General features: G+C 65.1%; 86 protein-coding genes, 2 tRNA genes, 2 pseudogenes and 1 riboswitch. Of the genes and pseudogenes, 49 read left to right on the top strand and 41 right to left on the bottom strand.

The window, feature by feature from the left end:
- Positions 1–136 precede the first annotated feature (136 nt).
- From clpB to AC1TXO_RS04435, 4 genes are all read right to left on the bottom strand, one after another.
- Positions 137–2,701: an ATP-dependent chaperone ClpB gene (gene clpB / locus AC1TXO_RS04450; protein ID WP_486405208.1), complete on the bottom strand. Its 2,565-nt coding sequence runs from the start codon at positions 2,699–2,701 to the stop codon at positions 137–139.
- Between the two features lie 205 nt (positions 2,702–2,906).
- Positions 2,907–4,271, bottom strand: coding sequence for a DUF1329 domain-containing protein (locus AC1TXO_RS04445; RefSeq protein WP_486405207.1), 1,365 nt, complete (start codon positions 4,269–4,271; stop codon positions 2,907–2,909).
- A gap of 24 nt (positions 4,272–4,295) precedes the next feature.
- Positions 4,296–6,182 carry a DUF1302 domain-containing protein gene (locus tag AC1TXO_RS04440; protein WP_402760820.1) on the bottom strand — a complete coding sequence of 629 codons (1,887 nt, stop codon included), beginning with the start codon at positions 6,180–6,182 and terminating at the stop codon, positions 4,296–4,298.
- 322 nt (positions 6,183–6,504) lie between these two features.
- Complete coding sequence (locus tag AC1TXO_RS04435) at positions 6,505–8,187, bottom strand: fatty acid--CoA ligase (protein WP_486405206.1); 1,683 nt, start codon at positions 8,185–8,187, stop codon at positions 6,505–6,507.
- Between the two features lie 193 nt (positions 8,188–8,380).
- On the opposite strand from AC1TXO_RS04435, the gene AC1TXO_RS04430 reads away from it, so the two are divergent.
- From AC1TXO_RS04430 to AC1TXO_RS04420, 3 genes are all read left to right on the top strand, one after another.
- On the top strand, positions 8,381–9,340 hold the full coding sequence (locus tag AC1TXO_RS04430; protein ID WP_486405205.1) for a 2-hydroxyacid dehydrogenase: 960 nt from the start codon (positions 8,381–8,383) through the stop codon (positions 9,338–9,340).
- A gap of 45 nt (positions 9,341–9,385) precedes the next feature.
- Positions 9,386–10,384, top strand: coding sequence for a methyltransferase (locus tag AC1TXO_RS04425; RefSeq protein ID WP_486405204.1), 999 nt, complete (start codon positions 9,386–9,388; stop codon positions 10,382–10,384).
- Between the two features lie 40 nt (positions 10,385–10,424).
- A riboswitch (yybP-ykoY riboswitch) is annotated at positions 10,425–10,549 on the top strand.
- 87 nt (positions 10,550–10,636) lie between these two features.
- Positions 10,637–11,224, top strand: a complete 588-nt coding sequence (locus AC1TXO_RS04420) for a TMEM165/GDT1 family protein (protein WP_054895644.1) — start codon at positions 10,637–10,639, stop codon at positions 11,222–11,224.
- A 198-nt stretch (positions 11,225–11,422) separates the two neighbouring features.
- Here AC1TXO_RS04420 and AC1TXO_RS04415 read toward each other — a convergent pair whose 3' ends face one another.
- On the bottom strand, positions 11,423–12,238 hold the full coding sequence (locus AC1TXO_RS04415; RefSeq protein WP_486405203.1) for a M48 family metallopeptidase: 816 nt from the start codon (positions 12,236–12,238) through the stop codon (positions 11,423–11,425).
- 154 nt (positions 12,239–12,392) lie between these two features.
- Here AC1TXO_RS04415 and AC1TXO_RS04410 point away from each other — a divergent pair.
- Both AC1TXO_RS04410 and AC1TXO_RS04405 read left to right on the top strand, forming a co-directional pair.
- Positions 12,393–13,595: pseudogene (locus AC1TXO_RS04410) on the top strand (cache domain-containing protein); the annotation flags it as partial.
- A gap of 60 nt (positions 13,596–13,655) precedes the next feature.
- On the top strand, positions 13,656–14,498 hold the full coding sequence (locus tag AC1TXO_RS04405; RefSeq protein ID WP_486406785.1) for a methyl-accepting chemotaxis protein: 843 nt from the start codon (positions 13,656–13,658) through the stop codon (positions 14,496–14,498).
- Between the two features lie 58 nt (positions 14,499–14,556).
- On the opposite strand, the gene AC1TXO_RS04400 is transcribed toward AC1TXO_RS04405, so the two are convergent.
- Genes AC1TXO_RS04400 through AC1TXO_RS04390 form a run of 3 tightly spaced genes read right to left on the bottom strand, consistent with a single transcriptional unit; the run spans position 14,557 to position 15,635 of the window.
- Entirely contained in the window at positions 14,557–15,177 is a 621-nt protein-coding gene (locus tag AC1TXO_RS04400) for an SOS response-associated peptidase (protein WP_486405202.1), read from the bottom strand.
- A gap of 12 nt (positions 15,178–15,189) precedes the next feature.
- Positions 15,190–15,450, bottom strand: coding sequence for a putative signal transducing protein (locus tag AC1TXO_RS04395; protein WP_486405201.1), 261 nt, complete (start codon positions 15,448–15,450; stop codon positions 15,190–15,192).
- Positions 15,450–15,635 (bottom strand): CPXCG motif-containing cysteine-rich protein, encoded by a 186-nt coding sequence (locus AC1TXO_RS04390; protein WP_486405200.1) that lies wholly within the window; start codon positions 15,633–15,635, stop codon positions 15,450–15,452. Before AC1TXO_RS04390 ends, AC1TXO_RS04395 begins: the two co-directional genes overlap by 1 nt.
- A 124-nt stretch (positions 15,636–15,759) precedes the next feature.
- On the opposite strand from AC1TXO_RS04390, the gene AC1TXO_RS04385 reads away from it, so the two are divergent.
- Complete coding sequence (locus tag AC1TXO_RS04385; protein WP_486405199.1) at positions 15,760–16,929, top strand: 1-acyl-sn-glycerol-3-phosphate acyltransferase; 1,170 nt, start codon at positions 15,760–15,762, stop codon at positions 16,927–16,929.
- Positions 16,930–16,985: 56 nt separating this feature from the next.
- On the opposite strand, the gene AC1TXO_RS04380 is transcribed toward AC1TXO_RS04385, so the two are convergent.
- Both AC1TXO_RS04380 and AC1TXO_RS04375 read right to left on the bottom strand, forming a co-directional pair.
- Complete coding sequence (locus tag AC1TXO_RS04380; protein ID WP_486405198.1) at positions 16,986–17,420, bottom strand: hypothetical protein; 435 nt, start codon at positions 17,418–17,420, stop codon at positions 16,986–16,988.
- An 87-nt stretch (positions 17,421–17,507) separates the two neighbouring features.
- Positions 17,508–17,768: a hypothetical protein gene (locus AC1TXO_RS04375; protein ID WP_486405197.1), complete on the bottom strand. Its 261-nt coding sequence runs from the start codon at positions 17,766–17,768 to the stop codon at positions 17,508–17,510.
- A gap of 158 nt (positions 17,769–17,926) precedes the next feature.
- On the opposite strand from AC1TXO_RS04375, the gene AC1TXO_RS04370 reads away from it, so the two are divergent.
- Complete coding sequence (locus AC1TXO_RS04370; RefSeq protein ID WP_486405196.1) at positions 17,927–18,133, top strand: hypothetical protein; 207 nt, start codon at positions 17,927–17,929, stop codon at positions 18,131–18,133.
- A 69-nt stretch (positions 18,134–18,202) separates the two neighbouring features.
- Here the strand turns inward: AC1TXO_RS04370 and AC1TXO_RS04365 are convergent, their stop codons facing one another.
- Complete coding sequence (locus AC1TXO_RS04365; RefSeq protein WP_486405195.1) at positions 18,203–18,787, bottom strand: YajG family lipoprotein; 585 nt, start codon at positions 18,785–18,787, stop codon at positions 18,203–18,205.
- A 144-nt stretch (positions 18,788–18,931) separates the two neighbouring features.
- On the opposite strand from AC1TXO_RS04365, the gene AC1TXO_RS04360 reads away from it, so the two are divergent.
- Together AC1TXO_RS04360 and mqo are read left to right on the top strand one after the other, a co-directional pair.
- Positions 18,932–19,165 (top strand): hypothetical protein, encoded by a 234-nt coding sequence (locus AC1TXO_RS04360; protein ID WP_486405194.1) that lies wholly within the window; start codon positions 18,932–18,934, stop codon positions 19,163–19,165.
- A 604-nt stretch (positions 19,166–19,769) separates the two neighbouring features.
- Complete coding sequence (gene mqo, locus AC1TXO_RS04355; protein WP_486405193.1) at positions 19,770–21,275, top strand: malate dehydrogenase (quinone); 1,506 nt, start codon at positions 19,770–19,772, stop codon at positions 21,273–21,275.
- 157 nt (positions 21,276–21,432) lie between these two features.
- Here the strand turns inward: mqo and AC1TXO_RS04350 are convergent, their stop codons facing one another.
- From AC1TXO_RS04350 to AC1TXO_RS04335, 4 genes are all read right to left on the bottom strand, one after another.
- A complete protein-coding gene (locus AC1TXO_RS04350; protein WP_486405192.1) occupies positions 21,433–21,723 on the bottom strand; it encodes a PA4642 family protein in 291 nt (96 codons plus the stop codon).
- A 69-nt stretch (positions 21,724–21,792) separates the two neighbouring features.
- The gene (locus AC1TXO_RS04345) at positions 21,793–22,263 is read right to left on the bottom strand and encodes a hypothetical protein (protein ID WP_486405191.1); all 471 of its coding nucleotides are present in this window, start codon (positions 22,261–22,263) and stop codon (positions 21,793–21,795) included.
- 64 nt (positions 22,264–22,327) lie between these two features.
- Complete coding sequence (locus AC1TXO_RS04340) at positions 22,328–22,801, bottom strand: WbuC family cupin fold metalloprotein (protein ID WP_486405190.1); 474 nt, start codon at positions 22,799–22,801, stop codon at positions 22,328–22,330.
- A gap of 3 nt (positions 22,802–22,804) precedes the next feature.
- Positions 22,805–23,362 carry a hypoxanthine-guanine phosphoribosyltransferase gene (locus tag AC1TXO_RS04335; RefSeq protein ID WP_186667659.1) on the bottom strand — a complete coding sequence of 186 codons (558 nt, stop codon included), beginning with the start codon at positions 23,360–23,362 and terminating at the stop codon, positions 22,805–22,807.
- Positions 23,363–23,527: 165 nt separating this feature from the next.
- On the opposite strand from AC1TXO_RS04335, the gene upp reads away from it, so the two are divergent.
- Together upp and AC1TXO_RS04325 are read left to right on the top strand one after the other, a co-directional pair.
- The gene (upp, locus tag AC1TXO_RS04330; protein ID WP_486405189.1) at positions 23,528–24,166 is read left to right on the top strand and encodes a uracil phosphoribosyltransferase; all 639 of its coding nucleotides are present in this window, start codon (positions 23,528–23,530) and stop codon (positions 24,164–24,166) included.
- A 2-nt stretch (positions 24,167–24,168) separates the two neighbouring features.
- Positions 24,169–25,443, top strand: coding sequence for a uracil-xanthine permease family protein (locus tag AC1TXO_RS04325; protein ID WP_486405188.1), 1,275 nt, complete (start codon positions 24,169–24,171; stop codon positions 25,441–25,443).
- Between the two features lie 60 nt (positions 25,444–25,503).
- On the opposite strand, the gene hemH is transcribed toward AC1TXO_RS04325, so the two are convergent.
- Both hemH and AC1TXO_RS04315 read right to left on the bottom strand, forming a co-directional pair.
- A complete protein-coding gene (gene hemH / locus AC1TXO_RS04320) occupies positions 25,504–26,517 on the bottom strand; it encodes a ferrochelatase (RefSeq protein WP_486405187.1) in 1,014 nt (337 codons plus the stop codon).
- A 13-nt stretch (positions 26,518–26,530) separates the two neighbouring features.
- Positions 26,531–27,436, bottom strand: coding sequence for a TIGR01777 family oxidoreductase (locus tag AC1TXO_RS04315; RefSeq protein ID WP_486405186.1), 906 nt, complete (start codon positions 27,434–27,436; stop codon positions 26,531–26,533).
- 187 nt (positions 27,437–27,623) lie between these two features.
- Between AC1TXO_RS04315 and AC1TXO_RS04310 the strand changes: the two genes are divergently transcribed.
- The 5 genes from AC1TXO_RS04310 (at position 27,624) to AC1TXO_RS04290 (ending at position 32,699) form a co-directional block, all read left to right on the top strand.
- The gene (locus AC1TXO_RS04310) at positions 27,624–28,610 is read left to right on the top strand and encodes an NAD(P)/FAD-dependent oxidoreductase (protein WP_486405185.1); all 987 of its coding nucleotides are present in this window, start codon (positions 27,624–27,626) and stop codon (positions 28,608–28,610) included.
- A 94-nt stretch (positions 28,611–28,704) separates the two neighbouring features.
- Positions 28,705–29,670: a YbgA family protein gene (locus AC1TXO_RS04305; RefSeq protein WP_486405184.1), complete on the top strand. Its 966-nt coding sequence runs from the start codon at positions 28,705–28,707 to the stop codon at positions 29,668–29,670.
- Positions 29,660–30,529, top strand: coding sequence for a MerR family transcriptional regulator (locus AC1TXO_RS04300; protein WP_486405183.1), 870 nt, complete (start codon positions 29,660–29,662; stop codon positions 30,527–30,529). Before AC1TXO_RS04305 ends, AC1TXO_RS04300 begins: the two co-directional genes overlap by 11 nt.
- Before the next feature lie 24 nt (positions 30,530–30,553).
- Positions 30,554–31,981: a deoxyribodipyrimidine photo-lyase gene (gene phrB, locus AC1TXO_RS04295; RefSeq protein WP_486405182.1), complete on the top strand. Its 1,428-nt coding sequence runs from the start codon at positions 30,554–30,556 to the stop codon at positions 31,979–31,981.
- 13 nt (positions 31,982–31,994) lie between these two features.
- Positions 31,995–32,699 (top strand): SDR family NAD(P)-dependent oxidoreductase, encoded by a 705-nt coding sequence (locus tag AC1TXO_RS04290; RefSeq protein WP_486405181.1) that lies wholly within the window; start codon positions 31,995–31,997, stop codon positions 32,697–32,699.
- Between the two features lie 78 nt (positions 32,700–32,777).
- On the opposite strand, the gene AC1TXO_RS04285 is transcribed toward AC1TXO_RS04290, so the two are convergent.
- The 6 genes from AC1TXO_RS04285 to hemA all read right to left on the bottom strand — a co-directional run bounded on the left by AC1TXO_RS04285 (position 32,778) and on the right by hemA (position 38,143).
- Entirely contained in the window at positions 32,778–33,296 is a 519-nt protein-coding gene (locus tag AC1TXO_RS04285) for an acyloxyacyl hydrolase (RefSeq protein WP_486405180.1), read from the bottom strand.
- 118 nt (positions 33,297–33,414) lie between these two features.
- Positions 33,415–34,215, bottom strand: a complete 801-nt coding sequence (gene murI, locus AC1TXO_RS04280; protein ID WP_486405179.1) for a glutamate racemase — start codon at positions 34,213–34,215, stop codon at positions 33,415–33,417.
- Positions 34,208–34,963: a molybdopterin-synthase adenylyltransferase MoeB gene (locus AC1TXO_RS04275; RefSeq protein WP_486405178.1), complete on the bottom strand. Its 756-nt coding sequence runs from the start codon at positions 34,961–34,963 to the stop codon at positions 34,208–34,210. Before AC1TXO_RS04275 ends, murI begins: the two co-directional genes overlap by 8 nt.
- Positions 34,957–35,787 carry a peptide chain release factor N(5)-glutamine methyltransferase gene (gene prmC / locus AC1TXO_RS04270; RefSeq protein WP_486405177.1) on the bottom strand — a complete coding sequence of 277 codons (831 nt, stop codon included), beginning with the start codon at positions 35,785–35,787 and terminating at the stop codon, positions 34,957–34,959. Before prmC ends, AC1TXO_RS04275 begins: the two co-directional genes overlap by 7 nt.
- Positions 35,787–36,869: a peptide chain release factor 1 gene (prfA, locus tag AC1TXO_RS04265; RefSeq protein ID WP_486405176.1), complete on the bottom strand. Its 1,083-nt coding sequence runs from the start codon at positions 36,867–36,869 to the stop codon at positions 35,787–35,789. Before prfA ends, prmC begins: the two co-directional genes overlap by 1 nt.
- Entirely contained in the window at positions 36,866–38,143 is a 1,278-nt protein-coding gene (hemA, locus tag AC1TXO_RS04260; RefSeq protein ID WP_486405175.1) for a glutamyl-tRNA reductase, read from the bottom strand. The genes prfA and hemA overlap by 4 nt, the downstream gene beginning before the upstream one ends.
- Positions 38,144–38,378: 235 nt before the next feature.
- Here hemA and AC1TXO_RS04255 point away from each other — a divergent pair, with 235 nt between their 5' ends.
- From AC1TXO_RS04255 to AC1TXO_RS04205, 11 genes are all read left to right on the top strand, one after another.
- Entirely contained in the window at positions 38,379–40,106 is a 1,728-nt protein-coding gene (locus AC1TXO_RS04255) for a tetratricopeptide repeat protein (RefSeq protein ID WP_486405174.1), read from the top strand.
- Positions 40,107–40,109: 3 nt separating this feature from the next.
- Positions 40,110–40,727: a lipoprotein insertase outer membrane protein LolB gene (gene lolB, locus AC1TXO_RS04250; RefSeq protein WP_486405173.1), complete on the top strand. Its 618-nt coding sequence runs from the start codon at positions 40,110–40,112 to the stop codon at positions 40,725–40,727.
- Positions 40,728–40,731: 4 nt separating this feature from the next.
- Positions 40,732–41,592: a 4-(cytidine 5'-diphospho)-2-C-methyl-D-erythritol kinase gene (gene ispE, locus AC1TXO_RS04245; protein ID WP_486405172.1), complete on the top strand. Its 861-nt coding sequence runs from the start codon at positions 40,732–40,734 to the stop codon at positions 41,590–41,592.
- A 20-nt stretch (positions 41,593–41,612) separates the two neighbouring features.
- Positions 41,613–41,687, top strand: a tRNA-Gln gene (locus AC1TXO_RS04240).
- Positions 41,688–41,734: 47 nt separating this feature from the next.
- Entirely contained in the window at positions 41,735–42,676 is a 942-nt protein-coding gene (locus AC1TXO_RS04235) for a ribose-phosphate pyrophosphokinase (RefSeq protein ID WP_029614333.1), read from the top strand.
- Positions 42,677–42,797: 121 nt separating this feature from the next.
- Entirely contained in the window at positions 42,798–43,397 is a 600-nt protein-coding gene (locus tag AC1TXO_RS04230) for a 50S ribosomal protein L25/general stress protein Ctc (RefSeq protein ID WP_054894615.1), read from the top strand.
- Positions 43,398–43,476: 79 nt separating this feature from the next.
- Positions 43,477–44,061 carry an aminoacyl-tRNA hydrolase gene (gene pth / locus AC1TXO_RS04225; RefSeq protein WP_132846694.1) on the top strand — a complete coding sequence of 195 codons (585 nt, stop codon included), beginning with the start codon at positions 43,477–43,479 and terminating at the stop codon, positions 44,059–44,061.
- A gap of 22 nt (positions 44,062–44,083) precedes the next feature.
- The gene (gene ychF, locus AC1TXO_RS04220) at positions 44,084–45,184 is read left to right on the top strand and encodes a redox-regulated ATPase YchF (RefSeq protein ID WP_016484859.1); all 1,101 of its coding nucleotides are present in this window, start codon (positions 44,084–44,086) and stop codon (positions 45,182–45,184) included.
- 231 nt (positions 45,185–45,415) lie between these two features.
- The gene (locus AC1TXO_RS04215; protein WP_486405171.1) at positions 45,416–46,441 is read left to right on the top strand and encodes a GNAT family N-acetyltransferase; all 1,026 of its coding nucleotides are present in this window, start codon (positions 45,416–45,418) and stop codon (positions 46,439–46,441) included.
- Positions 46,442–46,647: 206 nt separating this feature from the next.
- Positions 46,648–48,303, top strand: coding sequence for a cyclic peptide export ABC transporter (locus AC1TXO_RS04210; RefSeq protein WP_486405170.1), 1,656 nt, complete (start codon positions 46,648–46,650; stop codon positions 48,301–48,303).
- Between the two features lie 141 nt (positions 48,304–48,444).
- Complete coding sequence (locus AC1TXO_RS04205) at positions 48,445–50,877, top strand: TonB-dependent siderophore receptor (protein WP_486405169.1); 2,433 nt, start codon at positions 48,445–48,447, stop codon at positions 50,875–50,877.
- Between the two features lie 238 nt (positions 50,878–51,115).
- Here AC1TXO_RS04205 and AC1TXO_RS04200 read toward each other — a convergent pair whose 3' ends face one another.
- The 4 genes from AC1TXO_RS04200 to AC1TXO_RS04185 all read right to left on the bottom strand — a co-directional run bounded on the left by AC1TXO_RS04200 (position 51,116) and on the right by AC1TXO_RS04185 (position 75,076).
- A complete protein-coding gene (locus AC1TXO_RS04200; RefSeq protein ID WP_486405168.1) occupies positions 51,116–61,606 on the bottom strand; it encodes an amino acid adenylation domain-containing protein in 10,491 nt (3,496 codons plus the stop codon).
- Complete coding sequence (locus tag AC1TXO_RS04195; protein WP_486405167.1) at positions 61,603–64,680, bottom strand: non-ribosomal peptide synthetase; 3,078 nt, start codon at positions 64,678–64,680, stop codon at positions 61,603–61,605. The genes AC1TXO_RS04200 and AC1TXO_RS04195 overlap by 4 nt, the downstream gene beginning before the upstream one ends.
- Positions 64,681–64,690: 10 nt before the next feature.
- Positions 64,691–65,749 carry a TauD/TfdA family dioxygenase gene (locus AC1TXO_RS04190; protein WP_486405166.1) on the bottom strand — a complete coding sequence of 353 codons (1,059 nt, stop codon included), beginning with the start codon at positions 65,747–65,749 and terminating at the stop codon, positions 64,691–64,693.
- A gap of 72 nt (positions 65,750–65,821) precedes the next feature.
- The gene (locus AC1TXO_RS04185) at positions 65,822–75,076 is read right to left on the bottom strand and encodes an amino acid adenylation domain-containing protein (protein ID WP_486405165.1); all 9,255 of its coding nucleotides are present in this window, start codon (positions 75,074–75,076) and stop codon (positions 65,822–65,824) included.
- A 246-nt stretch (positions 75,077–75,322) separates the two neighbouring features.
- Here AC1TXO_RS04185 and AC1TXO_RS04180 point away from each other — a divergent pair, with 246 nt between their 5' ends.
- The 4 genes from AC1TXO_RS04180 to AC1TXO_RS04165 all read left to right on the top strand — a co-directional run bounded on the left by AC1TXO_RS04180 (position 75,323) and on the right by AC1TXO_RS04165 (position 78,745).
- Positions 75,323–76,048 carry a putative quinol monooxygenase gene (locus tag AC1TXO_RS04180; protein WP_486405164.1) on the top strand — a complete coding sequence of 242 codons (726 nt, stop codon included), beginning with the start codon at positions 75,323–75,325 and terminating at the stop codon, positions 76,046–76,048.
- 24 nt (positions 76,049–76,072) lie between these two features.
- On the top strand, positions 76,073–76,540 hold the full coding sequence (locus AC1TXO_RS04175) for a DoxX family protein (protein WP_486405163.1): 468 nt from the start codon (positions 76,073–76,075) through the stop codon (positions 76,538–76,540).
- 259 nt (positions 76,541–76,799) lie between these two features.
- Positions 76,800–78,422, top strand: coding sequence for an FAD-dependent oxidoreductase (locus tag AC1TXO_RS04170; protein WP_486405162.1), 1,623 nt, complete (start codon positions 76,800–76,802; stop codon positions 78,420–78,422).
- Positions 78,419–78,745 carry a 4Fe-4S binding protein gene (locus AC1TXO_RS04165; RefSeq protein ID WP_486405161.1) on the top strand — a complete coding sequence of 109 codons (327 nt, stop codon included), beginning with the start codon at positions 78,419–78,421 and terminating at the stop codon, positions 78,743–78,745. Before AC1TXO_RS04170 ends, AC1TXO_RS04165 begins: the two co-directional genes overlap by 4 nt.
- A gap of 12 nt (positions 78,746–78,757) precedes the next feature.
- On the opposite strand, the gene AC1TXO_RS04160 is transcribed toward AC1TXO_RS04165, so the two are convergent.
- The gene (locus AC1TXO_RS04160) at positions 78,758–79,633 is read right to left on the bottom strand and encodes an SDR family NAD(P)-dependent oxidoreductase (protein WP_486405160.1); all 876 of its coding nucleotides are present in this window, start codon (positions 79,631–79,633) and stop codon (positions 78,758–78,760) included.
- 67 nt (positions 79,634–79,700) lie between these two features.
- On the bottom strand, positions 79,701–80,276 hold the full coding sequence (locus tag AC1TXO_RS04155) for a TetR/AcrR family transcriptional regulator (RefSeq protein ID WP_486405159.1): 576 nt from the start codon (positions 80,274–80,276) through the stop codon (positions 79,701–79,703).
- Positions 80,277–80,466: 190 nt separating this feature from the next.
- Here AC1TXO_RS04155 and AC1TXO_RS04150 point away from each other — a divergent pair, with 190 nt between their 5' ends.
- The 5 genes from AC1TXO_RS04150 to AC1TXO_RS04130 all read left to right on the top strand — a co-directional run bounded on the left by AC1TXO_RS04150 (position 80,467) and on the right by AC1TXO_RS04130 (position 86,506).
- Positions 80,467–81,171, top strand: a complete 705-nt coding sequence (locus AC1TXO_RS04150) for a hypothetical protein (RefSeq protein ID WP_486405158.1) — start codon at positions 80,467–80,469, stop codon at positions 81,169–81,171.
- Positions 81,172–81,187: 16 nt separating this feature from the next.
- Positions 81,188–82,951: a hypothetical protein gene (locus AC1TXO_RS04145; RefSeq protein ID WP_486405157.1), complete on the top strand. Its 1,764-nt coding sequence runs from the start codon at positions 81,188–81,190 to the stop codon at positions 82,949–82,951.
- A 141-nt stretch (positions 82,952–83,092) separates the two neighbouring features.
- On the top strand, positions 83,093–83,482 hold the full coding sequence (locus AC1TXO_RS04140) for a YybH family protein (protein WP_486405156.1): 390 nt from the start codon (positions 83,093–83,095) through the stop codon (positions 83,480–83,482).
- Positions 83,483–83,562: 80 nt separating this feature from the next.
- Positions 83,563–85,062 carry a purine-cytosine permease family protein gene (locus AC1TXO_RS04135; protein ID WP_486405155.1) on the top strand — a complete coding sequence of 500 codons (1,500 nt, stop codon included), beginning with the start codon at positions 83,563–83,565 and terminating at the stop codon, positions 85,060–85,062.
- Between the two features lie 13 nt (positions 85,063–85,075).
- Positions 85,076–86,506, top strand: a complete 1,431-nt coding sequence (locus tag AC1TXO_RS04130; protein WP_486405154.1) for an aldehyde dehydrogenase family protein — start codon at positions 85,076–85,078, stop codon at positions 86,504–86,506.
- 44 nt (positions 86,507–86,550) lie between these two features.
- Here AC1TXO_RS04130 and AC1TXO_RS04125 read toward each other — a convergent pair whose 3' ends face one another.
- Positions 86,551–88,953, bottom strand: a complete 2,403-nt coding sequence (locus AC1TXO_RS04125) for a DUF3772 domain-containing protein (RefSeq protein WP_486405153.1) — start codon at positions 88,951–88,953, stop codon at positions 86,551–86,553.
- A 234-nt stretch (positions 88,954–89,187) separates the two neighbouring features.
- Between AC1TXO_RS04125 and AC1TXO_RS04120 the strand changes: the two genes are divergently transcribed.
- From AC1TXO_RS04120 to AC1TXO_RS04110, 3 genes are all read left to right on the top strand, one after another.
- On the top strand, positions 89,188–89,703 hold the full coding sequence (locus AC1TXO_RS04120) for a sigma-70 family RNA polymerase sigma factor (RefSeq protein ID WP_486405152.1): 516 nt from the start codon (positions 89,188–89,190) through the stop codon (positions 89,701–89,703).
- Positions 89,696–90,646 carry a DUF4880 domain-containing protein gene (locus AC1TXO_RS04115; RefSeq protein WP_486405151.1) on the top strand — a complete coding sequence of 317 codons (951 nt, stop codon included), beginning with the start codon at positions 89,696–89,698 and terminating at the stop codon, positions 90,644–90,646. The genes AC1TXO_RS04120 and AC1TXO_RS04115 overlap by 8 nt, the downstream gene beginning before the upstream one ends.
- A gap of 109 nt (positions 90,647–90,755) precedes the next feature.
- On the top strand, positions 90,756–93,227 hold the full coding sequence (locus AC1TXO_RS04110) for a TonB-dependent siderophore receptor (protein ID WP_486405150.1): 2,472 nt from the start codon (positions 90,756–90,758) through the stop codon (positions 93,225–93,227).
- A gap of 85 nt (positions 93,228–93,312) precedes the next feature.
- Here AC1TXO_RS04110 and AC1TXO_RS04105 read toward each other — a convergent pair whose 3' ends face one another.
- Together AC1TXO_RS04105 and AC1TXO_RS04100 are read right to left on the bottom strand one after the other, a co-directional pair.
- Positions 93,313–94,482: an MFS transporter gene (locus AC1TXO_RS04105; RefSeq protein ID WP_486405149.1), complete on the bottom strand. Its 1,170-nt coding sequence runs from the start codon at positions 94,480–94,482 to the stop codon at positions 93,313–93,315.
- A gap of 348 nt (positions 94,483–94,830) precedes the next feature.
- Positions 94,831–96,054 (bottom strand): MFS transporter, encoded by a 1,224-nt coding sequence (locus AC1TXO_RS04100; protein WP_486405148.1) that lies wholly within the window; start codon positions 96,052–96,054, stop codon positions 94,831–94,833.
- Positions 96,055–97,037: 983 nt separating this feature from the next.
- On the opposite strand from AC1TXO_RS04100, the gene AC1TXO_RS04095 reads away from it, so the two are divergent.
- From AC1TXO_RS04095 to AC1TXO_RS04080, 4 genes and pseudogenes are all read left to right on the top strand, one after another.
- Entirely contained in the window at positions 97,038–97,970 is a 933-nt protein-coding gene (locus AC1TXO_RS04095) for a FecR family protein (protein ID WP_486405147.1), read from the top strand.
- A 95-nt stretch (positions 97,971–98,065) separates the two neighbouring features.
- Positions 98,066–98,142, top strand: a tRNA-Met gene (locus tag AC1TXO_RS04090).
- 101 nt (positions 98,143–98,243) lie between these two features.
- A protein-coding gene (locus AC1TXO_RS04085) for an IS3 family transposase (RefSeq protein WP_486405146.1) occupies positions 98,244–99,463 on the top strand; the annotation gives its coding sequence in 2 pieces (ribosomal slippage) (positions 98,244–98,592 and positions 98,592–99,463; 1,221 coding nt in all).
- A gap of 50 nt (positions 99,464–99,513) precedes the next feature.
- A pseudogene (locus AC1TXO_RS04080) lies at positions 99,514–99,885 on the top strand (transposase); the annotation flags it as partial.
- Positions 99,886–99,949: 64 nt separating this feature from the next.
- On the opposite strand, the gene AC1TXO_RS04075 reads toward AC1TXO_RS04080, so the two are convergent.
- The gene (locus AC1TXO_RS04075) at positions 99,950–100,567 is read right to left on the bottom strand and encodes a LysE family translocator (protein ID WP_486405145.1); all 618 of its coding nucleotides are present in this window, start codon (positions 100,565–100,567) and stop codon (positions 99,950–99,952) included.
- A 157-nt stretch (positions 100,568–100,724) separates the two neighbouring features.
- Here AC1TXO_RS04075 and AC1TXO_RS04070 point away from each other — a divergent pair, with 157 nt between their 5' ends.
- Positions 100,725–101,642: a LysR substrate-binding domain-containing protein gene (locus tag AC1TXO_RS04070; RefSeq protein WP_486405144.1), complete on the top strand. Its 918-nt coding sequence runs from the start codon at positions 100,725–100,727 to the stop codon at positions 101,640–101,642.
- Here AC1TXO_RS04070 and AC1TXO_RS04065 read toward each other — a convergent pair.
- Positions 101,582–102,166, bottom strand: coding sequence for a D-Ala-D-Ala carboxypeptidase family metallohydrolase (locus AC1TXO_RS04065; RefSeq protein ID WP_486405143.1), 585 nt, complete (start codon positions 102,164–102,166; stop codon positions 101,582–101,584). The genes AC1TXO_RS04070 and AC1TXO_RS04065 overlap by 61 nt on opposite strands.
- Positions 102,167–102,231: 65 nt before the next feature.
- Here AC1TXO_RS04065 and AC1TXO_RS04060 point away from each other — a divergent pair, with 65 nt between their 5' ends.
- Complete coding sequence (locus AC1TXO_RS04060; RefSeq protein WP_486405142.1) at positions 102,232–103,389, top strand: hypothetical protein; 1,158 nt, start codon at positions 102,232–102,234, stop codon at positions 103,387–103,389.
- Positions 103,390–103,434: 45 nt separating this feature from the next.
- Here the strand turns inward: AC1TXO_RS04060 and rimI are convergent, their stop codons facing one another.
- Together rimI and AC1TXO_RS04050 are read right to left on the bottom strand one after the other, a co-directional pair.
- The gene (gene rimI / locus AC1TXO_RS04055) at positions 103,435–103,890 is read right to left on the bottom strand and encodes a ribosomal protein S18-alanine N-acetyltransferase (RefSeq protein WP_486405141.1); all 456 of its coding nucleotides are present in this window, start codon (positions 103,888–103,890) and stop codon (positions 103,435–103,437) included.
- Positions 103,887–104,681: an energy transducer TonB gene (locus AC1TXO_RS04050; RefSeq protein ID WP_486405140.1), complete on the bottom strand. Its 795-nt coding sequence runs from the start codon at positions 104,679–104,681 to the stop codon at positions 103,887–103,889. Before AC1TXO_RS04050 ends, rimI begins: the two co-directional genes overlap by 4 nt.
- A gap of 271 nt (positions 104,682–104,952) precedes the next feature.
- Here AC1TXO_RS04050 and mksB point away from each other — a divergent pair, with 271 nt between their 5' ends.
- The 4 genes from mksB (at position 104,953) to AC1TXO_RS04030 (ending at position 111,472) form a co-directional block, all read left to right on the top strand.
- Positions 104,953–106,239: an Mks condensin complex protein MksB gene (gene mksB, locus AC1TXO_RS04045; protein WP_486405139.1), complete on the top strand. Its 1,287-nt coding sequence runs from the start codon at positions 104,953–104,955 to the stop codon at positions 106,237–106,239.
- Positions 106,229–106,936, top strand: a complete 708-nt coding sequence (mksE, locus tag AC1TXO_RS04040; RefSeq protein WP_486405138.1) for an Mks condensin complex protein MksE — start codon at positions 106,229–106,231, stop codon at positions 106,934–106,936. The genes mksB and mksE overlap by 11 nt, the downstream gene beginning before the upstream one ends.
- A complete protein-coding gene (gene mksF / locus AC1TXO_RS04035; RefSeq protein WP_486405137.1) occupies positions 106,933–109,764 on the top strand; it encodes an Mks condensin complex protein MksF in 2,832 nt (943 codons plus the stop codon). The genes mksE and mksF overlap by 4 nt, the downstream gene beginning before the upstream one ends.
- Positions 109,765–109,903: 139 nt before the next feature.
- Entirely contained in the window at positions 109,904–111,472 is a 1,569-nt protein-coding gene (locus AC1TXO_RS04030) for a Fic family protein (protein ID WP_486405136.1), read from the top strand.
- 59 nt (positions 111,473–111,531) lie between these two features.
- Here AC1TXO_RS04030 and AC1TXO_RS04025 read toward each other — a convergent pair whose 3' ends face one another.
- From AC1TXO_RS04025 to rplU, 5 genes are all read right to left on the bottom strand, one after another.
- Positions 111,532–111,975 (bottom strand): CreA family protein, encoded by a 444-nt coding sequence (locus AC1TXO_RS04025; RefSeq protein WP_054892486.1) that lies wholly within the window; start codon positions 111,973–111,975, stop codon positions 111,532–111,534.
- A 23-nt stretch (positions 111,976–111,998) separates the two neighbouring features.
- Positions 111,999–113,117, bottom strand: a complete 1,119-nt coding sequence (gene proB, locus AC1TXO_RS04020) for a glutamate 5-kinase (protein ID WP_486405135.1) — start codon at positions 113,115–113,117, stop codon at positions 111,999–112,001.
- A 78-nt stretch (positions 113,118–113,195) separates the two neighbouring features.
- Positions 113,196–114,419 (bottom strand): Obg family GTPase CgtA, encoded by a 1,224-nt coding sequence (cgtA, locus tag AC1TXO_RS04015; protein WP_486405134.1) that lies wholly within the window; start codon positions 114,417–114,419, stop codon positions 113,196–113,198.
- A gap of 189 nt (positions 114,420–114,608) precedes the next feature.
- On the bottom strand, positions 114,609–114,866 hold the full coding sequence (gene rpmA, locus AC1TXO_RS04010) for a 50S ribosomal protein L27 (RefSeq protein WP_029614211.1): 258 nt from the start codon (positions 114,864–114,866) through the stop codon (positions 114,609–114,611).
- 38 nt (positions 114,867–114,904) lie between these two features.
- Entirely contained in the window at positions 114,905–115,219 is a 315-nt protein-coding gene (rplU, locus tag AC1TXO_RS04005; protein ID WP_003247466.1) for a 50S ribosomal protein L21, read from the bottom strand.
- Positions 115,220–115,343: the final 124 nt, after the last annotated feature.

The raw sequence follows: 115,343 nt of genomic DNA, 5'->3' as shown, positions 1-115,343 counted from the left end.
TTGTGCAAGCATTTTTTTCAAAATTTTCAGCGGCTTAGCGAAAAGGTCGAAAATCAGCGGGTTGCGTTGCCTGTGCAGGCGTCATGAGCGCCCGCCCGTCCCCACGGCGAACCGTGGGAACGGGCGGGCAAGCCGGTCAGGCAAAGACGATTTCGTCGCCTTCCACCTTCGCGGTGATCGCCGCACCCGGCACGAACTGGCCACTGAGGATCAGTTGCGCCAGCGGGTTCTCGATCCAGCGCTGGATCGCCCGCTTGAGCGGCCGCGCGCCATACACCGGGTCGTAGCCGACGGCAATCAGCTTGTCGAGCGCCTCCGGGCTCAGGCTCAGCGACAGTTCGCGTTCGGCCAGTCGACCACGCAGGCGGCCCAGCTGGATCTCGGTGATCCCGGCGATCTGCTCGCGGCCCAGCGGCTCGAACACCACCACTTCGTCGATCCGGTTGATGAACTCGGGACGGAAGTGCGCACCCACCGCATCCATCACCGCCGCACGCTGCGCTTCCCGGTCGCCGACCAGCTCCTGGATCTGCGCCGAGCCCAGGTTGGAGGTCATGACGATGACCGTGTTGCGGAAATCGACGGTACGCCCGTGGCTGTCGGTCAGGCGACCATCCTCGAGCACCTGCAGCAGCACGTTGAACACATCCGGATGCGCCTTCTCGACTTCGTCGAGCAGCACCACCGAGTACGGCTTGCGACGCACGGCCTCGGTCAGGTAGCCGCCCTCTTCATAGCCCACGTACCCTGGTGGGGCACCGATCAATCTGGCGACCGAGTGCTTCTCCATGAACTCGGACATGTCGATGCGCACCATGGCCTCTTCGGTGTCGAAGAGGAATTCGGCCAGCGCCTTGCACAGCTCGGTCTTGCCCACACCGGTCGGCCCGAGGAACAGGAACGAGCCACTCGGCCGGTTCGGGTCCGACAGCCCGGCCCGCGAGCGGCGCACGGCGTTGGCCACGGCGGTCACCGCCTCGTCCTGGCCGATCACCCGCTCGTGCAGCAGGCCTTCCATCTTCAACAGTTTCTCGCGCTCGCCCTCGAGCATCTTCGACACCGGGATGCCGGTCCACTTGGAGACGACTTCGGCGATCTCTTCCTCGGTCACCTTGTTGCGCAGCAACTGGTTGTCGGTCTTGCCGTGCTGGTCGACCATCTGCAGGCTGCGCTCCAGGTCCGGGATCACCCCGTACTGCAGTTCGGCCATGCGGCTGAGGTCGCCCTTGCGCCGGGCCGCTTCCAGCTCCTGGCGCGCCTGCTCGATCTTCTGCTGGATCTGCGCTGAGCCCTGCACTTCGGCTTTTTCCGACGCCCAGATTTCCTCAAGGTCGGAATACTCGCGCTCCAGGCGCTCGATTTCCTCGGTCAGTTTTTCCAGGCGCTTCTTCGCCGCTTCGTCTTCTTCCTTCTTCAGCGCCTGGGATTCCACCTTGAGCTGGATCAGACGACGGTCGAGGCGGTCGAGCACCTCGGGCTTGGAGTCGATCTCCATGCGGATGCGGCTGGCGGCTTCGTCGATCAGGTCGATGGCCTTGTCCGGCAGCTGGCGGTCGGTGATGTAGCGGTGGCTGAGCTTGGCGGCGGCAATGATCGCGCCGTCGGTGATGGCTACCTTGTGGTGCACTTCATAGCGCTCCTTCAGGCCACGCAGGATGGCGATGGTGTCTTCCTCGCTCGGCTCCTCGACCAGCACTTTCTGGAAACGCCGCTCGAGCGCTGCGTCCTTCTCGATGAACTGGCGGTACTCGTTGAGCGTGGTGGCGCCGACGCAGTGCAGCTCGCCACGGGCCAGGGCTGGCTTGAGCATGTTGCCGGCGTCCATCGCGCCCTCGCCCTTGCCGGCACCGACCATGGTGTGCAGCTCGTCGATGAACAGGATGATCTGCCCTTCCTGCTTGGACAGCTCATTGAGCAGGCCCTTGAGGCGCTCTTCGAACTCGCCGCGGTACTTGGCACCGGCAATCAGCGCGCCCATGTCCAGGGCGAGCAGGCGCTTGCCCTTGAGGCCATCGGGCACTTCGCCGTTGATGATGCGCTGGGCCAGGCCTTCGGCGATGGCGGTCTTGCCCACGCCAGGCTCGCCGATCAGCACCGGGTTGTTCTTGGTGCGCCGCTGCAGCACCTGCACGGTGCGGCGGATCTCGTCGTCACGGCCGATCACCGGGTCGAGCTTGCCTTCCTCGGCGCGCTTGGTCAGGTCGACGGTGTACTTGTCCAGGGCCTGGCGCGATTCCTCGGCGTTGGCGTCGTTGACCGCCGCGCCGCCGCGCAGGTTGTTGATGGCGTTTTCCAAGGCCTTCTTGCTCACGCCCTGGCCGAGCAGCAGCTTGCCGACCTTGCTGTTCTCGTCCATGGCGGCGAGCAGCACCAGCTCGCTGGAAATGAACTGGTCGCCCTTCTGCTGGGCCAGGCGGTCGGCCTGGTTGAGCAGGCGCGCCAAGTCCTGGGACATGTTCACATCGCCGGTGGGATTCTGGATTTTCGGCAGCTGGTCGAGCTCTTTGGTCAACGCCTTGCGCAGGCTGTTGATGTCGAAGCCTACCTGCATCAGCAGCGGCTTGATCGAGCCGCCCTGCTGCTCGATCAGCGCCTGCAGCAGGTGCAGGGGCTCGATGGCCGGATGGTCCATGCCAACGGCCAGGGATTGGGAATCGGATAACGCCAGTTGCAGCTTGCTTGTCAGTCGGTCTATTCGCATGGGATACCTTCCTTTAAAGGGCAGGCGGAGCGATGGACAGCACCTGTAATGAAGAACCTGCCTGAGATGACCAATAGATAAGGCTGATTCTGGAAGATTCAAGCTTAGCGGGATTGACCGAGATCAGCCTGGCGAATGGGCGAAACAGAAACGCCCCGGCAAGCCGGGGCGTTCTGGGAGATCACACGGAGGGGTTGGTTGCAGCTTATCGCACACCACTCTGACGCAGGGCCGCGGGCTGGAAGTCAGCCTTGTTGGCGGTGAAGGTGAAGTCGTAGGACCTTTTCTCCTCGTTCTTCATGCCCAACGCCAGGTAACGGCCCGACTGCAGGTCGTAGATGGCTTCGAGGGTGTACCACGGTACCTGGTTGTTGTAGTACGGCTGGGCATGCGCCTCGGACACACGCCACAGCTGGTTGCGGCCGTCGTACTGGTCGATCACCGCCGCCTGCCAGGTGTCTTCGTCGATGTAGAAGTCACGCTTGGCGTAGATATGGCGCTGGCCCGGCTTCAGGGTCGCGACCACATGCCACACCCGGCGCAGCTCGTAGCGGGTCAGGTCCTGGTTGATGTGGCCGGCCTTGATGATGTCGGCGTACTTGAGCTTGGGATCGTCGAGCTTGTAGGCGTTCGAGGCGATGTACATCTCCTTCTTGCCTTCGAGCTTCCAGTCATAGCGGTCCGGTGCACCGTTGTACATGTCCAGGTTGTCGGAGGTACGCAGGCCGTCGGCGGCGGTACCCGGGCCGTCGTAGGAAACCTGCGGGGCCTGGCGCACACGGCGCTGACCGGCGTTGTAGATCCACGCCTTGCGCGGCTCCTTGACCTGGTCGAGGGTCTCGTGCACCAGCAGCACGGTACCGGCCAGGCGCGCCGGCGCGGTCACTTCCTGCTTGAAGTAGAACAGTACGTTGCCCGGGTTGTTCGGGTCGTAGTCCTTCATCTTGTCGCGGAACACGAACTGGTCGCTGAAGTACACCAGGCTGTAGGAACCGTTCTGCTGCGGCGTGGCCTGGGTCACCAGGCGCGACACGCTGCCGCCGCGATAACGGGTGATGTGGTTCCAGATCACCTCGACGCCGCTCTTGGGAATCGGGAACGGGATCGCACCGCGGAAGTTGTTCAGGCCGTTGCCGCCTTCGACCAGGGTGGTCTGGGTGGCATTGGTCTTGATGTCGGCGTACACCGAATCCGGCACGGTGGCGCCGCGATGGGTCTTGTACACCGGCAGCTTGTAGGTGTCCGGGTAGCGCTTGAGCATCGCCAGCTGGCCAGGGGCCAGTTTGTCCTTGTATTGGTCGGCGTTGGCGGCGGTGATGGTGAACAGCGGCTTGTCGCTGCCGTACGGATCGGACAGGAAGCCCCTGCCATCGACACTGCCGGCGGTCTTGGCCAACGGCTCCCACGGGCCGATCGAGCCGTCGGCATTGCCGGCTTTCTCCGCGCCCATCGGCGTCAGGGTGGTGCCCAGCTTGGCCGCCTCGTCGGCGGAAACCGCAGCCATGACGCTGGTCGCCAGCAGGGACATGCCCAGCACACCGGCTTTCAGCAGACTTGTGGTCATCTTCATCGTTGTCGTCCTGGATCTGAGTGCTTAGAAGTTCACGCCGAAGCTGAGGGCGACGAAGTCGCGGTCATCCACGGTGCTGTACTTGCCATCGAAGAAGTTGGTGTACGACAGGCTCGCCGTGTAGGTGTTCTGGTACTCGGCGTCCAGGCCTAGGCTGATTGCCTTGCGGCCTTCCTCGAAGTTGCCGCCAGGGCCTGGCGAGTAGCCGGACACGTCGTGCGACCAGGCCACGTTGGGCTTGAGGTTGACCCCGGCGAAGACGTCGTTGTAGTCCCAGATCACACGGGCGCGGTAACCCCAGGAGGTGCTGGTGGTGTAGCCGTCGTTCTCGCACTTGCGGTTGAGGTTGGTGGTCGAGGCGCCTGCACCGGCACCGGCGATGGTGCTGGCGTTGAGTGCCTGGCAGGTATCCGCACCGCCGGTGGCCGGCAGTGGGCCTGGGCCGAACACCGGGTCGCGGCCGTAACGGGTGTCGTGCGCGCTCTCCAGGCCGCCCACGTGGGTGACGCCCAGTTCGCCGACCACGGTCATGCGGCTGGCGCCCATCACCTGGTCGAAGAAGTGCGTCAGGGTGGTCTGGAACTGGGTGATTTCCTTGCGGCGGTAGCCGTGCAGGTCCTGACCCGGGGTGCCGCTGAGCAGCGAGGCGTTGGCCAGCGCGCCACCGAGCGGACGCACACCGGCGAACAGGATGTCGGTAGTGTTCAACTGCACAGGGGCGTTGGGGCGGTAGCTGATCTCGCCGCTCCACGCCGTGCCGGTGGGCAGGGTGGTGGAGAAGCTCAGGCCGTAGAGGCGGATGTCTTCAGGGTACTCGACGAAGTACTGCGAGTTGCCCGCGACGATCAGCGGCGCCAGCGGACGCAGGTTCGCCGGCAGCGACGGAATGCCGGCGAAGACCGCAGGCGAGGCGCCAGTGGCACTGAAGATCGGCGCACGGCTGTGGTAGTTCATGAAGTAGGCACCGAACTCGGTGTCCAGCGGCTCGAACATGTAGCGCAGGGCCACGCCGAACTGGCCGCTGTCGCGCGCATCGCGGTCCGGGCCACGGCGCACCATCACGCCTTCTTCGTTGATGTTCACGCCACGGGTGGCGAGGAACTGCTGCGCAGCACCCGGCACCGCGCGGCTGCTGTTGAGCACGCGCAGGTTGTCGGTGCAGCCGTCGGAGATGATGTCCGGCTGGGAGAAGAAGGTGCCGCAGTTGTCGGTGACGGTCTGGTCCCATTCGAGCTGGTAGAAGGCTTCGGCCGACAGGTTGTCGGTCAGGCTCTGGGAGATGTAGAACATGTTGACCGGGATCAGGCCTTCCTTGATCTCGGCGCCTGGGCGCCGGAAGGCCGCCACGTCGATCGGGTTGATCGAGTTGATGCCGCCGCCGATGAAGGTGCTTTCACCCCAGCTCACCACCTGCTTGCCGAAGCGCACCGAACCCGGCATGTCGGCGATGGCGTAGTTGTGGTAGATGAATGCGTCGAGCAGTTGCGCACCCGAGGACTTGGCCCCCGACTTGCGCCCCGAGTCGCTGATATCCTTGAACTCGCGGCCTTCGTCCTTGAGCTCGAAGTCGTACCAGTACTTGCCACGGACGAACACGCCGGTGTCACCGTACTTGAGCTCGAGGTCGTGAATGCCCTTGAAGATCTTGGAGAAGGTCTCGCCTTTCTTGAAGTTCAGGTGGCCATCGTCGGAGGTCTGCGACAGACCCTTGCCGCCGTTGTTGACGCCGATCAGGTTCTTGTTCGGATTGGCAGTCGACCAGCTGGCCCCGATGGAGAGCGATGAGTCGAACTGACCTTCGATTTCCCCGATGTTGAAACTCACACCGAATGCGGGACTTGCGAGCGTGGAAGCGAGGCTGACGGCCAAGGGCAGCTTGGCCCGGCGCCAGAACGGGTTTGCAGATGTCATCGACGCTACTCCATGTACTTTTTTGTTATGGCAGTGAGTCCTTTCAGAAACAGCCCCGGCCCCACCAGCAGGTGCCCGCAGGAGACGACACGCCAGGCGTGCGCCCTCCCCCATTCCTGAAAATCCCCTGACCCGACTATAGCCAGCGCTCACAAGCGCTTGATCCCTCTAAAGTGTGATTTGCGTCTCGTGCGGGTGGTCATTGCAAATGGCCATTCCGCTCGCTGGCAGTGCAGAAGCATGGCTCAATTTCGTCGTTTGACAAGGCGCGGGACCTCTAACACGCGGGTCGCGCCTGGAAAGGCACGACCCGGGGCAAGTGTTACAGGGTCGAGAGGAAGGTACTGTTACTGGCTTGCCACTGGATGATGTCCACGCGGATACGCTTCTTGTCGAGCTTGCCCACGCTGGTCTTGGGAATTTCAGTAACAAGGGCGATCTGGCTCGGAATCGCCCACTTGTTGATGTGGCCCAACTCGACGAACGGCTTGAGATGCTCCTTGAGCACCTTGGCATCGAGCTGCTGGCCCTCGTGCACCACCAGCAGCGCGAACGGCCGCTCGCCCCACTGCGGATCGGCCACGCCGACCACCGCCACTTCACGCACCGCCGCGTGACGGCTGATCAGGTCTTCGAGGTCGAGGGAGGAGATCCACTCGCCGCCGGTCTTGATCACGTCCTTGATGCGGTCGCGGATGTCGATGTAGCCCATGCCGTCGAGGGTGGCCACGTCACCGGTGTGCAGCCAGCCGCCGGCCCACAGTTCGTTGCTCTTTTCCGGCTCGTTGAAGTAGCCCATGGTCAGCCAGGGTGCGCGCAGCACCAGCTCGCCCTGGGTCTCGCCATCGGCGGGCAGGAAGTTGCCGTCGCCATCGACGATCGCCGCCTCCACCATCGGCACCGGCACACCGGCCTTGATCCGGTAGCTGACGCGTTCGTCCTCGCTGCCGGCGCGCAGTTCCTCGTTCAGGTGCGCGCAGGAAATCAGCGGGCAGGTCTCGGACATGCCGTAGGCGGCCGTGAGCTGGATGCCCCGGGCCAGAGCCGCCTCGTAGAGCGCGCGGTTGAGCGCACTGCCGCCGATGATGACCTTCCAGCCGCCGAAGTCCTGGCCCTTGGCCGACGGGCAGTTGAGCAGCATCTGCAGGATGGTGGGTACGCAGTGCGAGAAGGTGACCTTCTCCTCGCGCCACAGCTTGATCAGCATGTCCGGCTCGTAACGCCCCGGATACACCTGCTTGATGCCCATCATGGTCGCCGCGTAGGGAATGCCCCAGGCATGCACGTGGAACATCGGCGTGATCGGCATGTAGACATCGTTGCTGGTGAGCAGGCGAACGCTGTCCAGGCCGCCCAGTACCGAGGTCTCGGCCAGGGTGTGCAGCACCAGCTGGCGGTGGGTGAAGTACACCCCCTTGGGGTTGCCGGTGGTGCCGGTGGTGTAGAAGGTGGTGGCGACCGAGTTCTCGTCGAAGTCGGGGAAGTCGTAGTGCGGGCTGGCGGCGGCGAGCAGTTGCTCGTACTCGCCGAGCAGGTTGGGCAGCTCGGCGGTCTTGTCCGGGCCATCGGTGATCAGCAGGGTCTTGTCGACCGTGGTCAGTTGCCCGGCGATGGCCTGGTACAGCCCGACGAAATCGCTGTTGACCAGCACGAAGCGGTCTTCGGCGTGGTTCATGGTGTAGAGGATCTGTTCGGGTGACAGGCGCACGTTGATGGTGTGCACCACCGCACCGATCATCGGGATGGCGAACATGCATTCGAGGTAGCGATGGCTGTCCCAGTCCATCACCGCCACGGTGTCGCCGGCCTTGACCCCGGCTTCGGTGAGCACGTTGGCAAGCCTGGCGATACGCTCGCCGAGCTGGGGATAAGTGAGCCGCACCTGGTCGCGGTAGACGATCTCGCGGGTCTTTTCGTAGCGGCTGCCGGACATCAGCAGGCGCTTGATCAGCAGCGGGTAGGTGTAGGCGCCGTCGGCGGGCTTGAGGATGCGGGTCTGCAGCATGGGTGTCCCTTTCTGGAAAGCGTGCCGGATATTCAAGGGTTTACTGTAGAACGGTGACGCGGCGGTCAAATCAGCCGAAGGAATGATTTGGCGTGGGCAAGTATGAGTGGCAATGTGCGAACGGGGCGTTACAGCGCCGCAGAATCCGGAGCCGCTGCGCTCCTCCCCCTGGCCTTTGCCGACGGAGCCGCCAATGTCGCGTCATGCAGTTTTTCTCGACCATCACTCCCTTGACCTGGGCGATCTCGACCTTTGCGCGCTGGAGCAGCAGTTCGACCGCCTGCAACTGCACGCCACCACCACAGCGCAGCAGGTCAGCGAACGCCTGCAGGGCGCCAGCGTGGTGATCAGCAACAAGGTGATGCTCGATGCTGCGACGCTCGCGGCCAATCCACAAGTGAAACTGATCCTGGTCGCGGCCACCGGCACCAACAACGTCGACCTCGCCGCCGCCCGCGCGCAGGGCATCACCGTGTGCAACTGCCAGGGCTACGGCACGCCGTCGGTGGCGCAGCACACCCTGACACTGCTACTGGCGCTGGCCACCCGCCTGTGCGACTACCAGCAGGCGGTGAAGGAGGGTCAATGGGCCAAGGCCAGCCAGTTCTGCCTGCTGGACTTCCCCATCGTCGAGCTGGAGGGCAAGACCCTCGGACTGCTCGGGCATGGCGAGTTGGGCGGCGCGGTGGCGCGCCTGGCCGAGACCTTCGGCATGCGTGTGCTCAGCGGGCAGATTCCCGGGCGCCCGGCGCGCGCCGAGCGCCTGGCGCTGGATGAACTGCTACCGCAGGTCGATGCCCTGACCCTGCACTGCCCGCTGAACGAGCAGACGCGGCACATGATCGGCGCGCGCGAACTGGCCTTGCTCAAGCCAGGCGCGCTGGTGGTGAATACCGCCCGCGGCGGCCTGATCGATGAGCAGGCGCTGGCCGATGCCCTGCGCGCTGGACACCTGGGCGGTGCGGCCACCGATGTGCTGAGCGTCGAGCCGCCAGTGAACGGCAACCCACTGCTAGCAGCGGATATCCCGCGCCTGATCATCACCCCGCACAGCGCCTGGGGCGCGGTGGAATCACGCCAGCGCATCGTCGGCCAGCTTGCCGAGAACGCCCAGGCCTTCTTCGCCGGACAGCCACGCCGGGTGGTGACCTGAACATCAGGTGATACACTTCGCGCTTTTTTCAGGAGGCGTCCGCCCATGGACCCGCGCAGTGAAGTGTTGCTCCGCCAGGCGGACCTGTTCCAGGGCCCGCTGCTGATCGCCGGCGCCGCCGCCGATGGTTTGCTGGGGCAGCTGCCGCAGGCTCATGCCTGGACCTGGCACGCCGGCGATCAGGCCCTGCTGGCGCAGCGCTTCGATGGCCGCAGCCACTATGGCGTCGAGGTGCCCGAAGTGCCGTTCGACGCTGCGGTGCTGTTCCTGCCCAAGTCCCGCGAGCTTGCCGCCTATCTGCTCAACGCCCTGGCCTCGCGCCTGGGCGGACGCCCGCTGTATCTGGTCGGCGAGAAACGTGGCGGTATCGAAGGTGCAGCCAAGCAACTGCAACTCTTCGGCAAGCCGCGCAAGCTCGACAGCGCCCGGCACTGCCAGCTGTGGCAGGTGACCGTGGACAACGCCCCCGAAGCCAGGCCGCTGGAGAGCCTGGCCGAGCGTTTCGAGCTGGCGCTGGACGATGGCCCGCTGCAGGTGATCAGCCTGCCGGGGGTGTTCAGCCACGGCCGCCTGGACCGCGGCACCGCGCTGCTGCTGCAGCATCTGCAGCAACTGCCGGTCGGTCATGTGCTGGACTTCGGCTGCGGCGCAGGCGTGCTCGGCGCAACCATCAAGCGCCGTTATCCACAAAGCCGGGTCACCCTGCTCGATGTCGATGCCTTCGCCGTGGCCGCCAGTCGCCTGACCCTGGCCGCCAACGGGTTGCAGGGCGAGGTGATCAGCGGTGATGGCATCGAGGCAGCCCCCACCGACCTGACCGTGATCCTGAGCAATCCACCCTTCCATACCGGGGTTCACACCGACTATCAGGCTGCAGAAAACCTGCTGCGAAAAACCAGCAAAATTCTGCAAAAAGGCGGCGAAATACGCCTCGTAGCCAACAGCTTCCTGCGCTACCAGCCACTGCTCCAGGAGGCCTTGGGCAACTGCGAAATCCGCGCCGAGGCGGATGGCTTCCGGATCTACCGGGCAACACGCGGTTAAAAAATTAACGCTTGCCCAAACCGATTCGGCTAGGCAGAATCCGCTCCGTCCTAGGGGAGTAGTCTCCCGCAAGCACCCTCTGCTTGCCCGGTACGCGTCAACACACTTGGCCCACAGGCCATGGCGCGTGCGACCTCACGGCTCACACAGATGAGCCCGGGGTTTGACAAGACCTATGACACGCACACCTTACCCGGGGCGGGAAGGCTGTACGTGTCATAGCCGTGTCGACCCGCCCCCGTAGGAAGCCTGATGCTCGAATCCTTGCTCGTCCCCACCGCCATCGTTGCGCTCGCCGAAATCGGCGACAAGACGCAATTGCTCGCGCTCATTCTCGCAGCGCGCTTTCGCAAGCCGTGGCCGATCATCGCCGGCATCGTCGCCGCCACCCTCGCCAACCATGCTGCGGCCGGCGCCGTAGGTGCCTGGGTCAGCGGGTTCTTCACCGAAAGCGTGCTGCACTGGATCCTGGCGGCGAGCTTCACCGCCACGGCCCTGTGGACGCTGGTGCCGGACAAGATGGACGACGACGAAACCAGCAATGCGCGCCGTTTCGGGCCTTTCCTGACCACACTGATCGCGTTCTTCCTTGCCGAGATCGGCGACAAGACGCAAGTGGCCACGGTGATGCTGGCCGCGCAGTACCCGCACCTGATCATGGTCATCATCGGCACCACCCTGGGCATGCTGATCGCCAACGTGCCGGTGGTCCTGGCGGGCAACTTCGCCGCCGACAAACTGCCGCTGGCGCTGATCCGACGCCTGGCGGCGGCAGCGTTCTTCGTGCTGGCGGCGGTCGCGGTGTACTCGGCGATGAAGACCAGCGGGTGGATTGGCTAGGGCATTCAGGACAGGACTGTGGGAGCGAACCAGCCTGTGGGAGCGGGCTCGTCCCGCGATCACCGGCGAAGCCGGTGCCAGGTGCTGCGGTGTCTGGCACCGGCTTCGCCGGTGATCGCGGGACGAGCCCGCTCCCACAGGAATTGCCCTAGCCGTTGGATAGCTGAACCAGACAGCTACCCCACAGCGCAGAACGCTTTACTTCTTCGCGGCCTGGTACAACGGCATCACCTTTGGAATCGCTGCCTGCAGCGATGCGATGCGGCTGGCCGAGGCCGGGTGGGTGCTCATGAATTCAGGCGGCGCGCCTTCGGAGGCCTTGCTCATCTTGTTCCACAAGGTGATCGCCGCGTTCGGGTCGTAACCGGCACGGGCCGACAGTTCCAGGCCGATCAGGTCGGCCTCGTTCTCGTTGGCACGGCTGTTGGGCAACGTCATCGAGTAGTTCACCACGGTGTCGGCCAGCGCCATGCTGTCCTGGCCCAGGCCGAAGATCGCGCCGGCGCCCTGGCGCGCCATCTCGATACCGTAGGCCTTGGACATCGCTTCGCGGCCGTGCTCGCGCAGGGCGTGGGCAATTTCATGGCCCATGACCGCTGCCAGCTCCGCATCGGTGAGCTTGAGCTGGTCGATCAGCCCGGTGTAGACGATGATCTTGCCGCCAGGGCCGCAGTTGGCGTTGAGCTCGTCGCTCTTGATCACGTTGACTTCCCACTTCCACTGCGCGGCATCCGGACGGAACTGCGGCGCCTGGGCGATCAGCCGGTCGGCGATGACCTGCACGCGCTTGGCGTCGGTGCTGCTCTTGTCCAGCACGCCTTTGCTCGACGCCTCGCCCAGCGTCTGCTGGTACGACTGGGCATACATCTGGTTGACTTCGTCGGTCGACAGCATGCTGAACATGTACTGCTTGCGCTCGACGCCGACAGCACCGCCGCTTGTGGTATTGACCGCCTGGCAGCCACCCAGCACCACGCTGGCGCTCAACAGGCTGACCACGAATGACATACGCATGAAAACACTCCCTTTTTACATGGCGCGTATCCTAGGCCCACTCGCCTGACCCCGCCATAGCCGCAGGGAAGATTTCTCTCATCCCCCCTCATGCTTTCCCACGACCACGCCGATAACAAAAGAAAACGACCTCCTTGCGTGGAGCTTTCCGGTAATGAAGTTCAAGTCGATCCAGTTTTCAGTGGCGGCCCTGGCCGGTGCCATTGTGTTGAGCATTGTCGCGGCCCTGGTGTTGTATGCCGTGTACTCCGGGGCCCGCACCCAGGACCTGGTGCAGCAGCGCACCCAGCAGCAGTTCGAAAGCGTGATCGAACAGCGCCTGTCGGCCCTGGCGCGTACCCAGGTCAGCGAGATCCAGCGTGGCCTGGAAGCGCCGCTGCTGATCAGCCGCAGCCTGGCCACGGTCAACGCCATGCTCGGCATGCAGGACGCCGACGGCAAACCGCTGATGCAGATCGACCGCAACCACCTGAACAACCTGCTCAAGCGCACCGTGGAGGTCAACCCGACGGTACTCGGCGCCTACCTGGGCTGGGAGCCGAACGCGCTGGATCATGCCGACGTCAACGGCGAGCGCTACCTGCCCTGGTGGTTCCGCAACGCCGACGGCAGCCTTGGCCAGGATCGCCTGGTCGACGTCAATGACCACACCGTACTCTCCACCGGCGTGCGCGCCAGTGAGTACTATCTGTGCCCAAAGGAAACCGGCAAGGCCTGCGTGATCGACCCGGCGCCGTACAAGGTGGGCGACAAGATGGTCATGCTCGCCTCGTTCGTCGAGCCGATCATGGTCAACGGCCAGTTCCAGGGCATCGCCGGGGCCGACCTTTCGGTGAACTTCATCCAGGACCTGCTCAACGCCGCCGACCGCCAGCTGTACAACGGCGCCGGCGAACTGGCACTGGTGTCGAGCAATGGTCGGCTGGTGGCCTACACCAAGGATGCCTCCAAGTTCGGCGAGAAGGCCAGCGACGTGCTGGACCCGACCGAAGCCGCAACCCTGGCCAGCATCAGCGGCGAAAACCTGCAGTATAAAGTCGACGCCGCCAAGGACCGCATCGAGCTGTTCCTACCGTTCAAGGTCGCCAGCACCGACGCGCGCTGGGTCCTGCTGCTGGAAATGCCACTGAGCACGGTCATGGCCGACGTCAACCAGCTACAGAAAGACCTGGGCGAGCAACGCCGCACCGACATCGTCGGCATGACCGTGGTCGGCCTGGGCATCGCCGCCCTCGGCCTGCTGGTGATCTGGCTGCTGGCCCACGGCATCGCCCGCCCGCTGAAACAGATGGTGGTGATGCTCGACGACATCGCCCAGGGCGAAGGCGACCTGACCCGCCGCCTGCACAGCGACCGCGCCGATGAACTCGGTGCCATCGCCAAGGGCTTCAACACCTTCCTGGCCAAGTTGCAGGCGATGATCAGCCAGGTGGTGACTTCGGTGCAGAAGGTCAGCGATTCCTCGGAGCACACCGCCGACATCGCCATCCGTACCAACCAGGGCGTGCACAAGCAAATGGCCGAGATCGACCAGGTCGCGACCGCCGTGCAGGAAATGACCGCCACCGCCCAGGACGTGGCACGCAACGCCACCCACGCAGCCCATGCCGCCAGCAATGCCGACCAGGCGGCCAACCAGGGCATGCAGATCGTGCGCGACACCTCGCAGTCGATCAGCGCCCTGGCCAGCGAGATCGGCCGCGCGGTAACGGTCGTCCAGGCGCTGGCCCGCGACAGCGAGAACATCAACGCGATCCTGGTGACCATCCGCGCCATCGCCGAGCAGACCAACCTGCTGGCCCTCAACGCCGCCATCGAGGCGGCACGCGCCGGCGAGCAGGGACGTGGTTTCGCCGTGGTCGCCGACGAGGTACGCAACCTGGCGCAGAAAACCCAGCAGGCGACCCAGGAAATCCAGCAGATGATCCAGCAGTTGCAGCAGGGCACCCAGGATGTGGTGCGGGTGATGGAAGACAGCCAGGGCAAGACCGACGACAGCGTGCAGCAGGCCAGCCGCGCCGCCGAAGCGCTGGAGAGCATCACCCAGGCCGTGTCGGTGATCAACGACATGAACACCCAGATCGCCAGTGCCGCAGAGCAGCAGAGCGCGGTGGCCGAAGACATCAACCGCAACGTCATCAATATCGGCCAGGTGGCCGGTGAGGTGGCTGGCGGCGCCGATGAATCGAGCCAGGCCAGTGCCGAGCTGACCAAGCTGGCCGAGCAGCAGCGGCGGTTGATCAATCAGTTCAGGGTCTGATTCACCCACCGCGTCGTTTTTTTTCGAGGATTTGCCCGCGAAAAGCTCGATACCGCCCTCAAGCCGGAGTCAGACACTCCGGCCCGTCTAGCTTCGGGTCATTGACCAGGTGCGCCAGCGCTCGCTCGCGCAACGCGGCTGGCGGGCTGGCCAGCAGTTCATGCAGCCGCGCCAGCGGCGTCTCCGGGTCCAGCCAGGCAGCCTGCCCGGCCTCGTCGAGGATCAACGGCCGACGCTGGTTCATCGCTGCCTGGGTCACCACCGCGCAACTGAGCCACACCTGCTCCTGTACCGGATACGCCTCCCACACCGCGGCATAGAACAACGAGGCGCCCTCCCCCGGCGTCACCCAGTACGGGCGCTTGCGCGCCGTGCCGCGCCACTCGTAGAAACCGTTGGCCGGCATCAGGCAGCGACGCAGGCGCAATGCATCGCGAAACATCGGCTGTTCGCCGAGGGTTTCGGCGCGGGCATGGGCAGGGGTGCGCGACAGGTCGGTGAGCCACGGCGGGGTCAGGCCCCAGCGCGCGCGGGCCAATTGCAGCTGGCCTTCGAGCCGGCGCTGGATCAGCACCGAGGCGCCGGGCGAGATGTTCCATTGAGCCTGCTGGTCGGCAGGGAAGCCCGGCAGCGCAGCGAAGGCCTGGGACCAGCGAAAGAGGGCGTAGCGTCCACACATGAGCAAAGCAGCCTAGCAGATCAGAGTACCGGGAAAGCTGTCCGGTTCGTCCCCGGCAAGGGGTTGGGCGGCATTGTACTCATCGATCAGCTGGCGTGCGTACCCGGCGTGCTCGTCGGCCACCGCCAGGGCCAGCAAACCTTGCAGCGGCAGGTCGCCCATGGCGCCGACCAGATCGCCGCCGATCAGGTGCACCGCGATGCCCTCGCTGGCCAGCATGCCGATCAGCATCTGCGCCTCCATCAGGCTTTCCGGTTCGTAGATCCGCCGCATCAGGCATCGTCCTCGCGACGCACCTCGAGCATCCACTCGTCATCGTGCACCTGCAGGATGAACACCACGGGTCGGCAGCACACCTGGCAATCCTCGGTGTAGTACTGGTCGCCGCCGGAAATGTCGACGGTGGTCTCGACGCGCTCGCCGCAATAGGGGCAGTCATAAAAGTCGATTTCGAGCATCGGGGGCCTGCGCAGTGACTTATGCGTATAATTGCCGGTCTGTTTACGGGGTCCGTGTGTGTCCGAGCCGTTTTTTTCGGCCCCGCCCCTACTTTATTACTCTAGCCGTTTCCAACAAGAGAGCATGATGGGCGAATTCGATGCCATCCGACCTTACGACGACGCTGAAGTGCCTGCCGTTCTGGCACGCCTGCTCAGCGACCCGGCATTTCTCGATATCCTCACCCACTTCCGTTTCCCGCGCATGGCGAGCGCCTTCGGCTGGCTGCTCAAGCCGCTGATCGCCCGGCGTCTGCGCAAGGAGTTCGCCGGCGTCAGCAGCGTCGCGACCCTGCAGGACAAGGTCGAATACTACGTCGACCGCACCATCGATCGCGCCACCGACGGCGTCACCTACACCGGCGTCGAGCAGCTCAGGTCGGGCACCGCCTACCTGTTCCTGGCCAACCACCGCGACATTGTCATGGACCCGGCGTTCGTCAACTACGCGGTGTATCACGCCGGCCTGCCGACGCCACGCATCGCCATCGGCGACAACCTGCTGCAGAAGCCGTTCGTCAGCGACATGATGCGCCTGAACAAGAGCTTCATCGTGCACCGCTCGATCAGCGGGCGCCGCGAGAAGCTTGCAGCCTACCAGTTGCTGTCGGCCTACATCAGCCATTCGATCCGCAACGACGGCACGTCGATCTGGATTGCCCAGGCCGAAGGCCGCGCCAAGGACGGTGACGATCGCACCGATTCGGCGATCCTCAAGATGTTCCACATGAGCCGCAAGGACGAGCCGTTCGGCGCGGTGATCCAGAGCCTGAACCTGATTCCGGTGTCGATCAGCTATGAATACGACCCCTGCGACCAGGCCAAGGCCCGTGAGCTGTACATCCGCGCCACCACCGGCACCTACAGGAAGGCGCCCGGCGAGGACGACAACAGCATCGCCCTGGGCATCACCGGTTACAAGGGGCGGGTGCACATCAACTTCGCCCCCCCGGTGACCGAGTACCACGAGGACACCAAGCAACTGGCCCAGGCCATCGACCGGCAGATTCTCGGCGGCTACCGGCTGTTCCCGGTGCACTACCTGGCCTACGCGATGTGGGATGAACGGGACGCGGCACTGGCCGTGCCGACTGCGGACAAGCTGTTCCCGGCCGACGAGCTGGAGCGGGCCAGGCAAGAGTGGCAGCGCCGCCTGGATGCCTGCCCTGCGGAGCAGCGGCCGTACCTGGTGCAGCAGTACGCAACGCCAGTGCGCAACCAGTATCAGGTGAAGGTGCAGGCCGAGACGGTCTGAGGCCGGCGAAATCGTCGGCCAGAGTCATCTGGCCGACGGTTCGAAAGAGGTACTCGTTACTTGGCCTTGAAATCGAAATCCACCTTGACCGTACGCTCCGCGCCCGTGTCCTTCAGCCTGCCGGTGAACTCAAGCCGGCCCTTCAGGTACGCTTTCTTGCTGTACTGATCGACGGTGATCCTCCCATCGACCACATTGACAGGCTTGTCGAAGCCACCTGATTCGAGCAACTGAATGATGACGTCACTACCCTCGAACGAGCGCGACTGAGAGGACTCCTGGAATTCTTCATAACGCCATTTGAACACCAGTTTTACCGGCTTGCCGTTCACATCCTCCACGGCAGTGAACGATTTTTTATCGAACTCGAGCCCTTTTGTCAGACGGTGTTTCACGTCCTTGTCGCCAACATGCACTACCAGCTGGACATAACTGTCCTTGTCAGCCTTTTTTTCGATGCCAATACCGGACGCTTCGCTTGAACTCGCCATGTTGCCTCCTGGGGATGGTTGACACGCCGAGCCAACGTACGTGCACGCATCACCCACGACAACTGGCAGAAATGACAGGTGCGCAGTTCAGACCCAGGTACTGAACCACGACAACAGCAGCGCCATCGCCAGGCACGAAAAGCCCAGGATGTAGTAGTAGCGCGGCACCCTCAGCTCGAAGGCATCGACCAGCCCTTCCTCGGCCGCGAGGCTTTCGCGGACATCGCTCTGGCGCCGCCGCGCGCTGTGCAGCAGCAGACCGCCCGGACAGGTGATGAACAGCGCCAGGACATTGATCAGCTTGGCGGGGTGGGCGGCCAGTACCCCCCAGAGGACTTGCAGGGACATCGCACTACCTCGAAACGACGATAAGCAAAGCCCGGCATTCTACTCAAGCGCGCCCCACCCTCCCGGTTTTTGCGACCAAGTGTCACTAAATTTCATCTGTCACACGCTCGTCATCCAGACAGGCCACCCTGTCGGCCTTTTCCAGACCGGAGCTTGTCATGCTGCACGCCGAAAACCAGGACCGCCTTTATCTCGTTTCGCAGAGCGACGAGCAGCAGGCGCTGATCGACGGGTTCGCGATCAACGTCCACGACCGGCGCTGGCTGGTGTACTGCGCGCTGGGCGGGCATGCGCACCACGACCTGCCGGAAGTCGACCTGGACACCGGGCTGAGCGTGCTGGATTTCGGTATCGCGGCGGCTTGACCCGCCCCAGCAAAGAAAAACCCGCTGCCTGTCGCCAGGCAGCGGGTTTTCGTCATTCAGGCTGCGCGCTTACTCAGCCAGTACCTGACCGATGGTCGGGTCCTTGAACAGACGGGTCAGCGCGTCGCTGAGCACATCGCTGACCAGCTTGGTGTTGGTTTCCTGGTTCGGCGCCATGCCGAAGCGCTGGTCCAGAGAGGCGCCATAGCGGCCGCTGTAGCGACGGTTGGCGTTGGACACGTCGGCACGGAAGGTGGCACCGATGGTAGCCTCGGTCACATACATCTTGTCCTTGGGCGACTGGTACTTCAGCTCGGCCAGGGTCACGGTCAGCTGTGGCGCATTGCCGGCACCCGAGGTGGGAGTGAAGCCGAGCAGGCGCACGGCGGCTTCGGCCTGGGCCTGCAGCTTGGGCACCACGTCATTGCCGTTGACGGTAATGGTGCTGGTCTCCGGGTACATGCCACCCCGGGTGCCGAGCGACTGCGAAGCACGACCGTCGACCACCCGCACCACCACCGGCTGGCCACGGCCTACCGGGTTGAGCTGAGCGGTGAGCTTGGGTTGCGGGCTGAGTTGCTGCGGGCTGTGGGCACAGCCGACCAGGCTCAGGGTAGCCACCGCCATCAAACCGAACAACAGACGTTGCAGCATGCGCATTTCTCCAGAAAAAGCGGCAAAGGCCCACAGTATACCCAGCCTGTAGCAGGCCAGTCATCGGCCCGCAGCTGCTGTCACAATGGTTTCATGGCCCCGGCGTTATCCTTGCCCCAGCCCGATCAAACAGGACTCGCCACCATGGCCTCGCTCTGGACCCTGCTCTTCCAACGCCCGCGCCACAAGACCTACGCCCGCCTCGACAGCGATGGCAAATGCCTGGCGTTCAAGCAGTGCCGCCAGGCACCGACCGGCAGCGGCTGGGTTCAGGTCAGCGAAGCACACCTGGGCTGGCTGGGCCAGATGCTGCCCCACAGCGCCCGGGTTTGCGCACCTGCAAGCCGCCGTTGGCAGCAACGCATCCTTCCCGCCTGACAAACGCTGCAATAAAAACCAAGAAGAACGACCTTTCTGCCCGCGACCTCGTTATAATCTCCCCCCGATTATAAGGACGTCTCCTGATCGGGCCCCGCATTCGCCGTCTGACCCCGGCACCTTCACCGCATCGCCCACAGAGAGCCTTCCACTCAGGTCTTGCATTGGCTGTCGTGCCTGCTGTCTCTGGCCGTCTGCTGCGCATGAACCTGCGGGTTGCCATCGCGCAGTCCACTTTTGAGGTTCACGACTCCAAAAGAGCGTGAAAAAACGGTTTTTCACAACTTCACGAGAGTGTGGCGAGCAAATGAACAGTCTGGCATGTGCAAAAGCGGCAGATACGTCTCGAACAGCCCTGAACAGACGGCAAAAGCGCTCATCCTGGATGGGAGCCTGAGGCCGGTCCATAACGCACGACGGAACACTTGACCATAAGTCGAATTGCCGCAGTGGTGGTAAATGGCGTTCAATCACCGAACACCCAAGACTGATTGGCAGTGTCCGCGGAAGTTGCAAGAACTGCGAAGAGTCGGACATGGCGATCCTGGCCAACCCAGGGGTCCTATGCTGTCAATTAGGTGCTGTAGATTGTGGAGACGCGTTAATGGCGCAGAACGAATCGGTTGATGTGGTACTGGTAGGCGCGGGCATCATGAGTGCCACCCTGGCCGTACTGCTCAAGGAGCTGGACCCTGCGATCAAGCTGGAAGTCGTCGAGGCGATGGACTCCGGAGCCGCGGAAAGCTCCAACCCCTGGAACAACGCCGGGACCGGCCACGCCGGCCTGTGCGAGCTAAACTATACGCCGCAGGCCGCCGATGGCAGCATCGACATCAAGAAGGCCGTGCACATCAACACCCAGTTCGAGGTTTCCCGCCAGTTCTGGGCCTACCTGAGCAGAAAAGGCGGCTTCGGCCCCGCGCGCGACTTCATCAACCCCGTGCCGCACCTGAGCTACGTCGAAGGTGACAAGGGTGTGCAGTTCCTGCGCAAGCGCTTCGAACTGCTCAAGCAGCACCACGCCTTCTCCGAGATGGAGTACACCGAAGACAAGGCGCAGATGAAGGAGTGGATGCCGCTGATGATGCCTGGCCGTCCGGCCGACCAGCACATCGCCGCCACCCGCGTGCTCAAGGGCACCGACGTCAACTTCGGCGCGCTGACCAACAAGCTGCTCAAGCTGCTCGGCGACAGCCCCGATGCCCAGGTCAAGTACAGCAAGAAGGTCACCGGCCTGCGCCGCAGTGGCGACGGCTGGACCGTGAGCATCAAGGACGTCAACAGCGGCAACAGCCGTGAAGTCGACGCGCGCTTCGTGTTCCTCGGCGCCGGCGGCGCGGCCCTGCCGCTGCTGCAGGCCTCGGGCATCCCGGAAAGCAAGGGCTTCGGCGGCTTCCCGGTGAGCGGTCAGTGGCTGCGCTGCGACAACCCGGAGATCGTCCGCCAGCACCAGGCCAAGGTCTACAGCCAGGCCGCAGTCGGGGCGCCGCCGATGTCGGTACCGCACCTGGACACCCGTGTGGTCGACGGCAAGAAATCGCTGCTGTTCGGCCCCTACGCCGGCTTCACCACCAAGTTCCTCAAGCACGGCTCGTTCATGGACCTGCCGCTGTCGGTGCGCATGGGCAACATCGGCCCGATGCTGGCGGTGGCCCGCGACAACATGGACCTGACCAAGTACCTGGTCAGCGAAGTGATGCAGTCGATGGAGCAGCGCCTGGAATCGCTGCGTCGCTTCTACCCCGAGGCCAAAGCCGAGGACTGGCGCCTGGAAGTGGCCGGTCAGCGCGTGCAGATCATCAAGAAGGACCCGAAGAAGGGTGGCATCCTGCAGTTCGGCACCGAGCTGGTCTCGGCCGCCGACGGCAGCCTGGCGGCACTGCTCGGCGCCTCGCCGGGCGCGTCGGTGACCGTCTCGATTATGCTCGAGCTGATCGAGCGCTGCTTCCCCGAGCAGGCCAAGGGCGCCTGGGCGGCCAAGCTCAAGGAGATCTTCCCGGCACGCGAGAAGACCCTGGCCACCGATGCCGCGCTGTACCACAAGATCAGCGCCGACAACGACGTGGCGCTGGACCTGGCGGAGAACAGCCCGGCCAAGCACTACGCCTGATCAGCAGGTACGAAAAAACGCCCTTCGGGGCGTTTTTTGTGCCTGCGATCTTTACTGGCCTCTTCGCGGGCGAGCCCGCTCCCACAGGTAGCGCACCCCCTGAGGGCGATGGGAGGATTGCGGGCTTGCCCGCGAAGAAACCGGGGCAGCTCGAGGATCAGCCGCGGGCCTTGTCGATGATCTCGATGTACTCCGCCGCATTGCGCTGGTCGGCGATGGCCTCGGCGAAGGTCTTGCCGTGCTCGTCCTTGCCGTCGACATCGTGACCGGCCTCGACGAAGAAGCCGACGAAGCGCTCGAAGTCGTCGATGCGCAGGCCACGATAGGCCTTGATCAGCTTGTGGTGCGACGGCGAGGTCAGGCCATCGGCCGGCTCGAACTGAAGGAACGTCTTGATGTAGTCGTCGCTGATCTCGTCACCGATAACCTGCTTCTTGTCTTTACGCATTGCCGACTCCAACTGGGCCATCACGGGCATTTCAAAGGCGGGCAGTGTACCGCTGGCAGCCCGCAGGCCTCAACGCGTACGTACGGTGCCGGTGTGCAGGTCGGCCCAGACGTGGCCATTGGCGTAGCTGAGGAACTGCACATACAGCGTCTCGTTGCGCAGCAGGTCCATGATCACCCGGTAGTCGGCCTGTGGATAATTCAGCGCCAGGGTGCGGCTCTTGTCGTCGTAGGTCGGGCGCTTGAGGCTCTTGCCGCCCTCGCCGTCGAAGGTGACCAGCACCTGGGCGATGGTCGCCCCCTTGCTCATCGGCTTGCCCTTCAGGCGCAGGGTCAGCGACGAGGTGATGGGGATCGGCTGCTGGCTCGACTGGCGCTGGGCGCCAACCACCACCGAATAATCGGTGACCTGCAGCAGTTGCTGGGACTCGGGCTCTTCCTGGCGCAGCGAAAGGTCGTCGGGCGGGAGAAACTGGCTGTGCAAGGGCGCCGCGGAAAGCGGCAGGCTCAGCGCCAGCAGGAGGGGAAGGATCGCACGCATGAAGGGGCTCCTTGGCATGGGGGAGCACTCTAGCATGTCTTTGCAAGCGACCGACCGCGCGCAGTCAGTCGAACTGCGCGCGCATCCAGGCGTGGTATCGGGCTACGCCGTCCTCGCCTTCGCGGGGCGCCCAGAACGCGTGCTCGCCCTCACCGACAGGCCGATAGGGCCCGGCCTTGCACTCGAAAAGCATGCTGTCGTCTTCGAGCACCACCAACCCATGGTAGGTCCCCGGCGCCAGGTCGACGCCCGGGCAATCGCCACCGGCCTCGAGCACGCGCTTGTCGGTCACCTGGCCCTGCTCGTCGAAGATCAGCAGCCCCAGACGGCCGCGCAGCACGATCAGCGCCTCGGACTTGTCGGCGCTCAGGTGCCGGTGCGGCGGAATATAGGTACTGGGCTGCAACCCTACCGCCATCCGGTGGCAGGGCTCGTCCATCTCGTGGAAGTTATGGTGCTGGCGGCCGCGCGGGTTGCCGGCGGCCTTGGCCGCCAACCCGTCGAACAGCGTCTGGTCGATGAAGGCAGGCGGGCGCATGGTTTACATCCCTTTCACGGCAAAGATGCCGTTGGCGTTGCGCCAGTAACCCTTGTAGTCCATGCCGTAGCCGAAGATGTAGCGATCGACGCACGGCAGGCCCACGTAGTTGGCTTTCAGATCCGGGCTGGCCTTGCGGTCGTGGTCCTTGTCGATCAGCACCGCGGTGTACACCGAGCGCGCACCGGCATGCTTGCAGAAATCGATGATGGCACTGAGGGTGTGGCCTTCGTCGAGGATGTCATCGACGATCAGCACGTCACGGTCGATGAACGAGATTTCCGGCTTGGCCTTCCAGAACAATTCGCCGCCGCTGGTCTGGTTGCGGTAGCGGGTGGCGTGCAGGTACGAGGCTTCCAGCGGGAACTGCAGGTGGGTCAGCAGCTTGCCTGCGAAGATCAGGCCACCGTTCATCACACAGAAGACCACCGGGTTCTTGTCGTGCAGGTCCTTGCAGATCTGCTCGCCGACCTGGGCGATGGCCGCTTCGACCTGGGCTTCGTTGTACAGGCAATCGGCCTCGCTCATCACTTGGCGGATATGCTCGAGATCGGCGGACATGGCGCTCTCCAGGAGGTGCATTTTGGAAAAGCGGGCAAAGGTACGCATCCGCTCGTCCCAGATCAAGCATTTATGGACTAACGTGCTCAATGACCGCACGACAGCACGGACTGAATAGATTAACCTAGCGCGGTTTTTTTGCCCGCCCCCCGGAGCCCTCCCCCTATGCCTACTCGTGAGATCCGCCATCCGCTGATCCGCCACAAGCTCGGCCTGATGCGCCGTGCCGATATCAGCACCAAGAACTTTCGCGAACTCGCCCAGGAAGTCGGTGCGCTCCTGACCTACGAAGCCACCCAGGACCTGCCGCTGGAAACCTACGAGATCGACGGCTGGTGCGGCAAGGTCCAGGTCGAGAAGATCGCCGGCAAGAAGATCACCGTGGTGCCGATCCTGCGCGCCGGCATCGGCATGCTCGACGGCGTCCTCAGCCTGGTGCCGGGCGCCAAGGTCAGTGCCGTGGGCGTGGCCCGCAACGAAGAAACCCTCGAAGCGCACACCTACCTTGAAAAACTCGCGCCGGACATCAACCAGCGCCTGGCCCTGATCATCGACCCGATGCTGGCCACCGGCGCCTCGATGGTCGCGACCATCGACCTGCTGAAGAAGGCCGGCTGCCGGGAAATCCGTGCCATGGTCCTGGTCGCGGCGCCCGAAGGCATCGAGGTGGTCGAGAAAGCCCACCCGGACGTGCAGATCTACACCGCGTCCATCGACCAGCGCCTGAACGAACATGGCTATATCGTCCCGGGCCTGGGCGATGCCGGTGACAAGATCTTCGGCACCAAGCAAAAGGACGCCTGACCATGCAGGACGGCTTCAACGACCCGCTGTGGCGCCAGGTCGTCTCGGGCGCGCAGATGCTCTTCGTGGCATTCGGCGCACTGGTGCTCATGCCGCTGATCACGGGCCTGGACCCGAACGTGGCACTGTTCACCGCAGGTCTGGGCACCTTGCTGTTCCAGCTGGTCACGGGCCGTCAGGTGCCGGTCTTCCTGGCGTCGAGCTTCGCCTTCATCACCCCGATCATCCTCGCCAAGGGCCAGTTCGGCCTGGCGGCGACCATGGGCGGGGTGATGGCCGCAGGTTTCGTCTACACCTTCATGGGCCTGATGGTGAAGATCAAGGGCACCGGTTTCATCGACCGCATGCTGCCGCCGGTGGTCATCGGCCCGGTGATCATCTCGATCGGCCTGGCCATGGCACCGATCGCCGCCAACATGGCCATGGGCAAGGGTGGCGACGGCGCCGCGCTGATGCCCTACAAGACCGCCATGCTGATCTCGATGCCGGCGCTGCTGACCACCCTGGTGGTGGCCGTGTTCGGCAAGGGCATCTTCCGCCTGGTGCCGATCATCGCCGGCGTGCTGGTGGGCTTTGGCCTGTCGTTCGCCTTCGGCGTGGTCGACACCGCGAAGATCGCCGCCGCACCCTGGCTGGAGCTGCCAAAGTTCACCGCACCGGAGTTCAACTGGCAGGCCATCCTGTTCATCGTGCCGGTGGCCCTGGCGCCCGCGATCGAACACATCGGCGGGGTGATCGCGGTGGGCAGCGTGACCGGTCGCGACTACCTGAAGAAACCCGGCCTGCACCGCACGCTGTTCGGTGACGGCATCGCCACCACCGCTGCCGGGCTGTTCGGCGGCCCGCCCAACACCACCTATGCCGAAGTCACCGGCGCGGTGATGCTGACCAAGAACTACAACCCGAAGATCATGACCTGGGCTGCAGTGTTCGCCATCACCCTGGCATTCATCGGCAAGTTCGGCGCGCTGCTGCAGAGCATTCCGGTGCCGGTGATGGGCGGCATCCTCTGCCTGCTGTTCGGCTCGATCGCGGCGGTGGGCATGAACACCATGATCCGCCACAAGATCGACCTCGCCGAGGCGCGCAACCTGGTGATCGTGTCGGTGACCCTGGTATTCGGTATCGGTGGCGTGCTGATCGGCAGCGGCGATGGCCCGGACGACTGGGGCCTCAAGGGCATCGCCCTGTGCGCGGTGGTGGCCATTGCCCTGAACCTGCTGCTGCCGGGCAACGATGGCTGGAAGAACAAGAAGCTGGATGACCAGCTGCCTTGAACAGGCGTTGAACCGAATGGATTTCTTCGCGGGTCTACCCGCGAAGAAATCATCACCGACTCAAGCCCGCTCGCACATCCCTGCCAGCACCTGCGCCCATTGCGGGTGATCGTTCAGGCACGGCACCAGCACCAGCTCCTCGCCGCCCGCCTCGATGAACTGCTCCTTGCCCCGGTCGCCGATCTCTTCGAGGGTCTCGATGCAATCGGCAACGAACGCCGGGCACATCACCAGCAGCTTCTTCACCCCCGCCTTGGCCAGTTCGTCCAGGCGCGTCTCGGTATAGGGCTCGATCCACTTCGCCCGCCCCAGCCGCGACTGGAACGACGCCGACCATTTGCCCTCGGGAATGCCTGCTGCCTTGGCGAACGCTGCCGCGCTGGCCAGGCACTGCGAGCGGTAGCAGACCTTGCGCACCTGGGCACAGGCCGTTTCGCAGCAGTTCGCACTCTGGAAACAATGCGAGCCAGTCGGATCGAGCTTCTTCAGATGGCGCTCGGGCAGGCCGTGGAAGCTCAACAGGATGTGATCGTATTCCTGCGCCAGGTATGGCCGCGCGCTGGTGACCAGGGCATCGATGTACTGCGGCTCGTCGTAGAAAGGCTGCAACACCCGCATGTCGAACGGCAGCTGGCGATCGGCAACGGTCTGGCGTGCCAGCTCTACCACGGTGGTCACGGTGCTGTCGGCGAACTGCGGGTACAGCGGCGCCAGGGTAACCTTGCGCACACCCTGCGCGGCCAGGCGCTCGAGCACCTGCGGCAGTGCTGGCTCGCCGTAGCGCATGGCGATCTCCACCGGCCCGTGTGGCCAGTGCGGCGCGATGGCGGCCTGCAGACGACGGGTCAGCACCACCAGTGGCGAGCCCTCCTCCCACCAGATCGAGGCATAGGCGTGGGCCGACTGTTCCGGGCGCTTGATCAGGATCAGCGACACCAGCAGGCGCCGCACCGGCCAAGGCAGGTCGATCACGTACGGATCCATGAGGAACTGGTTGAGGTAGCGGCGCACATCGGCGACCGAAGTGGAAGCCGGTGAACCCAGGTTGACCAGCAGCAGGGCGTGATCGGTCATGCAGCGTCCTATGTCAGAGGCGGTCGGACAAATCGTCCAGCGCCGATTGCAGATCGTTGAAACGGAAAGTGAAACCTGCAGCCAGCAGGCGCGCCGGGCGCGCACGCTGGCCGCCGAGCAGCAGGGTCGACAGCTCGCCCAGGCCTGCCTTGAGCAACAGCCCTGGCACCGGCAACAGCGCCGGGCGATGCAGCGCACGGCCCAGGCACCTGGCGAACTCACGGTTGCGCACAGGCTCTGGCGCGCAGGCATTATAGGGACCGCTGGCGTCGTTGTGCTGCAAGAGAAAATCAATCAGGGCGATCTGGTCGTCTATATGGACCCAGGGCATCCACTGCCGGCCATTGCCCAACGGTCCGCCCAGGCCAAGCTTGAACGGCAGGCGCAGCCGCGCCAGGAACCCGCCGTCGGCAGCCAGCACCAGCCCGGTACGCACCAGCACCACACGCACGCCCAGGTTGTGCGCCCGCTGCGCAGTCTCTTCCCAGGCAATGCACAGCTGGCTGGCGAAGTCCTCTTTCACCGGCGGCGATGCTTCAGTCAGGTCGCGTTCGCCGCCGTCGCCATACCAGCCCACCGCAGAGCCGGACACCAGCACTTCGGGGCGCTGCTCGCGGCGCTCCAGCCAACCCAGCAACTGCTCGGTCAGGGTAATGCGGCTGGCCCACAGCAGTTGTCGCCGCGAAGCCGTCCAGGGTCGGTCGGCGATGGGTGCGCCTGCAAGGTTGACCACAGCATCCACCCGATCGCTGGCCTCGATCTCGTCCAGCCGGGCAATTCCGCGCACCGCAGCACCGCAGCGTTTGGCCACCTGCGCAGGATCACGGCTCCACACCGTGAGGCGATGGCCCTGGCCAAGCCAGCGCTGGCACAGGTGTCGGCCAATTAAACCGGTACCGCCCGTCAGCAATATATGCATGGTTGTGTCCTCGCAAGCTGCGGCCATGGTCTATTTTTAAGATCAAGGCACTTTTTCAACCGATCGCTCTCGGATAAACATAGGCCAACCTGTCCTATCGAGCGGAATAACCTTATACAAAACTTCTGTATTGTACAGGTTTGTCTGACAGCGTAGTCTGCTTACAGCAAGGTTCGAAGAGGCCATCATGACAGTACCTATTGCCATCATCGGTGCCGGTATCGCCGGCCTTTCCGCAGCCCAGGCCCTGCAGAAGGCCGGGCAGAACGTCCATCTGTTCGACAAGGGCCACGGCAGTGGCGGACGCATGGCCAGCAAGCGCAGCGACGCCGGTGCCCTCGACCTCGGGGCCCAGTACTTCACCGCCCGCGACCGGCGCTTCGTCGAACAGGTCCAGCACTGGGTCGACGCTGGCTGGGCCGCACAATGGAAGCCGCAGCTCTACAACTACCGCAACGGTGAACTCACCCCTTCGCCCGACGAGCAGACGCGCTGGGTCGGCGTGCCGCGCATGAGCGCCATCACTCGCGGCCTGCTCAAGGATGTCACGGTCAATTTCGGCTGTCGCATCGCCGAGGTATTCCGCGGCAAACAGTACTGGCACCTGCAGGACACCGAAGGCTGCAGCCATGGCCCCTTCAGCCGTGTGGTGATCGCAGTGCCGGCGCCCCAGGCCACACCGTTGCTGGCGGCCACGCCGAAGCTCGCGGCCGTGGCGGCCGGTGTGCAGATGGAGCCCACCTGGGCCATCGCCCTGGGTTTCCAGACCCCGCTCGACACCCCGATGCAGGGCTGCTTCGTGCAGGACAACCCGCTCGACTGGCTGGCCCGTAACCGCAGCAAGCCCGGACGCGACGAACAACTCGACACCTGGGTGCTGCACGCCACCTCGAACTGGAGCCGCCAGCACCTGGACCTGCCGAAGGAAGAGGTCATCGAACAGCTGTGGGGCGAATTCGCCGAGTTGGTCGGCTGCGTGGTCCCGGCCCCGACCTTTGCCCTCGCCCACCGCTGGCTCTACGCCCGCCCTGCGGGCAACCACGAATGGGGCGCACTGGCCGATGCCGACCAGGGCCTGTATGCCTGTGGCGACTGGTGCCTGTCCGGCCGCGTCGAAGGCGCCTGGCTCAGTGGTCAGGAAGCTGCGCGGCGCTTGCTGGAACACCTCGAGTAAAGTTGTACAAAAACTTTCTCTTGCATAAGTTTTTCGATGTGCTGGAATAGACCTGTACAAGACATTCAACTTGTACAAGTCTACGGAGGCCGTGATGAACGCCCAGCAATCGACAGGCAAACCCCGCATCGCCATCAGCGCCTGCCTGGCCGGGCAGGATGTGCGCTACAACGGCGGTCGCAAGTCATCCGACCTGTGCCAGTCGCTCGACGAGCATTTCGACTGGGTGCCGCTGTGCCCGGAAGTCGCCATTGGCCTGGGCATCCCGCGTGATGCGATTCGCCTGGTCGGCGACCCCGAAGCGCCCGAGGTGATCAACCCGCGCAACCCCGGCACCGACCTCGCCCCGCCGCTGCGCGCCTACGGCAAGCAGATGGCCGAAGTGCTGGACGACATCTGCGGCTACGTGTTCATGCAGAAATCCCCCTCCTGCGGGCTGGAGCGGGTCAAGGTCTACCAGAGCGACGGTCACCCCCTGCTGCAAGGCGGGCGCGGCGCCTACGCCCAGGCGTTCTGCGAGGCGCGGCCGGACCTGCCGGTGGAGGAGGAAGGCCGCCTTCACGATCCGGTGCTGCGCGAGAACTTCATCAGCCGCGTCTACGCCTATGCCGACTGGCAGCGACTGCTGGCCGAAGGTCTGAGCCGCGGCGCCCTGGTGCGCTTCCACTCGCGCTACAAGTACCTGCTGATGGCCCACAACCCGCAGGCCTACCGCGATCTGGGACGGATGCTGGGCAGCATGCGTCGCGACGATGATCCGCAGCAGATCGGCCCGCGCTACTTCAGCCAGCTGATGCAGGCCCTGCGCCGTTGTGCCAGCCGAGGCACCCACAGCAACGTGCTGCAGCACCTGTGCGGCTACCTGCACGATGCGCTCGACAGCAGCGACAAGGCCGAACTGCAACGCCTGATCGGCCAGTACCAACAGGGCACCGTGCCGCTGGTGGTGCCCATGACCCTGCTCAAGCACCACCTGCGCAACCATCCTGACCCTTATCTGCTGCAGCAGGCCTACCTGCAGCCGCACCCGGAAAACCTGGGGCTGCGCAATGCGCTCTGAAGACAGCCTGCCAATCGGCGAACTGGCCCGCCGCACCGGCGTCAACCCGGTCACGCTGCGGGCCTGGGAACGTCGTTACGGCCTGCTGGTGCCCGACCGCACGCCCAAGGGGCATCGCCTGTACAGCGAGGCCCACGTGAACAAGGTGCAGGCCATCCTGCACTGGCTGGAGCGTGGCGCCTCGGTGAGCCAGGTGCGCGGCCTGCTCGAGAGCCGCAGCGACGCCGCTCCGGTACTGCAAGGCGACTGGCAGGAGCGCTGCCAGAGGCTGATCGAGGCCATCGGCAGCCTCGCCCAGCGCTCGCTGGACCAGCAGCTCAACCAGGCGATGGCGCTGTACCCGGCCTCGACCTTGTGCGAACAGCTGCTGCTGCCGTTGCTCGAACACCTTGAGCAGCGTTGGCGCAACGGCTTCGATGCCGCACTCGAACAGGCGTTCTTCCACACCTGGCTGCGCAGCAAGCTGGGCGCCCGGGTCTATCACGACAACCATTCGCTCGAGGGGCCGCCGGTGCTTCTGGCCACCACGCTGCAACAGCCGTTCGACGCCCATCTGTGGCTCAGCGCCTGGCTGCTGAGCAGCAGCGGCTTTGCCGTCGAGATCCTCGAACACCCGGTGAACACCCGGCAACTGCTGCATGCAATAGGCCAGCTCAGGCCCCGCGCGCTGCTGCTGCACCTGGGCCCCGGCACCGATATCCCTGCACTGCTCCCCCTGCGCAATGTAACGCTGATGAAACTCGTCGGCGGCGCTGGTGTCTTGATTCATGAAGAGCGACTGAACGCCTTGGAGCTTCCAGCGCTGCAGCTGTTCGAGACGCCGCAGGGGGCCTTGCGCCTGCTTCAGCAATCACGCTGAAACCTGACTGTCAGAGACCTTTGAATGCAACTGATCTGGCTGCGCAGCGACCTGCGCATCGACGACAACACCGCGCTCAGCGCTGCCACCGCGCAAGGGCCAACGATCGCCCTGTGGATTGCCAGCCCTGGGCAATGGCAGACGCACGATGATGCGCCCGCCAAGGTCGACTTCTGGCTGCGCAACCTGCGCGACCTGAGAACGTCGCTCGAACAGCTGAACATTCCGCTGTTGATCCGCCACACCGACACCTGGCAACAGGTGCCGCAGACCGTGCTCGAGGTCTGCCGCAAACACCAGGTGCAGGCCGTGCACTGGAACGACGAATACGGCATCAACGAAAGCCTGCGCGACGCCGACACCCGCAAACGACTGGAAGGCTCGGGCATTACGGCGCGTACCTACCTGGACCAGTTGTTCTTCCAGCCGGGCACCCTGCTGACCAAAGCCGGCCATTACTTCCAGGTGTTCGGCCAGTTCCGCAAGAGCTGTCTTGAGCACCTGCACCGCAGCCTGCCGTCGCTCGCCCACCCGGTCAGGCGCCAGGCCCCGCTGGATATCGCCAATGATCCGATTCCCCAACACCTGGACGGCTTCGCCAAGCCACCACAGGCGCTGCGCGATCATTGGCCCGCCGGTGAAGAAGAAGCCAGGGGCAGGCTGTCGCGTTTCGTCGACGAAACCATCGACGACTACCAGACCCTGCGCGACCTGCCCGCCAAGCCCGGCACCAGCCAGCTATCCGCCTACCTGGCCGCCGGGGTGATTTCGCCACGGCAATGCCTGCACGCGGCGCTGTCGAGCAATCGCGGCGAATTCGACAGCGGCAGCCAGGGCGTACGCACCTGGATCGACGAGCTGCTCTGGCGCGAGTTCTACAAGCATATCCTGGTGGGTTATCCACAGGTCTCGCGCCACCGCCCCTTCCGCGCCCACACCGAAGCCCTGCCGTGGCGCGACGCCAGCCACGACCTGCAGGCCTGGGAGCAAGGACGTACCGGCTTCCCGCTGATCGATGCGGCGATGCGTCAACTGCTGCACACCGGCTGGATGCACAACCGGCTGCGCATGGTGGTGGCCATGTTCCTGAGCAAGAACCTGCTGATCGACTGGCGCAAGGGCGAACGTCACTTCATGCGCCACCTGATCGACGGCGACCTGGCGGCCAACAACGGCGGCTGGCAGTGGAGCGCTTCCACAGGAACCGATTCGGTGCCGTATTTCCGCATCTTCAATCCGGTGACACAGTCGCAGCGCTTCGATCCGCAAGGACGCTTCATCCGTCACTGGCTGCCTGAACTCACTCATCTGGATGACAAACACATTCATTTGCCCGTGAAATCCGCCGGACTATTTGATACAAGTTGCTACATCAGCCCCATTGTCGATCTCGACAGTAGCCGCCAGCGGGCACTGGCGGCATTCAAGGGGCTGCCCGCCGCCACCCATTGAACAGGACGAACACTTGAGCAGTACACGGAGTTTCTGGGTTACAGGGGCCAGCAATGGAGTAGGCGTGGCCTTGGTCGAACGGTTGCTCGAACTGGGCCACCGAGTCGCCGCCAGCGGCAAGGATTGCCAGGAACTCACCACCTTGGCCGAGCTGCACGGGCCGCGCCTGTTGCGCCTGCCTGTACAACTGGACGAACTCGAGCAGGCACAGGCTGCTGCGCAACGCTTGCAGTCCGAGTGGGGAGCGCTGGATGTCCTGGTGGTCAATGCCGGCACGTGCGACTACCTGCAGCGCGGCCTGCCCAGCGACAAACTGTTCGAGGCCATCGTCACCAGCAACCAGCGCGCCAGCGAGCAGGTGATGGCCAGCGCACTGGCACTGCTGGCCAGGGGTGACAGCCCTCAGGTGATGGCGGTTTTCAGCCGCTATTCGGCGCTGCAGCTGCACTCGCCGCTGCAGGATCCCAACGGGCACAACAGCCTGCCCCAGTGGTTCCGCGAACAGCGCGAAGTGCTCGGTGACCTGGGCGTGCAGCTGACAGTGGTCGCGCCGCAATCGCTCAAGGCGCCGGTCACCAGCGCCGTGGCGATTCCCGAGTTGTGGACAGCGCAGAGCGCCGCCGAAGAACTGCTGCAGCGACTGGAAACGGCCCAGGCCGAACTGGTGCTCGAGGTGCTGGACCCGACCTTGTTGTGGCCGCTGCCCCGCGAGGATTGAAACGGATTGCAGCCGCAAGGTCGCTGCGGCAGCGTCCTTGCGCCGCGAAAGGGCTGCGCTGCAGCCCTGCGACTACACTCAAAGCGCCATGCGATAATGCAGCGAGTAGCTCTCGACACCGTCGTTGGGCTGCTTGATGCCTGCATTGGAATAGTGAATCGCGCGGACCCCGATCTCGTGCCCACCGGCAAAACGCAGGCCGAAGCCGATGCGGTCTTCGAACTGGAATGACGAGCCCAGGTCGTTGCTCTCCAGCTTGGTCCGCGAAAACGCCGCCACACCGATCCCCGCCTCGATGTAGGGTTTGACCGACTCCCCGGCAAACTCGTAGACGAACACCGGTGCAAACGACAGGCTGTGGTTGCTCGCCCGGTCGTCACCATCCCAGTAGGTATAGGCCCCGTCCCAGTAGCCGGTGATACGGCCGACACTGGTCTGCCACCAGCTGGCGTCCCAGTTCGACTGCAAGCCCAACCGATAGACCATGGTGCTGTCGCCGGTCTGCCCCACCGACAACGAAACATCGGCCGCCTGCGCCGACACCGCCTGCCCCAGCGTCAACGCGGCAACCGCCGCCAATCCTAGCCAATGCCTCATGAGCTGCGTCCTTCTTCCTGGTGTTGTTATCAAGTGTCTGCCTGTCAGCCAGGCTCAATGATAGAAATCAGCACTAGGACGATAGTTCAGCTTTTCCACAAGGAATTTCACACTTTTTTTACAAGTCGAACGCACTGACCCGTTTGGCCGAAGCGCCCCACAGCAGCGGCAGGATCTTGTGCAAGTGCTCGGTGTCGCCACTGCTGCAGAACTCGGCCTCACGCGCAGGCCCGTCGGCCAGCAGGTCGCGGGCCAGCAACAGGCGCTGCAACTGACGCGCCACGGCAGCACCGGTATCGATGATCGCCACCTCGGCCGGGACCATGTCGGCGAGCAACGGGCGCAGGAAGGGATAGTGCGTGCAGCCGAGGATCAGCGTGTCGCAGTTGGCCGCCAGCAGCGGCTGCACGTAACCGAGCAACATCTGGCGCAGCAGCGGGCTGTTCAGGTCACCAGCCTCGATCAGCTCGACCAGGCCGGGGCACGGTTGCGTGACCACCTGTACATCGCTGGCGAAGCGGTCGAGCAAGGCGGCGAACTTGGCGCTCTGCAGGGTGCCTGTAGTGGCCAGCACGCCGACCACGCCTGAGCGGGTTGCCGCGGCTGCGGGCTTGACCGCCGGCTCCATGCCCACCAGCGGCCAGTCGGGGTAGCGCTCGCGCAGGTCGGCCACCGCGGCCACTGTGGCGGTGTTGCAGGCCAGGACCATGGCCTTGGCCCCGCGCGCCTGGAAAAACCCGGCGATGTGCCGGCAGCGTTCGCGGATGTATTCCGGGGTCTTCTCGCCGTAGGGTACATGGCCACAATCGGCCACATAGAGCAGCGACTCGCCGGGCAGCAAGCGGCGGATCTCGGCGAGCACCGACAAACCACCGACCCCCGAATCCATCACGCCCACCGGCGCCGAGCGCTCAGCCATGGCGGTGGCTGCACACGGCGCAGGCTGGGTCCCGCTTGACCCGCAGCTCGCGCATGCGGGTGCCGAGGGCATCGATCAACAGCAGGCGACCCACCAGCGGCTCACCGAAACCGGCGAGCAGCTTCAGGGCTTCCAGCGCCTGCAGGCTGCCCACCAGCCCCACCAGCGGGCCGATCACGCCGGCTTCGCTGCAGGTCAGCTCGTCTTCGCTGCCATGCCCGTAAAGGCAGTGATAACAGGGGCTGGAATCGCGGCGCGTATCGAACACCGACAACTGGCCTTCCAGGCGGATGGCGGCGCCACTCACCAGGGGTTTGCCAGCCGCCACGCACGCGGCATTGACGGCCTCGCGAGTGGCGAAATTGTCGGAGCAGTCCAGCACCAGGTCCACCGCCGCCACCGCCGCAGCCAGGGAGTCATCGTCCAGGGCCTGGCGATGGGCGAGCAATGCGATCTCCGGATTGATCGCCTGCAGGCGCTGCAGCGCAGAGTCAACCTTGCTCATGCCGACGCTGTCGCTGTCGTGGATAACCTGGCGCTGCAGGTTGGTCAGGTCGACGGTGTCGAAGTCGGCCAGGTGCAGTTCGCCGACCCCGGCCGCTGCCAGGTACAGCGCCACAGGCGAACCCAGCCCACCGAGACCGACCACCAGGGCCTTGCTCTGCTTGAGCCGCAACTGGCCGGCGATATCCACCTGGGACAACAGGATCTGGCGGCTGTAGCGCAACAGTTCCTGGTCGCTCAGCATGGCAGGCGCCCCAGGGAAATCCGCTGATGACCGCCGAGGTCGCGACGGCTTTCGACTTCGACGAAGCCACTGCCGACCAGCAGGTCGCGTACGGCGTCGGCTTGGTCGTAACCGTGTTCGAGCAGCAGCCAGCCGCCGGGCAGCAGGTGCCCGGGCGCCTGGGCGATGATCGTGCGCAGGTCGTCCAGGCCGTCAGGCCCCGCCACCAGCGCACTGCTGGGCTCGAAGCGGACATCGCCTGCGCCGAGGTGCGGATCTTCGGCAGCGATGTAGGGCGGGTTGCTGAGAATCAGGTCGAAGCGCTCGTCGGCCAGGGCGTCGAACCAGTGGCTGCTGCGCACCTGGACGTTGCTCAGTTGCAGGCGTTGACGGTTGCGCTCGGCCAGGGCCACGGCCTCGTCGATGCGGTCGACAGCGGTCACCTGCCAGGCCGGGCATTCACTGGCCAGGGCCAGGGCGATGGCGCCGGTGCCGGTGCCCAGGTCCAGCACGCGGGCGGGCCTGGCAGGTACACGCTCGAGTGCGGTCTCGACCAGCAGTTCGGTGTCCGGCCGCGGGATCAAGGTGTGCGGCGCCACTTCCAGGTCGAGCTTCCAGAAGCCCTGCTGGCCAAGAATATAAGCCACCGGCTCGCCCGCGCGACGGCGCTCGAGGAAGGTGGCAAACGTCTCTGCCGCCTCGCTGCTGACGATGCGTTCGGGCCAGGTGTGCAGGTAGCTGCGCGATTTGCCCAGGGCCGCGGCCAGCAGCAACTCGGCGTCCAGGCGCTCGGAGGGCGAATCGGGCAGGTGCGCGTTGCGCAGCAGGCTGGCAATGATGGTCATCAGTCCCCCAGGGCGGCCAGTTGATCGGCCTGGTACTCGGCCAGCAAGGGTTCGATCACTGCGTCGACGCCACCGGCGAGCACGTCGTCGAGGGAGTAGAGCGTCAGGTTGATGCGGTGGTCGGTCACCCGGCCCTGTGGATAGTTGTAGGTGCGGATGCGTTCGGAGCGGTCGCCCGAACCGACCAGAAGCTTGCGCTCGCTGGCAATGGCGTTCTGTGCGGCGCTGGTCTGCATGTCGTTGAGCTTGGCCGATAGCCAGGACATGGCGCGGGCGCGGTTCTTGTGCTGGGAGCGTTCTTCCTGGCACTCGACGACGATGCCGGTCGGCAGGTGGGTGATGCGGATCGCCGAGTCGGTCTTGTTGACGTGCTGGCCGCCGGCGCCGGAGGCGCGGTAGGTGTCCACGCGCAGGTCGGCCGGGTTGATCTCGATCGCCGCCTGCTCGTCAGGCTCGGCGAGCACCGCCACGGTGCAGGCCGAGGTGTGGATGCGGCCCTGCGATTCGGTTTCCGGCACGCGCTGCACACGGTGCGCGCCAGACTCGAACTTGAGCTTGCCGTACACGCTTTCGCCCTCGACGCGGGCAATGATTTCCTTGTAGCCGCCGTGCTCGCCCTCGTTCTCGGAAAGGATCTCGAGGCGCCAGCCGCGTTTTTCCGCGTAGCGCGAGTACATGCGGAACAGGTCGCCGGAGAAGATCGCCGCCTCGTCGCCACCGGTACCGGCGCGGATTTCGAGGAACACGTTGCGGCCGTCGTTGGGGTCCTTGGGCAGCAGCATGCGCTGCAGCTGCGACTCCAGCACCACCAGTTGCTCCCTGGCTTCGCGCACTTCCTCCACGGCCATCTCGCGCAGGTCCGGGTCGCTGTCCTTGAGCAGCGCCTGCGCGCCCTCGAGGTCGTCCTGCACCTTGCGCCACTCTTTATAAGCCGCGTACACCGGCTCGACTTCGGCGTATTCGCGGGAATAGGCGCGAAAGCGGGTCTGGTCGGAAATGACTTCGGCATCGCCCAGCAGGGCGGTGAGTTCTTCGAAGCGGTCCTGGAGAATCTCCAGTTTTTTCAGCAGCGACGCTTTCATTGCGGGGGTTTGTCCGTCGGGCCCTCATGGAGGGCAAAGAGTTCCTGGGCCATGGCCAGCGCATCGACGCGGCCTTCGGCAGAGAGCTTTTTCAGTTGCACGCTCGGCGCGTGCAGCAACTTGTTGGTCAGGCCACGGGCCAACTGCGCGAGCACCTCCTCGGGGTTGCCGCCGTTGGCCAGCAGGCGCTGGGCTTTCTGCAATTCTTCATCACGCAGTCGCTCGCTCTGCTGGCGGTAGGCCTTGAGCACGTCCACCGCCGCCAGCTCGCGCAGGCGCGCCATGAAGTCGTCGACACCCAGGTTGACCAGTTCCTCGGCGGCCTGGGCAGCACCCTGGCGGCTCTTGAGGTTCTCGGCAACGACGTCGTGCAGGTCGTCGACAGTATAGAGGTAGACGTCATCCAGCTCGCCCACCTGCGCCTCGATATCACGCGGCACGGCGATGTCGACCATGAAGATCGGCTTGTGCCGCCGCTGCTTCAGGGCGCTCTCGACCGCGCCCTTGCCGAGAATCGGCAACTGGCTGGCGGTGGAGCTGATGACGATGTCGCTGTTGGCCAGCTCCTGCGGGATGTCGGCCAGCAGCACGGCGTGGGCGCCGAACTGCTCGGCCAGGATGCTTGCACGTTCCAGGGTGCGGTTGGCGACCACGATCCGCTTGACCCCCTGCTCATGCAAGTGGCGGGCGACCAGGGTGATGGTTTCCCCAGCCCCGATCAGCAGGGCCTGGCTGCGGCCCAGGTCGGCGAAGATCTGCTTGGCCAGGCTGACCGCAGCGAACGCCACCGAAACCGGGTTCTCGCCGATGGCGGTGTCGGTGCGCACCTGCTTGGCAGCGCTGAAGGTGGCCTGGAACAGGCGCCCGAGCAGCGGGCCGATGGTGCCGGCCTCGCGGGCCACGGCGTAGGCCGACTTCATCTGGCCGAGGATCTGCGGCTCGCCCAGCACCAGCGAGTCGAGCCCGGAGGCGACGCGCATCATGTGCTTCACAGCATCGTGCTCCTCGTGGACGTAGGCACTGGCACGCAGCTCGTCGAGGCTCAGGCGGTGGTAGTCGGCCAGCCACTGCAGCACGGTCTCGGCGCTGAGCTGGTCCTGCTCTATATAGAGCTCGCTGCGATTGCAGGTGGAGAGGATCGCCGCCTCGCGGCTGGCGGTCAGTCGGCAGAGCTGCTGCAGGGCGTCGACCAGCTGCTCGGGCGTGAACGCCACGCGCTCGCGTACGTCTACCGAGGCAGTCTTATGGTTGATACCGAGGGCGAGAAAGGCCATGCAAGATCGCTGGTTGGGACGGGAAGCCGATAATTGTCCTACTTCGCAGGATTCAGGACAACCACCGTTCGCTATTGTCGTGATGAGCCTGGGCTATCAGCCGGACAGCGGGCTCGATCGGGTGCAGAAATGACCTGCCGCCGAACGTCACGGGCTCGTCACTGTCACACAGGTGGGTTTGCCCCTACGCTTGTGTCATCATGCTCCGACCGCCGGTTAGTCCTTCAAAGCCTCTATGAACAGATCCTACGCATTGCTGCTTGCCTTCGCCCTGCTCCAGGGCTGCCAGAGCCTGGTCCCGCACAAGAGCGAGGACCCGCAGGCTGTTGCCGAGGCCGAAAAGCCCGAGGCGAAGACGCCCGTGGTGTATGGATCGTTCAAGCAGGACACGCTCTACAGCTTGCTGGTGGCCGAACTGGCCGGCCAGCGCAACCGTTTCGACATCGCCCTGGCCAACTACGTCGACCAGGCGCAGAAAACCCAGGACCCGGCCGTCTCCGAGCGCGCCTACCGCATCGCCGAGTACCTCGGCGCCGACGAACCGGCGCTGGATACCGCGCTGATCTGGGCCCGCAACGACCCGCAGAACCTCGACGCCCAGCGCGCCGCCGCCATCCAGCTGGCCCGTTCCGGGCGCTATGACGACGCCATGACCTACATGGAGAAGGTGCTGCAGGGCCAGGGCGACACCCACTTCGACTTCCTCGCCCTGTCGGCCGCCGAAACCGACCAGAGCACCCGCGACGGCCTGATGCAAAGCTTCGACCGCCTGCTGGTCAAGAACCCGGACAACAGCCAGCTGGTGTTCGGCAAGGCCCTGCTGCTGAACCAGGACGGCAAGACCGAACAGGCACTCGAACTGCTCGAAAGCCACCCGCCGCGTAACGGCGAGGTTGCGCCGATCCTGCTGCGCGCACGCCTGCTGCAGGCCCTGGATCGCGGCGACGAGGCCCTGCCGCTGCTGCGCGGAGCGATTCGCGACAACCCCGACGACAAGCGCCTGCGCCTGACCTACGCGCGCACCCTGGTCGAGCAGGACCGCATCAACGATGCCAAGGCCGAGTTCGAAAGCCTCCTGCAGCAGTACCCCGATGATGACGAGCTGCGTTACTCGCTGGCACTGGTGAGCATGGAGAACAAGAACTGGGACGAGGCCGAGGGCTACCTGCAGGAGTTGGTCGAGCGCGACAGCAACGTCGATGCCGCCCACCTCAATCTTGGCCGTGTCCGCGAAGAGCGTGGCCTGCCGGCAGCAGCCCTGCGCGAGTACGCCCTGGTCGGCCCGGGTCCGGACTACCTGGCCGCGCAACTGCGCCAGGCCGATATCCTGATCGCCAACGGCCGCAGCACCGAGGCCTCCCGCCATCTGGCCGAAGCCCGCGAGGCCCAGCCCGACTACGCCATCCAGCTGTACCTGATCGAAGCCGAAACGCTCGGCAACAACGGCAAGGAAGCCCAGGCCGACCAGGTGCTGCAGCAGGCCATCAAGCGCTATCCCGATGACCTCAACCTGCTCTACACCCGCGCCATGCTGGCGGAAAAACGCGACGACCTGCCGCAGATGGAGAAAGACCTGCGCGCGATCATCGCCCGCGAGCCGGAAAACGCCATGGCCCTGAACGCGCTGGGTTACACCCTGGCCGACCGTACCACCCGCTACGGCGAAGCCAAGGCGCTGATCGACAAGGCCCACCAGCTCACCCCGGACGACCCTGCCGTGCTCGACAGCCTCGGCTGGGTCAACTACCGCCTGGGCAACCTGGACGAGGCCGAGCGTTTGCTGCGCCAGGCGCTGGAGCGTTTCCCCGACCATGAAGTCGCCGCCCACCTGGGTGAAGTGCTGTGGGCCAACGGCAAGCGCCGCGAAGCCCGCCAGGTGTGGGCCAAGGCCTTCGCCGAGCAGCCCGACAGCCCTATCCTGCGCAAGACCCTCCTGCGCCTGACCGGATCCGAGAACCTTTAAGCCATGCGTTTGCGTCATCTGATCACCTTCGCCCTCATCGCCCTGCTCGCCGGCTGCGCCGGCTTCGGCACCCGAGAAGCCGTGCAGGGCAAGGGCAGCCCGCAACTGTGGCGCGAGCACAAGCAGCAGCTGAGCAGCCTCGACGGCTGGCAGATCAACGGCAAGGTCGGCATCCGTGCCCCGCGTGACTCGGGCAGCGGCACGCTGTTCTGGCTGCAGCGCCAGGACTACTACGACATTCGCCTGGCAGGCCCATTGGGCCGTGGCGCCGCCCGCCTGACCGGCCGCCCCGGTGGCGTGGTGCTGGAAGTGGCCAACCAGGGCCGCTACGAAGCCCCGAACCCCGAGGCGCTGCTCGAAGAACAGCTCGGCTGGCGCCTGCCGGTGTCGCATCTGGTGTGGTGGGTCCGCGGTCTGCCGGCACCGGACAGCAAGAGCCAGCTGACCCTCGACGGAGACAGCCGTCTGGCCCGTCTCACCCAGGATGGCTGGGAAGTCGAGTACCTGAGCTACACCGAACAGAACGGCTACTGGCTGCCCGAGCGCCTCAAGCTGCACGGCGAGAACATCGACGTCACGCTGGTGGTCAAGGACTGGCAGCCGCGCCAGCTGGGGCACTGATCCGATGCAGCGCCTCACCCTGCCCGCCCCGGCCAAGCTCAACCTGTGGCTGCACATCACCGGCCGGCGCGCCGACGGTTATCACGAGCTGGAAACCGTGTTCCAGTTCCTCGACCACGCAGACGAGCTGAGCTTCCAGCTGCGTGACGACGGCCAGATCCGCCTGAACACCGAGATCGCCGACGTCCCCCACGACAGCAACCTGATCGTGCGCGCAGCACGCAAGCTGCAGGAACAGTCCGGCACGCAGCTGGGTGTCGATATCTGGCTCGACAAGGTGCTGCCCATGGGCGGCGGCATCGGCGGCGGCAGCTCCGATGCGGCCACTACCCTGCTGGCCCTGCACCATCTCTGGCAACTCAACTGGAGCGTCGAGCGCCTGGCCGCGCTGGGCCTGGCCCTGGGCGCCGATGTGCCGGTGTTCATCCACGGCCACGCCGCCTTCGCCCAGGGTGTCGGCGAACAATTGACCCCGGTAGATCCGCAAGAGCCCTGGTATGTCGTGCTGGTGCCGCAAGTGTCTGTCAGCACAGCGGAAATTTTTTCGCATCCAGAGTTGACACGTGATTCCCTCCCCCTTAAGATGCGCCCCGTTCCCGAGGGAAACAGTCGAAATGACTGCCAACCGGTAGTAGAGCAGCGGTATCCGGAAGTTCGCAATGCGCTGAATTCACTGGGTAAATTTACCGAAGCCCGAATGACCGGCACTGGAAGTTGTGTGTTTGGGGCCTTCCCAAGCAAAGCCGAAGCTGATAGAGTTCTGGCCCTTCTTTCAGAGACCCAAGCAGGGTTTGTGGCAAAAGGAAGCAACGTTTCGATGTTGCATCGCAAGCTGCAGAGTCTGATCAAGAAGTCGAGCGCATAAGCGTTCGCAGCAACAGATACAGGGGCGTCGCCAAGCGGTAAGGCAGCAGGTTTTGATCCTGCCATGCGTTGGTTCGAATCCAGCCGCCCCTGCCATTTTCCTTATACTCATCCAGGTTACCCTCAGCCTTCAGGTACTGCGCGTGTCCAAGATGATGGTCTTCACGGGGAATGCCAACCCCGATCTGGCTCGGCGTGTCGTACGTCAGCTGCATATCCCACTGGGTGATGTTTCTGTCGGTAAATTCTCCGACGGCGAAATCAGCACTGAGATTAATGAAAACGTCCGCGGTAAAGACGTCTTTATCATTCAGCCGACCTGCGCTCCGACCAACGATAACCTGATGGAACTGGTAGTGATGGCCGATGCCTTCCGCCGCTCCTCAGCTTCCCGAATCACCGCCGTGATTCCTTACTTCGGATACGCCCGCCAGGACCGCCGTCCGCGTTCGGCACGTGTAGCCATCAGCGCCAAAGTCGTCGCTGACATGCTCACTGTCGTGGGTATCGACCGTGTTCTCACCGTCGACCTGCACGCTGACCAGATCCAGGGGTTCTTCGATATTCCCGTCGACAACATCTACGGCTCGCCCGTACTGGTCGATGACATCGAAGACCAGCGTTTCGATAACCTCATGATCGTCTCCCCCGACATCGGTGGTGTGGTGCGTGCACGCGCCGTCGCCAAGTCGCTGGGTGTGGACCTGGGGATCATCGACAAACGCCGCGAGAAAGCGAACCACTCCGAGGTGATGCACATCATCGGCGACGTCGAAGGACGCACCTGCATCCTGGTAGACGACATGGTCGACACCGCCGGCACCCTGTGCCACGCGGCCAAGGCCCTGAAAGACCACGGCGCTGCCAAGGTCTACGCCTATTGCACCCACCCGGTTCTGTCGGGTCGTGCGATCGAGAACATCGAGAAGTCGGTGCTCGACGAGCTGGTGGTGACCAACACCATCCCGCTGTCCGCCGCTGCTCAAGCCTGTGACCGTATCCGCCAGCTGGATATCGCACCGGTAGTCGCTGAAGCGGTCCGCCGCATCAGCAACGAAGAATCGATCAGCGCGATGTTCCGCTAAGCGGAACGCACGCTGACGAAAAGCGCCCCGCCCCGGCATCGATGTCGGGGCGGGGCTTTTTTGCCATCCCCGTCCGGCGCTGGTCGCAAACGCCCTCGGGGGGCTATTTTGGAGAAACAAAATGACCGATTTCACCCTGAACGCCCAAGCGCGTACTGACCTGGGGAAAGGTGCGAGCCGCCGCCTGCGTCACTCGCTGAACATCCCTGCCGTTGTCTACGGTGGTAACAAGGACGCCGAGTCCCTGACCATCCTGGCCAAGGAAATCACCAAGCTGTTCGAAAACGAAGCTGCCTTCAGCCACGTTCTGGAACTGAACGTCGACGGCAAGAAGCAGAACGTCATCGTCAAGGCCCTGCAGCGCCACCCGGCCAAAGGCTTCATCATGCACGCCGACTTCGTTCGCGTCGTTGCTGGCCAGAAGCTGACCGCCAAGGTTCCGGTTCACTTCGTTGGTGAAGAAGCCCCGGTCAAGAAAGGCGGCGAGATCTCCCACGTCGAGTCCGAGATCGAAGTATCCTGCGAAGCCAAGGACCTGCCTGAGTTCATCGAAGTCGACCTGTCCAAGGCCGAAATCGGCACCATCATCCACCTGTCGGACCTCAAGGCTCCGAAAGGCGTAGAGTTCGTCGCTCTGGCCCACGGTGATGACAAGGCCGTTGCCAACGTTCACGCCCCACGCGTGTCCGCTGAAGCTGCTGAAGAAGGCGCTGCCGAGTAATCCACTCGCACGCCGGCGTCGGTCGGGTTACAGTGCCGCGCGCACTGTAACCCGCCAACTCCAAGGAAGAGCCCCTGACGTGACCGCCATCCAGTTGATCGTCGGCCTGGGTAACCCCGGCCCCGAATACGAACAGACCCGGCATAACGCAGGGGCTCTTTTCGTTGAACGCATTGCCAGCGCCCAGCGCATCTCGCTGTCCGCTGACAAGAAGTATTTCGGCCTGACGGCTAAATTCAGCCATCAGGGCAACGATGTTCGCCTGCTGATCCCCACCACCTACATGAACCGCAGCGGCCAGTCCGTGGCGGCATTGGCCAATTTCTTCCGCATCAAGCCGGAAGCGATCCTGGTGGCGCACGACGAACTCGACCTGCCTCCGGGCGTCGCCAAGCTCAAGCGCGGCGGTGGCCACGGCGGGCACAACGGCCTGCGCGACATCATCGCGCAGCTCGGCAACCAGAACGACTTCCACCGCCTGCGGCTTGGCATCGGCCACCCGGGTGACGCAAAACTGGTCTCCAACTTCGTCCTGGGCCGCGCGCCGCGCGCCGAGCAGGAGAAGCTCGACGCCAGCATCGATTTTGCCCTCGGCGTGCTGCCGGACGTGCTGGCCGGCGACTTCGCCAAGGCCATGCGCGAGCTGCACAGCCAGAAGGCCTGACTCTCTAGAAAGGGGAATTCCCATGGGTTTCAATTGCGGCATCGTCGGCCTGCCCAACGTCGGCAAGTCCACCCTGTTCAACGCCCTGACCAAATCCGGTATCGCGGCGGAGAACTTCCCTTTCTGCACCATCGAGCCGAACAGCGGCATCGTGCCGATGCCCGACGCACGCCTGGCGGCGCTGGCCGAGATCGTCAAGCCCAACCGCATCCTGCCGACCACCATGGAGTTCGTCGACATCGCCGGCCTGGTCGCCGGTGCCTCCAAGGGTGAAGGCCTGGGCAACAAGTTCCTCGCCAACATCCGCGAGACCGACGCCATTGCCCACGTGGTGCGCTGCTTCGAAGACGAGAACGTGATCCACGTCTCCAACAGCGTCGACCCCAAGCGCGACATCGAGATCATCGACCTCGAACTGATCTTCGCCGACCTCGACAGCTGCGAGAAGCAGCTGCAGAAAGTCGCCCGCAACGCCAAGGGTGGCGACAAGGAAGCCCTGGCGCAGAAGGCCATCCTCGAGAAGCTGATCCCGCACTTCACCGAAGGCAAGCCTGCGCGCAGCCTGATGAAGAACATGGCTGACGACGAGAAGGCCGTCATCCGCGGCTTCCACCTGCTGACCAGCAAGCCGGTCATGTACATCGCCAACGTGGCCGAAGACGGCTTCGACAACAACCCGCACCTGGACGTGGTCAAGGCCATCGCCGAGGAAGAAGGCGCGGTGGTGGTGCCGGTGTGCAACAAGATCGAGGCCGAGATCGCCGAACTCGACGACGGCGAGGAGAAGGACATGTTCCTCGAGGCCCTGGGCCTGGAAGAGCCTGGCCTGAACCGTGTGATCCGCGCCGGTTACGAGCTGCTCAACCTGCAGACCTACTTCACCGCCGGGGTTCAGGAAGTCCGCGCCTGGACCGTACGTGTAGGCGCCACCGCGCCGCAGGCGGCCGGCGTGATCCACACCGACTTCGAGAAGGGCTTCATCCGCGCCGAAGTGGTGGCCTACGACGACTTCATCCAGTTCAAGGGTGAAGGCGGCGCCAAGGAAGCTGGCAAATGGCGCCTGGAAGGCAAGGACTACATCGTCAAGGACGGTGACGTGATGCACTTCCGCTTCAACGTCTGAGCCAGCCTCAGGCCTTGGGAAAGGTCGATGCCCAAGAACCCCTGGATGCCGCTGGCAGCCAGGGGTTTTTTAATGGGTTTCGATCAACCACCGGTACATCCCTGCAGAAGTGGCGGCGAGACGCAAAGGGTCACAGCGCAAGCGCAACGCCTGGACCTGAAGCCTAATTTTCCCCGCCGGCAAAACGTTCTTCTCGTCATGACCCGTGGACCGACCCCGAGAGAGCCTGCCATGCCCCAAACCCTGTTCAGCCTCACCCTGACCGATGGCCGGCGTGCCAGCACCTTTGGCGAAAGCGCCGTTGGCGGCGTACTGCAGGTCAGCGACCAGCCCGAGCTGGCCTATCGCATCGACGGCGAGCAGGTCGTCATCGAGTCCGAGCTGCCGGCGCACTACCCGGCCACTGCCCTGCTCGCGCTGATCGGCAGCCACTTCGCCTACCGCAAGAAGTCCGCCCTGATCAGCGTCACCCTCAAGGCTTCGCAGGCCTTCGCCGTGTCGGCGATCCGCCAGGGCGTGTTCGACACCCAGTTGCCCAGCGACGCCAATGACCACCTGCACCTGCAGTGCCGACGCGCGACCTTCTGGCAGCACCCACTGCCCTGGCTGACGGCGCCGGCCAGCGCGCACACCGCACCGCACTACCGCTTCAGCGGCGAGAAGCGCCACCCGCAGCGCCCGCCGCTCCCGGAAGGCGACGTGTACCGTCGTCACCTGCCGGGCCTGAACAGCACGTTCAGCCTGCGCACCATCGACCCGGACCGCGACCTGGAAGCCTTCAACCGTTGGATGAACCTGGAACAGGTCGCCTACTTCTGGGAGCAGACCGGCAGCCTCGAGGAGCACGCCGCCTACCTGCGCGAGATGCTCGACGACCCGCGCGTCCATCCGCTGATCGGCTGCTTCGACGACGAACCGTTCGCCTACTTCGAGCTGTACTGGTGCAAGGAGGACCGCATCGCGCCCTTCTATGACGTCACCGACCACGACCGCGGCTGGCATGTGGTGATCGGCGAGAGCAAGCACCAGAGCGCGGTCAAGCTCAAGGCCTGGTTCAATTCGCTGATGCACTACATGTTCCTCGACGACCCGCGCACCCAGCGCATCCTCGGCGAACCGCGCATCGACCACACCCGCCAGATCGACTTCCTCAAGTCCCAGGGCTTCGGCCACCTGAAGGATATCCAGTTCAGCCACAAGAAGGCCGCGCTGCTGCGCCTGGAGCGCGAGTACTTCTTCGCCGACCGCGGGCTCTGACGCCCTTGGGCGGCCCCTTGCGGGCCGCCTCCTCGCTCCACGCCCCCTGCCCCACCCCACAACGATCGCGCAACAACCCCACCCGCCTCTCCAGCCATCGCACCGCGCTAAATCCCGTCCGCGCCGCTTCGTCATGTCTGCAGGGGTACGCCAGCCTCCGGCACACGGCTATCCATTTCCCATTGCCGTTCGACTCAGGAGTTTCCATGATCAGCCCTCCACGCAGCCGCAGCGCCACCCGAGACCTGCTGCGCCTGCTCAAGCCGTTCTGGCCCCTGGTGGCAATCTCCATCGTGCTGGGGATGGTCGGCGGCCTGTCGATCAGCATACTGCTGGCCACCATCAACAATGCCCTGAACGACGCCGCCGGCCTCTCGGGCGAGGTGGTCGCGGCCTTCGCCGGCCTGTGCGTGCTGGCGCTGTGCTGTTCGATCCTGTCGGACATGAGCAGCAACCGGGTCGGCCAGTACATCATCGCCCGCCTGCGCCTGGAGCTCGGGGAAAAGGTGCTCAGCGCCCCGATCGCGCAGATCGAGCGCTACCGCAGCCACCGGCTGATCCCGGTGCTGACCCACGATATCGACACCATCAGCGACTTCGCCTTCGTCTTCGCCCCACTGGCGATCTCGCTGACCATCACCCTCGGCTGCCTGGGCTACCTGGCGATGCTGTCGTGGCCGATGTTCCTGATGATGGTGGTGGCGATCATCGTCGGCTGCACCGCCCAGTTCATCGCCCAGGGCAAAGGCATGAAGGGCTTCCTGGATGCCCGTGACGAAGAAGACAACCTGCAGAAGCACTACCGCGCCATCGCCGACGGCGCCAAGGAACTGCGCATCCACCGGCCGCGCCGCCAGCGCATGTTCACCCAGCGTATCCGCCAGAGCGCCACGCTGATCTGCCGCAAGCAGATCGAGTCGGTGAACATCTTCATCGTCGCCAAGACCTTCGGCTCGATGCTGTTCTTCGTGGTCATCGGCCTGGCCCTGGCCATGCAGACCTACTGGCCGGACCAGAACCGCGCGGTGATGAGCGGCTTCGTGCTGGTGCTGCTGTACATGAAAGGCCCGCTCGAGCAGATCGTCGGCAACCTGCCGATCGTCAGCCGTGCACAGATCGCCTTCCGCCGTATCGCCGAACTGTCCGAAACCTTCTCCTCGCCCGAACCGCACCTGCTGCTCGAGGCCCCCGGCAAGCCGGCGCACGCGGTGCATTCCCTGGAACTGCGCGACGTGCGCTACGCCTTCCCGGCGGTGGAAGGCGCCACGCCGTTCGTGCTGGGCCCGGTCAACCTGACGATCCGCCAGGGCGACATCGTGTTCATCGTCGGCGAGAACGGCTGCGGCAAGACCACCCTGATCAAGCTGCTGCTGGGCCTGTACGAGCCGCAGCAGGGCCAGATCAGCCTCAACGGCCAGCCAGTGGACGCGCAGAACCGCGACGACTATCGCCAGCTGTTCACCACCATCTTCGCCGACTACTACCTGTTCGACGACCTGGTCCAGGGCGACGGCGACCTGCCTGCGGACGCAGCGCGCTATCTCGAGCGCCTGGAGATCGCGCACAAGGTCAGCGTACGCGACGGCGCTTTCACCACCACCGATCTGTCCACCGGCCAGCGCAAGCGCCTGGCGCTGGTCAACGCCTGGATCGAAGAACGTCCGGTGCTGGTGTTCGACGAATGGGCCGCCGACCAGGATCCGACCTTCCGCCGGATCTTCTACACCGAGCTGCTGCCGGACCTCAAGCGCCTGGGCAAGACGATCATCGTCATCTCCCACGACGACCGCTACTTCGACGTGGCCGACCAACTGGTGCGCATGGATGCGGGCAAGGTCAGGAGCGACCTGGCACCGGCCTGAGAAAAAAGTTTTCCGGTTTCTTGTCGCTCATGCGTTCCACTTAGAGTTGAGAAGCAATCGCACTAACACTTACGCCATCTATAAGAGCGAAACACGATGCCAGCACCACAACGCTTATCGCCCCTCGCCCGGGCCTTGCTCATGCGCAACGCTTTGCGTCCGACCCTGAACGCCTGCGCTTTGGGTGCCGCCCTGGCCATCCCTTACGCAACGGTGGCCCAGGCCCAGGAAGTGGCGTTCGACATTCCTGCGCAGCCACTGGCCAATGCCCTGCTCAGCTTCGGCAAGCAGACCGACATGCAGATCCTGTTCAGCGAGGACACCGTGCAGGGGCGTCGCAGCGCCGTGGTGCGTGGCCGTCTCGAGCCCGAGCAAGCCCTTGCCCGCCTGCTGCAGGGCACCGGCGTGACCTACAGCGTGCAGGGCAACGTGATCACCCTGGGTGCACCGCAGGCGGCCGGGGACACCGCCCTGCAACTGGGCAACACGACTATTTCCGGCGCGGCGCTGGGCCTCACCACCGAGGGCACCGGGTCGTACACCACGGGTGAAACCGCTTCGGCCACGCGCCTGCCGCTGAGCCTGCGCAAGACCCCGCAGTCGGTCAGCGTGGTCACCCGCCAGCAGATGGACGACCAGAACCTGCAGAGCGTTTCCGAGGTGCTCAAGTTCACCCCGGGCATCACCGTCAACCAGGAAAGCTCCGAGGCATACAGCTTCTATTCGCGTGGCTTCCAGCTGGAGAACTTCCAGTTCGACGGCGTGCCGAGCCTGTCTTCGGACGGCGGCTCGCTGCGCGACAACTACAGCATCGCCAACAGCATCATCTATGACCGCGTCGAAGTGCTCAAAGGCGCCACCGGCCTGGTCAACGGCTCGGGTTATCCATCCGGCGTGGTCAACCTGGTACGCAAGCGCCCGACCGACAAGTTTCAGGGCCACATTGGCGCAGGCGCGGGCTCCTGGGACAAGTACACCGCCGAAGTCGACCTCTCCGGCCCTCTGACCGAGAGCGGCAACATCCGCGGGCGCATGGTCGCCGGCACCCAGACCGCCGACAGCTACATCAACTATCTCGAAGGCGACCAGCACATCTTCTACGGTGTCCTGGAAGGCGACCTGACCGAAGACACCACGGTCACCGTCGGCTACGACCTGCAGAAGAACCAGGACAACGGCAGCACCACCGGCGCCTTGCCGGTATTCCGCCAGAATGGCCAGACCATCAAGTACAAACGCGACATGAACGCCGCCGACCGCTGGACCTGGCGTAACCAGGACACCGAACGCGCGTTCGCCGAGCTGGCGCATACCTTCGCCAACGACTGGGTGTTCAAGGGCGTGGTCAGCACCCGTGAATACAAGTCGCGCGAGCTCATCTCGGGCCTGGGCAGTTCGCCTGTGCAGGACGACAACAGCGTCGCGCACGGTTTCTACCCGGGCGGCGCCTCGAAGTTCAACACCACCAGCCGCGAGAAGGGTGTCGACCTCTACGCCCGTGGCCCATTCACCCTGGGCGGTCGCGTGCATGAAGCCGTGTTCGGCTACAGCATCGCCCACACCAATGCCACCTCCAAACGCTATGACGGCGACACCAACGCCAGCGTCGACGACGTGTTCAACTGGGACGGCTATGGCCAGAAGCCAAGCAGCTTCGAATGGTGGTCGACCTTCGATATCGAAGCCCGCCAGAAGGTCGGCTTCGCAGCGACCATCCTCAAGCCGACCGACCGCCTGCAGGTGATTCTCGGCGCGCGCGTGGTGGACTACAAGTGGGATATCGACACCATCAACGGCGCCGGGATCAAACTGCCCGCCAACGACAAGGTCAGCGGCGAAGTGGTGCCCTATGCCGGTGTGACGTTCGACATCGACCAGTACCACACCGTCTACTTCAGCTACACCGACGTGTTCAAGCCGCAGCCGTACAACCTGACTGCCAGCGGCAAGCCGCTTGATCCGCTGACCGGCAAGAGCTACGAGGTCGGTATCAAGGGTGCCTACTTCGAAGATCGCCTCAACGCCAGCCTGGCGCTGTTCGAGCTCAAGCAGGACAACTTCGCCGAGCAGGCGGGCACCAACCCCGATACCGGCAACGCCGCCTATCGCGCCGTCGCTGGCGTGAAGACCCGCGGTGTGGAAATGGAAGTGTCCGGCGAAGTAGCCAAGGACCTGCAACTGATGGCCGGCTACACCTTCGCTGAATCGCACGATGGTGATGACAAGCGCGTCGCCACCAACCAGCCGCAGCACCTGTTCAAACTGGCCACCAACTATCGCCTGCCGGGCGATCTGCACAAGATGACCGTTGGCGGCAACGTCTACTGGCAGAGCTCGACCTTCTTCCGTCCGGGCAACTGGTATGAAACCGACGATCCGAATGCCAAGTTCGAGCAGAAGTCCTACACCCTGGTCGGCCTGGTCGCAGGTTATGACTTCACCACGAACTTCAAGGGTTCGGTCAACGTCAACAACCTGTTCGACAAGCACTACTACAGTGGTATCGGCAACTACGACACCGCTTACTACGGTGCGCCGCGCAACGTGATGTTCAACGTGAAGTACAGCTTCTGAGCTGATACCCACGGGTAACGCAAAAAGCCCCTGCCGTGATCCGGCAGGGGCTTTTTCGTGGTTGACCGCTACGCATGGACCTCTCGCTCCTGCAGGGGCGACTTCCGCCAGGAAGCTGCACATGAATCCAACCCTTGAGGGGTAGTCCAGTCCGCCCTTGTGGGAGCGGGCTTGCCCGCGAACACCGGCAGAGCCGGTGCCAAGCACCGCGGTGTCCTTTTCGCGGGCAAGCCCGCTCCTACACGGCCGGCCGCCAGCTGGCCTCCAGTTCGCAGTCGCCCAGCAGCTGGCCAAGGGTGCGACTGGCGCGGCCATCGACCAGTTGCCACACCACCCGCACCAGTTGCTCGTTGAGCGCAGCCACCGCCGCCGTGCTGAACGCATCCAGGCGATGATCTAAGCGCAGCTGCAACTGCCCCTTGAGCTCCACGTACAAGGTCAGCGGGGTATTGGCCTGCTCGACGCTGTTCATCGCCTCCAGGCGCAAGCCGCCGCTGTCCCCCCCGGCCTGCGCCGCACTGACCGGATAGTTCTCGAAGACGATCACCGTGTCGGCCAGCGGACCTTCCAGACCCGACCAGCCCTCGATCTCCCCGGGTGCGTTGTAGCCATGCTCGCGCACCTGCAGGTTGCGCGCCTGCAGGCCCTGCAGCCAGTCGCTCAGCAGCTGCTGCGCAGTCACCTCGGCAACCAGCGGCACATCGTTGATGTACAGCCCCAGTTGCCGCTCGATATCACGCAGGTGCGGCGGACGACCCGCCAGGGTGATGCCACAGGCCACCGCCGACTCACCGCTGTGCTGGTGCAGTACCAGCAACCACGCGGCTTGCACCAGGGTGTTGACGGTAATCTTCTGCTGGCGGGCAAAGGCGCTGATCTGCTCGGTCTGCGCCTGGTCGAAGCTGAACGAACGCTCGCCATGCCCCTGCCCTGCCACCGCGCAGCGGCCAAGGGCCGTGCGTTGCAGCAAGGTCGGGGTGCGCAGCACCGCCAGTTGCCCGCGCCAGAAGTCGCGGTCCTGGGCATCGTCGCGCCCCTGCAGCCAGGCGATGTAGTCGCGATAGCCGCCGGCACTGCGCTGCAGCGCCTGGCCGGTGTAGGCCGCCAGCACATCGTTGAACAACTGGAAACCGCTCCAGCCGTCGAGCAGGATGTGGTGGTTGGTGCACAGCAGACGGTAGCGCTGTTCGCCCCGGCGGATCAGCACCAGGCGCAACAGCGGCTCGGCATCGAGCTGGAAGCCGCGCAGGCGGTCCTCCTCGGCCAACTGCTCCAGTTGCGCATCGCTCATGTTGCGCCCGTCCACCTCGCGCAGTGCCAGCGGCACATGTCGATGCACCACCTGCACCGGCCGCGCCAGCGGCGCTGCCCAGGCAAAGCGGGTACGCAGGATCGGGTGATGGTCCAGCGCCGCCTGCCAGGCCTGACGCAGGCGCTCGGGATCGACGCCGTCCAGGTCCATGCGCATCTGGTTGACGAAGTCGCCCGGCACCGCGGCATGCCGCTCATGGTGCAGGAGATAATCCTGCATGGGCGCCAGCGGGTAGATATCCTCGATGGCCGCAGGCGCTACCGCCAGGGCATCGAGCTGCGGCTGGTCCAGTGCAGCGAGCGGGAAATCGGACGGGGTCACACCGCCATGGCGCTCGTCGCAACAATGGCCGATCACCTCGCCCAGGGCCTGCACATAGGCATCGGCCAGGGCCTGCATGCGTGCAGGGGTGAACATCGCCTGGCTGAAGGTCCAGTCCAGACGCAGTTGGCCGTCATACACCTTGCCACTGACCGACAGCCAGTTGCCCAAGGGTGCCTGGGCGCTGGCGTCCGCGCCGTGGGCCTCGCTCGCCGGGCTGAACAACGCGTCGTCCTGGCTGAAACTGGCGTCGAACTGCCCCAGATAGTTGAAGGTGATGCGCGGCACCGGCAACGCTGCCAGGCGCGAACGCGCCGCGTCGCTGCCCAGGTAACGCAGCACGCCGTAGCCGATGCCCTTGTCAGGGATCGCCCGCAGTTGCTCCTTGATCGCCTTGATCGAGCCAGCCATGTCGCCAGTCGGGGTCAGACGCAGCGGGAAGACGGAAGTGAACCAGCCCACCGTGCGGCTCAGGTCGACATCTTCGAACAGCGCCTCACGGCCATGGCCCTCGAGCTGGATCAGCGTCGAGGCATGGCCGGTCCAGTCACCGATCACCTGCGCCAGGGCCGTCAGCAGCAGGTCGTTGACCTGGGTGCGATACGCCGCCGGTGCCACCTGCAACAGGCGCCGGGTCTGCTCGGCATCGAGCTGCACGTGCACGCTCGTCGCATCCTCGCCACGGGCCACGGCATCGGCCGCCACGCCCGGCAAGGTTGCGGGGGTGCCGGCCAACTGGCTGCACCAGTAGTCCAGCTCCGCGCCAGCCTGGGCGCGCCCGGCATGGGCCTGCAGGCGCTCGGCCCAGTGCTGGAAGGCACAGGTCTTGGCCGGCAACTGCACCGCTTGCCCGGCCAGCGCCTGCTGGTAAGCCTGCTGCAGGTCTTCGAACAGCACCCGCCAGGAAACCCCGTCGACCACCAGGTGATGGACCACCAGCAGCAAGCGCTGGCTGCCATCGGCCAGGGTCGCCAACAGCGCACGCAACAGTGGGCCCTCGGCCAGGTCGAAGCTGGCCTGCACCGCAGCACAGCGGCGCTCCAGTTCGGCCGCATCGGCCACCTCGACCTGCGCCAGCAACACGGGCGTCGACTGTTCACGATACTGAGCCTGCCAGCCTTCGGCCTGCTCGCTGAAGCCCAGGCGCAGGGCGTCGTGATGTGCCACCAATGCCTGCAGTGCCTGCTCCAGGGCTTTGGCCTGCAACGCCTCGCGGCCTTTGAGCAACACCGACTGGTTCCAGTGGTGACGCTGCGGGATAGGTTCGGCGAAGAACCATTGCTGAACGGGCAGCAGCAACTGGCTGCCCGTCACCGGGCGCTGGTCGACCTGCTGACCGTCACCGACCTCGGCCACCGCCGCCAGCCCCTCGATGGTCTGTTGCTCGAACAGGTCCTTCGGGGTGAAGCGGATCGACGCCTGGCGGGCACGGCCGACCAGTTGCAGGGAGATGATCGAATCGCCGCCCAACTCGAAGAAGTTGTCGTTGATACCGACCCGCTCCAGCTTGAGCACGTCCTGCCAGAGCGCCGCGAGGGTCTTTTCCACCTCGTTGCGCGGCGCCACCCAGGTGCGCTCGGCAGCCTCCAGGCTCGGCAGCGGCAGCGCCTTGCGGTCGAGCTTGCCGTTGGGGGTCAGCGGCCATTGCTCGAGCAGCAGCCAGTGGGACGGAACCATGTAATCCGGCAAGGCCACCTTGAGCGCAGCCTTGATCGGCTCGAGCAGGGCTGAATCGCCCTGGGCCTGACGCTGGCCGGCTGCCGCCACCAGATAGGCCACCAGGCGCCGGCCCTGGGCTGTTTCCCGCGCCATCACCACCGCTTCGCTGATCGTCGGGAAGGCCATCAGCCGCGCCTCGATCTCGCCCAGTTCGATGCGGAAGCCTCGGATCTTGACCTGGTTGTCGATCCGCCCGAGGTATTCGAACACCCCTGCTTCGTCCTGGCGCACCACGTCACCGGTGCGGTAAAGCCGCGCACCGGGCGCCCCGAACGGGTCGGGCACGAAGCGCTCGGCGCTCTGCCCCGGCCGGTTCAGGTAGCCACGGGCAAGGCCGGTACCGCCGATGTACAACTCACCGGCGACCCCCACCGGCAACAGGTTGAGGTCGGCGTCCATCACATAGGCACTGCGCTCGCCCACGCAACTGCCGATCGGCGCATAGGCAGCGGTGCAGGCATCCTGCGGGCCGGTACGCCAGACCATCGGCGTGACCACGGTTTCGGTCGGGCCGTAGCCGTTGATCATCATCTGCGGCTTGAGCACCCGCTGGACCAACTCGAAGCTGGCCTGCGGCATGGCATCGCCGCCGAAGCTGTACAAGCGCATCAAGGGCGGGTTGCCGACCCGTTGCACGTGCTCGGCCAACTGGTGCAGATAGGCCGGCGGGAAACCGGCCATGGTTGCGCCGAACTCGGCGAGCGCGTGGCAAGTCTGCTCGGGCGTCCACAGGCTGTCGTCGCGCAGCAGGATGCTGCTGCCGTACAGCAGGCCGGTCAGCCAGCGCTCGTGGGCGCCATCGAAGGCGAACGACAGGAAGTGCAGCTCGCAGTCGTCGGGCGTCATGCGGTACGCCTCGCCGGTGGTCCGGCAATGCATGGCCAGCGGCCCATGGGCCACCGCCACGCCTTTCGGGCGACCGGTGGAGCCTGAGGTGTAGATGATGTAGGCCAGGCTCTCGGCCGCCACCTCGACCTGCGGGTCGCTGTCGGCGTGGCGGTCCAGGTCCAGGGCCTGCAACTCCAGCACCGCCAGGCCCTGCGGGATCGGCAGATTGCTGCGCTGGTCACCCTCGGTGAGCAACAGGCTGATGCCTGAGTCTTCCATCAGATAGGCCAGGCGCTCACGCGGATAGCTCAGGTCCAGCGGCACGTAGGCAGCGCCAGCCTTGAGCACCGCCAGCAGGGCGACCAGCAGGCCATCGCCACGCGGCAGTGCCACACCGATCCGCGCTTCCTGCCCGACGCCCTGCGCCAGCAGTTCATGGGCCAGGCGGTTGGCCCGGCGGTTGAGCTCGCCGTAGGTGAAGCGCTGGCCATTGAAGATCAACGCCTGGCGCTGCGGCCAGTCGCGGGCCATGGCGGCGATGCCCAGGTGCACCGGCGGTTCGTCGCGGCGCGGCCACTCGTGGCACAAGGCGGTGCGCTCGGCCTCGCTGAGCAGGGCGATGCGCCCCAGCGGCTGCTCGACATCCTCCAGGAACGCCGCGAGCAACTGCAGCAGATGGCCATTGAGCCGTTCAATGGCGGCTGCGGTGAAGGTCGCGCGGTCATAGCCGTAGCTGATGCTCAGGCGCCGTTCCACGGCCACGGCGACCGCCAACGGATAGTTGGTGCGCTCGCGGCTGTCGACCTCACCGAAGCGCACGCTGCTCTCGGCTTGCTGGCCGAGGGCTTCGGCCACCGGGTAGTTGTCGAACACCAGCAGGCTGTCGAACAGCGCCTCGCCGCCGGTGCCAGCCCAGCGCTGGATCTCGTTGAGCGGAGTGTGTTCGTACTCGCGCAGGGCCAGGTTCTCGGCCTGAACGGCCTGCAGCCAGTCGGCGACACGCTGGCCGGCCTGCGGGCTGGCGATCACCGGCAGGGTGTTGATGAACAGCCCCACTTGCTGCTCGATGCCCGGCAGGCCGCACGCACGACCGGCCACCGTGGCGCCGAAGGCCACGCACGGCTGCCCGGTGTAGCGCTGCAGCAGCATCAGCCAGGCGGCCTGCACCAGGGTGTTGACCGTGACTTTCTGCTGGCGGGCCAAGGCCAGCAAGCGCTGGCTGCTGGCTTCGTCCCAATCGTGGTGGAACTCGCCATGGCCGCTCTGCCCGGTTACCCGCGCAAGCCCCGCGCCGAGGCGGGTCGGTTCGGCCAGGGTGGCCAGGCGCTGCTGCCAGAACGCCTGGCAGGCTTCGCCATCCTGCTGTTGCAGCCAGGCAATATAGTCGCGATAACGCCCCGGCTGACGCGCAGGACGCAGGCCATGATAGCGCTGCATCACTTCGCTCATCAGCTGCGAGCTGCTCCAGCCGTCCATCAGGATGTGGTGGTTGGTGTAGATCAGGAACTGCTGCCCCCCGCCCTGCTCGACCAGCGCCAGGCGCAACAGCGGCGCCTGGTCGAAACGCGAGCAGGCGCGGCGCTCGGCATCAGCCAGCGCATCGAGGTCGAGGGCCTGGCCCTCGAGCACCTGGAACGGCAGGTCCACCTGGCGGTGGACGATCTGCACCGGCTCGGCCAGCTCGCCCTGCCAGTGGAACGAAGTGCGCAGAATGTCGTGGGCCTGCACGGCCTCTTCCCAGGCCTGGCGGAAGCGCTGGGCATCGAGGCCCTGCACCGGCACCCGCAGCTGGTTGACGTAGTCGTCCGAGGCTTGCTGGTACAGGGTGTGAAACAGCATGCCCTGCTGCATCGGTGCCAGTGGGTAGAGATCCTGGATGTCCCGCGCGGCGACCGGCAAGGCATCCAGTTGCGTCTGCCCGAGCGCAGCCAGCGGGAAGTCCGACAGCGTCAGGCCGCCGGATGCGGGCTGGCAGCAATGCTCGATCAGCGCCAGCAAGGTGGCCTGGTAGTCATCGGCCAGGCGCTGCACGGTGGCGTCATCGAACACCTGGCTGCTGAAGCTCCAGCTCAGGGCCAGCTCGCCGCCGTACACCTGGCCGTTGAGGGTCAGCCAGTTGCCCAGCGGCGCGCGACTGTCGCGCTCGGCGCCGGCGTTTTCTGCCGCCGGGGCAAACAGCGCCTGGTCATCGAAGCTCTGGTCGAACTGCCCCAGGTAGTTGAAGGTGATCGCTGGCCGTGGCAACCCGGCCAGTGCCGCACGGCAGGCATCGTCACCCAGATGGCGCAGCACGCCGAAGCCGATGCCGTTGCCCGGCACCTGGCGCAGCTGCTCCTTGATCGCCTTGATCGAGGCAGGCATATCGTCGGCAGGGGTCAGGCGCACCGGATAGAGGCTGGTGAACCAGCCGACGGTGCGCGACAGGTCGATCTCGGGGAACAACTCCTCACGCCCGTGGCCCTCCAACTGCACCAGCATGTCCGGGCGGCCTGTCCAGCGACATACCACTTCGGCCAGGGCCAGCAACAGCAGGTCGTTGATCTGCGTGCGGTAGGCGCGTCCGGCATCCTGCAGCAAGCGTGTGGTGGCTTCGCGGGGCAGGCGGCTGTTGATCGCCCGGCCATGGCAGGCCAGGTTCTCACCCTGCGCACGGTCCAGAGGCAGGCTGGCATCACAGCCGCGCAGACGCTCGATCCAGTAGCCCAGCTCAGCCTCGGCCAACGCGCCACGGGCGTGCTCGCCCAGGCGCAGCGCCCAGCTCTGGAAGGCGCAGGTCTTGGCCGGTAGCGCGGCCACGCTGCCCTGCGCCAGGTCGCGGTAGAGTTGCTGCAGGTCTTCGAGCAGCACCCGCCACGATACACCATCGACCACCAGGTGATGGATCACCAGCAGCAGCCGCTGGCTGCCATCGGCCAGGTCCATCAGCACCGCACGCAGCAACGGCCCCTGCTCCAGGCACAGGCTGGCCTGGGCGCGCTGGCCCAGGTCGCGGATGGCGGCTTCGTCGGTCACCGTTTCATGCCACAGGCAGTCGCTGGCGGCATCGGCATGTTCGGCCAGCCACTGCTGGCCATCGTGCCGGTAGCGCAGGCGCAATGCATCGTGATGCATCTGCAGGCTGCCCAGTGCCTGGGCCAGCAGCGCGCTTTGCAAGGTGCTGCGCGGGCTGAGCAGCACCGACTGGTTCCAGTGCTCGCGATGAGGGATATCGCTGGCGAAGAACACCTGCTGGATCGGCGTCAGCGGCATCGATCCGCGCACCGGTCCCTGGTCGACCTGTACGCCCTCGACGCGCCTGGCCACTGCGGCCAGTTCGAGGATGGTCTGACAGCGGAACACGTCCTTGGAAACGATATGGATGCCGGCCTGACGCGCACGGCCGACCATCTGGATGGCGATGATCGAATCACCGCCCAGTTCGAAGAAGTTGTCGCTGATGCCGACCCGCTCGGCGCCCAGCAGCGCTTGCCAGATGGTCACCAGCTGCGCCTGCACCTCGTCGGCGGCGGCGCGGTAGTCGTTGGCCGCCGCCGCTTGCGGTGCCGGCAGGGCCTTGCGGTCGAGCTTGCCGTTGGGGGTCAAGGGCAAGGCATCGAGTACCAGCAGGTGGCTCGGCACCTGGTGCGCGGCGAGGCGCTCGCGCAGGAAGCGGGCGATGGCCTCGACATCCAGTTGCGCGCCGACCACATAGCCGACCAGCTGCTTGCCGGTCGCACCGTCCACCGCCAGCACCGCGCACTCGCGTATCGCCGGATGGCTCTGCAGGCAGGCCTGCACTTCACCGGGCTCGACGCGGTAGCCGCGGATCTTCACCTGATGATCGACGCGCCCGATGAACTCCAGCAGGCCGTCGGCGCGATAGCGCACCTGGTCGCCGCTGCGGTACAGGCGTTCGCCAGGGGCCCCGAACGGGTCGGGCACGAAGCGCTCGGCGGTCATCCCCGGACGCCGGTGATAACCACGGGCCACGCCGGCGCCACCGAGGTACAGCTCGCCGGGGCAGTTGACCGGCAACGGCGTGCCTTCGGCGTCCAGCACATGGCTGCGCAGGTTGGCCAGTGGCCGGCCCAGAGGCAGGCTCGGCGCCTGCGCCCAGTCATCGCCCAGGGCCTGGGTGATCGCGCCGACCGTGGTTTCGGTCGGCCCGTAATGGTTGACCACCTGGCACTCGGGGGCCAGGTGGCGGATACGTTGCAGCAGGCTTGGCGGGCAGGCTTCACCACCCAGCACCAGGCACTGACGCGGGATCACTGCGCCATTGTCGTCGCCGATCAGCGCGGCCAGGTGCGAGGGCACGATCTTCAGGGTATCGATGGCCTGGGCCTGCATGTAGGCGCCCAGCGCGGCTCCGTCTACCGCCATGTCGCTGTCGATCAGGTGCAGTGCCTGACCCTGACACAGCGCGCCGAACAGCACGGTATGGCCAAGGTCTGCAGCCATGGTCGAGACCAGCGCCATGCTGCGTCCGTCAGCGATCGGCAGGCGTTCACCGATGGCCGCGACGTAGTTGGCCAGCGCGCCGTGGCTGATGGTCACGCCCTTGGCGCGGCCGGTGGAGCCGGAGGTGAAGATCACATAGGCCAGCTGCCGGGCATCGACCAGCGGCGGCAGGGGACGGCGCGCCGCATCCAACGGCTGGGCCGGGTCCGGCAGGCAACGGCTGCGTACACCCGGCAGATCGGCAAAGCGTGCCTCGAACGGCGCCTGCACCAGCAGGTGCTCGATGGCGCTGTCCTCGATCATCTGCAGCAGACGCTCCTGCGGGTATTCCGGCGCCAGCGGCACATAGGCGCCCCCGGCCTTGAGCACGGCCAGCAGGCCGACCACCATTTCCAGCGAGCGCTCGGCAGCGATGCCGACCAGCACGTCGGCCCCCACCCCTTGCCCACGCAAGTGCCAGGCAAGCGCCTCGGCCTGCGCATCGAGCTGGGCATAGCTCAGGCGGCGCTCGCCCTGGACCACCGCGACCGCGTCGGGGTTGGCCTGGGCGTGGGCCGCGATGCGCGCAGGTACATCATGCGCGGGCTGCTGCAAGGCACCGCCCGCAGACCATTGTTCGAGTTGCTGGCGCTGTTCGCCGGGGCTGAACAGACGCAGGTCACCGATGGCCCGCTGCGGGTCGGCGACGATGTCGCCAAGCAGGTTGCACCAGTGCTCGGCGAGCCGGGCGATGGTCGTCGGCTCGAACAGTTCGGTGGCGTAGACCAGCGCCGCGTAGAGGCGCCCGTCCGCCTCGCGGGTGCTCAGGGTCAGGTCGAAGCGCACCGCTTCGTGGCCGCTGCCCTCGACCTCGACTTCAAGGCCCGGCAGCGTCAGACGACCACCCTCGGCGCCATCGACCAGATGGTTGTAGAGCACCTGGAACAGCGGGCTGGCATCCAGGTTGCGCCCCGGTTGCAGGGCATCGACCAACTGTTCGAAGGGCGTGTCCTGATGGGCCTGGGCTTCGAGCACCCGGGCCTTGACCTGCGCCAGCAACGCGGCAAAGGTCTGGCGCGGGGCGACATCGGCCTGCAGCACCTGGGTGTTGACGAAGAAGCCGATCAGCCCTTCGACCTCGGCGCGGGTACGGTTGGCCACCGGTGTGCCCACACGCACCTGCGAGGCGCCACTGTAGCGGTGCAGCAGGGCCTGGAAACTGGCCAGCAGCAGAATGAACAACGTGCAGCCATTATCGGCGGCCAACATGCGCAGGCGCTCGGTCAACGCCGCATCGAACTGGATCTCGTGGCGGGCGCCCTGGTTGCCCTGGCGCGCCGAACGTGGCCGGTCCAGCGGCAGGGCCAGTTGCGGCTGCTCGCCGCCCAGCCGCTCACACCAGTAGGCCAGCTGCCGCTCGCCCTCCCCGGCCTCCAGCCACAGGCGTTGCCACAGCGCGAAGTCGGCGTACTGCACGGCCAGTGGCGCCAGCGCGGCCTTGTGGCCCTGCAGCGCCTGGCGATACCCCTCGCTGACCTCACCGACCAGGATCGGCAGCGACCAGGCATCGCACACGATGTGATGGCTGCAGAACAGCAGCACGTGGTGGTCTTCATCGAGGGTGACCAGGGTGGCGCGCAACAGCAGGTCGCGCGCCAGGTCGAACGGCTGGCGGGCCAGGGCGTCCATGCGCTCGGCCAGTTGTGCCTCGGCTTGCGCGCCTGCCTGGCTCAGGTCCAGCCGGGCCAGGGCGAAGCGCCGCTGCGGATGAATCACCTGCAGCACCTGCTCGCCTTCCAGGCGGAAACTGGTGCGCAGCACTTCATGACGCTCCACCAGTTGCGCGATCGCCTGCTCCAGCGCGCCGGCATCCAGCCGCCCGCGCAGGCGCAGCAAGGCCGGCTGGTTGTAGGCGCTGGACTGCGGATCCATCTGCCAGACCAGCCACAGCCGCTGCTGTGCATAAGACGCCGGCAGCGTGTAGAGCACCGCTTCGCGCGGCGGTATCGGCAGGATGTCCAGCGACAGGCCTTGGGCGATCATCTTCGCTTGCAGGGCGCGGCGCTCTTGCGCGGTGAAGGCGGCAAAGCGCCTGGCCAGGGCCAGCAGGCGGTCCGGAGGCAGACTCATTGCTCCTGCGCCTCCTCGAACAGCGCTTCGAGGGCATCGAGCTGGTCCTCGGACACCGCCGATTCGCGGTGCAGTTCGACCTGCTGCGCCAGCAGTTCGACGGTCTCGCCTTCGAAGAAGGCACGCAGCGGCAAGTTGACGTTCAACTCGCTCTGCACCCGCGAGCGGATGCGTGTCGCCAGCAGCGAATGACCGCCCAGGGCGAAGAAGTTGTCGTGCACGCCTACCTGCGGCAGCTCCAGGGCCTGCTGCCAGATCAGCGCCAGGCGCTGCTCCAGCTCGTTGCGCGGCGCCACATAAGGCTGGCCACGCAGCTCGCGGGCACTGAGGGCATTGCGGTCGAGCTTGCCGTTGGGGGTCAGCGGCATGCGTTCGAGGGCAGTGACGAAGGCTGGCACCATATGCTCGGGCAACTGCTCGCGCAGGTGTTCGAGCAACGCGGTTTCGCTGGCTTCGCGGTTGCTGTCATCGCGCAGCACCACATACCCGGCCAGTTGCTTGCCAGCGGCGGCGTCGCGCACCACCACGGCCGCTTCACGCACGCGCGGATCGCTGGCCAGGCGCGCCTCGATCTCGCCCAGTTCGATGCGAAAACCGCGGATCTTCAACTGCGAGTCCAGGCGACCGAGGTAATCCAGGGCACCGTCCGGGCGACAGGCCACGCGGTCACCGGTACGGTACAGCCGTGCACCAGGCACCTGGCCATGGGGATCGGGCAGGAAGCGGCTGGCGGTCAGCCCCGGGCGGGCCAGATAGCCTCGCGCCAGCCCAGGCCCGGCAATGAACAGCTCGCCCGGACGAGCGAAACCGACCGGCTCGCCCTGTTCGTCGAGCACCTGCACGCGGGTGCCGGGAATCGGCGCGCCGATGGCTACCCGCTCGTCGAGCACCGCCTCGTCCAGCGCCTGCGCGCAGCTCCAGACAGTGCTTTCGGAGGGACCGTATTCGTTGACCAGCAGCGTCTGCGGCAGACGCTCGCGATGACGCTCGGTCAGTTCCACCGGGCAGGCCTCACCGGCGACGATCACACAGGCCAGCGCCTGCTGCGCCGGCAGCGCCTCGAGGATCTGCGCGTAAAACGACGGCAGTGCGAGGAAGTGCGAAACCTGCTGCGCGACCACCAGTTCTGCGATCTGCAGTGGGTCCTTGTGCGCCTGCTCGGCCGGCAGGCACAGCGTGCCGCCCTGGGCCAGGGCCCAGAAGATGCCGGCCACGGAACTGTCGAAGGAGAACGACGAGAGCATCAGGAAGCGCCGGATCGGCTCGCGGTAGAACTGCAGCCGCGCTTGGGTCGAGGCACAGGCGTTGGCATGACTGATGGCCACGCCCTTGGGCAGGCCGGTGGAACCTGAGGTGTAGATCACGTAGGCCAGGTCGGCGCTGTCGTTGACGGGCGCCAGCGGGCTGTCGTCGCCCTGGGCCAGGCTCGCCTGGTCGACTTCGACCTGGGCGATACCGTCCAGCGCCAGCGCCTCGGGCAGCGCCTGCAGGCGCACCAGGCAACGCACACCGGCGTCTTCGAGCATGAACGCCAGGCGCTCGTGCGGGTAGCTCGGGTCCAGCGGCAGGTAGGCGCCGCCCGCCTTGAGGATCGCCAGTAGGGTTACCACGATCTCCACCGAGCGGCCGCCGTACACCCCCACCAGGGCATCGCGACCCACACCTTCGGCACGCAGGCGGCGGGCCAGGCGATTGGCCTGGCGCTCGAGCTCGGCGTAGCTCAGTTCACGCCCATCGACCTGCAGCGCGAGCTGGTCCGGATTGGCCGCCACCGCCTGTTCGAACAGTCGATGCAACAGCGGCGCCTGAGCCGGTTCCAGGGCGGCGCTGAGGTCCAGGCGCTGCAGCAGCGCCTGGACCTGCTCGGCACCCACGGTGGAAATCTGGCCGAGCGGCAACTGCCGCTCAATGCCAGCGTTGTGCACGAAGGCGACGAACTGCTCGAGCCACGCGCCGAGCAACCCCGGAGCCAGCAGCTCGCGCGGAGCCAGCAGTTGCAAGGTCAGTTGCCCGCCTTGGCGGCGGGCCCGCAGGTGAAGTTTCTCCAGTTGCGCAGGCTCGAGCTCAGCCTCGAAGCCTTCGGACTCATCCAGCGCCAGGTCGCAGCCGAACGCCAGCGGGCCAGGTTGTACCAGGCTGGCATCGAACTGCTCCACTTCATTGAGGCATTCCAGCCACGAACGGCTTTGCCCCACCTGCAGGGCGAAGGCTTGCAGTTGCTCGGCCAACGGCAGCGCGGCATCACGCTGGACGAGCACCGGCAGACGCCGGGCGAAATGCCCCAGGGTGTCTTGCAACTGATCGTTGCGGCCATCGACCAGCAGGCTCAGCAGCAAGCGCTGCTCATCGAGCAGACCGCCGACGAACAACGCCCACAGCCCAGCCAGGGCCTGCTCCGGTGCCTGGTCAAGGTCTTCGGCGAGCGCCAGCAGCGCCTGCAGCGGCAACTGCGCGGTACTGCTCTGGTATTGCCCGGACAACGCCTGGCGACGCTCGAACGGCAAGCGGGCGGGCTGGGCATGCTCGGCGAATAGCGCGCGCCAGTGCGCCACCCCGTCCTGGCCGAACGGCTGCTCGAGCAGTTCCTCCTGCCAGGCGGCGTAGTCGGCGTACTGCAGTGCATCGAACGGCGCCAGTGCCTGACCACGGCACAGTGCCCGCAGCTCATCGGCCAGCAAGCGCAGGCTGGCCTGGTCGAGGCTTGCCAGGGGTACGGCCAGCAACAGCTGGCCGGCCACCCGCACGGCCACCAGGTGCGCGTGCTCGAGCGCCGCGCGAGCCTGCTCGCGGGCCGACTGCAGGTCATCGGCCTGCAGCAGGCTGAACTGCGCCTGCTCGTCGATGGCCTGGGCCGGCAGCTTCAGGCCGGACACCTGCACGTAGCGGGTGCGCAGGATCTCGTGGCGCTCGGCCAGTTGTACCAGGGCCGCCTGCAATTGCGTGTCGTCACCCACCTGGCTTTCGGGCAGCAGCAGCGTGGCCATCAGCGTGCGCCCGGCTTCGCGGCCGGCACGCAGGAGCGCCGCCTGCTGGGCGGAGGTCTGGAAGATTTCTGCTGGAGTGCTGTGAGTCATGCTGATGTCCTTAACCAATGGCCACGTCGCTGCTTTTCAGCGGGATCGCCATTGCGGTGAGAATTTTGCGGGGGCCGGCGTAGCCGTTGCGGGCATGGATGGTGAAGATGTTGTCGAGCACCACCACATCGCCTTTCTGCCAGGGGAATTCGACCATCACCTCGCGGTACAGCTGCTGCAGGTGGCGGATGTAGTCCTCGGGGATCGGCGTGCCGTCGCCGAAGTAGGTGTTCTGCGGCAGGTCCTCGGGGGCGAACTCCGCCAGCAGGCTGTCGCGGATGCTGTCCGGCAGGGTCAGGGCGTTGAAGAAGGTCGCATGGTTGAACCACACGGTCTGGCCGGTGCGCGGGTGGCGCACCACGGCCGGGCCCTGTTGACGGGTGCGCAGGCGGTTGCCGCTCTTCCACTCGGGGGTGATGCCGATCTTCGCGCAGTAGGCTTCCACTTCCTGGCGGTCTTCGGTCTGGAACACCGTCTGCCAGGGCAGGCCCATGCCGTCGCCGTAGTTGCGCACGTAGAGCACGCGCTTGCGGATGAATTCCTCGCGCACCTGCGGGTCGATGCGCTCGAGCAGCAGGCGGGTGTCGCCGAACGGCGTTTCGCCGCCGGTGGGCGACGGCTGGTCGCAGTAGAAGTACAGGTGCAGCGGGAACACCGGCGAATAGGAGTGCTCGTTGTGCGGGAAGATCTTCTCCGCCGACGGGTAGTCGGTGGAGCTGTAGACGTTGAGCTTCTTGGTGATCTGGGTACGCGGCGAGGCGCGGAACAGGTACTCCAGGGCGCCGCCGGAGATGGCATCGACGCACTGGTTGAACTGGTTGATGTCCTGCACGTTGAAGCCGCGGAACAGCAGGGTGGCATGCCGGTCGAGCTTGTCCTGGATCAGCTCGCGGTTCTGCCCCGCCCACTCGATCAGGTCGACCCCGGGCCGGTTCGGCGAACACACCAGTGGCACCAGGCTGTCCTCGAACATCGGGCTGAAGGTCACCAGGCTGGACTGGTCCAGGCTCAGGCTCTTGCGCCGGCCCTTGCCCAGCGCCGGCATGACTTGCGACTCGAAACTCGACATTGCACCTCTCCCATTCGTGTATCAGGTGCGCGCCCCGTGGCACGCACCTGCCTGACTGTGCTTGGCGGCCGATCAGTCGGTCGCCACCCGGCCCGGGCGACGACGCTGGATCGGGTGTTGCTGTTGCAGCAGCGCCTGGCGCTCGCGCAGGGCGCGCTGTTCGGCGTCCTGCTGCAACTGCGCCGCCGCGCCCAGCAACTGCGCCAGCGGCGCCTGCGGGTCGGCGAGCAGGCCTTGGAACACCGCCACCAACTGCTCGAACAGACAGGCCATGTCGGCGTCGGCATACAGCCCCGCGTCGCACTTCAGGCCCAGGTAGACGCCGTCTGGCGAGTTGACGAACTCGGCGATCAGGTCCAGCTCCGCAGCCGCCTTGCCGGCCGGCAACGGCTGGATGTCCAGCCCCTCGATCGACAACGGCACATCGCTGCTGTCCTGGTAGATGAACTTGATCGCGAACAGCGGCGACCGACCGGCCCGACGCGGCACCCGCAGCGCCTCGACCAGACGGTCGAACGGCAGGTCCTGGTGATCCGAGGCACCGATCACGGTGCTGCGCGCGGCCTCCAGCAACTGGCCGACACGCGCCTGGGGCTCGATCGTCAATTGCAGTACCAACTGGTTAACGAAGAAGCCCACCAGATCTTCAACCCCGGCATGGTTGCGGTTGGCGACGTCGGTTCCCAGGCGCACCCGCGACTGGCCACTGCGCTGCGCCACCACCACGCTGAAACCGGTGAGCAGGAGCATGTACAGGGTCAAGCCTTGGGCACTGGCAAAGCTGCGCAGCGCCTCGCTCAGCGCTGGGTCGAAGTGGAACTCGTGGACCTCGCAGAACGCGGCATTGGCCGACGCCGCCTGACGTGCCGGAGAAGCCGGCAGGCGGGTCAGGCTGTGGTCCTCGCCCAACTGCGCGCGCCAGTAGTCGAGCTGGCGTTCGAGCTCGCCGGCGGCCAGCCACTGGCGCTGCCACACGGCAAAGTCGAGGTATTGCAGGCGCGGCGCAGCCAGCGTGCTGGCGCTGCCGTCGCGCGCCGACTGGTAGAGGCTGACGAACTCGGCCGGCAACAGGCCGAACGACCAGTGGTCGACGACGATATGGTGCAGGGTGATCAGCAGTACGTGGCGCTGTTCGGCCAGGCGCACCAGTTGCACGCGCATCGGTGATCCGTCGGTGAGGTCGAACGGCTGGCGTGCCTCATCCTGCAGGTGCTGGTCGAGCGCAGCCTGCTGCCGCTCGGCGGGCAAGTCGCTCAGGTCGGTGAATTCGAAGCCGGGCTCGAGCTGCGGATGCACCTGCTGCCAGTGCTCGCCATCGGCTTCGAAGTAGGTGGTGCGCAAAACCGAGTGACGTTGCACCAGCGCCCCGAAGGCCTGGCGCACGGCCGACAGGTCCAGCGCGCCGTTCAGCTCCAGGGCCCGGGCGATGTTGTACATCGAGCTCTGCGGCTCCAGCTGCCAGAGGAACCACAGGCGCTGCTGGGCATAGGACTGCAACTGCGGCTGGCGATCATCGACCCGCGCCAGTACCGGCATGGCCGTGGCCCGCTCGCTGTGTTCGAGCACCGCGACAAAATCTTCCAGCGTGGCCGCTTCGAACAGGCTACGCAGGGCAAGCTGTACGCCCAGCTCCTGACGCACCCGGCTGATCACCTGGGTGGCCAGCAGCGAGTGCCCGCCGAGGGCGAAGAAGTTGTCGCCGAGCCCCACCTGCGGCACGTCCAGCACCGCTTCCCAGATGGCCGCCACGCGCCGCTGCAGATCGCTCTGCGGCAGCACCAGCGTCTGATTGGCAGCCTCCGGCGCCGGCAGTGCCTTGCGGTCGAGCTTGCCGTTGGGGGTCAGCGGCAGGCGCGCCAGCAGCAGCAACTGGCTGGGCTGCATGTAGTCGGGCAGGTCCTGGCGCAAGGTGGCCTGGATATCTTCACGCAGCGCCTGACGGGCAGGCTCGGCCAGGGCGTCGAAGTCTGCAACCGGTACCACGTAGGCCACCAGTTGCAGGCCATGGCGCGCCTGCAGCGCCACCACCACCGCTTCGCGCACCGCCGGCTGGCTGGCCAGGCGCGCTTCGATCTCGCCCAGCTCGATGCGGAAACCGCGGATCTTCACCTGGTGATCGATACGCCCGACATACTCGAGGCTGCCGCCGGGGTTGTAGCGCACCAGGTCGCCGCTGCGGTACAGCCGTGCGCCCGGCTGGCTGGCGAACGGGTCCGGGAGGAAGCGCTCGGCAGTCAACGATGGACGATCGAAGTAACACTGGGCCAGGCTCGCCGAAGCACCGATGCACAGCTCGCCAGTGCCACCTTCGGGCAGCAGGTCACCAGCGGCATCGAGGATGCGCAGGCTGCGCCCGGCAATCGGCCCGCCGATCGGCACGCCGTACACAGTGCTGGCGTCTTCGAGGCGGCAGTCGTGCACGCTGGAAACCACGGTCGCCTCGGTCGGGCCATAGGTGTTGACCAACTGCACATGGCCAAGGCCCGCGGCGTGCCACAGGCGCAGGCCCTCGACCGACATCGCCTCGCCGCCCACGTGCACCTGGCGCAGGCCGCCCAGGCGATGCGCCTCGTCGGAGCTGGCCAGCAGGTGCCAGTAGGCAGCCGGCAGGTCGGCCAGGGTCACCCGTTGCTCGACCAGGGTGTCGGCCAGCTGCTCCACCGACCAGGGCTGATCGTCGCGCATGATCAGCGCGGCGCCCAAGGCCAGCGGTGGATAACACTGCTCGACGAAGCCATCGAAACTGAAGGTTGCGAATTGCAGCACCCGGTCGTTGGCGCTCAGCCGCGAATAGGCCGCGGCGCTTTCGCAGAACTCACGCAGCGCGGCATGGGCGATGGCAACGCCCTTGGGCTTGCCGGTCGAGCCCGAGGTGTAGATGACGTAGGCCAGGTCGTCGGCGCAGGCGCGCTCGAGCGGATCGTGCTCGGCACTGGCGGCCAGCACAGCATGCATCCGGTCCAGGTCCAGGCGCGCCACGCCCTGGCGCTGGGCCAGCTCGACCAGCAGGCCCTGCTCGGCCAACAGCAACGCGAGGCGGCTGTCCTCGAGCATGAAGGCCAGGCGCTCGTCGGGGTAGTCCGGGTCCAGCGGCACATAGGCGGCGCCGCTCTTGAGCACCGCCAGCAGGCTGACGATCAGTCGCGGGCTGCGCCGCAGCGCCAGACCGACGCGCTTGCCGGGGCCGACGCCCTGGGCGATCAGGCAATGCGCCAGGCGGTTGGCCTGACGGTTGAGGCTGGCGTAGTCCAGTTGCTCGCCAGCCACCCACAAGGCCAGGGCCTCAGGGGTGGCGGCAGCCTGGGCGGCGATGCGCTGGTGCACCAGCGCGCTACTCGCCAGCGGCATGCTGCTGTCACCCTGGCGCGCCAGCAGGGCCTGGCGCACACCGGGCTCAAGCAGGCTCAGCACGCCGAGACGCTGCTGCGGCGCCTCGACGAACTGCGCCAGCAGATGACGCAGCTGGGCGCTGAAACCGGCCACCTGGGCAGCACTGAAGCGCGCCTGGTCGTAGCTGAAATCCAGGCGCAGGGTGTCGCCCAGCTCGATGCCCAGGGTCAGCGGGTAGCTGGTCTGCTCGTGGTTGTGCAGGTTGCTCATGCGCAGCCCGCTACCATCGCCCTGGCGCAGGGCCTCGGCGACCGGGAAGTTCTCGAACACCAGCAGGCTGTCGAACAAGGCGTTGCCCTGCTGACCGGCCCAGGCCTGGATCTCGTACAGCGGCACATGCTCATGCTCGCGCAGCACCAGGTTGTGCGCCTGCAGCGCGTCGAGCCACTGGGCGACGGTCTGCTGCGGGTGCGGCTGGCAGACGATCGGCAAGGTGTTGATGAACAGCCCCAACTGGCTGTCGATGCCCGGCAATTGCGCCGGACGACCGGCCACGGTGGCACCGAAGGCAACACAGCGCTGGCCGCTGTAGCGTTGCAGCAGGATCGCCCAGGCGCCTTGCAGCAGGGTGTTGAGCGTGACCTTGTGGGCCTTGGCGAAGGCTTTCAGCGCCTCGGTGGCCGGCGCATCGAGCTGGGCCAGTTGCTGCTGGTAGCCGCTGCCCTGTTCCGGGCGACGCAGGGTTTCGCCGAGCAAGGTCGGTTGCTCCAGGGCCGCCAGGTCCGCTTGCCAGAAGGTCTTGGCCGCTGCACTCGGCTGGGCCTGCAACCAGGCCAGGTAATCGCGGTAATGCCCTGCAGCCTGCGCCGGGGCGTGGCCAGCGTAGCGTCCGAGCACTTCGGCCAGCAGACTGGCGTTGCTCCAGCCATCCATGAGGATGTGGTGGCTGGTGTAGATCAGGTGCCAGGCTTGCGCGCCGGTCGGCACCAGGCACAGGCGCAGCAGCGGCGCCTGGGCCAGATCGAAGCCGCGCAGGCGCTCCTGCCCGGCCAACTGGTCGAGGTCATGCGCGCCTTGCTCGAGCAGCGTCAGCGGCAACGGCAGATGGCGCTGCACCACTTGGTGCGGCTGCTCCAGGCCCTGCCAGTGCATGCTGCTGCGCAGGATCGGATGATGATCCAGCGCCGCCTGCCAGGCCTCGCGGAACCGCGCGACATCCAGGCCGGCGATATCCAGGCGCATCTGGTTGACGTAGGCCCCTTCGCCCGGTTCGTAGAGGCTGTGGAACAGCATGCCCTGCTGCATCGGTGCCAGGGGGTAGAGGTCTTCGATTTCGCTTGCCGACACCGGCAATGCATCGAGCTGCGCCTGGTCGATACGCGCCAGGCTGAAGTCCGAGGGCGTCGCCTGCCCGGCCGGCACTTGCAGGCAATGGGCAAGCAGCGCCTGCAACTGGGCAAGATAATCGTCGGCCAGGCGCTGCACGCTGGCGTCCTGGTACATGGCGCTGCTGTAGCCCCATTGCAGCGACAGCTCGCCGTTGTACACCTGGCCCTCGAGGGTCAGCCAGTTGGCCAGCGGTGCATCGGGATCCTGGGCCTGGCCACTGCGCTCGGCCGCCGGGGCGAACAGCGCCGCCTGGTCGAATTGCGCATCGAACTGCCCCAGGTAGTTGAAGGTGATGCGTGGCACGGCAGCATCTGCGAGTCGCTGCATCAACGCAGGCTCGCTCAGGTAGCGCAGCAGTCCGTAGCCCAGGCCCTTGCCCGGCACTGCACGCAGCTGCTCCTTGACCGCCTTGATCGAGCCCGCCCAGTCGGCGGTGGCCTGCAGGCGCACCGGGAACAGGCTGGTGAACCAGCCGACGCTGCGGGTCAGGTCGAGATCGTCGCCCAGGTCTTCACGGCCATGCCCTTCCAGTTGGATCAGGCATCCCGACTGGCCGCTCCACTGTTCGAGCACGCGGGTCAGGGCCGTCAGTAGCAAATCGTTGACCTGGGTACGATAGGCCGCGGGCGCCACTTGCAGCAGTTGCCGGGTCGCCTCGCGTGACAGGCGCGACTCGACCTTGCGCTGCAAGCGGTTGAGGTTTGCGCCCTGCGGGTTGTCGCACGGCAGATCGACGATGCCCTGCGGCTGGGCAAGCCAGTACGGCAGTTGCTCCTGCACCGAGGCCACGCTGGTGTGCAGACGCTCGGCCCAGGCCTGATAGCTGCTGGTCTTGGCCGGCAGGGTTGGCGATTCGCCTGCGCTCAACTGGCGGTAGAGCTGCTGCAGGTCTTCGAGCAGCACCCGCCACGACACACCGTCGACCACCAGGTGATGAATCACCAGCAGCAGGCGCTGCTCGCCGTTGTCCATCTGCACCAGCAGGGCACGCAACAGCGGCCCCTCGGCCAAGTCGAGGCTGGCCTGCAGGGCCTCGCACAACTCGCCCAGCACAACCGGGTCGGCAGCACGGGCGGTTTGCAGCACGCCGCCATCGGCCAGTGCGGCGTGAGCCTGGCGCCAGCCTTGCGGCCCGGCCTGGTAGCGCAGGCGCAGGGCATCGTGATGCGCGACGAGGCGCTGCAGGGCCTGGTCGAGCAGGTCTGCCTGCAGCGCTGTGCGCGGGGTGAGCAGCAACGACTGGTTCCAGTGGTTGCGGTTGGGCATCTGCAGCTCGAAGAATGCCTGCTGGATCGGCGTCAGGCGCACCTCGCCGGTGACCGGGCCCTGCTCGCCGAGCGGGCGGTCGTCACGTACCGCGACCAGTGCCAGACTGCGGATGGTCTGGTGCTGGAACAGGTCGCGCGGAGCCAGGCGCACACCGGCCTGGCGAGCACGGCTGACCACCTGGATGGAGACGATCGAGTCGCCGCCCAGCTCGAAGAAGTTGTCCTCGAGCCCCACCTGCGCGACGCCGAGCACGTCCTGCCAGATACCGGCCAGCAGGGTCTGCAGGTCATCCTGCGGCGCCACGAACGCCTGCTGCGCAGCTGCCTGCGGCTGTGGCAGGGCCTTGCGGTCGAGCTTGCCGTTGGCCGTCACCGGCAGGCTTTGCAGCGGCATCCAGTAGGTCGGCACCATGTACTCCGGCAGGCTTTCGAGCAAGGCGGCCTTGAGCGCCGCCTGCCAGCCATCGTCACCCTGCTGCTCGAGCACCAGGTAGGCCACCAGGTGCTTGCCGTCCTGCACCAGCACCACGGCTTCGCGCACCTGCGGTTGCTGCATCAGGCGGGTCTCGATCTCGCCGAGCTCGATGCGCAGGCCGCGCAGCTTGACCTGATGATCGAAGCGGCCAAGGTATTCGATCACCCCGTCGCGCCGCTGGCGCACCCGGTCACCGGTGCGGTACAGCCGCTCGCCAGCGTGGAACGGACACGGCACGAAGCGCTCGGCAGTCAGTGCCGGGCGCCGGTGATAGCTGCGCGCAAGGCCCGCACCGCCCAGGTACAGCTCGCCGGAAACACCTGCGGGCACCGGCTGCAACTGGGCATCCAGGACATGGGTACGCAGGTTGGCGATGGGCTGGCCGATCGGGATGGCGAGCGCACCCTCATCGATGCAGGTCCAGTGGGTGACGTCGATGGCCGCTTCGGTCGGGCCATAGAGGTTGTACAGCCCCGCTCCCGGCAGGCGCGCGAACACCTGCTCCTGGGCTTCCAACGGCAGGGCCTCGCCGCTGCAGACGATGCGCGCCAGGCTGCTGCAGGCCTCGACGCCGTCGTCGTGGATGAACGCCTGGAGCATCGAAGGCACGAAGTGCAGCGTGGTCACGCCATGACGCACGATGGTCTCGATCAATCGCGCAGGTTCACGGTGCGCACCGGGGGCGGCCACCACCAGGCAGGCGCCGGTCATCAGTGGCCAGAAGAACTCCCAGACCGACACGTCGAAGCTGAACGGGGTTTTCTGCAGCACCACATCACGGGCATCGAGCGCATAGGCCTGCTGCATCCAGCACAGGCGGTTGACCAGCGCTGCGTGGCTGTTGCCGGCGCCCTTGGGCCGGCCGGTGGAACCGGAGGTGTAGATCACATAGGCCAGGTGCTGGGGCAAGGTCTGCCGGGCCGGTGGCTGGACGCCATGGCCGTCGAGCCAGCTATCAGGCTGGTCGAGTTCGAGCAGTTCCAGCTGAGCCAGGCCCTCGAGCAGCGGGCGCAGGGAGCGCTGGGTGAGCAGCAGGCGCACGCCGCTGTCCTCGATCATGTAGCGCAGGCGATCCTGGGGGTATTCCGGGTCCAGCGGCACGTAGGCGCCGCCAGCCTTGATCACCGCCAGCAGCGCCACGACCATTTCCACTGAACGCTCCACGCACACGCCGACCAGCACATCCGGGCCGACGCCTCGGGCGTGCAACAGGTTGGCCAGGTGGTTGGCGCGCAGGTCGAGCTCGGCATAGCTGAGGGTCCGATCGGCAAAGCGCAGCGCCGGTGCATCAGGCGTGCGTTGCACTTGGGCTTCGATCAGGCTGAACAGGCACTGCTCGGTGGGGTACTGGCGGGCGGTGGCATTCCAGTGTTCGACCAGCGTCTGGCGCTCATCGTCGGCCAGCATGGCCAACTCACCGATGGCCTGATGCGGGTTGGCTACCAGCGCTTCGAGCAAGCGCGTGAAGTGTCCGGCCATGCGCTCGATGGTGTCGGCGTCGAACAGGTCGTCGGCGTAGGTCAGCGCGGCACGCAGGCGGCCGGCCTGCTCGTAGGTGTCCAGGGTCAGGTCGAACTGGGTGGTACGGCTCTGCCACTGCACGGCACTGAGTTCCAGCCCCGATGCCGTGTGCACGCGTGCCAGGTCGGCGACCTTCGGCTGGTGGTTGTACATCACCTGGAACAGCGGCGTGTGGCTGAGGTTGCGCTCGAGCTTGAGCGCCTCGACCAGCTGCTCGAACGGCAGGTCCTGATGGGCCTGGGCGCCGAGCACGCTGTCCTTGACCGCCTGCAGGAAGCGGGAAAACGGCTGCAGGCCGTCGACCTGGTTACGCAGCACCAGGGTGTTGACGAAAAAGCCGATCAGGCCTTCGATCTCGTTGCGGTTGCGGTTGGCCACCGGCACGCCGATACGCAGGTCGGCCTGCCCGGTGTAGCGGAACAGCAGCGCATTGAACGCACCCAGCAGCAGCATGAACAGCGTGACGTTCTGCTGCCGGGCCAGTTCGCGCAGGGCCTCGGCCAGGCGCTCGTCGACGCTGAACTCGTAGCGCCGGCCACGCTGGCTGGGCTGCGCCGGGCGCGGGTGGTCGGTGGGCAGTTCGAGCACCGGGTGCTCATCACCCAGCATGCCTTGCCAGTAGTCCAGTTGCCGCGCCTGTTCGCCGGCCTCCAGCCAGCGCCGTTGCCACAGGGCGTAGTCGCTGTACTGCACCGCCAGCTCCGGCAGTTGCGGCGCCTGGCCCTGGGCAAGAGCGTCGTAGCAGCGGGTGAACTCCTCGATCAGCACGTTCATCGACCAACCGTCGGAGACGATATGGTGCAGGGTCAGCAGCAGCACGTGCTCATCGTGCGCCAGACGCAGCAGGCTGACCCGCAGCAGCGGCCCCTGCTCCAGGTCGAACGGCCGTACCGCCTGGGCTTCGGCGGCCTCGCGCACGGCCTGCTCGCGCTGCTCGGCCGGCAGCTGGCGCAGGTCCTGGTGATCGATGTGCAGGGGTTGATCGAGCGCCACCTGCCTGGGCGTTTCGTCGGCATCGCAGCGGAACACCGTGCGCAGGGTCTCGTGACGCGCGACCAGGCTGGCGAAGGCCTGCTCCAGTGCCTGATGGTCCAGTTCGCCATTGAGCCGCACCGCACCCGGCAGGTTGTAGGCGCCGCTGGCTGGATCCAGTTGCCAGAGCAACCACATGCGCCGCTGGGCGAAGGACAACGCATCGCGGTCCTCGGCCGGCACCTGGGCCGGGATCGGAAATTGGGCGAAATCCACCCCCTCCCTGGCCAGCGCGGCGAGAAACAGCTGACGTTTCTCCACGGGCAGACCGATGAACCGGCGAGCGAGTTTCAAGGCGTCTTCAGCATTCATGTGTTGGGCATCCGGGATCGATAGGCGAAAAGCGAGGGCAAACCATCCCTATTGAACGAATGCTGACCGGAAAAATTAGAACCAGGCGTCAGGGTGCCTGGCTGGAGCCTCTGCGGCGAAGAACCACCGTGACACCCGTGATTGTTCATGCATATGGAATTGACAAACCAGATCAGCAGCCTTTATCCCAGCCAGCTCAATCACGATCATGCAAAGGTGCCCCACCCCACTGCCAAGGACCTGCCCATGTCGATTACAAAAACCCTGAGCCCAGCCCTGCTTGCCATGAGCCTCATCGCCGCCAAGCCCGCTTCGGCCGACGACACCGTACCTCAGACCGGCGCTGCCTCAGGCCCGCTGCAACTGTTCGTGACCCTGCCGGTCAAGCCCGACCACCTCGAGCGCTTCCTGGCCACCATGCACAAGGAAGTTGCCGGCGCACGCTCGGAAGCGGGCAATGTGGCGTTCGATGTCTATGAAGACGCCGAGCACCCCAGCCGTCTCTACCTGTTCGAGCATTGGCACGACGCCGCATCGCTGGCCTCGCACACGACGCAGCCCTACTACAAGGCGATTCGCGCCCAGGAAGCCGACGACCTTGGCGGTACCGTCGAGGAACGCAAGCTGGTGGAAGTGCAGCCGGCAGCACCCGCACGCGCTGGCGTCGAAGCGCATTACAGCCTGCTGAGCACCCTGCACCTGGCACCGGGCAAGGGCGCACAGCTCGCCAGCCGCTTCGCCGCCCAGGCCGACGCGATCCGCGCAGCCCAAGGCAACCTCGGTCTGGCCCTCTACCAGGATGAGGAAAAGCCCGATGAGCTGCTGCTGATCGAGCGCTGGAGCGACCGCGCCGCCCACGACGCCAGCGCGGCGTCACCCGCCGCACAGCAATTGCTTGCCGCACTGAACGACACCACCGACGCGCCGGTACGGCCATTGCGCCTGATCGATCGCTCCGTCGCGGGCCACTGAGACCTACAACGAAGGGCCAGGAACATGACCCACCCCCCCAGCGATATCCCCTCCACCGTCGAGCGTCTCCAGGCACGCTTCGAGCCGGTGTCATATGCCCTGCTGCGTGCGGTATTCGGCATCGTCATGTTCACCCACGGCCTGCCCAAGCTGCTGGGCAATTCGCACGGTTCGATGGCCGACCCCATGGCCAGCTCGACTCATCTGATCGGCAATGTCATGGGCCTGCCGTTCGCCAGCGAACTGGCCTTCCTGGTGATGCTGCTGGAGACCGTCGGCGCGGTGATGCTGGTCGCGGGGCTGCTGACCCGCCCCATCGCACTGGCCATGGCGGCGGAGATGATCGGTATCAGCTACGCGCTCGGTCCGACCTGGCCCTGGGTCGACCGGGGCATCGAGTATCCGGTGATCCTCGGCTGCCTGGCTCTGTACATCGCAGTGCGCGGCGGCGGGCGCTTCGCCCTGGATCGCGGATTGTGGCCCAGGTTCTGAGCACGGCCCCGCAGCACTGACCGCCAGCCCTTGCCACGCCCTGCCAGCGAAAGCTGGTGGGGCGATGGCACATCATGTTTCGATGTACCCCCCTCATGCATTCGATGCATGGCCTCTACTGCAAAACGCAATTGTGTATCGGGGTGCCTGCTCTTAGTCTTAAAGAACCATATAAAAGAAATAAATATATTTTTATTCTTTTTATGCATATCGGTTCAATGGACTTCCCACCGCCCGCCGAATACAGCAGGACAACCCGATGAGCATCGTCACAGCAGAAACTGCAGAAACCGAACGCGACTACCACACCGATGTGCTGGTGATCGGCGGCGGACCGGCCGGAGCCTGGGCTGCCATCGGCGCTGCTGCCCGGGGCGCCAGGGTCATCCTGGTGGACAAGGGCTACTGCGGCGCCTCCGGGGCCACCGCGCCTTCCGGCACCGCAGTGTGGTGCGTGGCACCGGACGCCGAGCGACGCCGGATCGCCAAGGCCAGCCGTTATGCCATGGGCGGCGAGCTGGCCGAACCACAGTGGATGGACCGTGTGCTGGAGCAGACCTGGCGCAACCTGCAACAGCTTGCCGACTGGGGCTATCCGTTTCCGCTCGACGAGCACGGCCAGCAACGCTGGGTATCGCTGCAGGGCCCGGAATACATGCGCCTGATGCGCAAGCGGATCAAGCAGGCCGGCGCACGCATTCTCGATCACAGCCCGGCCCTGGAGTTGCTGGTCGACGAACACGGCCAGGTGTGCGGCGCCACCGGCATCAGCCGGCAGAAGCAACAGCGCTGGCGCATCCAGGCCGGCGCCGTGGTGCTGGCCACTGGCGGGGTGGCCTTCCTGAGCAAGGCGCTGGGCTGCAACGTGCTGACCGGCGACGGCCACCTGATGGCTGCCGAAGCGGGCGCAACACTATCGGGCATGGAATTCTCCAACGCCTACGGCCTTGGCCCGGCGTTCGCCTCGGTCACCAAGTCGGCGCTGTACTCCTGGGCCACCTTCTATCGCGCCGATGGCCGCGAACTCGAAGGCGCCGGCTCGGCGCGCGGCCGTGGGGTGATCGCCAGGACGCTGATGAACGAGGCGGTGTTCGCCTGCATCGATCGCGCCGACGCCTCCACACGCCAGTGGATGCGCTCGGCGCAGCCGAATTTCTTCCTGCCCTTCCAGCGCATGGGCCTCGATCCATTCACCGAGCGCTTCCCCGTGACCCTGCGCCTGGAGGGCACCGTGCGGGGCACCGGCGGGCTGCGCATCTGCAACGAGCAGTGCGCCACGTCGGTGCCGGGGCTGTATGCGGCCGGTGACGCCGCGACCCGCGAACTGATCTGTGGCGCCTTCACCGGCGGCGGCAGCCGCAACGCGGCCTGGGCGCTGTCATCGGGGATGTGGGCCGGGGCCGGCGCTGCCGAGTTCGCCCGCGACCAGCGCAGCCCTGTTACCCGCAGCCTGCTGCACGCCGGTGGCGTCGGGCTGCGCGGCGAGGGCAATCATGGCTTCGATGCTGAAGCGACGATCCGTGCGGTGCAGGCCGAAGTCTTCCCCTATGAGCGCAACTGGTTTCGCCAGGGCGAGCGCCTGGACGATTCGCTGGGTCGGCTCGACCCGCTCTGGCAGCAGTTGCGCCGGGCCGCGCCCGCCAGCCCCGGGCAACTGCTGCGCGCCCGCGAAGCCGCAGCGATGCTCGCCACCGCGCGCTGGATGTACCACAGCGCCCTGGCGCGTACCGAGAGCCGTGGCATGCACCGGCGCGAGGACCATCCACGGCTCGACCCTGCGCAACGCTACCGCCTGATCAGCGGCGGTCTCGACGAGGTATGGACCGAGCGTGAAACCCTCGGTCCGGTCGATCACAGCCTGCTGACGGAGAAAGCCGCATGATCGAGCTGATCAGTGCAGAGCGCTGTACCGGGTGCAACATCTGCGTGCTGGTGTGCCCGACCGACGTGTTTGCAGCGGTGCCTGGCCAGGCACCGCTGATCGCCCGGCAGTCCGACTGCCAGACCTGCTTCATGTGCGAGGTCTATTGCCCGGAGGATGCACTGTTCGTGTCGCCGCTGGCCGATCAACAGGCCGTGGTCGACGAGCGCCAACTGAGCGAGAACGGCCTGCTGGGCGGCTACCGCCAGGCGCTCGGCTGGGGCAAGGGGCGCCAGTCCACCGCCGCCCTCGACGAAAGCTATCAGTTCATCAAGGGCATCTAGGACCCGCGCCGATCAACGACGCCGCTTCAGCTCTTCCAGCCCGGCGGGCAGCTCGGCGCCAGGGAAATGCGTGGAGAGCGTGGTCTCGCGCCACTGCGCGAGTTCTTCGGCACGTGCACGCTCGTCGAGTTCGTAGACGTACAGCGCATCGCCACCGAGCAGCAGGCGCAGCGGCAGGTCGTCGCGGCGCGACAACTGCACGATCAGCTCGGCGATCTTGCGCGGGTCGCCCACCTCGTTGCCGCCGTAGTTGGCCATCAACTCCAGCACATGGCCGACGCTGGGTTGGTAGTCGGCCAGCATGTCCTGCGGCGCACGCTTGGCCTCAGTTGCCCAGTCGGTGCGCATGCCACCCGGCTCGAGGGTGCAGACCTGGATACCCAGCGGCGTGACTTCCTTGGCCACCACGTCGCTGAAGCCACCCACCGCCCACTTGGCAGCCTGGTAGGCCGAAAGCCCGGGGGTGGATGTCCGGCCACCGACCGAGGACACCTGGAACACATGCCCGCTGCGCTGCCCGCGCATCACCGGCAGGGCCGCGCGCGTCAAGTTCACCACCCCGAACAGGTTGGTTTCCACCTGCGCCCGGAAATCGTCGGCGCTCATCTGCTCGAACGGCGCAGTGTGGCCATAGCCTGCGTTGTTGACCAGCACATCGAGACGGCCGAACGCCTCGACCGCTACCTGCACCGCGTGCTGCGCTGCGGCTTCGTCGGTGACATCGAGGGCGACCGTACGGATCTGCCCGCCAAATTGCCCCACCAGGTCGTCCAGGCGCTTTGGATCACGGGCCGCCGCGACCAGGCAATCACCGTTGTCGAGCACCGCTTCGCTGATGGCTCGCCCCAGACCACGGGCTGCACCGGTTACAAGCCAGACTTTGGACATGATTCGACTCCTCGCTGCCAATAATAGAGTGACTACTCACTCATTTAAATGCCGTAAAGAAACCTTGTCAGCGACCACCCAAGGCCGCCCACAGGGCGTTGAAACCTGCCGTGCGATACACCTCGGCCTGCTCCGGCGATGACTTGATGAACTCCATGGCCGTCTCGGCCATCGACACGAACAGCGCGCCATAGAACGCCTGCGCCTGCTGCTCCGGTAAACCGCTGGCCGCCGTGCGTTCGCGCAGCAGCGCGCCCACTTCGTCGAAGCCCTGGCTACCGGCCTCACGGTGCACGGCATCGATGCGCCCGCTGACACCCAGCTGACGCAGCGCCTCGCGTGCCTGCGGGCTGTTCATGCCCCAGTCGACGTAACCGTTCCAGGCGTGCCGGATGCTGGCCTCAGGCGTCGCGTTGCGGGGGAAGTCGGCCATCATCGCCAGGCGCAGCCCAGCCTTGAGTTCCAGGTACAGGGCGTTGAGCAGCACATCCTTGGTTTCGAAGTAGGTGAACACCGTTCCTTCGGCCACCCCGGCCAACCGCGCGATCCGTGCCGTGGTCGCACTCAGCCCCTGCTCGGCGAGCGCCTGGGCAGCTGCGGCGAGAATGGCGTTGCGCTTGTCGTGACTGCGGGGACGGGCCATGGCGGGTCGATCATTAACTGAGTGATTGCTCAATCATATCCAACTGACGATCAAATGCAAGCCTGGGTTCCGCCCTGTACCCATTCCCCTCACGGCGCCACTTCCCGCTTACTCGCGATCCGCGCAAACGCCCTAATGCAGCGGTTGGTCTGCCGATATCGACCGCCCCCCCCACTCGAAGGAGCGCTGCATGTCACTGACCTCGTGTTTCAAAGGGTTGGCATTTCTGGCCTTCACGCTGCCTTGGGCCAGCCCGGCCAGCGCCCAGGTGCATGGTCTCTACGCCTACACACAGGCACTGGAAGAAAGGCTGACGGAGTGCTCGCCACATCTGAGGAACCTGCAGTACCTGCTGGTAGAGCGCATCCACGCGCTGGAGCCGCGGATTGCTCAACGCCTGGCGCAGATGCCCGAGACCGAACGACGCCTCGAGCAGCTGGAAGGGGCGCTGGATGCGCAGGCCCTTGAGTACGCAGAGCTGCGCCATGACCCTGGACGTCGTCTGGACATCGAGCAGATGGAGCAGGACATCTGGGTTGTCGAGAAAACGCTGCGCGACACCCTCGCCGATGAGCGGGAACTGAAACTCCTGAAGCCGGCGCTGACCCGTATCCGCGAGCACATCGGCGTGTTCGTCGGACACCAGGACGCACTGATCGGGTCCCGCGAAGAATGCCAGAGTTGGGAACACGACCAGGTGCAGTGCCACGCCGAGAACCTCGTACCGCTGGAGCACCAGGTGAAGGCGCTGCTCGAGGCGAGCCACGCGCTGCTTGCCCAACTGCAAGCACCGCTGAGCTGCGCCACCCCGTATCCGAACTACTGGGCGAAGAACTGCATGCCTCCTGCTCCGCGCCCTTGGCCACATCGCTTCTCTTTCACCCCCCTCCCCTAGATAACAGAGAATTGCCATGACTGAAGTGATCCAGATCCAAAGCCGCAGTGAAAAGATTCGAGAGGAAATCCAATACCTCGCTACGGTGGAGCCCCTGCAGTTGCCTGCCATCAACAGCTCGCTGGTCCAGGACTACGTGAAACAGATCGAGGGCAACTACGACTCCTCGCGAGCAAAGATCGATACTGACCACGCCATCGAACTTCTTTACATTGCCTACAACACGACCCCACAGGACAAAGGCGATATCCGCGTCAAGATCAGTACGATCATGAATCACCTGATCAAGGCTCAGCAGGAAAGCGAGCGGCAGATAAAGGATGCCGCCCGTAGCGCCAACTTCCTGTCGAGAAAGCTCAAACGCACCTTGCCTCGCTGGGTCCGCGCGAAAGAAAGTGACGATCTCGAACGCTTCAAGCGCTTCGTCAACGAAGACTTGATGGCCATGACCAACGAAATAAGTCAGTCCTCGACACAGGTCAAAGAAAATCTGAACTCGATCGCTGACCGCTACAACATCATCATCGCCGACACCGAGGATGTAACCAACGCCAGCGAACAGGCACTGAGCTCGACCCTGGTCGCCAATGCCCGGATTCGTAAGGAAATTCTCGAACACCAGGCCAGAAGCAAAGCCTTGGAAGCGCTGGTTCAGGACATGCAACGTCAGGTCAAGCGTTACGAAACACTCGCCAGTGAATATGCAGCCCAAGCCAAGACCACCGATGACCGCGCCTTCATCACTGCACTCGCGGGCGGCTATGCCCAGTTGGTTTCCTCGGCACTGCCACTTGTCGCCATGCTGGGCACGGGCGGCACATCCTCGTTGATCACCGCCTCGACAGTGGGCTTGGGCAACGTCAGGGGACAGGCTCAGGACGATCCCACTGCCGACATCATTCGCCTGAAGAAAGAGCGCTCCGAGCACGTGTCGAAGATCACCTTGGTCACAAGGAAACTGCAAACCGCCAAAGCATCACTCGCACAAATTCTCGAGCTCAAGAACAAGGAAAACGACAACGAAAAACTCAGAGCTTTGGAGAGCCGGGTCGATGATGCCCAAAGCGTCGTGGGGAAAACCCAGGCCCAGTACGATGAGCTCCAGCAAAAGCTTGGCACGATAGATAACGTCCTGCAGACCATGAACTCGGCGGCGACCAGTATCAGCGAAAACGCCAGGCAGCAGGCCGCAGACCTGCGTCAGCTGCAGATCAAAATGCTCGACAAGGCTGACATGTACGAGGCCGCCAGGCGCGAACAAACGACCGAACTGCTGGAGGTTTCGGTGCTGATGGCTGGCAAATGCACCGAGCAGGAAGTCATAGAGCTGGCGGTAAGGTCGCTGAACCTGAGTGTGAGCGCCCTCAAGCGCACCCGTGAAATTATGCTGGAGATCGCTGACTTCTTCCGTTCGTTCGTCGATTTCATGCAAGTGATGCGAACTGAAGCCGATCAACAGATCAAGGCGTTCGAGGCCGCGGAAGGTATGGATGAGGAGGAAAACCAGGAACTGCTGGAGTTGTTCGAGATCATCGATGAGTTCTTCATCAGCCAGTCCGGACAATGGCAGGCCGTGAGTATCGTGTCCGACCGCTTCGCGCAGACATTCAGGGACGGCTGGAGCACGCTCAACAGGTTGTCCGGCACCTATATCACCGGTCTGCAACTGCCTGCCTATCTGAGGAAGGCCGCAGGCCAGCTCGAGATCATCGCTGCAGATCGCAAGGCCGTCAGCGAAGCGCGGACAGTATATCTGGCGAACTACCGTAAGGAGCTGTAAGCCCCGCAATCATGGCTCGGGCATGGGTGGATATCAGTTCATGATTTTCTGAACTGATTATTTGCCCATGCCGATTCTTCCGCAGGACACGACTCTACAGAATCGGCTCACGACAATCACAATAACCGTGAGGCGACTCTCGTGGACCAGACTCTACAGGTACGGCAGGCCGCTGCCGCCCTCGTCGAAGCCTTCGCCAGCAACGACACCATCGGCTACTTCAACTGCTTCAGCGAAGACGCCACCTTCCTGTTCCATACCCTGCCCGAACCGTTGTTGTCACGCCGCAGCTACCAGGACCTCTGGACCGGTTGGCAGCAGGATGGCTTCTGCGTGCTCGGCTGCGAGTCGAGCAATGGGCACGTGAGCCTGCAGGGCGAAGTGGCGATTTTCATCCACGACGTGGCCACCCGCCTGCGCATGGGCGGGGAGGAACTGGCCCTGAACGAGCGCGAGACCATCGTGTTCAGGTTGCACGACGGGCGCTGGCTGGCCTGTCACGAGCACCTCTCGGCCCTGTCGCCCGCCTGATCCAGCGGCGCTGCCGCACTGCCATCGCACCCACAACAAGGCCCGGCACGGGCCGACAATACTCGCGCTGGAGCACCACCATGAGCCACTCGACCGGTATCGAGACCAACGGCGTCGAACAGATCCCCGACGATCAACGCGACGCCACCCCGCTTGACCTGTTCCGCCTGATCTTCGGCGGTGCCAATACCTTCGCCACCGCCGTGCTGGGCAGCTTCCCGGTACTGTTCGGGCTGTCGTTCCAGGCTGGGCTGTGGGCGATCATGCTCGGGGTCGGGGTCGGTTCGCTGATCCTCGCGCCCATGGGCCTGTTCGGTGCACTCAACGGCACCAACAATGCGGTATCGTCGGGCGCGCACTTCGGCGTGCACGGACGCATCGTCGGCTCGTTCCTGTCGCTGCTGACGGCAGTGGCGTTCTTTTCGCTGTCGGTATGGAGCTCGGGCGATGCGCTGGTCGGTGGCGCCAAGCGCCTGGCCGGCCTGCCGGAGACCGACCTCAGCCTGGGGCTGGCCTACGGCCTGTTTGCCGTGCTGGTGCTGGTGGTGTGCATCTTCGGGTTCCGCTTCATGCTGTGGGTCAACAAGATCGCGGTGTGGGCATCGAGCCTGCTGTTCCTGCTCGGCATCGCTGCCTTCGCCGCGCCGTTCGACGCAAGCTTCGCCGGCAGTGTCAATCTCGGTCAGCCAGGGTTCTGGGCCGCTTTCGTCGGTGCCGCGATCCTGGCCATGAGCAACCCGGTCTCGTTCGGCGCCTTCCTCGGCGACTGGTCACGCTACATCCCGCGCCACACGCCCAAGCGGCGCATCATGCTGGCCGTGATCCTGGCCCAGGCCGCCACGCTGATCCCGTTCCTGTTCGGCCTGTGCACGGCGACCCTGGTGGCCAGCCAGGCCCCGGACTACATCGCGGCCAACAACTATGTCGGCGGCCTGCTGGCGATTTCGCCGACCTGGTTCTTCCTGCCAGTGTGCCTGATCGCCGTGATCGGCGGCATGTCCACCGGCACCACCGCGCTCTATGGCACCGGCCTGGACATGTCCAGCGTTTTCCCGCGCCTGCTCAGCCGCGCGGCCGCCACCCTGCTGATCGGGGTACTGGCGATCGGTTTCATCTTCATCGGCCGCTTCGCCTTCAACCTGGTGCAGAGCGTGTCGACCTTCGCCGTGCTGATCATCACCTGCACCAGCCCGTGGATGGTGATCATGATTCTCGGCCTGATCACCCGCCGCGGCTTCTACCACGCCGACGACCTGCAGGTGTTCACCCGCGGCCAGCGGGGCGGTCATTACTGGTTCCTGCATGGCTGGAACTGGCGCGGCATGGGGGCCTGGGTCCCCAGCGCCGCGGTGGGCCTGTGCTTCGTCAACCTGCCGGGGCAGTTCGTCGGCCCGCTCGGTGACCTGGCTGGCGGCATCGACCTGAGCCTGCCGGTGACCCTCGGCCTGGCCGGCGTGCTGTACCTGATCCTGCTCAACCTGTTCCCCGAACCTGCCGGTGTCTACGGCCCGCGCGGCCCGCGCTGGGTACGCTGCAAAAGCGCTCCCCTGACACCCGTGACCACTGCCGAAATGGCCTGACTGGAATCCGACCATGACCACACCTCACTACATCGACGGCCGCTGGGTCGAAGGCCAAGGCAACGACAGCATCAGCGTCTGCGATCCCTCGCTCGGGGTGCCGTTCGCCGAACTGAAATCGGCCAGCGCCGCCCAGGTCGACCAGGCGGTGCGCGCCGCCCGACGCGCCCTGCCCACCTGGAAGAACAGCGCCGCCGCCGAGCGGGCAGCCCTGCTGCGCGGTTTTGCCGAGCAGTTGACTGCCCGCCGCGAAACGCTGATCGCGCTGCAGATGCGCAACAACGGCAAGCCGCGTCATGAAGCCGAGATCGACCTGGACGATGCGGTCGCAACCTTCGCCTACTACGCGGAACTGGCCGAACAGCTGCCACAGAAAAACCGCGACGTGCCCCTGGCCGCCCCGGGCTTTACCGCTCGCACCCGCCTGGAGGCAGTCGGCGTGGTGGGCCTGATCGTGCCGTGGAACTTCCCGCTGGTGACCAGTGCCTGGAAACTCGCCCCGGCCCTGGCCGCCGGTTGCACCGTGGTGCTCAAGCCGTCGGAGGTCACCCCGCTGGTCGAGCAGGCCTACGGGCAGATTGCCGAGCACCTTGGCCTGCCGGCCGGGGTGCTGAACATCGTCAACGGCAAGGCCGAGACCGGTGCGGCCCTGAGCGGCCACAACGGCCTGGACAAACTGTCGTTCACCGGCAGCAATGCCGTGGGCAGCCAGGTCATGCGCAGCGCCGCCGCGCAGTGCCGCCCGGTGACGCTGGAGCTGGGCGGCAAGTCGGCCATCGTGGTGTTCGACGACTGCGACCCGGACCAGGCGGTGGAGTGGATCATCGCCGGCATCACCTGGAACGCCGGACAGATGTGCTCGGCCACCTCGCGCCTGCTGGTACAGGATGGCATTGCCGATACCCTGCTCCCACGCCTGCAATCGGCACTGGAGAAATTGCGCGTGGGCAACCCGCTGACCGACGACGTCGAAATGGGACCACTGACCAGCCAGGCCCAATGGCTCAAGGTTGCAGGCTATTTCGCCACAGCGCGCGAGGAAGGGCTCGAGTGCCTGGCTGGCGGCAAGACGCTGGACCGTGACGGCTGGTTCGTCAGCCCGACGCTGTATGTCGATGTGCCCGAGACCAGCCGCTTGTGGAGCGAAGAGATTTTCGGCCCGCTGCTGTGCGCACGCCGCTTCGCCACCGAGGCGCAGGCGATCGCCCAGGCCAACGACAGCCGCTTCGGGCTGGTGGGCACCGTCTGCTCGGCCGACCTTGAACGCGCCGAACGCGTGGCCGATGCGCTGGAGGTCGGGCATGTGTGGATCAACTCGGTGCAGGCGGTGTTCGTCGAGACTTCATGGGGCGGCACCAAGGGCAGCGGGATCGGACGCGAGCTCGGGCCTTGGGGCTTGTCGGGGTATCTGTCGGTGAAGCATGTGACGCGGTGCCTAGGCTAAGGTCTCGGTGATGCAGTTGGGGCCGCTTTGCGGCCCCATTTGCATCACACCGACTCGTCTGTCGCGCGCGTGCCTTCCTGCAGCAACACCATGCTCTGTGGCGACGACAGCGCGATGCCCTCTTCACGCAAACGGCCAAGAATGGCGAACAGCAGGTCGCTGCGTGCGCCGGACACCTGACGCGGCCCGGCCACGTAGCCGCTGGCGCTGAGCACCATGCCGCTGGCGGTCAGGTCCTTGAACGTCACCGAGGGCGCCGGAGCATCGAGGATCGCCTCGTGGTCCTTGTAGGCCTGCAGCAGCAGCTCGCGCACGTGGTTGGCATCGGTCTCCAGCGGCAGGGTCAGGGTCACGCCCACCACGCCCAAGGCGTTGGCCATGGTAACGTTGCGCACGTTCTGGGAAATGAACTGCGAGTTGGGGACGATCACCGTCGAACGGTCGGACATCTGGATCTCGGTGGCGCGCACGTTGATGCGCCGGATATCACCTTCCACACCCGCCAGGCTGACCCAGTCGCCCACCTTCACCGGACGCTCGGTGAGCAGGATCAGGCCGGAGATGAAGTTCTGCACGATCTGCTGCAGACCGAAACCGATACCCACCGACAGCGCACTGACCACCCAGGTCAGGCTGGTCAGGTTGATGTGCAGGGTCGACATCACCAGCATGGCCAGGAACAGGAAGCCCAGGTAGCCGACCAGCGTCACCAGCGAGGCACGCATGCCGGCATCCATGTCGGTTTCCGGCAGCAGGCGCTCGCTCAGCCAGCGCTTGACCACGCGGATGGCCAGCATGCCGCCGAGGAAGATCGCCACGGCCAGGAAGATGTCCTGCGGCACGATGTTCAGGTTGCCGAGGATCTTGCCACCGCTGCCATCCCAGTCGGCCAGGCTCAGCAACAGCTCGCCGGGGCTGGTGCCCGAAGGCATGAAGGCCAGCAGCGCAGCACTGAACAGCAGCACCGTGCGGCCGATGCCGGCCAGCACCGTACTGGCCTGGGCCTGGTGGCGCTGCTGCAGGCCCAGGGCCGAGGCCAGCGCCAGACCACCGGGCTGGCGCGGTGACAGCAGCGTCTCGCAGAGGTCGCCGAACACGGTCACCAGCAGGTAGGCACACACCGCCACCACGCTGATCCACAGGAGCTTGGCGGTAAGGAAGTAGGCCAGGGTCAGGTAGCCGGCCAGCAGCGCCAGCAGGATTGCAAGGACCCACACCACCACCACGAACGGAATCAGCCCGGCCAGCCCCGCCGGGCGTTCCAGCCCATGCTGGCGCCGGGTGCGGCGGTAGCGCACGAGCACGGCGACGAACAGCAGCGACACCACCAGGGCGGTCAGGCCGTTGGTGGCCAGGGTCAGCGCGAGGCTGGTGCCGATCACGCTGTTGATGCGCTCCTGGGTCAGCAGCAGCACCAGTGCCAGGGCCAGCGCCTGCGGGAACCAGCCCAGGGCGCTGGCCACTTCGTCCGGGATCGGCGGCAGGCGCCAGGACGGGCGCTGCAGCATCAGCATGGCCCGGCCCAGGCCGGAGATGAAGGCACTGAATACCACCAGCGTCAGCACGTGGTTGGTCAGGCTGGCCAGGTCCGCGCCCAGCTCGGCGCTGCTTTCCAGCCCCCAGCGCAACAGCGACACCGAGCCCGAGATGGTTGCCAGCGTCGCCAGCGCCACGCTCAGGGCCAGGGCGCTGCGACGCAGTCGGCCTTCGGGCAGCCAGCGGATCATGGCATCGGCCAGCAGGCGCTCGAGCACCCGCCGGACCAGGGTCCAGACCAGCACCGCAGCCAGCAGCGCCGCGATGAACAGCCAGCGGTGCTCGGCACTGAAGGCACTGGCCACGGCATCGGCCGCCTCACCACGCAGGTCGCGCAGGCGCGACACATCTTCATCGGTCGGTCGGATCAGGCTCGACCAGAACGCCGGGCTCAGCGGACTCGCGGCGCGGCTGGTGATCTGCGAGTTGAACAGGCTGCGGCGCAGGTTGACGATCTGCGTCGACAGGTCGCGCGCCGACTGGGTGAGCTGGGTGGCTTCGGTCTGCTCGTCCACCAGCGTCTTTTTCTGCCTGGCCAACTGCTGGCGCTGGCGCGTCAGGCTTTCGGCTTCCTCCGGCTGCACCGGCCCCAGCACATTGAGCTGATCGTCGAGCCGGGCAACATCGGCAGTACGCTGGGTCGCCAGGGCATCGGCCTGACGCTGGACCTGCAGCGCCGACTGGCGCAGCTGCGAGAGCAGGTCGTCATTGGCGTTGCTGGTCACGCCCTGGCGGATCTGGTCGAGCCGGTCGCTCAAGTCTTCAAGGCTGGCATTCTCGTCCAGCACCTGCTGCTCGGCCGCCGCCAGGCTCGACACCGGCGCGGCAGGTGCCGCCCAAGCCGGCGTTGTCACCCACAGCATCAGGGCCAAAATCCCTACGCAAAAACGCTCAAGGCTCACACGCCTCATCGAACTTCCCTCTATACAACTCGATAGGCGGAGGATTCTACGCTGCCTGCCGACGAAAAGGCCCCAGGTTCGACAGGCACAGGCCCTGACAAAGCAACCGTTCATCGCCAGGCGGCCACAACCTGCGAGACAAATTCCTGGTATGCCATTGCTCCGGCAGCATCGCTCCGCATAGAATTGAGAACTATTCACAATCATATTCCCACCTTCCTCCCCACCAGGGCCGCCGCCACGATGCAGATGAACGACATGCTCAAGCCTGCCGAAATCGATCTGCTCTACCAGAGCCACCATGCCTGGCTGCGCGGCTGGCTGCGGGCCCGGGTCGGCTGCCGGGAAAACGCCGCCGACCTTGCCCAGGACACCTTCGTGCGCCTGCTGCGCGCACGCCAAGGCTCGCCGCTCAAGGAGCCGCGTGCCTACCTGAGCAGCATCGCCCGAGGCCTGATGATCGACCAGTTCCGCCGCCGGGCACTGGAACGCGCCTACCAGGAGAGCCTGGCCGCACTGCCCGAAGGCGAAGCCCCCAGCGAAGAGCATCGCCTGGTGATCCTCGACACCCTCGAACGTCTGGACCGCGCCCTGCACCTGCTCAAGCCGCGGGTGCGCCAGGCGTTCCTGCTGGCCCAGCTCGACGGCTTGAGCATCCCGCAGATCGCCTTGCGCCTGGAGGTGTCGCGGGCCACGGTCGAGCGCGACCTGGCACGGGCGCTGGGTACCTGCTACCGGCTGCGCTACGCCGATGCCTGAGCGCATTCCCGCCCAGGCCCAGGTCGACCAGGCGATCGACTGGCTGGTGAAGCTGCGCTTCGACGACCCCTCGCCGCACCATGAGCAGCAGTTCCAGCACTGGCTGAACAGCCATCCGCACAACGCCCTGGCCTGGCAGCGGGTCAACAGCCTGGGCAATGAACTGGCCGGGCTGCCGCCCGACCTGAGCCGGCGCACCCTGGAAGGCACCCGCCGCCAGCGCATGAGCCGACGCGACAACCTCAAGCTGCTGGCCGCCTTCGCGGTGGTCGGCGGCGCCGTGTGGACTGCCCGCGCGCCCCTGGGCCTGCCCGCCCTGATGGCCGACAGCCGCACCGCCACCGGCGAGCGCCGCGACCTGCACGGCAGCGATGGCAGCCGCATCCAGCTCAACACCGCCAGCGCCATCGACCTGCGCTACAGCGCCGACCAGCGCGTGCTGACGCTGATCAGTGGCGAAGTCAGCCTGGAGTGCAACGCCAACGACAACCGCACCTTCCACATCGACACTGCCATCGCCGACCTGGACACCCGCAACGCGCAACTGCTGCTGCGCGAGAACGACGAAGGCCTGCTGCTGGCCGTGCGCCGTGGCGAGGCACTGCTGTTCCCCTCTTCCACTCGCCCACGGTGGGTGAAGACCGGCGAGGTGCTGCAGGTGAGTGCCTCGGGGCTGACCGAGGTGGCCACCCTGCATGGCGACCCGTGGGCCTGGACCGAGGGCGTGCTCAGCGTGCAGCAGATGCCGCTGGGGGATTTCGTGGCCGAGCTTTCCCGTTATCGACCGGGCTTGCTCCGATGCGCCCCCGAGGTTGCCGGGCTCAGGGTGTCGGGCACTTACCAGCTGGCCGACACCGATCAGATCCTGCTGCTGATCGCGCGGGCCCTGCCGGTGCGCATCGATTACCGCACGCGCTACTGGGTAAGCATCGGCGTGGCCTGACGCAGGTCGCTCGAACATATAAAAAATAAATGAGGTGGAATCTCATTCTCGTCCGGCCTGAAGGGACAAAGCCCGAAAAGTGGTCTACCCCAACCTTCAGGAGCGTTTCATGATTCGCCCGTGTTCCCCCCGCAACGACAGCCTGCGCCGCGCGATCCACGCCGCTGCCTTCGGCCTGGGCCTGGCCAGTTCGGTTCTCCCGACCCAAGCCCTCGCCGCCCCGGCCAGCCAGAACCAGCAGATCGCCTGGAACATTCCCGCAGGCCCGCTGGCCCCCGCGTTGGACCAACTGGCGCGCCAGGGCGGTCTGAACCTGTCGTTCGATGCGAACAGCCTCAAGGGCAAGACCACCCAAGGCGTGCAGGGCAGCTACGACAGCGCCCGGGCCCTGTCGATCCTGCTGCAGGGCAGCGATGTGCAGGTCCAGCAGCAAGGCGACACGAGCTTCCTGCTGATCCCGGCGATGGACGTCGGCGATGCGCTGGAGCTGGGCGCCACCAGCATTTCCAGCGACCGCCTGGGCGAGACCACCGAGAACACCGGCTCCTACACCACTGGCGCGGTGACCATCGGCAAGACTCCGCAGAGCATCCGTCGCACCCCGCAGTCGGTGACCGTGGTCACTCGCCAGCGCCTCGACGACCAGAACATCACCAACCTCACCAACCTGCTCGAACAGACGCCTGGCGTGGTGGTCAACCTGACCGACAGCGAGCGCGTGCAGTACTTTTCGCGCGGCTATTCGATCGACGCCATCCAGTACGACGGCGCCACCGTCGCACAGGGCAGCGGCAATGGTTCGTTCGTACAAAGCGATGCGGCGATCATCGACCGCGCCGAGATCCTGCGCGGGGCCACCGGCATGCTGCGCGGCGCAGGCAACCCGTCGGGCACGGTCAACCTGGTGCGCAAGCGCCCGACTGCGCAGTTCCAGGGCCAGGGCAGCGTCACCCTGGGTTCGTGGGACGCCCAGCGCTACGTCGCCGATATTTCCGGGCCGCTGACCGAGACCGGCAACGTGCGCGGACGCCTGATCGCGGTGCACGATGAAAAAGACCATTTCCAGGAAGCGCGCCAGGAGCGCAAGGAAGTGCTGTACGGCGTGGCCGCCTTCGACCTGAACGACAGCACCACCCTGACCACCGGCCTGGAGTGGACCAAGCTCGACACCACCGGCTCCTGGGGCGGCCTGCCGGCCGACTACAACGGCAAGCCCCTGCCGCTGGGGCGCAGCACCTACCTGGGCGCCGACTGGAACCGCTGGAACCGCAGCAACCTGCAGACCTTCGCCGAACTCGAGCACCGTTTCGACAACGACTGGAAGCTCAAGCTGATGGCCCAGCGCACCGAGTTCAAGCTGGCCGACGACGGCTTCAAGCAGACCTTCATCAGCCGTGCCACCGGGGCCGCCAACCCGACCAACAACCCCTACCTGATGAACTACCAGGTCACCGAAGGCGATGACGGCGAGAGCCTGCAGAACAACCTCAGCGCCACCCTCAACGGCCCGTTCGACCTGCTCGGGCGCACCCACGACCTGATGCTCGGCGTGGAGCGCATCCGCAACGACTCCTCGCCTTCGGCGACCAACTTCGTCACCAACGGCGTGTTCGACATCCGCCAGTGGGACCCGAAGACCAGCCTGCCCAACCCGAACATCGACATCACCGCCCACCCGGTACGCACCCGCACCACCCAGGAGGGCGCCTACGCCACCTGGCGCATCTCGCTGGCCGACCCACTCACCGCGATTATCGGCGCGCGCGCCAACTGGTACGACTACGAGCAGGAAAACAACGTCCGTTCCAACGGCAAGTTCAGCGTCGACAACAAGATCGTGCCCTACGCCGCACTGATCTATGACCTCAACGACAACTTCAGCACCTATGCCAGCTACACCGAAATCTTCAACCCGCAGACCGCCACCGACGTCAGCGGCTCGGTGCTCGCGCCGGTCACTGGCGAAGCCTACGAGACCGGTATCAAGGGTGAGTTCTACGAGGGTCGGCTGAACACCTCGCTGGCGTTCTTCCGCATCTACCAGGTCGGTAACCCGCTGGACGACATCAGCGGCCCCAACCCCTGCCCGCCGAACTACGCCAGCGGCTATTGCAAGGTCGCCGCCGGCAAGAACCGCAGCCAGGGCTTCGAGCTGGAGATTTCCGGCGAAGTGCTGCCGGGCTGGAATGTCAGCGGCGGCTACACCTACAACACCACCGAATACCTGAAGGACACCACCAGCAACACCGGCAATGCCATCCGCACCACCGACCCCAAGCGCATGCTGCGCCTGTTCACCAGCTACCGCCTGCCAGGCGAGCTGGAGGCCTGGACCATCGGCGGTGGCGTGCAGGCCCAGAGCGACATCTACAACCGCAGTGGCAACGCGGTGGCCACGCAGTCGGGCTATGCGGTGTACAACGCCATGGTCAACTACCGCTTCAACGACAACTATTCGTTGCAGCTCAACGCCAACAACGTCTTCGACAAGAAGTACTACCGCCAGGTGGCGCCCACCGCGACCGGTTACTACTGGGGTGATCCACGCAATGTGTCGGTGACCTTGCGCGGCAGCTTCTGACCTTCAAGCTCTGCGCCCGCTCCCACCAGACCTGCAGTGTCCATGTGGGAGCGGTTCACCGCCCCGACTTGCCCGCCAACAAGCCTCACTGGCCCTGACTGACTTGCACAGCACCCCGCCCAGCCCGCCGCCAGGCCTGCCGCGCAAAGCACACGAACAACCCCGCCATCAGCGCCAGCGCCATGGGCAATCCATGCGGCGCCACATCCATCGCCGCGCCACTGACCAGTGGTCCGACCAGGCTGCCTACCCCCCACAACAGGCCGACACTGGCATTGGCGGTCACCAGGTCCTGGCCTTTGAAGCGCTGCCCGATCAGCACCAGCGCCAGGGTGTAGATCCCACCCGCGACGGCGCCGAGCACCACCAGCAGTGGCCACAACAACCAGCTCATCTGCAATAGCCACGGCAAGGCGATGCCGATGGCCATCGCCACCAGGCCGCACGCCAGGTGCAGCCCGGTGCGCTCCACGCGGTCCGCCAGCCAGCCCAGCGGGAGCTGGAACAGCATGTCGCCGGCGAACACCACGGTCACCATCAGTGCCGCAACGGCCACGGCGAAGCCATGGCTGGTGGCGTACACCGGCAGCAACGACAGCACCACCGCATCGAAGAACGAGAAGAACAGTACCGCCATGCACAGCGCTGGCGCCACGCGGAAGAAGCCTGACAGGGTGAAGCTCTTGTCACCCTCTTCACCGTGCTCGACGTGGTCGTTGGGCACGGTGCACAGGATGCACAGCAAGGCCAGGCCGTAGCAGGCGGTGACCACACCGGTCACCCAGGGGCTGTTGGCCCCCACCAGCGCCAGCATCGCCGGCCCCAGCACCTGGAAGCCGGTGAAGCTGGTGGCGTACAGGGCCATGATCTTGCCGCGATTGTACTCCGGGCACAGCTCGTTGACCCACGACTCGCCGAGGATGATCGCGATGCCCATGCCGATGCCCAGCGCCAGACGCAGCAACGCCAGCAGCCAGATCGAGGCGAACGACCACTCCAGCAGGCCGATGCTCAGGGCGCAGAGGCTGAAGCACAGCAGGTAGATGGTGCGCCGGGTCAGGTGCCGACAGCAGGCGTCGACCATGAACGCCGACAGCATCATCCCGGCAGCGGGAATGGCCGAGACGATACCGATTTCCAGGGTGCCGGCCCCCGCCTCGTGCAGACGCAACGACACCAGCGGCAGGCTGGCCCCCAGGCTGAAGCCCACCACCGACACGGCGAACAGCAGGCCCGCCAGCAAACGCATGTTCATGTATCACTCCACTGAAAAAGACGTGCAAACGCAGGCGCCCACGGCCACGCCGAGGCGGCGCAGCACAAAGGGGCGCAGATCAGTTCAGTGCGAGGTGTGTGGCGAGAAGGTGAAGGCGAACAGGACGCTGCGCCGGCGCTTGAGCACTGTGTCGCTCGGCCACGCGCGACGCGCTGTCGGGGCGACAGGCAGGCAGGTGTGGCTGAGGAGGTGTGGGGGGCGCATTGCTCGGGTCGCAGAGAAAAATGAAGGAGCAGGCACTCTAGGCCAGGGCTGATCGTTCAGTCAACTGCGCGGCCCCTCTCGCGGGTTCACCCGCGAAAGGGGCGCAACAGGCGCGCTGAGATCTCAACGCTTACCGGTAGACGGCAGGAACACCGCCAGCAACCCGAACAACGGCAGGAACGAACACAACCCATACACGTATTCGATCCCGCGCAAGTCAGCCAGATAGCCCAGCAACGCGGCACCGATCCCGCCGAAGCCGAACATCAGCCCGAAGAAGATGCCCGCGATCATGCCGACGTTCCCCGGCACCAGTTCCTGCGCATATACCACGATCGCCGAGAACGCCGAGGCGAGGATGAAGCCGATCACCAGGCTCAGCACGGTGGTCCAGAACAGGTCGGCATAGGGCAATGCCAGGGTGAACGGCGCCACGCCCAGGATCGAGAACCAGATCACTGCCTTGCGTCCGATGCGGTCACCGATCGGACCGCCGAAGAACGTGCCCGCTGCCACCGCGCCGAGGAACAGGAACAGGTGCAGTTGCGAACTGGCCACCGACAGGTCGAATTTCTCGATCAGGTAGAAGGTGAAGTAGCTGGTGAAGCTGGCCATGTAGAAGTACTTGGAGAACACCAGCAGCCCGAGCACGATCAACGCGGCCAGCACGCGCTGGCGCGACAGGCCGTGGGTGGCGGCTGCGGCCTTGCGCGCCTTGAACTGGTTGAGGTGGTCCTTGTACCAACGGCGCAGCAGCAGGGTCACGCCGAAGAAGAACAGTGCGGCCAGGCCGAACCAGGCAACGTGGCTCTGGCCGAACGGAATGACGATGGCTGCCGCCAGCAGTGGGCCGAACGCAGAACCGGCATTGCCGCCCACCTGGAACGTCGACTGGGCCAGGCCGAAGCGCCCGCCCGAGGCCAGGCGCGCGATGCGCGAGGTTTCCGGGTGGAAGGTCGACGAGCCGATGCCCACCAGCGCCGAGGCCAGGAGGATCATCGGGAAACTGCCGACGAACGCCAGCATGACGATGCCCACCAGGGTGCACAGGGTCCCCAGCGGCAGCAGGTTGGGCGTGGGCCGCTTGTCTGTGAAGAAACCGACCCAGGGCTGCAGCAGCGAAGCGGTGACCTGGAAGGTCAGGGTGATCAGGCCGATCTGGGCGAAGCTCAGGTCGTAGTTGGCCTTGAGCATCGGGTAGATCGCCGGCAGTACCGACTGGATCAGGTCGTTGATCAGGTGCGCAAGTGCGCAGAAGGTGATGATCCGCATCACCAGCGGGCTGCTGCCGGAGGTCGGCGCGGCGCTGCTGGTGGGAGGGCTAATCGGGGTACTGCTGATGGCCATGGGCTCGACATCCGTGCTCAGTCAGGTTGGCATCCGATTATTAGAAACATCTGGATACGAAGCCACCCTTAATTTGTTTTTCTTCGGGGCGACGAGAGATCGGTCGGTACAAACACGCTGTTGATCTTGATCTTGATCTTGCTTCTAAGTGCGCGATAGCTCAGACGCCACAAATCGCGACCTCAGGAGGCCGAGCGTAGGCGTCTGAAGGGCCAGGCGCGCCAGCGCCCTTCGGCGTCAGCCGAAGTCGCCAAGCGAAGTGTTTGCGCAGCAAACCGTAGCGGCGATGGGCCCGGAAGGCGCCGGAGCGAGGGGACCCCGAAGCGCAGCGTAGGGGCCGTATGTGGGAGCCAGCCTTTTTTGGTTACTTTTTGGCTGGGCCGGCACACCGGGCGTTTGCCAAAAAGTGACCCGCCGTAAGGGCGGAAAGGTGATTGAGCCTCACCCTGGCAAACGGATATTCACTCCATTCATGCAGCCATGCACCTCGCCTCAAAGCGGCTAAAAAAGAGCGATGATGCGAAAACCGTGTGCATATCCATTTGCCAGTGTGAGGCCCAATCACCTTTTCGCTTTTACAGCGAGTCACTTTGCTCGCGGGCAAAGTAACCAAAACCGCCTCGCTCCCACATACGGCCCCTACGCTACGCTCCGGGGTCCCCTCGCGCCGGCGCCTTCCGGGCCCATCGCCGCTACGGTTTGCTGCGCAAACACTTCGCCTGGCGACTTCGGCTACGCCGAAGGGCGCTGCGCGCCTGGCCCTACAGGCACCTCTGCTCGGCCTCCTGAGGTCGCACCTTGTGGTGTCTGATCCATCGCGCGCTTAGAAGCCACAGCAAGAGCAAGAGCAAGAGCAAGAGCAAGAGCAAGACCATCCATCGCGCACCCACTTGCAAATGGTTCTCACTATATTTAGCATCCTCAGACCATTCCCCTCCGCAAACACCGGGCCGAACCGCCCTCTTCGCGAGCAGACCGATCCCATGAACCCGATGCCCGCCGCGCAGTTCGATCACGACCCCCAACGCGAAGCGCTGGAATGGTTCGCCCGCCTGCGCCAGCCCGGCAACGACGAGCGCCAGCGCAAGGCCTTCGCCCTGTGGTGCCAGGACCCGGACAATGCCCGCGCCTTCGCTGCACTGGAAAGCCGCTGGCAACAGCTGCAGAGCCCCCCTGCCCGACCGCGGCCACGGATACTCGCAGCGCGCCGCAGCCACTGGGGCAAACTGCTGGGCGTGCTGTTCCTGTTGCTGCTGGCGGCCCTCGCCTACCTCTACTGGCCGCTGATGCAACGCCTGGGCAGCGAGCTGCACACCGCTGCAGGCGAGCGCCGCAGCCTGCGCCTGGCGGACGGTTCGACCCTGCATCTGGACAGCGCCAGCGCCATGAACGTCGACCTGCGCGGCCGCACCCGCCACCTGCAACTGGTACAGGGCCAGGTGTACCTTGAGGTGATGCTCGATGGGCGCGCCCTGGAAGTGCAGGTGGACGAGGCGCGGATCCAGGTGTTCGGCACCCGCCTGATGATCGCCCGCAGCAGGGATCACGACGAACTGGTGGTGCTCAGCGGCAAGGCCATGCTCAACCAGGGCGGCGACCAGCGCATGGTGTCGGCGGGCGAGCGGGTCAGGTTCACATCGGGACGCATCGAAGCGGTGGAAAAGGTCGACGTCAAGACCGCCGATGCCTGGCGCAGCGGGCAGCTGGTTGCCCGGGACATGCCCCTGCACCAGGTGCTGGAGCGTCTGGCCGGCTATCGGGGTCAACGGGTCTGGCTGATGGACGAGCAGACCGCCTATCGGCGGGTCAGCGGCGACTTCAACCTCGACCGCCCCGCAGAAACCCTCGACAGCCTCGCCTCCGCCCAGCATCTGCAGGTCAACAACCTGCTCGGCCACTGGCTGATCGTCCGCTGAGACGGGCCGCCCGGCTAAGTTTTTGAAAGCGTGCAGATTTTTTTTGAAATGAGTGTTGACAGAGGGGCATTACAAGAGAATAATGCGCGCCAGTTGGCTACATAGCTCAGTTGGTTAGAGCATAGCATTCATAATGCTGGGGTCCGGGGTTCAAGTCCCTGTGTAGCCACCAAACTCCGAAAAGGGCTTACCGCAAGGTAAGCCCTTTTTCTTTGCCTGTGTCCCGTCCTAAATAAGGTTTACACCTCCCATCCCGAATTTCCGGAGAGTCAGATGGATCAAGGTGTAAAGCGCACACAGCGTGATTACTCGCTGTCTTTTAAATTGGCAGTGGTCGATCAGGTCGAAAAAGGCGAGCTGACCTGCACCCAGGCCCGGGAGCGGTACGGCATCCAAGGAAAATCTACGGTTCTGGTATGGTTGCGTAAGCACGGTCGGCAGGATTGGAGCCAGGGGGCCTCGATCCGCGACGAGAGGAGCTGCGCGATGTCTGACCCCAAAACGCTCACTCCAGAGCAGCGAATCAAAGAGCTTGAGCAGCAGCTTGAGCTGATGAGTCAGAAGGCTCAGTTCTTTGAGACGGTCGTTGATGTTCTGAAAAATGACTACGGTGTATCGGTCGTAAAAAAGCGATCCGGCAAGTCCTCACGCAAGCTCAAGTCGCAGGGCTGAGCATTGCCAGGGCTTGTCAGTTTCTAGGCATCAGTCGACAGGCATACTACAAGCGCAACCAAGCCGCTGATGACAAAGAGCGCCAGACGGATCGAGTGGTTGAGTTCGTACAGCAAATCCGGATGCGTCAGCCTCGTCTGGGTACACGCAAGCTGCACTATCTGCTGCATTGCCAACCTGACAGACGAGTCCAGGTCGGCCGAGACAGGCTTTTCCAGGTCTTGGGTGAGCGCCGCCTGCTAGTGCTGCCTAAGCGGGCGTATCACAAGACAACGCAGAGCTTTCATCGCTTCTATCGTCACCCCAACTTACTCAAGCCCGGGCCAAGCCAGATTGTTCCGACAAGGCCGGAACACGTCTGGGTTGCCGACATTACTTATCTGCCCGCCCGTAACGGCCCGCTGTATCTGAGCCTGGTAACGGATGCGTACTCCAGGAAAATTGTTGGCCACCACGTCCATGAAAGCCTGCATGCCGAGTCAGTGGCGCAAGCCTTCAAGCAGGCCTTACGAAAGCGACGTCGTCGCCAGCCATTGGTCCACCATTCGGATCGAGGCATCCAATACTGCTCGACGCTGTACCAGTCACTGCACCAGCGGCACGACGTTCAGTGCTCCATGACTGATGGGTATGACTGCTATCAGAACGCGCTGGCGGAGCGCATCAACGGAATCCTCAAGACGGAGCTGCTGTTGAGGAGCCCCGAAGATCTTGAGCAGGCGAGGAAGATGGTTGATGAGGCAGTGCAGATCTACAACACAGAACGGCCCCATATGGCCCTAAAAAACAAAACGCCCGATGCGGTGCATCGGGCGTTTTGAGGCCTGTCGGCTTACCTGAACAGGTGTAAACCTATTTCAGGACTAGACACCACCATGTCCATGAAAGCCTGCATGCCGAGTCAGTGGCGCAAGCTTTCAAGCAGGCCTTACGAAAGCGACGTCGTCGCCAGCCATTAGTCCACCATTCGGATCGAGGCATCCAATACTGCTCGACGCTGTACCAGTCACTGCACCAACGGCATGACGTTCAGTGCTCCATGACTGATGGGTATGACTGCTATCAGAACGCGCTGGCGGAGCGAATCAACGGGATCCTCAAGATGGAGCTGCTGTTGAGCAGCCCTCAAGATCTTGAGCAGGCGAGGAAGATGGTTGATGAGGCAGTGCAGATCTACAACACAGAACGGCCTCATATGGCCCTGAAAAACAAAACGCCCGAGGCAGTACATCGGGCGTTTTGAGGCCTGTGGCCTACCTGAACGGGTGTAAACCTATTTCAGGACTAGACACTGCAATAATGCCCGCTCAGCGTACCCCCGCCACGGCCACCGCCAGGCCCAGGCCGATCAGCGCCACTCCAATCACCCGGTCCACCAGCACCTGCCGCTCGATCATCGCCTTGCGCAGGCCAGCGCTGGAGAAAAACACCGCCACCAGGCTGAACCACGCCCAATGGGCAAACGACATGAAGGCGCCATACCCCAGGTTCAGCGCCAGTGCACTGTCCGGTTTCACCACCTGGGTGTAGGCGCTGATCACGAACAGCATGGTCTTGGGATTCAATGCGTTAGTGAGAAAACCGGTGCGCAGCGCGGCGAACACACCCGTCGTGCTCGTCTGTACCAGGCCATCGAGGCTGATACGCCGGGTATTGGTCAGCGACTTGTAGCCGAGGTAGACCAGATACCCCGCCCCCAGGGTCTTCATCAGCAGGAACAGCGTCGGGCTCTGGCTGATGAGCACGGCAATGCCGAACAGGGTGTACAGCACATGCACCTGCACCCCCAGGGCAATCCCCAACGCCGCTGCCAACCCGGCCCGGCGCCCCTGTGCATAACTGCTGCGGGTGACCATGGCGAAGTCGGCACCCGGGCTGATGACAGCCAGGAGCGTGAACAGGGCGACAGCAATCAATTCGGTCATTCGGGAGCCTCGATAGGTGACAAAAACACACAGAAGCCACGATTATCGAAGAGACCTACCTCAGGAAAAAAACGATTACAACGCAAGCTTATCTGCTAGTTTTCGTCACCTATGACCAAGTTGAAACCGACCCGGTCCAGACTCAATGGAATACGCCATGAAGCTGCCGCACCTCACCGCCCTGCGCTACTTCGACAGCGCCGCTCGCAGCGAAAGCTTCGTGCGGGCCGCCGAGCAACTGCACGTCACCCACGGTGCCGTCAGCCGCCAGGTGCGCCTGCTCGAAGAAGGCCTGGGGGTTCAATTGTTCGAGCGCCGCAACCGCGCGGTCTTCCTCACCCCCGCCGGCCGCGCGCTGCTCGATACCACCCAGTCGATCTTCGAGCAGCTCGCCACTACGGTGCAACGCCTGCAGCAGCAAGCGCCGGACAACATCCTGGTGCTCTCGTGCGAACCGACCCTCGCCATGCGCTGGCTGATCCCGCGCCTGCCAGACTTCCACGCCAGCCATCCGGACCTGCAACTGCACCTGGTGGCCGCTGGTGGCCCGGTTGATTTCACTCGCGGTGGTATCGACCTGGCGCTGCGCCGCGACGACTTCCACTGGGATCGCCAACTGCACAGCCTGAAAATCTGCGACGAATGGATAGGTCCGGTTGCCCGGCCAGGCCCGTTCGTCACGCTCGACGGCCAGCGTCTGCTGCACAGCAACAGCCGCGCCAGCGCCTGGAACACCTGGCTGCGCCTGAGCGGGTGTAGCGCCGCAACTGCCGAGCGCAGCGACTACGAACACTTCTACCTGTCGATCCAGGCCGCCAGCGCCGGGCTGGGGCTGGCCATGGCCTCGGCGTTGATGGTCCGCGATGAACTGGACGGCGGCCAGTTACAGGCACCCTGCGGTTTTCTACGCGACGGCTCGGCCTACCACCTGCTCAGCCCGCGACCGCTGGATGATGGCAGCAAGCGCCAGCGCTTCGCTGACTGGGTCGTGCAGCAGTGCCGCAGCAGCCTGGATCAGCTGGGCCTGGCGCAGAACGAAGACCCGGCGCTGCCGTCGCCACCCCAGGTACGATAGCCCGCGGTGTCGAGGTGGATACGCCCGGAAGGATAACGCCCAAGCCCCATGTTCCAGGCTTGGCCATGCTGTTGCCAGAACGCGCACAGCGGATTGGGATCGGCCCAGTCCGGCAGCAACAGGTCGACGGCGAATGCCCGGGTATGCGCGCTACCGACGGCGCCACCGGCACAGGCGTTGAGCGCAGGGTCACGGTAGGCGGACACTACTTCGAAGCGGCGCAGGATGCCCTGCTCATCGAGGGTGCGGATCAGCGTCAGGGTCGAACGCACTGCCGGCCACTGCGCCCTGGGTGGCACAGCGAAGGGTGAGGCGCGACACAAGCGCCAGTCCGACGCCGAGCGCAGCAACTCATGGATCGGAACCACCCCGTACAGCCGCGCCTCCACCAGCATCTGGCGAAATCCGCGGGTGTCGTGATCGCCCGCCCACAGTGCGAACATCCGCACGTCGCGCTCCTCGGCAACCGCCAGGTTCATGCCGACAAGCGACGTCGCCAACAGCCACGCCCGCGCACTGTTCATCCCCCACCCTCTTCATCCAGTATGAGCAGCCGCCGCCCCTGGCGGCCAATGACAAGGAGTTAAGCATGCAAAAGCTGGCTGTATCGGCGCTGGCCGCCTTCGCCTTCAGCGGCGTGGCCCTGGCGGATGCGCAGATCGAGCTGGGCGACGCGCAGCGGGTCACCCGCCTGTTCGCCTTTCCCAACAACTGCCACGTGATCTGCTTTCGCGACTGGACACTGGAGCAGACCGTCGAGCACTACCTGACCCAAAGCGTACGCCGCGACGGTTACGCCACTGCAAAGGTGCAGGTCAGCCGTGACCACGACAAGCTGCAGGCGCACATCAGTGAAGTTCCGGCCAGCTACGCCGAGCCGTTGCGCAAGCTGCTCGACAGCGGTGAGCTGGCTTACCAGGGCGCGACCCGGCTGAACAAGGACGGCAAGTGGGCCTACGACTGGTACCTGTTCCTGCCGCTGGGCATGGCCCTGGAAAACCGCCGCAGCATCGAGCTGCTGCACTTCCCGCCGGACTATTCGCTGACCCAGGCCCAGGACTACCTGCGCTCCAACACTACCGATCGCTGGGCGCAGTTGCTGACGTTCAACGGTGTCGATGCCAGCCAGACCCCGGCCTACCAGACCATCGTCGACATTGCCCCGATCGCAGCGCCCGCCAGTGCCGGCAAGGACCTGGAAGGTACCTACAGCTATTTCAGCGACTACCAGACGCGGATGGTCGGCGAGATGACCCTGCGCCGCGGCGCCAGCCCCTTGCCGATGGTCGCCTTCGGTGCTCCGGTACGCAGCTGGATCCAGCAGCAGTACGGGCCGAGGGTCAATGTACTGGGACTGGTCAGCATCAGCCCCGAGGCGGGCAGCCAGGTGCCGGTACTCGGTGCCAACCACCCCAGCGCGATCTGGTATGCAGCCGACAAGAACAACACCGGTGGCGATCAGGACAAGGCCGATGCGGCAGGCCTGAAGATGATGGGCCAGGACCTGACTGCGGCCTGCTGGCAGGCGGGCATGGGGCGCAACCCGCAGGCCGACGCCAAGCTGACCCTCGATGCCTGCTCGACCAAGTGGCAGGTGACGCAGAAGAAGCAGACCTGCGAACTGTTCTACCGCACCATCCGTGACATGACGCCAGAGCAGGCGGCAGCCAAGTGCAATACCGGGACGGTAACGCGCAGCCTGCGAGATCTGCGCAAGCCGGTCGAAGTGGAACAACCGCAACCCTGAGGTGGAGCCATCGCGGGCTCGTCCCGCGATGAATCCCCCGCAAACTCAGTCTTCGAACAGGGTGCAGGCCATCACCAGGGCATCTTCGCGCCCGCCGGCCATGGGGTAGTAGTCCCGACGCCGACCGATTTCGTTGAACCCGTAGCGTTCGTACAGGCGATAGGCCGACTGGTTGCTGGCCCGCACTTCCAGGAAACACTCACGCCCGTTGAGCTGCCAGGCCCGCGCCATCAGGTGCTCGAGCAGGCGCAAGCCCAACCCGCGCCCCTGGTTTTCCGGCTTGACGGTGATATTGAGCAGGTGCGCTTCATCGATGATCACGTTGATCACACCGTGTCCTACCTGCTGCTGGCCGTCGAACATCAGCCACACCTCGTAGGACTTGAGCGCATCCTGGAAGATGCCGCGGGTCCAGGGGTGGCTGAAAGCGGCATATTCGATCTTCAGCACGGTATCCAGATCCGCCTCGGTCATCGGGCGGAAACTGATCGAGTCACTCATTCAACGCTCTTCCAGCGCGCCATCAGCTGGCGCATCGCTTTCCAGACGTCCGCCTTGCGCTGCGGCTCGTCCATCAACAGTTCAAGACCCGGCAGCGCCCAGGCATCACCCAGGCCGTCGATCTTCAAGACCTTGCAGTAGGCCTGGTCATCGGCATCACCGGCAAAGCGCACGGCGGGCAGGCCGACCAGCCACAGGCAACTGCAGGGGGCCTCCTCGAGGCGCGCCTGGAGGAAGCCCTGGACGAAGTCGCGCGCCGCCTGCGGGCCCTGCTCCATGTTGCCGCGCACGAACAGCGGCCAGCGCACCGGCTCGCCGATGATCTGCGGTGCATCCGGCAGGCCGGCGGCGCGCAGCATGTCCTTGAGCAGCAGGTAGGAAGGATCGCGGCTCTGGAACGGCTGGCCGGTGGCAAGCTCCACCAGCAGCAGGCAACCACCGGCGCGCAGCAACTGCAGGGCGAAGCGCGGCGGTGGCACCGGGGCCGGGCGCGCAACCTTGACGGTCTCGGGCTCCGGATCTGCCGGCTTGGTCGCGGCCTTGGGCGTGCTACCGGGGCGCGGGATCTCGATCTTCGGCCGCTCGCCGGAGCGGGCCTGGACCGCCGTCGGCTCCGGCTGTACAGGCGCAGCGCGTGCGGGCTGCACCTCGAAGTCGAGGTCTTCGACCGGCGCCACCGGCAACAGCAGCTCGGGGCGCGAGGGCGCGGCGAACGGCAGTTCGGCACGCGGCAGCCAATGCACCACTTGCATGGCGGAAAGGTAGGCGCGTCGGCGGGGTTCGGTCAGCAAGGCTCTGGTTTCCGGGGGTGCTCGGGTCAGTCGGACATTCTAACGCTGTTGGCGGCGTCGTGCCGCAACAGGCTGGCGGAAATTTATCGCCTGGGCTGGCCTCTTCGCGGGCAAGCCCGCTCCCACGGGGGCAGGTGCTGTATCTGTGGGAGTGGGCATGCCTGCGAAGAGGCCGACACGGATCAACGCAAATCCCGGACCAAGGGGTGAAATCCTCCCCCCCGTATGCAGTACAATCGCCCCTTTTATTTGGCAAAGAGTCGACCCGCCAATGATCGAACCCAAGCGCGTCCTGCGCGCCCTAGCCGAACACTGGGCCCTGATCGAGCCGCTGTGCGAGCGCTTCGACCAGGGCACCCTGAGCCTGGTCGAGCTGCGTCAACAACTGGCCCGCCAGCAGGTGGAGAGCACGCCGCAGGACATCACCCAGCTGCTCGACGTGTGGATTCGCCTGGATATCCTGGTCCCGGTGGCCAAGAGCCCGAACCGCTTCGAGCTCAACGCGCAGATCCACGACTTCCTCGCCTACCTGCGCCGCGAGCACCGCCTGGGCCTGTGCCTGGAGATCGAAGCCTACCTGCGTCACCTCGAGCGCCTGGCCGGGCATATCCAGGACGCCTTCGACAACCGCGACAGCGATGACCTGGCGCGCCAGTTGCGCCTGCTCGACATGCGCGTGCGCGATGTACTGAAGAAGCTCGACAACGACGAACAGGCGCTGGTGGCCGTGGCCGAGCGGGCCAAGACCAGCAACCGCCAGATCCCCCTGCGCCAGCGCTACGCCGAAGTCCTGGCGACCTGGGACGAATACGTCGAGCCGATGATCCAGCTGGTCAACGCCGACGGCGCCTTCGAACAGGGCGTACGTAAGGTCGAGACCGTGCTGCTGCGCCTGCTGGGCGAGCAGGCGCGCCTGGGCCACCTGGTCGACGACGACATGCTGCTGCGCACCCACGCGCGCATCCTCGAGATGCAGACCAGTGCCCAGCTCACCCTGCGTCATGCCCGCGAGCTGCTGCTGCCGCTGCGCGAGGAAGCACGCCGGCACAACGCCGTTACCCGTGGCGCGGCGCTGGCCCTGTCGGTGATCCGCAAGAAGGGTATCGATGCCGTGCCGCAGGCGGCCATGCCGATGTTCACCCGCCCGCAGAGCACCTTCCTCGGCAGCGCCAGCCAGGTCGAGGCGTACGTCTACGCCCTGGCCCGCTTCGAACCCAAGCCTGCGCGCTTCCCCAAGGCGCACAAGACCCACAAGGGCCCGCTGCCGCGCGCACCGCGCACGGTCAAGGAAATGCTCGAGCGCTGCGAAGACGCCCTGCCGTTGCCCGACCTGATGGTCTGGCTGCTGGAGCAGGAACCCGAAGGTGCCACCGATGAGTTGCTGTACTGGTTCTCGCGCCTCTCGCGCGAGAAGCGCTTCAGCCGCGAGCGCCTGCAGCGCCAGGACTACACCACCCGCGAACACCTGGTCAGCCTGCGTTCCTTCGCCCTGACATCCAGCCGCCAACCACAACCGGCAGCCACCGAATCCACCGCGAGCCCAGCCAATGCATCTTGATCTTTCCGAACTGTCCCAGCTCGCGCCGATCTTCCGCGAGCTGTTCAAAGGCTTCCACGTCAGCCGCCGCGATCCGGAGCTGTACGCCCAGCTGTCGAACTTCCAGGACCAGTACCGCACGCTGTTCAAGGCGCTCGGCTTCGAGCTGGTCTGCGACACCCGCGGCTTCTACTACTTCGTCCCCGAACAGGCTGCCGCGCAGGTCAACAAGACCGCCCAGCGCCTGTCGCTGTTCACCTTCATCCTGGTCGAGCACCTGGCCGACCAGGGCCGCGACCCGATGGCCGTGCTCGACGGCGGCAGCATCGGCCGCGACGAGCTGCCCTCGCTGCTGGAGAAGTACCGCGACCTGTTCCTGCAGGCTGAAGTGCAGACGGTCGAGGAGCTCGAAGAGAAGATCCTGCGCCGCATGACGCAACTGGGCTTCGCCCATGAGGAAGGTGGCGTCTACCGCTTCCTGCCGCCGATGCACCGCTTCCTCGACGTGTGCCTGTCGGTGCAGCAGGACCGCGACCTGGCCGCCACCCTGCACAGCGACCTGCCGTTGCCGGTCCCGGTGCTGGTCGAAGAAGAAACCCCGGAGCAACTCAACCGCACCGACGACCCGCTCGACCTCACCCCGTTCGACGGCGAAGAGTCCGAAGAAGACGCCCTGGCCCGGGCCATCCGCGAAGAGCAACAGGAGATTGACGCATGAGCCAGGAACGCTACGGCATTCGCCGCTTCGCACTGCTCAACACCGCCGGCTACAGCCTCGGCCTGTTCCCGCTGGAACACCCGCTGTCGGTCTATGGCGCGAACAACCTGGGTAAATCGGCGTCGATCAACGCCCTGCAGTTCCCGATCCTGGCGCGCATGTCGGACATGAGCTTCGGCAAGTACAGCCTGGAGCAATCGCGGCGCTTCTACTTCGCCAGCGATACCAGCTACATCCTCTGCGAACTGAACCTGCCCCACGGCCCGCACGTGATCGGCGTGGTCGGTCGCGGCCCCGGCGGCGGTTTCGGCCACCAGTTCTTCGCCTACCAGGGCGAGCTGGACCTGGCCCACTACCAGAAAGACGACACCTGCCTGCGCCAGAAGGAGCTGTTCACCAACCTCGAGCGCAATGGCCTCAAGGCCTACGAACTCAAGCCCGACGAACTGCGCCGGCTGCTGGTCGGCGGCCACACCTCGGTGCCGCTGGACCTCACCCTGATCCCGCTGCGCTCGACCAGCGAGCAGAGCCTGAAAACCTTCCGCGCGCTGTTCATCAACTTGCTGCACATGCGCGAGATCACCGCCGCCAAGCTCAAGCAACTGTTCCTCGATGCCTTCGAGCACAGCCTGCGCTCGGGCAGCGTCGACTACATCGCCGCCTGCGAAGAAGCCTTCCGCGACGTGCGCCGCATGGAGCAGGACTACAACGCCCTGGTCGCCGCCGGCCCACTGGTCGAGGCACTCGCCGGTGGCGTGGCCCAGCGCGACATCCTGCGCGGCAAGCTGCACCGTCTTTCACCGTTGCTCGACAGCCTGCTCGGCACCTGGCAAGACTACGCCGTGGCGCGCAAGGAAGAGCTGGTGATCCAGGCCGAGCACTACCGCGCCGAGCAGGACGGCCTGCAGAACGACCAGCGCGGCGGCACCCAGGAGCTGATGCGCCTGGAGCGCGAGATCACCGGCATCCAGCGCTGGCTCGGCGAGCTGTCGGTGCTCAAGCACCGCTTCGCCCTGGTCGATGACGTCAAGGTGCTGGAGCAGCAACTGCTCGCCGCCAAGGACGCCCACGACGAACTGGCCGGTGCCCTGGCCCAGTCGCGGCAGTTCTCCGCCGAAGACCTCGACGAGCGCGTGCGCGACCTGGAAAAACGCGTCAAGGCGGTCAAGCAGCAGCTCGAGCACGCCGACAACAACAGCTACGCACGCCTGCGCGAGGAGTTCTCGCAGCAGGATGTCGACCGCCTGATGCGCCTGTTCAACGGCGCGCTGTTCAGCCTGCCGCTGGGCGATCGCGGCATCGAGCTGGACGACAGCGACCTGTGGGTCAAGACCCTCGAAGGCGTGCTCGACAGCTTCAAGGGCGAACGCTTCGAAGTGCCCGGCCTGTCCATCGACCTGTCGCACATCGAGCCGCCTGCGCTGCAGGCCCTGGCCGACCGTGCCGCCCTGCGCGACCAGAAAGAGCGTCTGGAAAAGGAGCTCAAGCAGCTCAGGACCCAGCAGGCAGTGGCCCTGGACCGCGCGGCGAGCAAGGCCCAGACCGAGGCACTGTACCAGCAGGTGCTGGATGCCCAGAAGGCCCTGGAGGACTTCCGCCGCACCGAGACCCTGAGCGCCGAAGAACCAGAGAAAATGGAGCAACTGGCGCAGTTCGAAGCCGCCCAGGACGAGCTCAAGCGCTCCAGCGACGCCTTCACCGAGCGCGTCCAGCAACTGTCGGCCAAGCTGCAGCTGGTCGGCCGCCAGATCGCCGACATGGAAGCCAAGCAGCGCACCCTGGACGACGCCCTGCGCCGTCGCCAGCTATTGCCCGCCGACCTGCCGTTCGGTACGCCGTTCATGGAGCCGGTCGACGACTCGATGGACAACCTGTTGCCGCTGCTCAACGACTACCAGGACAGCTGGCAGGCGCTGCAGCGCGTCGACAACCAGATCGAGGCGCTGTACGCCCAGGTGCGCCTGAAAGGTGTGGCCAAGTTCGACAGCGAAGACGACATGGAACGTCGCCTGATGCTGCTGATCAACGCCTACTCGCACCGTACCGAAGAAGCCCTGACGCTGGCCAAGGCGCGCCGCGCAGCGGTGACCGACATCGCCCGCACCCTGCGCAACATCCGCAGCGACTACGACAGCCTCGAGCACCAGCTGGCGCTGTTCAACCGCGAGATCAACAAGCGCCAGGTGTCCAACCTGGAGAGCTTCCGCGTGGTGCTGGCGCCGAACAAGGAAGCGCTCAAGCACATCGACCAGATCATCCACAGCGCCGGCCAGTACGAGGAAGGCGAAACGCTGTCGGTGTTCGACCTCACCCAGAGCGCCGAGCAGGATCACAAGAACGAAGAGGCCAAGGAATACCTGGCGCGGCTGGTGGCGGCCAACCACAACCAGCTGGGCTTGAAAGACCTGTTCGAGCTGGCCTTCGAGATCACCAAGATCAACAGCCAGCCGGTGATCCACGCCGACATCGACGGCGCCGCGTCCAACGGCACCACCATGACCATCAAGGCGCTGACCAACATGTACCTGTTGCTGCACCTGATGGACCGCGACCTGGCCGGACGTATCCGCCTGCCCTACTACCTCGACGAAGCGGCGGACATCGACGAACGCAACCAGGCGGCGTTGCTGGAAACCAGCCAGCAGCTGGGCTTCGTGCCGATCCTGGCGAGCGTCAAGCCGCAGGTGTCGGCGCGCGTGGCGATCGACCTGGAAGGCGGCAGCGGGCCGAACGGGATCTACATCGACGAGGCGGACTGGAAGTACATCAGCCGCCGGGATGTGGAGACTGCGGTGATTCGGGAGCAAGCTGTAGAGACGACAGCCTGAGAATTATCAGGGCGGGGCCTCTCCAGGCCCCGATCGGGGCCATCACAGCGGAATATTATTGTTTTTACATGAGGCGAGCGCTTTTTTAGCGTTTTGGAGCCAGCATTAGCGTTTTGGCCAAGCTCCAGCCATTATCGTTTTGGCATCCTACCAAACGAAAATTAATGCTTTTGCACCGCGATTAAAGGATTTCCGGTATGGCATCTCCTTGGTGCAACCCCTGCGCGTCAACTCTCTGATCGGAACCAGTCGCCAGAGCCGTGACAGTGGGGACCAGATCGAGAATCGCTACCCTCCCACCTACCGCCCAAACGACGACTTCGCCGGCCAATTCGCATTCGGGCTCAAATACGAAGAGATCCATCTCGAATTCTTCGCACGGCTGTTCGCGGCCATCGGACCTCAGCCAATCGAATCCTGGTGCCGGGATGAGCCTTTCGGCCAGTACGCCCGTCGCTGCGCATTCCTCTACGAATGGCTGACCCAAGAACGTTTGGATCTTCCAGACATCACCAATGGCGGCTACATCGACGCCATCGCATCCGAGCAATACCTCACACGCACCGAGCCAGTGCGCATCCGACGCTGGCGGATCAATAACAATCTCCCGGGAACCGAAAGCTTCTGCCCTATCGTACGAAGGACAGCAGCGGTCCAAGAGGCATTGCGATTCGATCTTGGTGCCGAGCTGAATGAACTGGACCGTACTTACGGGGCGGACATACTCCTGAGAACAGCCAGCTGGCTGACGTTCAAGGAATCGCGCGCCAGTTTCCTGATCGAGAAAGAGGCAGACCAGGCAGATCGCATCCAACGCTTCGCCCACGTAATCGCCCAACATTGCGGCCGTATCCAAGATCCGCTCAGCGGCCAAAGCCTCCAGGCTTTGCAAACCGAGATTCTTGGCCATGATGCATTTGGTCTGGGGCTGCGGCGGTCACCCGTTTTCGTCGGGCAGGCCACGATGCGAGACAACATCGTGCATTACATTGCACCTCACTTCGATGACCTGACATCGATGCTCGATGGCTTGAAGGGCTTTGAGCGCGCAACTGAAGGGGCGGAGTCACTCGCCCGCGCCGCAGTGATCGCATTCGGTTTCGTCTACATTCATCCCATGCGCGACGGTAACGGGCGGATCCATCGCTTCCTGATCAACGACACCCTCGCGCGTGACAAGGCCATACCAGAAGGTGTGATCCTGCCGGTGTCAGCCACCATTACCAGCTCGGCCGAATTCAGAGCAGGTTATGACCGTGCACTGGAAGTGTTTTCGCGGCCTTTCATGCGACGCTATGCGACGGCCTACCACTTCGGCGAGACGATTGATCACGAGGACGGAACACCGAGCAACTTCTTTTTCGACGACTACGAGGACGCCAGGTTCGCTTGGCGATACCCGGACCTGACCGAGCACGTGCTCTACACCGCACGTGTTGTCGCCCACACCGTTCGCACGGAAATGGCGGAGGAGGCCAGAGTATTGATGGTCTTCCAGCGTGCCTTGGAGCGCATCAAGGATGTCGTCGAGATGCCAGACCAAGATGCCAACCGCATCATTCGCTCCGTCAAGGAGAACGGCTGGAAGATTTCCGGGAAGCTCAAGAAACAGTATCCGCCACTTGATGACGAACGCCGGGCGACTCGTATTGTGGAAGCCGTGCGGTCCGCATTCGAAGGCGACGACATCGACGAAACCGACGAGTAGCCCTCAAGCCTGCGCTGCGAAGGGCCTACTGGCCGAAATCGGCCAGTGCCACGGGGGAGTCAATGCGCCCAAGGCAGGATCGGAATCGCCGTCACCGCATTCTGCGGGCTACCCTCGACGATCCGGTCGCTGTACACCAGGTACACCAGCGTGTTGCGCTTCTTGTCGAGGAAACGCACCACCTGCATGGTCTTGAACACCAGCGAAGTGCGCTCCTTGAACACCTCCTCGCCATCCTTGAGCTCACCCTTGAAGTTGATCGGCCCGACCTGACGGCAGGCGATCGAGGCCTCCGCGCGGTCCTCCGCCAGGCCCAGGCCACCCTTCACGCCGCCGGTCTTGGCCCGCGACAGGTAGCAGGTCACACCCTCGACCTTGGGGTCGTCGAAGGCTTCGACGACGATGCGGTCGTTCGGCCCGAGGAACTTGAACACGGTGGAGACCTGGCCGATTTCCTCGGCGCCGGCCAGCATCGGCAGCATCAGCGCTGCGACGGCAAACATCCTTTTCAGCACGGGTATCTCCTTCAGACCAGAACCAGGTTGTCGCGGTGCACCAGCTCGGGCTCGGCGCTGTAGCCCAGCAGGCTTTCGATGGCGTCCGACGGCTGGCCGATGATCTTCTGCGCCTCCAGGGCGCTGTAGTTGGCCAGGCCACGGGCCACTTCCAGGCCGTCCGGGCCGACGCAAACCACCATCTCGCCACGGCGGAAGCTGCCCTGCACGGTCTTCACGCCAACCGGCAGCAGGCTCTTGTTCGATTCGCGCAGGGCCTTCACCGCACCGGCATCGAGCACCAGGGTACCGCGGGTCTGCAGGTGGCCAGCCAGCCACTGCTTGCGCGCGGCGAGCATGCCGCGCTCGGGCGACAGCAAGGTGCCCAGGCGCTCGCCGGCTTTCAGGCGATCGAGCACGCGCTCGATACGGCCACCGATGATGATGGTGTGGGCGCCGGAGCGCGCAGCCAGGCGCGCGGCACGCAGCTTGGTCTGCATGCCACCGCGCCCGAGCGCGCCACCGGTTCCGCCAGCCACGGCGTCGAGGGCTGGGTCGTCGGCACGGGCTTCGTAGATCAGCTGGGCTTCGGGGTTGTTGCGCGGGTCGGCGTCGAACATGCCGTCGCGGTCGGTGAGGATCACCAGCAGGTCGGCCTCGACCAGGTTGGCCACCAGCGCGGCCAGGGTGTCGTTGTCGCCGAAGCGGATCTCGTCGGTGACCACGGTGTCGTTCTCGTTGATCACCGGCACCACACCCAGGTCCACCAGGGTGCGCAGGGTGCTGCGGGCGTTGAGGTAGCGCTTGCGGTCGGACAGGTCGTCGTGGGTCAGGAGAATCTGCGCGGTGTGCTTGCCGTGCTCGCCGAAGCTCGACTCCCAGGCCTGCACCAGGCGCATCTGGCCGAGCGAGGCGGCCGCCTGCAGCTCGTTCATCGCGCTCGGTCGGGTGGTCCAGCCCAATTGGCTCATGCCTGCCGCAACGGCTCCGGAGGATACCAGTACCAGTTCCACGCCCGCTTCGCGCAGCGCCACCATCTGCTCGACCCAGACAGCCATCGCACCGCGGTCGAGGCCCTTGCCATCGGCGGTCAGCAGCGCACTGCCGATCTTCACGACCCAGCGCTTGGCGCCCGTCACCTTGCTTCGCATCTTCTCTTCCAACCTATGTCGAATCTGTAGATACCAAAACGCCGCTCATTTGAGCGGCGTTCAGTGTACTGCAACCGGTCAGTCGCGCACGTAAATGATTTCCGGGCCGTCCTCGTCGTCCTCGAAATCATCCCAGTCGTCATCGTCGCCGATGTCGTGGACGCTCTTGACGCCGGTGCGACGCAGGGTGCGGGCGTCGTCCAGGGCCTGCAGCTGCGCGCGGGCCTCGTCTTCGATGCGCTGGTCGAGGTCGGTCAGCTCGGCGGCGTAGGCCGGGTCGTTGGCCAGGCGGTCGGCGCGGTCTTCGAGGAAGCGCATCAGGTCGTGGCTGAGCTTCTCGGTGCCCTGCTTGGCGATGGCCGAGATCACGTAGACCGGGCCATCCCAGTTCAGGCGTTCGACGACTTCCTTCACCCGCTCGTCGCGCTCGTCTTCCATGACCATGTCGGCCTTGTTCAGCACCAGCCAGCGCTCACGATCGACCAGCGCCGGACTGAACTGCGCCAGCTCGTTGATGATCACTTCGGCGGCATCGGCAGGGCTGCTCTCGTCCAGCGGCGCCAGGTCGACCAGGTGCAGCAGCACACGGGTACGGGCCAGGTGCTTGAGGAAGCGGATACCCAGGCCGGCACCTTCGGAGGCGCCTTCGATCAGCCCCGGAATGTCGGCGATGACGAAGCTCTTCCAGCGGTCGACGCTGACCACGCCCAGGTTCGGCACCAGGGTGGTGAACGGGTAGTCGGCAACCTTCGGCTTGGCGGCCGAGACGGCGCGGATGAAGGTGCTCTTGCCAGCGTTCGGCAGGCCCAGCAGGCCAACGTCGGCCAGCACTTTCATTTCCATCTTCAGGTCGCGCTGATCGCCCGGCTTGCCCGGCGTGGTCTGGCGCGGCGCACGGTTGGTGCTCGACTTGAAGCGGGTGTTGCCCAGGCCGTGCCAGCCGCCCTGGGCGACCATCAGTTTCTGACCCGGGGTGATCAGGTCGCCGATGACTTCCTGGGTGGAGGCGTCGATCACCGTGGTGCCGACCGGCACGCGCAGGAACAGGTCCTCGCCCTTCTTGCCGGTGCAGTCGGTGCTGCCGCCGTTCTGGCCGCGCTGGGCCTCGTGGTGGCGGGTGTAGCGATAGTCGACGAGGGTGTTGAGGTTCTCGTCGGCCACCATGTAAACCGAGCCGCCGTCGCCACCGTCACCGCCGTTGGGACCACCGTTCTCGATGAATTTTTCGCGGCGGAAGCTCATGCAACCGTTACCGCCGTCACCGGCTTTGACCCGGATCGATACTTCGTCAACAAACTTCATTCAAAAACCGCCTCTCGTCGGACGACGAGCTGAAAACCAGAAAACCCTGAGGCTCTTGCAAAGATGAGCGCGGCGGCCCCGTACGAATCAGAAACCAACGCCGACAGCCCAGACAAACAGCTTTGCAAGAGGCTCACCACAAACGAAAAAGCCCCGTCGCATGACGGGGCTTCTGGAGCGACGTCGCGATTAAGCGGCGACGATGCTCACGTAACGGCGGTTGAACTCGCCTTTCTTCTCGAACTTGATCACGCCGTCGATCTTGGCGAACAAGGTGTGATCCTTGCCCATGCCAACGCCGTAGCCAGCGTGGAATTCGGTGCCGCGCTGACGGACGATGATGTTGCCCGGCTTGATAACCTGGCCGCCATACATCTTCACGCCAAGGCGTTTCGATTCTGAGTCGCGACCGTTACGAGTACTACCACCAGCCTTCTTGTGAGCCATGGTTCAATTCTCCAAATAAATTCAGGGGACCTAGGGGATTAAGCCTGGATACCGGTGATTTTGATCTCGGTGAACCACTGGCGGTGGCCCATGCGCTTCATGTGGTGCTTACGACGACGGAACTTGATGATGCGAACCTTGTCGTGGCGGCCTTGCGAAACCACTTCGGCCACTACTTTGGCGCCAGCAACGACTGGAGCACCGATGGTGACTTCTTCACCGTTGGCGACCAGCAGGACGCGATCGAAAGTCACGGATTCGCCAGTGGCGACTTCCAGTTTCTCGATCTTGAGGAATTCACCTTCAGCGACTTTGTACTGCTTGCCGCCGGTAACGATTACTGCGTAGGACATTTTGAATCTCCGATAATCCTGCTCACCCAGCGCTTTATATGATGAGTATTGGCTGGCATGGCTGCACGAGGCTGGAACGGCCCGGTGCAATTGCGTAAGGCAGGTGCTGCCCAGGAAGTTAGGG

The sequence above is a fragment of the Pseudomonas sp. FA117 genome (assembly GCF_057370475.1).
Note: the sequence above shows the minus strand (reverse complement) of the source record. Positions and strands in the feature narration are given on the sequence as shown.

What these genes read in the sequence shown, in the direction of transcription:
- hemA (WP_486405175.1), bottom strand. Translation starts at nt 38,143, where the DNA reads ATGGCCTTTCTCGCCCTCGGTATCAACCATAAGACTGCCTCGGTAGAC.
- AC1TXO_RS04420 (WP_054895644.1), top strand. Translation starts at nt 10,637, where the DNA reads ATGCTCGAATCCTTGCTCGTCCCCACCGCCATCGTTGCGCTCGCCGAA.
- AC1TXO_RS04205 (WP_486405169.1), top strand. Translation starts at nt 48,445, where the DNA reads ATGCGCAACGCTTTGCGTCCGACCCTGAACGCCTGCGCTTTGGGTGCC.
- AC1TXO_RS04415 (WP_486405203.1), bottom strand. Translation starts at nt 12,238, where the DNA reads ATGCGTATGTCATTCGTGGTCAGCCTGTTGAGCGCCAGCGTGGTGCTG.
- murI (WP_486405179.1), bottom strand. Translation starts at nt 34,215, where the DNA reads ATGGCTGAGCGCTCGGCGCCGGTGGGCGTGATGGATTCGGGGGTCGGT.
- phrB (WP_486405182.1), top strand. Translation starts at nt 30,554, where the DNA reads ATGCAACTGATCTGGCTGCGCAGCGACCTGCGCATCGACGACAACACC.
- AC1TXO_RS04200 (WP_486405168.1), bottom strand. Translation starts at nt 61,606, where the DNA reads ATGAGTCTGCCTCCGGACCGCCTGCTGGCCCTGGCCAGGCGCTTTGCC.
- rimI (WP_486405141.1), bottom strand. Translation starts at nt 103,890, where the DNA reads ATGAGTGACTCGATCAGTTTCCGCCCGATGACCGAGGCGGATCTGGAT.
- AC1TXO_RS04345 (WP_486405191.1), bottom strand. Translation starts at nt 22,263, where the DNA reads ATGCGTGCGATCCTTCCCCTCCTGCTGGCGCTGAGCCTGCCGCTTTCC.
- AC1TXO_RS04395 (WP_486405201.1), bottom strand. Translation starts at nt 15,450, where the DNA reads ATGCGGCGGATCTACGAACCGGAAAGCCTGATGGAGGCGCAGATGCTG.
- AC1TXO_RS04275 (WP_486405178.1), bottom strand. Translation starts at nt 34,963, where the DNA reads ATGCTGAGCGACCAGGAACTGTTGCGCTACAGCCGCCAGATCCTGTTG.
- AC1TXO_RS04390 (WP_486405200.1), bottom strand. Translation starts at nt 15,635, where the DNA reads ATGCTCGAAATCGACTTTTATGACTGCCCCTATTGCGGCGAGCGCGTC.
- AC1TXO_RS04335 (WP_186667659.1), bottom strand. Translation starts at nt 23,362, where the DNA reads ATGTCCGCCGATCTCGAGCATATCCGCCAAGTGATGAGCGAGGCCGAT.
- AC1TXO_RS04305 (WP_486405184.1), top strand. Translation starts at nt 28,705, where the DNA reads ATGAACGCCCAGCAATCGACAGGCAAACCCCGCATCGCCATCAGCGCC.
- ispE (WP_486405172.1), top strand. Translation starts at nt 40,732, where the DNA reads ATGCAGCGCCTCACCCTGCCCGCCCCGGCCAAGCTCAACCTGTGGCTG.
- AC1TXO_RS04285 (WP_486405180.1), bottom strand. Translation starts at nt 33,296, where the DNA reads ATGAGGCATTGGCTAGGATTGGCGGCGGTTGCCGCGTTGACGCTGGGG.
- ychF (WP_016484859.1), top strand. Translation starts at nt 44,084, where the DNA reads ATGGGTTTCAATTGCGGCATCGTCGGCCTGCCCAACGTCGGCAAGTCC.
- AC1TXO_RS04375 (WP_486405197.1), bottom strand. Translation starts at nt 17,768, where the DNA reads ATGTCCCTGCAAGTCCTCTGGGGGGTACTGGCCGCCCACCCCGCCAAG.
- AC1TXO_RS04195 (WP_486405167.1), bottom strand. Translation starts at nt 64,680, where the DNA reads ATGACTCACAGCACTCCAGCAGAAATCTTCCAGACCTCCGCCCAGCAG.
- AC1TXO_RS04325 (WP_486405188.1), top strand. Translation starts at nt 24,169, where the DNA reads ATGCAGGACGGCTTCAACGACCCGCTGTGGCGCCAGGTCGTCTCGGGC.
- AC1TXO_RS04440 (WP_402760820.1), bottom strand. Translation starts at nt 6,182, where the DNA reads ATGACATCTGCAAACCCGTTCTGGCGCCGGGCCAAGCTGCCCTTGGCC.
- AC1TXO_RS04125 (WP_486405153.1), bottom strand. Translation starts at nt 88,953, where the DNA reads ATGAGGCGTGTGAGCCTTGAGCGTTTTTGCGTAGGGATTTTGGCCCTG.
- mksB (WP_486405139.1), top strand. Translation starts at nt 104,953, where the DNA reads ATGATCGAACCCAAGCGCGTCCTGCGCGCCCTAGCCGAACACTGGGCC.
- upp (WP_486405189.1), top strand. Translation starts at nt 23,528, where the DNA reads ATGCCTACTCGTGAGATCCGCCATCCGCTGATCCGCCACAAGCTCGGC.
- proB (WP_486405135.1), bottom strand. Translation starts at nt 113,117, where the DNA reads ATGCGAAGCAAGGTGACGGGCGCCAAGCGCTGGGTCGTGAAGATCGGC.
- AC1TXO_RS04095 (WP_486405147.1), top strand. Translation starts at nt 97,038, where the DNA reads ATGAACCCGATGCCCGCCGCGCAGTTCGATCACGACCCCCAACGCGAA.
- rpmA (WP_029614211.1), bottom strand. Translation starts at nt 114,866, where the DNA reads ATGGCTCACAAGAAGGCTGGTGGTAGTACTCGTAACGGTCGCGACTCA.
- AC1TXO_RS04215 (WP_486405171.1), top strand. Translation starts at nt 45,416, where the DNA reads ATGCCCCAAACCCTGTTCAGCCTCACCCTGACCGATGGCCGGCGTGCC.
- AC1TXO_RS04065 (WP_486405143.1), bottom strand. Translation starts at nt 102,166, where the DNA reads ATGAACAGTGCGCGGGCGTGGCTGTTGGCGACGTCGCTTGTCGGCATG.
- AC1TXO_RS04385 (WP_486405199.1), top strand. Translation starts at nt 15,760, where the DNA reads ATGATGGGCGAATTCGATGCCATCCGACCTTACGACGACGCTGAAGTG.
- AC1TXO_RS04210 (WP_486405170.1), top strand. Translation starts at nt 46,648, where the DNA reads ATGATCAGCCCTCCACGCAGCCGCAGCGCCACCCGAGACCTGCTGCGC.
- mksF (WP_486405137.1), top strand. Translation starts at nt 106,933, where the DNA reads ATGAGCCAGGAACGCTACGGCATTCGCCGCTTCGCACTGCTCAACACC.
- AC1TXO_RS04130 (WP_486405154.1), top strand. Translation starts at nt 85,076, where the DNA reads ATGACCACACCTCACTACATCGACGGCCGCTGGGTCGAAGGCCAAGGC.
- AC1TXO_RS04160 (WP_486405160.1), bottom strand. Translation starts at nt 79,633, where the DNA reads ATGTCCAAAGTCTGGCTTGTAACCGGTGCAGCCCGTGGTCTGGGGCGA.
- AC1TXO_RS04360 (WP_486405194.1), top strand. Translation starts at nt 18,932, where the DNA reads ATGGCCTCGCTCTGGACCCTGCTCTTCCAACGCCCGCGCCACAAGACC.
- mksE (WP_486405138.1), top strand. Translation starts at nt 106,229, where the DNA reads ATGCATCTTGATCTTTCCGAACTGTCCCAGCTCGCGCCGATCTTCCGC.
- AC1TXO_RS04255 (WP_486405174.1), top strand. Translation starts at nt 38,379, where the DNA reads ATGAACAGATCCTACGCATTGCTGCTTGCCTTCGCCCTGCTCCAGGGC.
- AC1TXO_RS04435 (WP_486405206.1), bottom strand. Translation starts at nt 8,187, where the DNA reads ATGCTGCAGACCCGCATCCTCAAGCCCGCCGACGGCGCCTACACCTAC.
- prmC (WP_486405177.1), bottom strand. Translation starts at nt 35,787, where the DNA reads ATGACCATCATTGCCAGCCTGCTGCGCAACGCGCACCTGCCCGATTCG.
- clpB (WP_486405208.1), bottom strand. Translation starts at nt 2,701, where the DNA reads ATGCGAATAGACCGACTGACAAGCAAGCTGCAACTGGCGTTATCCGAT.
- AC1TXO_RS04175 (WP_486405163.1), top strand. Translation starts at nt 76,073, where the DNA reads ATGACCCACCCCCCCAGCGATATCCCCTCCACCGTCGAGCGTCTCCAG.
- prfA (WP_486405176.1), bottom strand. Translation starts at nt 36,869, where the DNA reads ATGAAAGCGTCGCTGCTGAAAAAACTGGAGATTCTCCAGGACCGCTTC.
- AC1TXO_RS04425 (WP_486405204.1), top strand. Translation starts at nt 9,386, where the DNA reads ATGGACCCGCGCAGTGAAGTGTTGCTCCGCCAGGCGGACCTGTTCCAG.
- cgtA (WP_486405134.1), bottom strand. Translation starts at nt 114,419, where the DNA reads ATGAAGTTTGTTGACGAAGTATCGATCCGGGTCAAAGCCGGTGACGGC.
- AC1TXO_RS04150 (WP_486405158.1), top strand. Translation starts at nt 80,467, where the DNA reads ATGTCACTGACCTCGTGTTTCAAAGGGTTGGCATTTCTGGCCTTCACG.
- AC1TXO_RS04445 (WP_486405207.1), bottom strand. Translation starts at nt 4,271, where the DNA reads ATGAAGATGACCACAAGTCTGCTGAAAGCCGGTGTGCTGGGCATGTCC.
- AC1TXO_RS04070 (WP_486405144.1), top strand. Translation starts at nt 100,725, where the DNA reads ATGAAGCTGCCGCACCTCACCGCCCTGCGCTACTTCGACAGCGCCGCT.
- AC1TXO_RS04135 (WP_486405155.1), top strand. Translation starts at nt 83,563, where the DNA reads ATGAGCCACTCGACCGGTATCGAGACCAACGGCGTCGAACAGATCCCC.
- AC1TXO_RS04230 (WP_054894615.1), top strand. Translation starts at nt 42,798, where the DNA reads ATGACCGATTTCACCCTGAACGCCCAAGCGCGTACTGACCTGGGGAAA.
- AC1TXO_RS04145 (WP_486405157.1), top strand. Translation starts at nt 81,188, where the DNA reads ATGACTGAAGTGATCCAGATCCAAAGCCGCAGTGAAAAGATTCGAGAG.
- AC1TXO_RS04380 (WP_486405198.1), bottom strand. Translation starts at nt 17,420, where the DNA reads ATGGCGAGTTCAAGCGAAGCGTCCGGTATTGGCATCGAAAAAAAGGCT.
- AC1TXO_RS04340 (WP_486405190.1), bottom strand. Translation starts at nt 22,801, where the DNA reads ATGCGCCCGCCTGCCTTCATCGACCAGACGCTGTTCGACGGGTTGGCG.
- AC1TXO_RS04180 (WP_486405164.1), top strand. Translation starts at nt 75,323, where the DNA reads ATGTCGATTACAAAAACCCTGAGCCCAGCCCTGCTTGCCATGAGCCTC.
- AC1TXO_RS04370 (WP_486405196.1), top strand. Translation starts at nt 17,927, where the DNA reads ATGCTGCACGCCGAAAACCAGGACCGCCTTTATCTCGTTTCGCAGAGC.
- AC1TXO_RS04075 (WP_486405145.1), bottom strand. Translation starts at nt 100,567, where the DNA reads ATGACCGAATTGATTGCTGTCGCCCTGTTCACGCTCCTGGCTGTCATC.
- AC1TXO_RS04100 (WP_486405148.1), bottom strand. Translation starts at nt 96,054, where the DNA reads ATGGCCATCAGCAGTACCCCGATTAGCCCTCCCACCAGCAGCGCCGCG.
- AC1TXO_RS04105 (WP_486405149.1), bottom strand. Translation starts at nt 94,482, where the DNA reads ATGAACATGCGTTTGCTGGCGGGCCTGCTGTTCGCCGTGTCGGTGGTG.
- AC1TXO_RS04300 (WP_486405183.1), top strand. Translation starts at nt 29,660, where the DNA reads ATGCGCTCTGAAGACAGCCTGCCAATCGGCGAACTGGCCCGCCGCACC.
- AC1TXO_RS04405 (WP_486406785.1), top strand. Translation starts at nt 13,656, where the DNA reads ATGATCAGCCAGGTGGTGACTTCGGTGCAGAAGGTCAGCGATTCCTCG.
- AC1TXO_RS04025 (WP_054892486.1), bottom strand. Translation starts at nt 111,975, where the DNA reads ATGTTTGCCGTCGCAGCGCTGATGCTGCCGATGCTGGCCGGCGCCGAG.
- AC1TXO_RS04185 (WP_486405165.1), bottom strand. Translation starts at nt 75,076, where the DNA reads ATGAATGCTGAAGACGCCTTGAAACTCGCTCGCCGGTTCATCGGTCTG.
- AC1TXO_RS04165 (WP_486405161.1), top strand. Translation starts at nt 78,419, where the DNA reads ATGATCGAGCTGATCAGTGCAGAGCGCTGTACCGGGTGCAACATCTGC.
- rplU (WP_003247466.1), bottom strand. Translation starts at nt 115,219, where the DNA reads ATGTCCTACGCAGTAATCGTTACCGGCGGCAAGCAGTACAAAGTCGCT.
- hemH (WP_486405187.1), bottom strand. Translation starts at nt 26,517, where the DNA reads ATGACCGATCACGCCCTGCTGCTGGTCAACCTGGGTTCACCGGCTTCC.
- mqo (WP_486405193.1), top strand. Translation starts at nt 19,770, where the DNA reads ATGGCGCAGAACGAATCGGTTGATGTGGTACTGGTAGGCGCGGGCATC.
- AC1TXO_RS04400 (WP_486405202.1), bottom strand. Translation starts at nt 15,177, where the DNA reads ATGTGTGGACGCTACGCCCTCTTTCGCTGGTCCCAGGCCTTCGCTGCG.
- AC1TXO_RS04170 (WP_486405162.1), top strand. Translation starts at nt 76,800, where the DNA reads ATGAGCATCGTCACAGCAGAAACTGCAGAAACCGAACGCGACTACCAC.
- AC1TXO_RS04310 (WP_486405185.1), top strand. Translation starts at nt 27,624, where the DNA reads ATGACAGTACCTATTGCCATCATCGGTGCCGGTATCGCCGGCCTTTCC.
- AC1TXO_RS04190 (WP_486405166.1), bottom strand. Translation starts at nt 65,749, where the DNA reads ATGTCGAGTTTCGAGTCGCAAGTCATGCCGGCGCTGGGCAAGGGCCGG.
- AC1TXO_RS04110 (WP_486405150.1), top strand. Translation starts at nt 90,756, where the DNA reads ATGATTCGCCCGTGTTCCCCCCGCAACGACAGCCTGCGCCGCGCGATC.
- AC1TXO_RS04365 (WP_486405195.1), bottom strand. Translation starts at nt 18,787, where the DNA reads ATGCTGCAACGTCTGTTGTTCGGTTTGATGGCGGTGGCTACCCTGAGC.
- lolB (WP_486405173.1), top strand. Translation starts at nt 40,110, where the DNA reads ATGCGTTTGCGTCATCTGATCACCTTCGCCCTCATCGCCCTGCTCGCC.
- AC1TXO_RS04315 (WP_486405186.1), bottom strand. Translation starts at nt 27,436, where the DNA reads ATGCATATATTGCTGACGGGCGGTACCGGTTTAATTGGCCGACACCTG.
- AC1TXO_RS04350 (WP_486405192.1), bottom strand. Translation starts at nt 21,723, where the DNA reads ATGCGTAAAGACAAGAAGCAGGTTATCGGTGACGAGATCAGCGACGAC.
- AC1TXO_RS04120 (WP_486405152.1), top strand. Translation starts at nt 89,188, where the DNA reads ATGCAGATGAACGACATGCTCAAGCCTGCCGAAATCGATCTGCTCTAC.
- AC1TXO_RS04060 (WP_486405142.1), top strand. Translation starts at nt 102,232, where the DNA reads ATGCAAAAGCTGGCTGTATCGGCGCTGGCCGCCTTCGCCTTCAGCGGC.
- AC1TXO_RS04155 (WP_486405159.1), bottom strand. Translation starts at nt 80,276, where the DNA reads ATGGCCCGTCCCCGCAGTCACGACAAGCGCAACGCCATTCTCGCCGCA.
- AC1TXO_RS04115 (WP_486405151.1), top strand. Translation starts at nt 89,696, where the DNA reads ATGCCTGAGCGCATTCCCGCCCAGGCCCAGGTCGACCAGGCGATCGAC.
- AC1TXO_RS04430 (WP_486405205.1), top strand. Translation starts at nt 8,381, where the DNA reads ATGTCGCGTCATGCAGTTTTTCTCGACCATCACTCCCTTGACCTGGGC.